We start from the raw sequence: 115,343 nt of genomic DNA, 5'->3' as shown, positions 1-115,343 counted from the left end.
GATAGTCCGGCCCCGGCTGGACCTTGCCTTCGGGTTCCCGGCCAACCAGATTCACTCTGATCCCGGCATGGGAAGGCGTGTCATGAATGGAAAAGCACTTGCTCGCCGCTCGATCCACCAGTGGGCCAGAGTCTGCGGACAGTTTATGAGAAAGAGGATATATTATGGGCGCAAGAAATTTCTGCACGCTCGATGGGATCTTCTGCCACATTCGGTACAGGAAGGCGAGTGATCTTCGTTGAAGAAGAGAGCCTGTGACATTTTTCGCCGGTATTCTTGGCGGCACAGCCACCTTTAACTGAAGCAGGAATTTCTCCATGAATCCATATGGAATATTCGTCTGCCCCATACCATGGCTGACAAAAACGATCACCGTGGTTTCTTCGTCAATATCCTTGAGAATTTCTCCAATGGCCGTGTCGATGGCTTTATAAACATCCTTGATCGGATCCCCAACGATCCTGGCAAGATCCGCATCATGCCATTGATGGGTAGGATCGTGTACATGCCAGTACTGATGACCAATACAGTGACTTTCGGTGAAAACCTGGGCAAACAAATCCCAATTATCTTGTTGCAAAAAATGTTTCGTGACCGCAGTCTTTCTGGCGACCCCATTGATAAGAGTATCCCGAAAGGCCGCAACTCCAGCCGCATCCCGTTTTGCATCACAGTCTCCCTGGATAGGATGAGAGCACGGTGGACCAAAGCGTTGTTCCACCTCAGCAGCCAGCGAGGGTGGCCACGTCATAAATCCGGAATGTGCATCGTGGGCGCCATATTCAACCAATTGAATCCCGTTGAGATTGTGCGACAGGGCAGTCAGAGGAATATCAAGGATGGCTACCCTTCGCCCTGCCCGGCTTAGATGGTTCCAAAAAGGTTCACGTTTAACGCTTTCTCCTGCATACGTGGGATGCAGCTCATACGTTCCCGGCTGAAGCTGGTGTAGGGAATGAATTCCGTGCTTACCCGGGTTGACGCCGGTATACCATGTGGGCCACGTCGAACCGACAAAAAGCCCTGGGGTGCTCGTGGTGGCTCCCACCAAACTTTTTGCGAAGAGGGCTTGCAGGGTCGGCAGGGTTCCATCTTTCGCCCATCGTTTTAATAAATCTCTCGATCCCGCATCAATACCCAGCAACACAACTTTTTGGTCTTTTTCCAACGGATTACTCCTCAGAAATTCAACCGCAGAATTTCTACACCATGCAATGAGAAGAGGTTTGAAGTTGTCACAAAATTTTCAATACGATGGTTCAGTTCCCGCTCGTCTGACCGAGACGGCCTAAAGACATTAATTGAAAAAATGCGAAATATCAAACCATTCCTGGATAATAGTAGAAGCCTGCGTTTGGAATGGACCGTAAAGTATTGGGGTACCGGGAAGACGCTGGTAGTTTCTCGCCAGGGCAGCTTAAACGGATTTCTCTATTAGCCAATGGAAGGTAGGTAGGGTTGCGATGCGTTTGGCATACGTTATTGATTCCTGCTCATGGGTGACGACCTTTACGATCAATGAAATGGTAGAGATTCAGCGTGCAGGCCATCAAATAATTCTGGCGCCTCTTTATTCAGGCGGGCCCTCTCCTACTCATTATGGAAAAGCTGAGCATGTGAAACCTGAAGCCGTCCTGCCTGACTCTCCGTTTGACCTCCATGTCGTAGGCTTAGCCCTTTTGATGCTCCTGAAGCGTCCCTGGCGCGTCTTGAAAACTCTTGCTGCCCTTCATTGGGCTGCAGGGCTAAACCCTTATGCGCATATCAGTAATGCCATATGGACCCCCAAAGCTCTGGCCACGGCATGGCGCCTGGAAAAGATGAACGTAGACCGGATCCATGCACCGTTTGCCACCCGGTCAGCCACCTGCGCCGGTATAGCGGGACGTGTCAGTGAGATTCCTTTCTCATTCACCGCCCATGCTTACGATATTTACTGCACCTCGCTTCAACTGCGTAACGACACGCTCAGATGGAAGATTCGCCATGCAACCCAGGTGTTTGGCATAAGCGAAGATGGGATTCGCCTCCTCCGCCGGATGGCACCTGATTGTCCCCACATACACCTTGTTCATGTGGGAATCCCATTGACATTATTTACTCAGAGACCTGCTCCTCCTCACCATGGAGTTCTTCAGCTTTTATGCGTGGCCAGCTTTGTTGAAAAGAAAGGCTTGGATACGCTCCTTGATGCCTGCAAGGTGCTGTGTGAGAAAAACCTCAAATTTTATTTGCGCTTATTTGGTAATGGCCCGTTAAAACCAATGTTGGAGCAGCAAATTTCCGATTTGGGCTTACTTGACAAGGTTTCACTTGGCGGTCCCATCACACAGAACGAAGTGTTGGAGCAAATGACAAAGAGTCATCTTATTGTCATGCCATGCCGTAAAGATGGCACAGGGAATATGGATGGGATCCCGACTGTTTTTATGGAGGCCATGGCCGTCGGACGCCCCGTGATCAGTTGCCCCATTGGAGGCATATCAGAGCTCGTGCGGGATGGAGAAACAGGTAAATTGGTGCCTTCCAATGATCCACATGCCTTGGCTGCAGTAATTATGCAGCTTGGGGAAGACCAGACTCTTCGAAATCGCCTGGTCCAACAGGCTCGCGCCTTGGTCGAAAAACACCATGACATACGGACGACGGTAACCTTGATGCTTCGTCATATGAACCAGTCTCAAAAATGCGGTCAACAGAAGGGACAATGCGAGTAACGACAAGGGCATGTCCCTTGCAAAGACTGTCGCGCATGGTCCAATCATGATCCAGGTCTCCGTCATCGTACCCTTTTATAATTCCGAACGGTATATCCAGAGATGTGTCGAAGGATTACTTCAGCAAAGCTTCCTACGGGAGGCCTACGAACTGATCCTGATCGATAATAACTCTACGGATTCCTCTGCTGAAACGGTGAGACAATATCCCGGCATTCGATTGCTGACAGAACCGAAACAAGGCGCGTATGCGGCGAGGAATCGAGGGCTACAGGAAGCGAAGGGCGAAATCCTGGCCTTTATCGATGCGGATTGTGTCCCCGCTCACGATTGGTTGCAAAACATCATGATGGCAATGGAACAACCAAACCTCAGCATTGTTCTCGGTCAGAGAGAATATGGCGGGGACTCTCTGGTGCTGTCGATGTTTGCAGCGTACGAGGATGAAAAACATCATTACGTGTTCCATAGCAGGAAAAAAGAACTCTATTACGGGCATACGAACAATATGGCCGTAAAAAAACACCTGTTTGACGAGCTGGGTCCCTTCGTAGAGCGAGCCAGGGGAAGCGACACGGTCTTTGTTCGACAATCTGTCAATAAGTATTCTTGTGAGGTCGTTCGGTATTGCCCACAGATTCGAGTTCGGCATTTGGAAATTGAAACCCCAAAGAATCTGTACCAAAAGTTTTTCATTTATGGACGTAGCAGAAGAAGCCATCGACTTATTGTGGAGCAAGAACCGTTAAGTTATAAGGAACGGCTGCAGGTGTTTCGCAATGTCGTCCGTACCCGGCAGTACTCTTGGATGGAATCCATGATGTTCATTCTGTATCTCGGAATCGGCCTTGCTTACTGGAACCTGGGTGCAATCAGCCTTGTCAGGGAGGAGAAAGATCCAGTTGAATAAAGAAACATGGATGGATGGATGGCTGGCTGATGATTTTGAACAGCACAGTTACAGGAAGATTTTCTACCCATTCCATTAAATTTTTGGGGAATGTGGTTCACAACCAAGGCTTTCAACCATAAATTAATCCTAACGCCACACGAAGCCCCTCCTGTCAATTCGTCTGGTTCGGCCAACCGGTCCACCAATCCTCCTTATCCTTTTCAATTGTCTCCCCTTCCCTCCTCGATTTCTAAAACTTCGCACCAAAAGAAATAGCATCACCAGGGTAAAATTAATTGATAAGGGTACATGCGCGGAAAGAAGGTATAAAAAACACTCAATCCAGCTACGGAAAAATGTTGTTACCATTGATATACTCGGGGCTGGGAGCCCCATGCGTTTATTGCTCACGCAAGAATCAGATGAAGGGCGCTGAACCGATGATTTAGGCGGGCAGTGTAATTTCTGGAAAGTTTTCATGCCACTTGCAAACGATCTCTCACAGATATCAGCGTTTGTGAATGTTGCAACAACACCGAAGAATCACCCGCTGACTCGTCGAAAAGCCCTGTGGCATTCGACATGCACCTTCTAAGGTAACAATATCCATTGGAATTCCGGGCAACCACATGATGAAGGCGAAGGGAATCCCTGGTCTGCTGGCGATGGCCATCGCACTGTTGGCGGGATGCGCGGCAATGCCCCCTAAACATCAGGAGAATCTTTGCACAATTTTCGATCAATACCCCGAATGGTACGATGCGGCCAAAGAATCTCAGGACAGGTGGGGCACGCCGCCCCACATTCTCATGGCTTTCGTGAAACAGGAGTCGTCGTTTCGCCACGACGCGATGCCCCCATGGGATTGGTTTCTTTTCATTCCTCTCGGACGCCAATCGTCAGCGGAGGGCTATGCCCAGGCTAAAGATGAGACATGGGAAGAATATGAGGATGAGACCGATGGGTTCTTCCAAAGCCGGTCAACCATGGAGGACGCCCTGGACTTCATCGGCTGGTACAACCACAAAAGCAGCAGAGAGCTTGGTATTTCCAAATGGGATCCCAAGCACCTGTACCTGGCTTACCATGAAGGTCGTGGAGGCTATGCGCGGGGAAGCTACAAGAGAAAACCGAAGGTCGTGCACATTGCTAATCGTGTGGATTGGCAAGCCAAGGAGTATGGCGCTCAGTTACGCCAATGCGAACATCGGTTCAGGTGTCGACACTGGTATCAGTTCTGGCCATTCTGCAGTTGATGCTGAAGCTTCCGATCAGAGTAATAAGTTTCCATAATCCTGGTTTCGCCAACGAATTGATCAAAATCCAGTTACTTAGGTTTCTTATTGCTGATCCACACTTTTCAAACTTGTAGATAGAGCGTCAGATAGCAGTCCTTCACCTCGGACAAAGGCGACTTGAAGAGGCCTCGCATGGAACGTGTACTTTTTTTGCACATATGACCTCACAGTCAATTCCGGTATAAATATTACCGAGTTCAATACAAATACCAAACACCCTCATTTCCATTCCTACAAATCCATTCCAATCCCCCATTGCATGAAAACACCAGGCGACAGTGTGACTACAACCCTTCATTTATTTTATCCTACTTGGGCAATGTAAACGAACCATCCAGACTTTTCGACTAACATGAAAAAATTAACGGTTTTGTATGTCTATCTCGGTTTTTACCGTGATGCCGGAGGAGAACATTCTCCGCTGGGGCTGGCCGAAGAACTCGATCGAGAACGCTTCAGCTTTGAGATCGTCACCTTGATGCCGACCACCTCTGTCATTGGTGCTGCAGTACAGGCGACCGGTTGCAAAATCCATGAACTCGGGCTGGGCAAACCCCATCTCACAGACCCTGTCGGCATGATCAAAGTTATCCATGCCTATTATAAGACGTTCCGACGGCTCAAACCGGATATCGTTCAGACCCAATCAGGGTTTTGCAATATATGGGGCCGCCTGGCTGCCAAACTGGCCGGCATTCCTATTGTCATCACGACGGTCAATTTTGATGAACCCCCACCCCGATGGTTTCTGCGACCGTTTATGCATGCCATGCATCGCTGGCTGTCGACGAGCACAGCAGCCTACGTTTGCATTGCCAAACATTTGATGAAGGAACAGTTACGACCCTACGAATGGAGCCGTGCCGAAATCATCTACCAATTTTTCGATCTAAACCGCTTTCTTGGGGGCCGGCCTGATTTGCCGGAAGTTCGGGCTTTCTCGGATCCCGGCCGTCCAGTCCTCGGCATTGTCGGAAGGCTCGAACATGAAAAAGGCCATCAGGTGGCAATCGCAGCCATGAGGAAAATTGTCGATGCCGTACCCGGCGCTCGACTCAAAATCGTCGGAGCCGGCAGCTTGGAAAAAGAACTCAGGAATCAAGTTCAAGCCCTCCGACTCTCGGACCACGTCGAGTTCATGGGGCACCGTACTCAAATTTGCGAGATGATGTCCCACCTGGACCTCTTGTTGATCCCCTCTTACAACGAAGCGTTTGGCTTAGTCGTGTTAGAGTCGATTGCCGCCGGGGTACCATTATTGGGTAGTCGTAGCGGGGCGTTTCCAGAAATTCTTGAAAATGGGGAATACGGTATGTTGGTCGATCCATCTAATCCTGGCGCGTTGGCAGACGCTGCACTCGCGATCATCGCTAACCCGGCCCCAGCATTGGTTAAATTGAAAGAGGCTCGGGCACAGGTGCTCAAGCGATACACGAAAGAGGAAAGCGCCAGGCGACATGCCGGTCTTTATGCGCGTTTAGCCGAAAAACTTTAGGAGAAATTCCCTAAAATTCTTCCAACATGGAATAATAGGCTTCACTACTTCTTCTTCAGAGTTTGCTCCGATGGATTGATTGGCCATTCCATGACACCATGGAGGATAGTTGCCTTCTACCCCAGGTCGATAGCGTTGTCCTCGTTTACAGGATTACATGGGACAAGCATGTTGGACTGACCCACCCGTGTTAACACCAGCCATTGTAAAAATGAGCGCAAGGAGCAGATTATCTTTGAGCAATTCCCGTGTGATATGACACCGCTCCGTGTATCCCGCCGAAGCCGGGTCGCCGGTCGAGGAGGCACTCTTGGCATAGCAGTCTCCTGCACAATTATATTTTGCGATGCACCCCTGGCACTTCGGCATATCATGAACATTGAGTTTCCCTAAACGATCAATCGCTTCATGATCCAGAACGAATTCACCATCATCCTGATTCCACGCTCCATATTGGAACAACGTGGATCGAGGATCGGTAGGTTGAAGAACTTCGTTACATGAAGTCACAATTCCACGTGAGGTGACCAGGAAATTGCTCGCATCACTGGCTCCACAAAACGTCTCCCGGTGCTTCAGAGAAGCGGCTGAATAGTGCAGTTGGATTCCAAATCCGGCAGCCACCTGTCTTGCGGTGCGGAAGTTCTCAACGAACATCTGCGCATCAAGATGTGCAATCTGGTCCTTCAGGTTTGTCACTGTTGTGGCATCGAACACCGGTTCGAAGTGAAGACTTTTGCATTGTAGGTTCTCCCCGACAAACGCAACAAATTCCGCCAACGTCGCGCTACCTGCTGCAGTCACCGTCGATCGGATATCGTAGGTCCTCCCACGCATCTCAAGCCCCTTCATGGTGGCAATAATGCGATCGAAGGAACCCCCGCCTTTCGGCAGGACCCGATGCTCATTATGCACTTCCCGGACACCATCCAAAGAGAAGGTCAGGTGGGTGCAGTTTTCCGCAATGTAATCCAGCCGTGATTGGGCAAACACACCATTCGTGCTCAACGATATGGAGGGTACGAAATGATTGGCCCTGCACTGTTCTTTGTAGTATTCAATAATTTCCCGAAATATACCCCAACTGGCCGTGGCTTCCCCTTCTCCTAAAAACCTGATGGACGGATCCACATTTTGCACGTGTGCGTTCTGAACAATTAAATCAATGGCCCCTTTTGCTACGGGCAAGGGGATATCCAGATCTTCCAACCTCCCACCTTCCGCATAACAATACGTGCACCGCAAGGTGCACTTCTGAGTGTTGGAGAAGGTCGCGCTGGTGGGGGCCCATCGTGTGCTGGGCTTGACCAAGGTCCGCTGTGGGGTCTCGGGAATCTTGAACACGTTGCGTTCATTGAGATGGTCAATCAGCGTTTGCTCATTGGGTAACAACTCCTCTTGACGGAAATATTTCCTAACGGTCGACACACCAAATTCGTCAAGAATCATGCTGAAATTCGAAAGGGGACTGTAAAACAAGTATCCGTTGAGAAATGAAACAAGAAAGATATCTCCTGCTCCTTCTATTCGCTCTTCAATGAAATTCTCTAAAGTAGAAAGGCCATCTTTCCCGCGTTTTTCAGGCATGAGTAAGGTGGTTGGCATATGAGCTTTCCTTTAAATTAGGATTTCCTTTTGCTAGGGGCGCGAGTCGTACGTTTGGCATTCATTTTCGCACGGATTTCGTCTGCAATAGATACAAAATCCTCTATGCTCTTCAGCCTGTTCAGGTCCAATCCTTTTACCACTTCTCGAAAAACTGGATTGGACATCACTTCAAGGATGTCTGCGGGTTCGGGTTTGCTTTCACATGTACACTGAACATCATACGGACATACTGGCTTGTCTTGGCATGAACACCCGCCTCCCGGCTTGAGTTCACACCCACATTCATTATGTCCATATTGGGCGAGGACCTTGGCTAGAGCCACAATACCGAGGGGGTCAACGGCGCGAACCGGGTTATCAGGCATGGTTACCCCTTTCTATTTGGGAAATTTCAGATCCAGCGATGTCTCGCATAATCCCCTGATGATTTTTTCCATGCGCCTTTTTAAGGTAAGAGGAATCAATTTCAATCAAATATTAGGATTTTTTCTTCTCCGTGGAGCGAGTCGGAAGCCTGGACGAATTCATTTTTGTACGGATTTCGTCCACAATAGACAGGAAATCTTCTATGCTCTGGAGTTTCCTGATATCCATTCCTGCCACAACTTCACGAAAAACTGGATTGGATACCACCTCAAGAATATCTGTTTTGACGGGCTTCAATTGACAGGAACAGCCAGGTCCCGGCTTATCTTCGCAGGAACACCCAGGAGGTTTGTCCTGACAGGAACAGCCGGGTCCCGGCTTGCCTTCACATGAACAGTAGAGGGGCCCATGATTTACAAGGACGTCGGCGAGGGCAATAATACCGAGGGGATCAATGGCACGAACCGGTTTATCAGGCATACTTACCCCCTATTGAAAATAGATGGAACCCCTATTTCAGGTTAATGGCTATTGCTCATTATTCATGTGGTAATTTTTCAATGCGCCATTGTAAAGAACGGTCATAATTTGTCAATTTAAATAGTGCCCCTCCTTTCTCAGATTTCCCAAGTACTTCTAGATAGAGAATCAACAGAAAGGTACCCGTATTGGGGACACTATTTTCGTGATTAGTAAGATTTTTCTTTGCAGGGTCTTCGTATCATCAAATCAGTTGTTGAAGCTTCTCGACCGAACAACCAAGACACCGCATTCTCCTTTGGTAGCGAGAAAATTTTCATTGATTTATTTGAAACAGTATTGAACGTAAAACGCAGGATTCATAAGTATGTTCCGAAAAAGTCCGAGTTCTCGGAATCATATTGACAGCATCTGATACATAATGATATTTATTTTCAATATCAAAAAATTTCATACATTCATCCTAAATTAATAAAAACTACCTTTTACCATTAGATCTTAAATAAGAGGATTCTGTTATTTAGATATCACCAAGGCAGACAATCCCTCATTCATTGAAGGAATTAGAGGCTAGAAGCCCATGAGGCTAGAGCCCAAAGGTCCATATACCTTTGGGCTCTGCTTGTTTTAAGGCATTGGGCCTTGAGTGATAAGTGGGGAGAACGACAGTCAGCCGCGATGCTTTTCCTCCGTTCATCCTAGGGAAGAAGCATTGGGCAAAATCCCTATAGCCCTCTTCCTAATGGTTAAAGCATGAAAGTCAGAGCATGCTTAAAGCCACTTGGGTTGCTGAGAAGCCGTTTTCCAATCAAATTCGGCAACCTGCCAAGCACCATTCCTATAAGCGCTTCAGATTCTCTCAGGCGCTTGCAGGTTCTTTTATTTTGCACGCCCTGTTCTTATCTATTTGTTATTCTGTGGCCTTTCAAGCCAGCGAACCAAAAAAAGAAATGGAACTTTCCACCTTTCGTTGGAATGTTTCACTGACCACCGCTCCCATCCCGGAGCCTGTGACATCCGATACCCCGTCTCCCTTTCTTTCAGCGCCACCTCAAGAAACCGTGGTAGCCCATTCTGAATCCTCGCACCACTTGACGCCTAACGCGTCAAGCAAACACTCACGCTCAACATTAGAAGACGGTCGGAAGAAGCTTTCGACAGAACTATCCGTCCAATCCAAAACGATCGCCTTCCCCTTAACCGAATTCCCTGTCAAACAATCTCTGAATACCGAAAAACAGGCCCGACCACCATCAAAAACAACCACCGCACACTCTCAACCATCGACTCAAGAGCAGATCAACACGGTGCCTTTTACCCATGGCCAAACCGCAAAATTACCGCCACCGGTTAAAAGAGTCGTAGACCGGGCTGAGCGAGTAATGCAACCGAGTGCCCAGAGAGAACCGAAGATAATTCATCGGACACGGGTATTTCACCCACCGATTCAGAGACGGGAGACACGCCCCGATTATGGGTGGTTAATCACAGATCTGAGGAAAACGTTAGAACGATTAAAGTTCTACCCCGAAATTGCACGGTTAAATAAATGGGAGGGAAAAGTCCTGGTCCAGATGAAAGTCCTTGAAGGTGGTCATCTGATCGACATGGAAATCCAGGAAAGTTCGGGGTTTGAGGTGCTCGACCAAACCGCGTTGACGATCGTACGTCAGGCATCCCCGCTGGATTTGGGTCACCCTCTTACGTCAAACAGTGTCAGTTTATCCGTACCTCTGACTTTTCAATTGGATTGACGAGTCTTTTTTAGCGATCCGGGGTGAATGTATCCATCGAGGCCTTTCATCATCAAATGGCACCGACTGGTGAGCAAGCGAAGGCAACAAAACAAAGGGATACCTTCAACCTCGAGGATTGGACATCAGTGTCAATACAATTCATTAAAAAACATTGGTCGGACATGTCCGGTTTTTCCACGTTCATACGTCTAATCCTAGTATGACGATATCTTCATTATTAAATAAATATCCTCAGTTGCGGTGTTGGGCATGATTGACGCGTTTTCCTTTCATGGACGAGTCGAACACGACATGGTCAGATTCGACCGATCCAAGTCCTATATGTCATCTCGTCTTCTCTGCCAAAGAGTTCATGCAGTCCCATCACGGGATTCCCGCAAAAGGCCCTACCTAGCGTAACACAAACCCATTTCCCATAAACCCAACGAGGTACCACCGCGAAGGTCACGAACCTTAGGAAGTCAGGAAAAACACTCATGGACATTTTGCATCAACTGATTGATTACGGAATTATTGGGCTTTTGATCGCCTTGAGTTTTTGGGCTGTCGCTGTTGCCATTGAACGCTGGTTGTTTTACCGGCAGGTCGATCCCCGAAAATATCCTGACCAACAAACGTTTGAGGTAGCTCTGACTAAACGGTTGGTGATCATCGGAACCGTCGCAGCCAATGCTCCGTATATCGGCTTATTGGGAACTGTGTTGGGTATCATGCTGACCTTTCATAACATGGGAACCTCCGGCACGATGGCCGTCAGTACCATCATGGTCGGATTGAGTCTGGCATTGAAAGCGACGGCCATCGGGTTGCTGGTCGCCATTCCCTGCGTAGTTCTGAACAATGTGCTACGCCGCCGAGTGGCCGAATTACTCTCTTTGTACAAAGTGCAACATGGAGCGTGAACTCAATCAAATCAACGTCATCCCCCTGGTGGATGTGATGTTAGTGCTATTGGTCATCGTGATGACCACTGCGACGTTTATAACAACTGGTCAAATCCCTGTAGACCTTGCCAAAGCCAAAGAAGCCGGAACCAAAAAAGATACGCCTTTGGTTGTGACTCTGACAGCAGAGGGAGAGATTTTTCTGAATGACCGGCCGATGACCCGCCCGGACCTGCTCCTTGCGCTCCAATCTCACTCCAAGGACTCTCTCATACTCGTGCGTGCCGATCGAGTCATTATCTTGGAGCGGTTCGTCGAGGTCGTGGACGAGGTGAAAGGATTAGGATTTGAGCATATTAGCCTTGAGGTCATTCGTTCATGACCCTCGCTACGTTAGAAGCCTTAAGTGTGGCTCCGGACCATTGCCGGGTTCAAGCCTGGGCAGGGTCCACCTTTGTTCACATATTATTTGTCAGTCTCGCCATTCTCCTCATTACAGACCTGCAACCGACGTCGCAATCAGAACCGTTGAAATTGGACATGGCCTTCATCAAACCGGCTCCTCCCAAAATCCACAACCAACCGGAACCCCAGGAACTGCCCAAACCGACGCCCGTTCACCAACAAGTCGTACCGGAGAAAGTGCCTCTCCCAACACCCGTCCAGCAACCGATGATGAAAAGAGAGCCCGTCATCGAAGAACACAAACCCCTGCCTACCAAGAAAACCCAGGAGGTCCTCCATACCGACACCGTTCCAATGCCCAGACAGGAACAAACTCCAGAACCGGTGCAAGCCAAGCCGATCCTGGAATCGACGCCGATTGAACAGGAGGTCGTCTCGGAGCCTGCCAAACACATTCTTTCGCCATCCACCCATTCAAAATCTGTTGAACAGGTGAAACCGGTCATGCAACGAGAGACCAGTCTCACTCAGCAGGCGGAGCCCTCTCCTCAAGCACTCCCTACCCCCGTAGCCGAGGTCAGGGAAAGGGTTGATTCTCCCATGCAGACCACCTTGGTCGCCGAACGGGTGACCGAATCCGTACCCACGACCCGCCCTGAGGCTTCAGTGCAATCCCAGGCAATTCAGACGAAAGCGGAAGTAGTCGAACCGACCGTGCCGATCGCCCAAGAAAAGAAAATTGCTCGTGAACGCCCAGCACCACAGATTCATCAGCGAACCGCTGCGGTGGAACGCCCCATCCAGTCGTATCCGGAGGCCCAGACAGATTATGGGTGGTTAGCACAAACTATTTGGCATCAAATTGAGAAATACAAAAGCTATCCGAAGAAAGCGCGTCAGAAGGAATGGGAAGGAAAAGTCGTGCTGGAAGCCGTCATTCGCCAGGACGGCACAATCTTACATCTCCGGGTGGCAGAAACGTCAGGGCATGAAATTCTTGATAAGGATGCCTTGAGCCTGCTGTGGAAACTTTCTCCGTTGACACTTGATCATGCATTAGGGCACCCGCAATTAACCATTTTAGTGCCTCTGACCTATAAACTCGATGGATAGCAACAAGAGGAATCCAATGCATCCCTGATATCCGACATACCAAGACAACCATTCATCCAACAACCAAAGAATTTAACCTAAAGGAGTATGCGATGTGTAACAAAAAAATGAATCGAAGGTTGACCAACCCATACGTTGTCCTATTGTTCGGAGCCTTTTTATGTGTTGCGGCACCGGCAGCATGGTCCGCCTCCGAGTCCGGAGAATCCTTCAGGGCCGTGGCAACTGATACAGAAGGTCTTCAGACGGAGATGGACAACATTATCTTTTATTATGAAGAAAAGGTCAGTGAAACGTCCTTTATTCCCCACGAACTTCGGGAATTACCGGTCAAGCGAGGCACGTCGACGGTAAAAATCAAGTTTTTCTCCATAAAGGAAATCGATCTTAAAGCCTCTAATAAGGAAGCGCCGCCGGTTGCGAACGTCACCCTGAAGGATGGGAAGACAGGGGAATTCCAGCTGGCAATTGCCGGAAGCTTTAAGGGTCAGTCTGCGTTTGGAGAAGTCGAGTTGCCTGCAACCCAGCTTTCACGAGTCGTGTTCAAATAACCAAGACCACTATTTTCAATCTGAACGGGAGACAATGGAAAATTCAGTTTTCCTTTCTCCAATAAACCATGAAGGTTCTAACGAAAGAGAAAAATGGGAAAGGATCTCTTCGAGATTCAAACATATCCTCCTTTCCATTTTTGGAATGAATTAAAAGTAGCAGGCCTGTTCAATATCATCGAAATGGAAATACACCTCAGAATCTCCTGGATGAATTGTGAGGGGAAGTCGGGTGTCACGAAAGGGTATTCACATGGATGGTGAACGCCACATGATTGGACATCTCCAACAGATGAGGGTAGTGATCGGACGCGGAAGGCAATACCTATGATGACTAGCCACAATCCCCAAAATCCCGGTCCACATCGGCCACCGGAACAAATGGCAAAGGATATCCGCTGTAAATGCGGGAAGCTGGTTGCACGCTGGGAACACTGCGGGATTTCAATCAAATGTGCGCGATGTCAGCGATTGGTGTCGATTCCCTTCCAGGACATTAAAGGCCGGAGACCTGACGCCATACCGGATGGAGCCAGATGAGCACTCATAAAACCTAAACGGCCTAAGACAAGGCAGTGGAATCAAGCTGCGACCTGCTGAAAAGACCATCGAAGGTTTATCGGCGTGAGGAACGTATGTAGAACAGGTTTTCATCGCCCGTATCGGCACGGAACAATGTCTCATAGGTCTGTCGTCATTGAATTGGACCCTGGGAGTGAATCCATAGCGCAGAATCCGCTAACCATTCAATTTCGAAGATGCGTGAAGCAATAGGACCTGAAACACAGACCACGCATGACCAGAGGCCAGCATTCAGCCCCAAACCAACCATGGAGGGTGAACAGACGATTTCTATAGGAAGATAAACCAGGAATCCTTTTCGCTCAAGTAGCGAAGTCGATGTGTCCTTTTTTTATGAGACAAAGCAAGACATAGGAAGTGAGTCACTTGTTGCGGATTCTCCTCCAACTGAATGGGAGGAGACCTTCTGATCTCCCTTTCGTTCAAAGACGCCTTCCATGTTTGGCATATAGACGGTCGGCCTCGAGTTCCATGATGTTCATGCCAACTTAGTTAAAATTTCATCGATCTGCCGGTGAACGCGAGGATTCCCCAACAGTCCATCATGATCGCTTTCAATGATCTCAGTATGAACCAAACCTGTTGTATACGAAGTCCAATCGATCGGCGGAATTCCGGCTACACACTCCAAGGTTTTCGTTGCCCACCATACATGTATCGGTGCATGAATCGGCTGATACCGATAGGTTTTCATCAATCGCGCCTCATCTTTCAATAAAGCATATCGACTTTTGATCACCTCAAGCGGGACATCCGCGTCAAAATACCTTTGTGCTTGAGCCCAAAGAATCATGGCGTTGATCTGTTCTTCCGGTTGCAAGGTCAAAAGGCGGTCTTGAAGGGCTTGTCGTTCATTGTCAGGCAAAGCCCTTAACTCTTCCCGCGATTCGGGCTCAAGAAATCCTGCGAGTTCTTCAAGCAGGCTAGACATCGAGGTTTCATACAAGACTGAGCGTGTTTGCGTGTCTAAAAAACCCAAGAAGGCCACAGACTGCCCCAACGCTTCCAATTCATGGGCAATCGCGAGCCCGATCACGCCCCCTAAAGACCATCCGAGGACCTGATAAGGGCCTTCCGGCTGATGGTGATGGATCGCATGTGCATAGTCCTTGGCCAGCGCTGCAATCGAGATGGCTTTCGGAGAAAGCGTAAAAACATTGTGCAACTCGACACCATAGACCGGTTGCTCGACACTGAGTGACCGGGCAAGGGGCTGATAGGCAAAAACATGATTTCCCGTCGAATCGATGCAATACAGGGGACGACGCGATCCCTCCGCTTTGAGCGCAATCAATGGTGAGGAGGGAACCCGTAATGCGTTTATGACGACATCGGCCAAGCTCGCGACCGTCGGCGACTGAAACACCGTCATTAATGAGAGTTCACTTCCGATCGCCTTTTGGATACGATGAAGCAACTGCACTGCGAGCAACGAATGCCCGCCCATGTCGAAGAAATTCTCATAGATGCCGATCCGCTCTCGTTTCAAGAGTTCAGACCAAATCTCAGCCAGCAACGTTTCAATCGGATTTCTGGGAGCCAAATACTCCGCCGTGAGCCGTTCTCCATCAAAAGCGAGTAACGCTTTTCGATCCACCTTTCCGTTCGACGTTAAGGGGAAGGAATCCAGAAACACCACCGTTCTGGGTACCATATAATCCGGCAGCCGGTCCTTCAGATAGTCCCGAATGATGCTGAACGTGAGAGCAGACTCTCCTGAGGAAACTACATAGGCCATCAGGGATTTTTCATTAGATGCGTCTTCCCGCACCACTACTACCCCCTCGCGCACTCCAGGAGCTTGGCCGAGGTGGGCTTCAATCTCTCCCAATTCAATCCGGAAGCCGCGAAGCTTGATCTGTTGGTCTCGACGCCCTAAAAATTCAATGGTGCCATCAGGTGTCAATCGAGCCAGGTCTCCGGTCCGATACCATCGGGCCCCCGGTTCGGCCGAATAAGGATGAGGAAGAAATCGTTCGGCGGTCTGAGCCGGTTGATGAAGATATCCCCAGGCCACCCCCATCCCGGCAATGTACAACTCTCCGGCAACACCCACTGCGACAGGTTCGAGTCGCTCATCCATGATGAAGGCTTGGATGTTCCCCAGCGGGCGCCCAATGGGGACAGTGGAACTCAAGCGAAACCCTTCAGTCGAACCAGAGCTGAGAGGAAAAAGGAGAGACCCGATCGTGGTTTCAGTCGGGCCATAGTGATTGACCACCGAACACCCGTTTGAACGGGCGATGACCCAATTGGCCAGTTCAACCGACAAAACTTCTCCACCGAAAATTAGATATTTCTTCGGCATAAACGTGGCACCGTCTGTTGAACGAAGAAGCGCCTGAAAATGCGAGGGTACCACCTTCAGGACATCGATCTGATGAGAGGTGAAATAGTCGGCCAGCATGTTCCCGTTCATGGCGGTTTCATACGGAATAATGTGAAGAGTCCCTCCCGACGTTAAGGAAGGAAAGACGACGGTATTTCCTAAATCGGCACTGAGCGTCGACACGGTGGCAAACCCCCAGCCCGCCTCCATCGAAAGGATTTGACTGACACTCGATGTGTAGTTCACGATGTTATGGTGCGTGACGGCCACCCCTTTGGGCGCCCCTGTCGATCCGGAGGTATAAATCACATATGCCAAAGCGTGAGGGGAAACTAAGCAGCCCAAATTCTCGTGCAATTCGTTATCAAGGAGAGACCGATCACGGTCCAAACACAAAATCGTTCCATTGAAACCCAGTTCTTGCGACAGAAGAGCCTCTTGGGTCACCAACCAGGAAACATCAATCTGTTTCAAAAGAGAATGAAGCCGCGCCACGGGCGCGCCGGGATCGAGGGGGACATAGGACGCTCCCGCTTTCAGAATGCCCAATAGCCCGACGACCATCTCAACGGAACGTTCCACCCATAACCCCACAAGCGTGAGAGGTCCGACGCCATGACGACGCAGATACCGGGCGACCCTGTTGGCCCGTCCATTCAGTTCGGCATAGGTTAAGGACTCATTCTGACAGACCACAGCGACCCGGGTCGGATCCTTCGCGCACTGGGCTTCAAACAACTCGTGCAAACAGACCTGAGAAGGGCCCGACCATGAAGTCTCATTGAAATCAACGAGCACTCGTCGACGTGCAGACTCACTCAGGATGGATAACGTGTCCAGTCGGGCATCCGGCTGACCGAAGACCGAGGCCAGCAAAGCTTCAAACTGCTCGGACAGGCATTGGACAGCCAGACGAGAAAAACGGTCAGGATCATAGGTGAACGTCATGCGCAGGGATCCTGACCCATGGGTACAGGACAGTTTCATTTTGAATCGATCAAAACATGCCCCGTGCCAATGCAGCAGAAATGTGACACCCCCGGCGATGGATGCATCCGGGCATGGTTCATAACTGAATCCGAACAGATTTTCTTCCACGGTTTCCATGATTTCGTCATCATCATCCCAAACAAAATGCTCTTGCCAGGACCTGCCTTCGTTGACCAAGTCATCCACCTGAGACACCACCTCATGCCATCGGCTATCGGGACTGACTCGATAACGGACCGGCAGCCACTTGGCGAACAACCCCATGCTCTCCTCCAGCTCTTCATAGGGCCTTCCCTCACAGAGCGTCGCGACCACCAACTCCTGTTTGCCAGTCAACTTCCACAAGAGCGCATACCAGGCCCCCAGCAACATGGATGCAATCGGACTCTGAGACTGCAGGGCCATGCTTGTCAGGATTTCTACAACTGAAGGATCCAGATCTCTGCAATGTTCCTGCCGGCGCGGTTGTGTGTGGTTCGTTTCAGGGCGTTCAAACGGAAGGACGAGTGGAGGAGAGGAACGAAAGTCTTGACCATGCCAATAGGTCTGGCCTGCTTTTACATCTTTGTCTGTCAGCAACTCATTTTGCCATTCAGAGAATTGCACGTACTGGACCGGGTCGCTGGAACATTCCCTGCCTTCACAACTAGCCTGATAGGTCGATGAAAGCTGCCGGATGAGATTTCTAATGGTCCAAGCATCCGCGCATAACGCAGGCAGACGAATGAGCAACGCATGCTTCCGGAGCGAGAACTTCGCCAAACGGAGACATAAATGAGGGAGAGTCTCGAAGTCGAACGGCCAGATCTGCTGTTCATCGATCAGGCGCCGGAGTTCCTGTTCGTGTTGCTCGACGGCCAGGTGGCTTAAATCCAGATGGTGCCATGACAGCTCACACGAATCATGAATGACTTGAAACGGCACTTTTACTCCAGATTCACGATGAAAGGTCGTCCTGAAAATCTCATACTGGCCCACCACGGATTGCATCGCTGCTTCCAATGTTGCGACATTGAGTGGACCCTCCAACACCACCGAACAGTGGGCCTCTCGAGGTCGATGATCTCCTTGGAGCATCCAAAGATGTTTTTGCTGGGGAGAAAGCCGGATTCCTTGAAGATTCTGTTGCATCACCATGCCCCTTTTATACGTCGATCATCTGCCTTGCCTCTTGATACACCATGTCCCCATTGCACGACGATCTTGCCTGGCCAATCATAGGAATCTCGGGTGTGGGCGACCAACATGTTGTCCAATAATAGGAGTTCGCCTGTTTGCCATGCTAAGTGGAGCGCCATTCGCTCGTAGATTTCACCGATTTTCTTGCCAACCGCATCGTCGATTGGCGAACCATCCCCGAAATAGGCATTCCGAGAAAGTCGTCCCATCCCCCAACAAAGGGACGTAATTGGAAACCCATGGAACAAGATGCCGGCAGGTTATTACAAATGTGCCATCAAGCATCGCTTGGCCTGGGTATGCTACCCCTCACGATGTTGTTGAGATCCGCATAGCCGCTTTTGGTTGAGAGACAGCCGAATCCTTTGCACGTAGATCTCCTGTGCCATACGTCTTCCTATACGGTAACGGATTGAAAAGTGGCCTGGCTGATCATGTCTCCCATCGCGACGAGGATCTTGCGGGGGCCGGCAAAGGGATCGCGGGCATGTGCCACAAGCATATTGTCCAGCATGAGAAGATCGCCTTCCTGCCAACGAAACCGCACCGCCGTCCGTTCATACAGCTCACCAATATCCGCGACAATCGCATCATCGATGGGAGAGCCGTCACCATAGTAGACATTGCGCGGAATCGACTCCCTTCCGAGCATTGATAACAGCGACTCTCGCACTGCCGGTTCCAGACAAGACACATGATGAAGTTGGATCTGATTGAAGAACACCCACTCGCCTGTTTTGGGATGCTCGATCACCGCCGGGCAGACCTGTCTGGTGCGCAACGAGTCGTTCTCCATCCACAGACATTCCATACCGTTCCGGGCACACATTTCTTCGACGACAGATTGGTCGGAAGTTCGAAAGAAATCCTGCCAACTGACATCGACACCGGGAGTAAAATTTCGGACATACATGAGCTGTTTCGACTGGAGCCGGTCGCGGAGTTCAGGATGAAGACGCTGATACATGGTTCGACAATCGACAATCGGAGTCTCACCTCCTTCAGGGGCGGCCTGCATACAAAAAAAGAATTGCTTTTGGGGCCAGCGATGCATGTGCGAGCTTTCATTGTGAAAGAGAATCGCCTTATCCGAAGGGTACGGAGTGGACCCATAGACGTGACGCCCGCTTTTCTCACGAGGCAAATCACCATACTCTCCGAATAGGTCAGGGCAGACAGCCTGCGCGGCCGCCTCGAAGTCTGCAACCGTTCGCGTCGAAAATCCCCTGAAGAGCAGTGCACCATGCTTCAATAAGTCGCGCTGAAGCATGGTCTGATTCGACTGAGCCCAACCGGCTAGATCGACATCATCCACCGCAGGAGAGAACAGCAGCGGAAGCGCACGATCGGGCAAAAGCGGCTGACTCGTTACCAGAGTGCGCTGTGACAATGCGACGGTCTTCGGCTTGATGTTTTTAAATCGTTGAAATTTTCCCTCTTCCCGTTGCTTAGCTTCCATGATGCGCGCCTCCTTATCTTCCGCACTCAGTAAATCCAGGTGGTCTATTCTACGATCAGGCGACATCACGATTTGCCGGAGCAGAGTGATAAAACGCTGCGCGAACAGAGCGATGGTCTCGGGCTCAAAGAGATCGCGACTGAATTTCCAGACACCAGCGAAGCCCTCTTCCGTCTCCTCCATAAATAACCCAAGATCGAACCGTGAGACATCATGTTCAAATTCCAACGACTCCACATGTAAATCGGGAAGTTGCAACGAGGGAGGGGGAACGTTCTGCAGGACAAACAAGACTTGCACCAAAGGGTTCCGGCTGAGATCCCGCGACAATTTGAGAGCCTCAACGATCTTTTCAAAAGGGACATCCTGATGCGCGTAAGCTCCCAATGCGACTTCACGCACACGTCCCAACAAGTCGATGAACGACGGATTGCCGCTCACATCCGTCCGTAACGGAAGAAGATTCACGAAGAATCCGACCAGATGTTCGGTCTCGTGGCGATTTCGATTGGCCACATCTGTGCCGACGAGAATATCGGTTTGTCCGGTAGAACGGGCCAGCAACACCTGAAATGCCGCCAACAGCGTCATAAAAACCGTCGCCCCCTGCCGACGGCTTAGCGCTCTCAATGGTTCGCTCACTTCCTTTGGAATGAGAAACGTGAGACGACCGCCGCGATATGTCTGAACATCCGGGCGAGGATGATCGGTCCGCAACGCCAATTGCGGCGGATTGGATCCCAAACGTTGCTTCCAATAACCGACTTCCTTTTCCAAACGCGTGCCCTGCAGCCACTCACGCTGCCATGATGAAAAATCACTATACTGAACCGGCAGGTCCGGAAGACGGCCCTTCATCGACATGGTGGAGTCTTCAGATGGCCTGGCCAGCGCATCGACCCGTGCCGTATACACGGTGGCCACCTCATTCGTGACGAGAGCCAGCGACCAGGCATCCGCGGCTATGTGATGAACGGTCACCAGCAAAATGTGCTCATCAGGCTTCAATCGTAACAATCTGGCGCGTATCGGCAAATCACGCTCTAACGCGAACGGCCGATGCGCTTCTCCCTGCGCATATTGCATGATCGTAGCCGCCCGCTCTTCTTCAGGACACCCCGTCAGATCTTCGGTCTCAAGCGCAAAGCGTTCCGATGGAACGATGACCTGTCGCGCTTCACCATCGAGCGATGGGAACGTGGTTCGTAATGTTTCATGCCGGCGGACCAGTTCCACAAAACTCTCTTCTAGCGCGGCACGGTTCAAAGACCCTTCCAACCGCAACGCAAAGGGAAGGTTATAGGCTCCGCTTTCAGGATCCATTTGAGCCAGGAACCAGAGTCTCTGTTGCGCAAATGAAAGCGGGAGGCGTTCCGTCCGCACCACAGGCACAATCGGCGGGGCCAATGCCCCTGCTTCCTGAGCCCCGGCCCGATCGATGGCAGCGGCAAATTCCTCCACCGTCGGAAAATCAAAGAGACTCCGGAGTGGAAGTTCGAGTTGAAACGCCGCCCGCACGCGGGACATCACTTGGGTAGCCAAGAGGGAATGGCCGCCAAGCTCGAAAAACTGATCCCCTCGTCCGACGCGATCCGTTCCGAGAACCTCCGACCAAATTCCCGCGACAAGATCCTGGGTCGGGGTGGTCGGTGCCTCCCATGTCTCCTCTGTTCGATCGCTTTCCGGCGCAGGCAACGCTTTCCGGTTGATTTTCCCGTTAGGGGTCAAAGGCAGCGAAGCGAGAAATACAACGGCCACCGGCACCATATAGTCCGGCAATGCCTGTCTGACAAACATGCGGAGCGCTTCGCCAGTCAATGGCTGAGTCGTCACGACATAGGCAACCAACTGTTTCCGTCCCGGCTGGTCTTCCCTGACAACCACGACGCTACGCGCAATGTCCTGATGTTGGGACAACCGAGCTTCGATCTCACCCAATTCAATACGGAAACCGCGGATCTTGACCTGATAGTCGCGGCGGCCGATAAATTCAATCATCCCGTCGGATCGATGGCGTGCAAGATCTCCTGTCCGGTACAGACGTCCGCCACTCTCGCAACTAAATGGGTCCGGCACGAACACTTCGGCAGTTCGGGCGGGATCGTACACATATCCGCGCCCCACGGCCGCGCCGCCCACACAGAGCTCACCGGCGACACCTGCCGGCACAGGTTCGAGATGGCGATCGACGATGTACAGACGCACCCGACTGATCGGCCTCCCGATAGGCATTCGAGTCATTTGTTCGCTCGGCATATGCTCAATACACGCGATGGCCACATCGTCAGAACATTCCGCAGGTCCATAAGCATTCACAAGCGGGACATGCGGATACCGGGATAACCATCGGCGACACAACTCGGGAGATAGGGCCTCTCCCGTCGGAAGAAGCCATCGCAGGTGCGTCAACGGCAAAGGAGAACATTCCAACATGCTGGATAAGAGAGACGGTACGACCTCCAGCACCGTGATCTTCCGGCCTGCCACTTCTTGCAGAAGCCGCTCAGGATCCCGAACCACATCGTCCCCAACGATGTGAACACAGGCACCGCACAAAATCGGAGAGAGAAACTGCCATACGGAAATATCGAAACATTGTGATGCGGTCTGAGCCACGATATCCGCAGGACCGAGGCGTAACGTCGGAACCTTGCTCGTGAGATGATTCAGCATCCCCTTGCAATCGACCATGGCGCCCTTGGGGAAACCGGTCGACCCCGATGTATAGATGACATAGGCAAGATGGTTTCGTACGTCGATCGGACTGGGATTCTCTTCGGGCCAGTTCTCCAAGGCCATCCGTTCCAGTATAAGAATTTTCGGCTTCCGCTCCTTGGGGAGAAGTGCAACCACCTTAGCCAGCAATCCGGAATGTTCCTCCCGGCTCACGACGACTCGTGTCCGGCTGGCGGAAAGCACATGGGCGATGCGCTCGACAGGGTGGTGCAAATCCAAGGGAACATAGGCACCACCCGCCTTCAGGATGCCAATGATCATCGACATGAGCGTGAGCCCGCGTTCATCGAGTACGGCTACGAGCGTGTCAGGTCCCGTCTCCAAAGCGCGCAAGGCATGGGCAATTCGGTTCCCGGCACGATTAAGGTCCTTATAGCTGAGACTGTGGCTTCCGCTTTGTACAGCAATCGCCTCGGGTGTCTGCACCACTTGGGCTTCGAACAATGCCGGGAACTGCTCATCAATCTTTTCCACCCCATCGGTATCGTTCCAGTCCATCAGGATGCGTTGTCGTTCCGCGTCTCCAACCATCGGAAGTTCATGGATGTTGGCATCGGGAGAAGCCGCCATCGCTTCTAACAATACTTTGAGGTGGCCCAGCATCCGCTCGACCGCAACATGTTCCAGAATTCGCCGGTCATAGGACAGCCGGACACCCATCTGGTCTCCCGGATAACCGACCACCGTCACTGGATAGTTCGTATGCACGCGGTCGTGCTCGTACGAAATGACACGGTCCTGGCGATCCTCGCCCAACCGTGAATCCTTCGGGGCATTTTCAAAAACCAGCAAACTTCGGAACAGCGCTTGTCCCGGAGGCACTTCGCTCCACTGTTGAATCTGAACCAACGGCGCATACTCGTACTGGCGGATCCGGTAATTTGCGGCCAGTAAGTCTTTGAGCCAGGTCATCAATGGAATCTGGGGACGGACCGTCACGCGAAGGGGCAGAGTATTGATGAACAAACCCATGATCGCTTCAACACCAGGGAGATCGGTAGGGCGGCCGGCGACCGTCACTCCGAACAGCACATCTTCTTCCCCGCTATATCTGGCGAGCAGGATGGACCATGCCCCTTGGAGAAAGGTGTTCGGAGTCAATTGATACCTCTGCGCCAGATCCTGCAGCCGTCGGGAGACCTCGGGCGACAATTCCATATACACATCGCCCACAGACGACTCCGTGAGAGGAACGTCGCGTTCCAGGCACTCGATGCCGAGGGGAGTCGGGATCGTGAATCCGGCCAATTCCGATTCCCAGAACCGCCGGGCGGCACCAAGATCCTGTCGCTGAAGCCACGCAATATACTCTCGATAGGGAGGGGGTGAGGCCACATTGAGATCCCGGCCTTCCACGAACGCTTCATAATGCTCCATGAAATCCATCATCAGGAGAGAAAAACACCAGTCATCGGTGAGGATATGATGGAAGCTGCGCACAATGGTCCATCGATCGTCGCCCTGTCGTACGAGCCGGATCCGCATAAGAGGGGCACGGGTAAACTCCAAACCCACGGTGAGCTCCTGTTCCAGGGCACTTGTCATCTGCACCCGCTGTTCCTCCTCGCTCAGGTGTGACCAATCCAGGTCCTCAATGACCTCCCCCGCATTCACACGACGGTGCACGAGTTGCAACGGCCGATTGAGGTCCTTCCACATGAAGGATGTACGTAAAATAGGGTGTCGGTCGATGACGCGCTGCCAGGCCCGACCGAAAGCGTCACGATCCATCCGGCCTTCCCAGACATAGTGCTGCTGCATCAAATACATCCCAGATCCGGGATTCATCAATGAGTGAAACAGCATGCCTTCCTGCATCGGCGACAAGGGATAACAATCTTCGATGCCGGCCCAGTCATCTCGTAATTCAAGCAATCGGTCCGGTTCGACTCCCGACAGAGGATATACCGGACGCAACTGTTCAGTGGACGTTTGTGTTGGAATCTGTTGAATACTCTCACTCGCGCCCTGGCTATGGGCCGGAGGCCTGTCGAGCGATAAATTATCCGGCCCCGCGTGAGTGTGTGAAAGCGCCATGTCCTTCCAGTGCGCGACGGCGGCGGCCGTCGCAACGGTCTGATGTTCGAACAATTGTTTGGGGGTCAGCTTCACACCCTGCTGATTGGCACGCGCAATCACTTGCAACGTCCGAATCGAGTCCCCTCCCAACGCAAAAAAGTTGTCATGCACACCGACTCGTTCGACACGAAGGACATCCGTCCAAACGGCAGCCAGAATCTCTTCAATGGGATTGCGGGGAGCCACAAACGTCGCATCGTCAAAGGATAAATGCTGCTTCAAATTTTGAAGCGCCGTCCGATCCACTTTGCCGTTGGGGGTCAACGGCAAAGCGTCAAGCGCAACGATCGTCTGCGGAACCATATATTCGGGAAGCCGGAGTGCCAGCCGATCTCGTATGGCGGAGGTATCGATAGTCGAATTTTCCACGACATAGGCCACCAATTGCCGTGCGCCGTCCGGTGCTTCGGGGACCACCGTCACCGCTTCTGCAATGGAAGGCTCGAGGCGAAGATGAGCATCGATTTCGCCGAGCTCGATGCGGAAACCACGGACCTTGACCTGATTATCGACTCGTCCAAGAAATTCGATCACGCCGTCGGTGCGAACACGTACCCGGTCGCCTGTGCGATAGAGGCGGTGCCCCGCCCCTCCTCCGAACGCATCGGGAAGAAACCGTTCCGCTGTGATATCGGGACGTCCGAGATAACCTCGAGTGATTTGTCCCCCACCGACATACAACTCGCCAGGTATGCCGATCGGAACCTGCTGTCCCTGAGGATCCAGCACATAGACTGGTGTGGAAGGCAGCGGCCGCCCAATGGGCACTCCCCTTTCGTCAGGACTCACACCTTCCACCCGGTGTGTTAACACCCCGACTGTCGTTTCAGTCGGACCATAGTGGTTGACGATGGCACATTCCGGCACCAGCGTCCTGACCCGTTCGATTAAGTCCGGACGGACGGCTTCTCCACCCAAAATCAGACAGCGCCTCGGCAGAACCCGCTCGGGATATTCGGCACTGAGCAGTCCGTGTAAATGACTGGGCACGATCTTCAGGACATCGACCGCATGGTCGTGCATATAGGCTGCCATCGCATTGGGATCAAACCCATGGTCCGCCGAAAGCAGATGAAGCGACCGCCCTGAGCAGAGTGCACCGAACAGTGCGGTATTCCCAAGATCTGCCGCCACCGTCGAGACGGCAGCCATTCCAGCCTCGACGGGAAACGCCAGGCGATCCATCACCGTGCGAACATACTGCACAATCTGGCGATGCTCTACCGCAACGCCTTTGGGCTGACCGGTCGAGCCGGAAGTGTAAATAACATAGGCCAAGTTCTGGGACATGACTGCTGTTGATGGCCGATGATCATCCCGCTGTGCAATATCTCCGACCATTTGATCGAGAAGCACGAGGTTATCTTTAAACCCGGAAAACTTCTCTGCCTGACTGCTGTTGCTAAGAACGACCACTGCAGCACTATCGGTCACCATCTGTGCTAATCGCGCTTCGGGAAAACCTGGATCCATCGGGACATAGGCCCCGCCCGCCTTGAGCACCGCCAGCAAAGCAATCACCAGATCCACAGATCGTTCGAGGCATATGGCTACTCGTATTTCCGGCTTCACACCGCGCTCCTGAAGATAATGAGCGAGACGATTGGCCCGACGGTCCAATTCCCGATAACTCAGGCGCTCGAATGGCGTCTCCACCGCTAGAGCATCGGGCCGTTCCTGAACCTGCGCCTCGAACAACGTGTGCACGCAGACATCGAATGCAGGCGACGGCGAAGCGACTCGATTCCATGCCGTCAATTGCTGGCGCTCTTCCTCAGGGAGGAGGGAGAGTTCCCGCAGCGGTCTCTCAGACGCGGTCATCATGTTATCCAGGAGTGTATCGAGATGACGCAAGAGCCTGGACACTGCGGCGTGCCCGAAGCGCCGATAGGCGTAAGAGACGATCAACTTAGTTTCCCTGCCAGGTTCGACCATCAGTGAAAGGGGATAGTTGTTACGGCCGGTCGTCAGGGTATAGGCCCCACTCTCGTGGACAGAAACGGGTTCAACAGTCAGGACCTGCGGAAAATCGCCGGCATCCATTTCTGGGTAACTTTCGAAAACCACCAGACTATCGAACAACGCGAGACCCCCTGCGGTTTCACTCCATCGTTGAATGCTCGCGAGCGGCGTCCATTCGTACTGGCGGAGAAGGCTATTCTGTTCCTGCACACCTCGAAGCCATGTAGAAAGAGCCATGTCGGGATGGATGGCCACCCGAATCGGCACCGTGTTGATGAACAGTCCGACCATCTCGGCCACTCCAGGCAGATCTGCCGGTCGACCCGAAACCGTGGCCCCGAACAGGACATCGGATTCTCCGCTGTATCGATGGAGCAACAACGCCCAGGCTCCCTGGATCATCGTATTCAATGTGACCCGCAATTGCCGGCAGAAAGACTGGAGAGTAGTCGTTCGCGGAGATGAGATCCGCAAGGACTGTTCGGCGAAAGGAAGCGAATTCTCCTCCTCATGATCCTGAGGCGGTTCAATGGACAGCGTCGTCGGTGTTGAGAATCCCTTTAAGGCTTCACGCCAATAGGACTCTGCTTGCTGCATATCCTGCCGGTTTAGCCAGGAAATGTAATCCCGATAGGGGCGGGAAGCCGTGAAAGCAAAAGTTCGCCCCTCCACCGCCGCCTCATAGGCAGCCAACACATCTTTAAGCAGCAGCGCCATGCTCCATCCGTCCAGCAAAATATGATGATGACTGTTGATAAGCAGCCATTTCTCTGCTTTCGTCCGAACCAGATGCAACCGCATGAGGGGTGGCATGAGAAAATCCCAGCCGGACGAACGGTCCAGATCCAACAACGACTGAAGCATTCGATGATGCTCCACTTCCGGAACCTCACGCCAATCGTGTCGTTCGATCGACAGGGACGCTTCCCGACGCACCACCTGCACAGGCTTGTCCACCCCTTCCCAGACAAACGCAGTACGAAGAATGGAATGGCGCTTCACGACCACCTGCCAAGCCCGATCGAAGGCGTCGGGACGCAAGGCACCTTTCAGCGAGTAGACATACTGATAGAAATACGGGTCTGCTCCGGCATCAGCTATCCGATGGAACAAGAGTCCCTGCTGAAGCGGAGACAGATAATACATTGACTCGATATCGGGTTTATCTCGCATGGCTTCGTTCCACCTTCTCTAAAATGGCGTCGAGGGCGCCTTGTTCGATATCGACATCCGGAAAATCAGACGGCGTATAGCCTCCGGCGTCGAGTGACAGACAATGGGTAATTAATTCACAAAGATGTTGCCGATAGGACGCGCCAAGTGCCTCAATGGTCGTCCGCCGATAGCGGGCCCGGCTGTAGCTCCACGTCATGCCCAGGCGTCCTGCCACAATTTCCACGCTGATCGTTAATTCGTAACGCATGGGATTGGTTGGATCATGTTCGACTCCGGTCGATTCGTGCGCAAGCGCGAAAAGCCGACGGTTGACCACACCCTGATCAAGCTGGCCCAGATAGTTGAAGCAGACCTGTGCCGGCAATTGAGTCCGTAACAGATCCGCCCCCATGAAGGACGACAGATATCTGAGTGCTCCATACCCGACTCCGCCGGAAGGAACCCTTCGCAGCTGTTCTTTAATGCTCTTCAAGTCATTGCCGGCAGAACCTTGCGGAAGCGCGAGCGCAACCGGAAAGATACTCGTGAACCATCCGACGGTCCTGGAAATATCGAGATCGGGAAAAAGATCTTCGCGCCCGTGCCATTCCAGGTCGATAAGCAGCCGGTCGCGACCTGTCCACTCGGCAAAGGTCTGCGCCAATGCGGTCAAGAGAAGGTCGTTGATCTGAGTCTGGTAGGCAGCAGGCGCATTCCGCAACAAGGATTCGGTCTCTTCTGCAGTTAGCGAACATGCAATCGCCTCAACCGTCTGTTCGGTCCGATCGCCATCAGAATAATCAACAGGAACCGATGGTACATCCCGTCTTTCAGGATGATCCCAGTATTCGAGTTCGAGTCGAAGCGCATCCGACTCAGCAAACTCCAGCAAGCGTTCCGCCCATTGTTTGAAGGAGGAGGTCTTCTCCGGAAGACGAATGAAACCTCCTTCCAGTTGTTGCATATAGGCCGTCTGAAGGTCCTCAAGGAGTATTCGCCATGACACGCCATCGATGACCAGATGATGAGCGATGAGCAAAAGCCTGGTCGGACAAGTATCTCCGAGGTCGAATCTCACGACCTGAAAAACCGGACCCTGGTCCAGATGAAGGCTCCGCTGATATTCACTCGCCTTGAATGACAGGGCCTCCGTTTGCCGGTCTTCGGGCAACTCTGAAAGATCAACCCGAGGAATCGCCATTCCGTCCTGTGGCATTCCGATCTTCTGGCTCCACGCGGTCCCTCTGGAAAATCTCGCACGCAGAATATCGTGATGTGCAAGAACATGGTCCACGGCAAATTCCAATGCCGCTTGATCGAGAGTGCCCTGCACGGCGACCAGAATGGATTGATTCCAATGGTGCGGATTCGGCAGGTTTTGTTCGAAAAACCACTGTTGCACAGGGGTGACGGGTACTTCTCCCGTGACAATTCCCTGCTCCGCATGGATTTCGCGGACAAGGTTCTTCTCTTCCCCTTCGGCAATGCTGAGTGCCGCAATCGTCTGATGCTGGAACAATTGCCGTGGAGTGAAAACGAGACCCTCCTCTTTCCCTTGAGCGATGACTTGCAATGCGAGAATCGAATCACCGCCGAGTTCAAAGAAGTTCTCGTGGCGGCCGACGCGTGCGAGCCCGAGCACCTGGGCCCAGATAGCCGCTAAGGTCTGCTCCGTCTCCGTCTGCGGCGCCTCGTACGCCCCCGTCCGCTGGCTCTCCGCCTCCGGTGCCGGCAACGCCGTCCGGTCCACCTTGCCATTGGGGCTCAACGGCAGTTGCGCGAGCGCGAGAATCACCGCCGGCACCATATACTCCGGCAGCCGGTCGGCCAGCCCCTGCCGCAGGGTCGCCACTTCGACGCCCGCCGCCGGGTCGGTCGTTACATAGGCCACCAGCCGTTTCGACCCCGACGCCTCGGTCCGCGCTACCACGACGGCCTCCCGCACCCCCGGCTGTTGCCGCAAGACTTCTTCGATCTCGCCCAATTCGATCCGGAACCCCCGGATCTTGACCTGATGATCCAGCCGCCCCAGATAGTCGAGGACACCATCCGCCCGGAACCGGACCAGATCGCCCGTGCGATAGAGCCGCTGCCCCGCGACGCCGCAGAAGGGATCGGGCACAAACCGTTCGGCCGTCAGCGCCGGCCGACGATGATAGCCCCGCGCCACCGCCACCCCGCCAATATAGAGTTCACCCGGGACGCCGACCGGGACCGGCTCGCCCTGCGGATCGAGCACATAGATTTGCGTGTTGGCGATCGGGCGCCCAATGGGCACCGCCGTGACCTCGGGACTCGGCGGACAGCTCCAGGCCGTCACGTCGATGGCCGCTTCCGTCGGGCCGTAGAGATTGTGCAGCCGCACGGCCGGCAAGGCCGCCGTCACCTGCGAGGGCACCGCCGCCGGCAGGGCTTCGCCGCTGCAGATGATCTGCCGGAGCGTGGTACAACGCCCCACCCCGGGACTCTCCAGAAACGCCTGCAGCATCGGCGGCACGAAATGCAGTGTGGTCACCCCCGTCTCCACAATCCGAGCGATCAACGCCGCCGGGTCCTTGTGTTCCTCCGGCGCAGCCAAGACCAGTTCGGCGCCCGCCAGAAGGGGCCAGAAGAATTCCCACACGGAGACGTCAAAACTGATCGGCGTTTTCTGCAGCACCCGGTCGGCCGCACTCAAGGGATAGGCCTCCTGCATCCACTGCAGACGGTTACGCAACCCCCCGTGGGTGTTGCCCGCGCCTTTGGGGTGGCCGGTGGAGCCGGAGGTATAGATGGTGTAGGCCAGTTGGGTGTCGAGGAAGCGGCCGGCCGGCGCGATGCTCGGCTGTCTCTCAATGCTCGGCCAATCCCGATCCAGACAGAGAGTAGACCCGGCAAACCCCAACGAAGCCACGAGCGCCTCGTGCGTCAGCAAGCCCGCCACCTGACTGTCGGCCAGCATGAAGGCGAGCCGCTCGGCGGGATAGGTCGGATCGAGCGGCACATAGGCCGCGCCCGCTTGGAGAATACCCAGCAAGCCGACGACCAGGTCGAGCGAACGCTGCATGGCAATCCCCACGAGGCACTCCGGGCCGATGCCTTCCGCCCGAAGGGTCTGGGCCACTTGATTGGCGCGCGCCAGCAGCGTGGCATACGTCAGCGTCCGGGCGCCGTCGCGCACGGCGATCGCCGTCGGGGTCCGCACCGCCTGCCCGGCAATCAACTCCGGCACCGTCTGGGCCATCGGATAGGCCCGAGCCGTCGCGTTCCACTCCCCCACCACCACCGCCCGCTCCGCTGCCTCCATCATCGGCAACGCCGAGAGACGTTGCTCCGGTTGGATGACGATTGCTTCCAAAATTGACTGAAAATGACCGGCCATTCGCCGAATGGTGGATGACTCGAACAGATCCGTGTTGTATTCGAAAAATCCCGTGAGCCCATTCGACTCAAGTGTCATTTCCAACGACAGGTCAAACTTGGCGCTGCCCGGGTCCATTTCAATCATCTCAAGCTTCAGATCGGGGGGATCAGGCGTCTGAGCACTCAGTGTCTGAAGAGCAAACATCACCTGAAAGAGAGGTGGATGGCTTAAATCGCGGGTCGGACGCAACGCATCAACGACGTGCTCAAATGGCAGGTCCTGATGGCTTTGCGCCCCCAGAACAACCTCACGGACACGGCTCAACAGATCGATGTAACGCGGATTACCACCGAGATCGGTCCGAAGCACCAGGGTATTGACGAAAAACCCGATGAGCTCTTCCGTCTCAAGGCTGGTCCGATTCGCAATCGGCGTACCAATCGAGAGATCCGTTTCTCCGCTGTATCGGTACAACAGCACCTGGAATGCGGCTAACAAGGTCATGAACAATGTCGCCCCTTGACGCCTGCCGATGGCATGCAGGGCAGCCGTCAGGGGGCTTGGGATCGTGATGACATGCCGTGCACCGCGGAACGTTTGAACGGACGGACGAACATGGTCGGTTTGCAAGGCGAGGACCGCAGGAGCCCCGCTCAGTGTCTGTTTCCAATATTCGAGCTGCCGCTCCAGAACCTCGCCGGCAAGCCATTCGCGCTGCCACTGCGCATAGTCCGCATACTGTAGCCGGGGCGCATGGAGTGGAGACGGCTGGCCGGTTCGCAATGCGACGTACGAGGAAATCATGTCGGCCAGCAGTAGATTCAGCGACCAGCCATCCGCGATGGCATGGTGCAGCGTCACCATCAAGACATGATCCTGCTCGTTCAACTGAAACAACCGCGCACGCCAGAGTAGGCTGCCTTCCATTTTAAATACGTGCCGGGCCTCTTCGGCGACTACCCGCTGCACCTTTTGCTCCGTTTCAATGCCTGAAGGGGGAGCGATGACAATACAGGCAAAGGGTGTCGGCAGAGACTCTTCAATCACTTGCGACGGTCGGCCATTGCTCACCGTGAAAATGGTGCGCAGCATGTCATGACGACGAGCCACGGCGTCAAAACTTGCCTGCAATGCCCCTGCATCCAACGGACCGGTCACTCGAATACCGAACGAGAGATTGTAAAACCAGCTGTCCGATTCCAGCTGCGCCAAAAACCAGAGCCGCTGTTGTGCGAATGAAAGCGGAAGAGGGCCAGTTCTGGGCACAGGAACAATGGAGGGTGGTTGAGGTCCGGCTTCTTTTCCCCGCATCGCCTCCACAGCCACAGCCAGTTCCGACACTGTGGGGGAATCGAACAGAGTCCTGAGCGGGAGCTCGATATGAAAGGCGCTACGGATTCGCGACACAATTTGAGTCGCAAGCAGAGAATGCCCACCTAACTCAAAGAAATGGTCGTGTACCCCAACACGATCTACGGCAAGAATATCGACCCACATGTCGGCTAACAACTCTTCCGTCGTCGTACGAGGCGCGACATAACCTTGTGCGAGATGATCATCCGCACCAGAGGCCGGCAAGGCCCTGCGATCGACTTTTCCATTGACCGTCCTCGGCAACGTATCGAGCGGCACAAACAACGCAGGGACCATGTATTCAGGAAGCTGGTCCTCCAAAAACTGTCGCAACGCAGCGTGATCGAGCTGTTCCGTTCCACGATTAACGACATAGGCGACCAGCCGCCTGTCTCCCGGTCTATCTTCGCGCACCACGACCACGGCATCTCGAATAGATCCGTGACGGTTCAGATGCGTTTCGATTTCACCGAGCTCAATCCGGAATCCTCGAATTTTGACTTGATGGTCCAGGCGTCCCAAATATTCTATCGTGCCATCTTTCCGATATCGCGCGAGATCGCCCGTGCGATAAAGACGCCCACCCTGTTCCGTACCGAAGGGATCCGGCACGAAGGATTCGGCTGTTCGCCATGGATCCTGCAAATATCCCCGTCCCACTCCAATGCCTCCGACACACAGCTCTCCCGACACACCCGCGGGAACCGGAGAAAGGAAACGATTCACGATATAGAGCCGGATATTGGAAATCGCCCGACCGATGGGAACATGGAGCAGATCTTCAGGGGGAGGAGTCAGGATCGGATGCACCGCCACATCATCGGCACATTCGGCCGGTCCATACGCGTTCATCAGAGGAATCTGCGGGTATTGCACGAACCATTGACGACAGAGTGCCGCCGGAAGAACTTCTCCCGTCGGTAAGACCCAGCGCAGTCGGGACAGAGACCTTGTCGAACCGGACGCGCGACTGGTGTCCAGTAATGCCTGCAGCAATGCGGGAACCGTCTCGAAAATATTGATTTCCGCCTCTTCCAGATGCGGCAACAGCTTCTCAGGATCGCGGATGATTTCGTCCGGCACGATATGCGTACGCGCTCCACATACGAGTGCCGTCAAGAACTGCCAGACTGAAATATCGAAACATTGCGAAGCCGTCTGCGCTATCACGTCGGTAGAGACAATGGACAATGAAGAGAGTTTACTCGACATGTTGTTGAGCATCCCGCATTGCGTAACCATCGCCCCCTTAGGAACGCCGGTCGAGCCTGACGTATAGATGACATAGGCGAGATGCTCCGGACGCGCCCGCACCGAAAGATTCTCCTCGAGGCCTGTCTCAGACAACACCATGTCCAGGGATATCAGAATGGGACGAGACTCCTGCTGCATGGAAGCCACTGCTTGCGTCAACTGATTCAACAAACCCGCTGACGTCACGACCACGGGTACCCGGCTAAGTTCAAGAACATGCACCAGACGCGATGTAGGATGATGAGGATCCAGGGGAAGATAGGCTCCGCCGGCTTTAAACACACCCACGATCATCGTGAGGAGAGCGGGACTTCGTTCGTCCAACAGAGCGACGATGGTTTCCGGGCCGACCCCGGCCGATACCAACGCATGGGCAAGCCGGTTGGCCTGCCGGTTCAGTTCGTGATAACTCAGGACCCGCCCCTGGCAGGAAACCGCGGGGGCCTGGGGCGTCCGCCGGACCTGCTCCTCGAACCGGACACTGAAACTCCTGTCATCTGGATTCTGCGCCGTCGTCTCAACCCAGGTTGACAAGAGTTGTGTGCGTTCTTCCTGTCCGAGCAACGGCAATTCGCCAATTCGTGCCTCAGGCTGGTGAACCATCCCTTCCAGCACTCTTTTCAAATGGCCGATCATTCTGAGCACCGTTTCCGAGTCGAATATTCGACGATCATAGGACAGCTTCAGTCCCAGTTCTTTCCCCGGCCAGCCCATCACCGTCATGGGGTAATTGGTATGAACCCGATACTGTTCTTCTTCGGCACGAAACATAATACGTCCATCACAAAGCGCCGGATCGACCGGCGCATTCTCGAAGACGAACAGGCTGTGAAACAGCGCTTCCCCCCGTTGGACCTCACTACAGCGTTGAATGTTGACGAGCGGCGTGTATTCAAACTCCCGCAATCGTATATTTTCTGCCAACACATCTTTGAGCCATGGAAGAACATGACGGTCCGGCGAAACCCGCACGCGTAGCGGAAGCGTATTGATGAATAGTCCGAGCACAGACTCCACACCCAGCAGATCTGTCGGCCGGCCGGCGACGGTCACACCGAACAGAATGTCCGGGTCGCCACTGTAGTAACTCAAAAGGATCGCCCATGCGCCTTGCACGAATGTGTTCGGCGTCAGGCGATGCCGTTGAGCCAATGAGACCAACGCCACCGTCGTATCGGCGCTCAGATGCACGCAATGATCCGCCGCATCTTCGTTTTGATCGGCAAGACCTTCCGGGGGTCGGTCGTACGCCAGTGGCGTTGGCGTCGAGAAATCACGGAGATAGTCGCGCCAAAAGGTCTGCGCGACATCCAAATCCCGCGTTTGTAACCACGCAATGTAGTCCCGGTAAGGACGCGGTGTATCTGCCTGGCAGTCCCGCCCCTGTGCACAGGCTTCATAATGAGCCAGAAAATCCATAAGCAGCGGCGAGATGCACCATTCATCCAAAAGGATATGATGAAAACTGTGCACAAACTGATAGGTATGGTCGGTCAGGCGAATCAGGCGCAATCGCATCAATGGTGCTTTGGCAAAGTCGAATCCTGTTTCCAGTTCGCGTTGCAACAGGACATCCAGGCGGCTAATTTGCTCCACCCGATCCGTCCCACGCCAATCCATAACATCAAGAGGGACTTCCACCTGCTTGTGTACGGCCTGCAACGGACGTTTCTGGGTCTTCCACGCAAAGGACGTGCGTAAGATCGAATGCCGTGCGATCACCTGTTCCCACGCCCGGCGAAAGACCGCCGCATCCACGTCACCTTCCACGTAATACCGGTTCTGCATCAGATAAATACCCGTCCCCGGATTCATCAGCGTGTGAAACAGCATGCCTTCCTGCATCGGCGAAAGCGGATAAATGGCTTCGATATGTTTTGCGGTGCTGCGCTTGGTCGAATCCATCTTCATTGCATCAATCATATTCAGGTAAATCCCCTATTCGATTTCTTCCAATAAGTTCTGCATGTCGTCCTCCGTCAGCTCCACATCCGAAATTCGAGAGGGATCGGCGGCGTTCGGCAATGATTCTGCCGAAGCCACGCTGCCGACCACCGCCACCGCCCCAGCAGAGGCAATCGTCGGATTGTCGAAGAGCTGCTTCGGGGTCAATTGGATTCCTGTTCGGTGAGCCCGCGATAGGATCTGCAGGCTGTTAATCGAATCACCGCCGAGTTCAAAGAAGTTCTCGTGGCGGCCGACGCGTGCGAGCCCGAGCACCTGGGCCCAGATAGCCGCTAAGGTCTGCTCCGTCTCCGTCTGCGGCGCCTCGTACGCCCCCGTCCGCTGGCTCTCCGCCTCCGGTGCCGGCAACGCCGTCCGGTCCACCTTGCCATTGGGGCTCAACGGCAGTTGCGCGAGCGCGAGAATCACCGCCGGCACCATATACTCCGGCAGCCGGTCGGCCAGCCCCTGCCGCAGGGTCGCCACTTCGACGCCCGCCGCCGGGTCGGTCGTTACATAGGCCACCAGCCGTTTCGACCCCGACGCCTCGGTCCGCGCTACCACGACGGCCTCCCGCACCCCCGGCTGTTGCCGCAAGACTTCTTCGATCTCGCCCAATTCGATCCGGAACCCCCGGATCTTGACCTGATGATCCAGCCGCCCCAGATAGTCGAGGACACCATCCGCCCGGAACCGGACCAGATCGCCCGTGCGATAGAGCCGCTGCCCCGCGACGCCGCAGAAGGGATCGGGCACAAACCGTTCGGCCGTCAGCGCCGGCCGACGATGATAGCCCCGCGCCACCGCCACCCCGCCAATATAGAGTTCACCCGGGACGCCGACCGGGACCGGCTCGCCCTGCGGATCGAGCACATAGATTTGCGTGTTGGCGATCGGGCGCCCAATGGGCACCGCCGTGACCTCGGGACTCGGCGGACAGCTCCAGGCCGTCACGTCGATGGCCGCTTCCGTCGGGCCGTAGAGATTGTGCAGCCGCACGGCCGGCAAGGCCGCCGTCACCTGCGAGGGCACCGCCGCCGGCAGGGCTTCGCCGCTGCAGATGATCTGCCGGAGCGTGGTACAACGCCCCACCCCGGGACTCTCCAGAAACGCCTGCAGCATCGGCGGCACGAAATGCAGTGTGGTCACCCCCGTCTCCACAATCCGAGCGATCAACGCCGCCGGGTCCTTGTGTTCCTCCGGCGCAGCCAAGACCAGTTCGGCGCCCGCCAGAAGGGGCCAGAAGAATTCCCACACGGAGACGTCAAAACTGATCGGCGTTTTCTGCAGCACCCGGTCGGCCGCACTCAAGGGATAGGCCTCCTGCATCCACTGCAGACGGTTACGCAACCCCCCGTGGGTGTTGCCCGCGCCTTTGGGGTGGCCGGTGGAGCCGGAGGTATAGATGGTGTAGGCCAGTTGGGTGTCGAGGAAGCGGCCGGCCGGCGCGATGCTCGGCTGTCTCTCAATGCTCGGCCAATCCCGATCCAGACAGAGAGTAGACCCGGCAAACCCCAACGAAGCCACGAGCGCCTCGTGCGTCAGCAAGCCCGCCACCTGACTGTCGGCCAGCATGAAGGCGAGCCGCTCGGCGGGATAGGTCGGATCGAGCGGCACATAGGCCGCGCCCGCTTGGAGAATACCCAGCAAGCCGACGACCAGGTCGAGCGAACGCTGCATGGCAATCCCCACGAGGCACTCCGGGCCGATGCCTTCCGCCCGAAGGGTCTGGGCCACTTGATTGGCGCGCGCCAGCAGCGTGGCATACGTCAGCGTCCGGGCGCCGTCGCGCACGGCGATCGCCGTCGGGGTCCGCACCGCCTGCCCGGCAATCAACTCCGGCACCGTCTGGGCCATCGGATAGGCCCGAGCCGTCGCGTTCCACTCCCCCACCACCACCGCCCGCTCCGCTGCCTCCATCATCGGCAACGCCGAGAGACGTGCCTGGGGCGCTTCAGCGATGGCAGCCAAAAGGGTGTCAAAATGGCCCGCGATACGGGTGATAACCTCATCACGGAACCACCGCCGCTGATACCAGAATGCAACGATCATGATCTTTCCGGGCACAACGTTCAGCGTCAAAGGATAGTTCGTTTGTCCCTGCAATCGCGGCCGTTCGACGGCAAGTCCAATCGTGCCTTCCTCCAGCGTTCCATCCATCGGATGGTTGTCGAAGACCAGCAGACTCTCGAACAACGATTGACCGCGAGGAACATCGCTCCATCCCTGTACCTGCGCCAACGGGCTCTGTTCATAATCCCGCAGAGCGCTGTTTCGCGCGAGAATCTCCCGCAGCCATTGATGGACGACGGCATCCGGCGACACCGACAGGCGAAGCGGCAGCGTATTGATGAAGAGACCGACGATCGATTCGATTCCCGGGATCTCGGCGGCCCGACCGGAAACCGTCGTGCCAAAAACGATGTCCGTCTCACCGCGGTATCGACTCAACAACAGCGCCCAGGCTCCCTGCACCAGGGTATGTTCTGTGACCTGGCATCGTCGGGCGCATGCGCGAATCGCTTCAATTGTTGACGATGAGATCGCCAGGGTGAATACCCCATCCCCTCCCGCTCCATCGGACTCCTCCGGCTTCCCTTCGTCTCCCAACAGTGTCGGTACGGTAAATCCTTGAAGAGTGGCGCGCCAAAATTCTTCCGAGCCGGCTGAATCCTGTTGCTGAAGCCAGGCCACGTAATGCCGATAGGGAACGGGAAGGTCCTGCTCCGGTTCTTGCCCGGATCGGGACGCGTGATACGAGGTCAAGACTTCTCTCAGCAGAATCGGCAAACACCAACCGTCCATGAGGATATGATGGTGGGTCCAGACCACCTCATATATCTCAGGCGCGACGCGTATCAAAGCCAGGCGCATTAAGGGAGGCTGTTCGAAGTCGAAATCCTGCAGACGGTCTTCCTGGATAAATAATCGCAGGCGCTCCCCCTGCTCCCTGACCGAATATCTCTGCCAATCGAGTTCCAGCCAGGGAAGATCCGCCGAAGGCATGACGATCTGTACCGGTGACGACACATCCCGCCACATGAATCTGGTCCGAAGCACCACGTGCCGGGCCACGAGCCGCTGCCAGGCCTTCCTGAATGCCTGTGCATCCAACTCTCCCCGCAACCGGCAGTGCATCTGTTCGATGTAGACACCGGATCGTGGTGCATACGCGCTATGAAACAACAGTCCCTGCTGTAAAGGACTGAGTGGATAGAAATCTTCCAGATCCGGACAGGCCCGCCGCGCTGCTCCCGCAGTATCGTCATCGACAAAGGTGGACGCATTCCAATTCAGGAGAGACACTTCCCTTGTGGAAAACGATGAGGACGCATGAGCTGCCAGTTCCGCGATGGTTTGATACTGGAAGAGCTGCCGCGGAGTCAGTAATAGACCTTTCTCTCTTGCGCGGGCCACGACCTGTAAACTGAGAATGGAATCTCCGCCGAGCTCGAAAAAATTATCCTCTACTCCGACTCGCTCGACTCCCAAAAGATCGGCCCAGATTCCAGCCAGCGTTTCCTCTCCTGTTGTACCCGGCGCCACATATTCCCGCATGAATTCCTGTTCCGGTACAGGCAACGACTGTCGATCCACTTTTCCGTTGGACGTGCGAGGAATCGCCTCTAGAACGACGAAACATGCCGGAATCATCGCGTCTGGCAACTGTGTCCGTAACGCCGTGCGCCAGGATTTTCTCTGATTGTCGCCTGCCCCGGACGTCACCACATAGGCCGTCAACCGTTTTTGGCCGGGACAATCCTCACGCAAAACCACAACGACATCCCGAATATCGGTGAGTTCGAGAAGACGGGCCTCGATCTCACCCAACTCAATACGCACACCCCGCAATTTCACCTGATGATCGAACCGACCGAGAAATTCCAGACTCCCATCGGCCAGTCGGCATACACGGTCACCCGTTCGATAGAGACGCGCACCCCGCTCTCTTTCGAATGGATCAGGGACAAACACTTCAGCGCTTCGCGCCGGATCCTGCACATACCCTCGCCCAACGGCACTGCCCCCGATACAGAGTTCACCAGGAACACCGATCGGAGTCGGTCCGAGCCACCGATCCACAACATAGAGCCGGACATTCTGAATAGGCCAACCGATGGGCATACAAACTTGCTCACGTGCGGGAGGCCCGGTGATCGGAGCCATGGCCACATCATCGGCACATTCGGCCGGCCCATAGGCGTTCATCAGGGGGATCTGCGGGTATCGCTCAAACCAATCGCGACAAAGTTGCGGTGGGAGCGCTTCACCGGTCGGAAGTATCCAGCGAAGCCTGGGCAAAGAAAACCCCGTGGAACCGGCTGCAGCATCAATCATGCCTTGCAAGAGTCTTGGCACAGTTTCAGCGACCGTCACACCCGATTCATTTAGACAGGCCAACAGTGCTGCCGGGTCATGCGCGATTTCATCAAGGACAATCAGCGTACGGCCACCGACCACCAGTGCCGCAAGAAATTGCCAGACCGAAATATCGAAACACGCCGACGCCGTTTGCGCAACGACCGCCTCGGCATCTAAGCCCAAGACCGCGACTTTGCTCATGAGGTGATTGACCAATCCCCGTTGCGTCACCATCGCGCCTTTCGGCACCCCTGTGGACCCGGACGTATAGATGATGTATGCGAGTTGGTCCGGCGAGGACTCGCGAAGTGGGTTATGTTCGGACACCTTCTCTGCATGTATGGCTTCTATCGTCAGCACAGGAATCTCGCCTGATTGTGCCAGCTTTAACGATGCGTCAAGTAAACTTGGCCGGAACGCCTCTGCCACCAGGACGACCGCCGACCGGCTCAACTCGATGAGGCGACTCCAGCGGTGAGCCGGATGGGTTGGGTCGAGAGGTAGATAGACACCACCCGCTTTGAGAACCCCGAGTATCATCGTCAAGAAGGGAATTCCACGACGGTCAAGTACCGCGACAATCGATTCGACGCCCACGCCTGCCCGCGTGAGAGCATGCGCCACTCGATTAGCGGCGCAATTCAATTCCCGATAGGTCAGCGATTGCCCATCGCAAATAACGGCAATGGCCTCGGGAGAATTCTTGACTTGCGCCTCGAACATATCCGCATATCCATCCACCACAGATGGACAGCATTCGAAATCGCGACTCTCCGCCACTACGTGACGCCATTCCGATGGCGCCATGAACCGCAATTCGTGTACACGCCTCTCGGGACCCTCGACAATCTCTTGAAGCAACCGCACCAAATGGTCCGTCATTCTGAGGATCGTGGATGGCTCAAAGAGGTCCGTGTTGTACTCGAAGGCCCCCTCCAAACCCTTTTCCGTTTCAGCCATGTCGAGCGACAGGTCGAACTTGGCAGAAGCCACATCCACTTCTTGCACCTCGACGGCAAGGCCGGGAAGCCGGATAGCTTGAGACAGCGTTGTCTGGAGAACGAACATGACTTGAAACAGCGGCGGGTGACTCAAGGCTCGCGCAGGCTTCAGGACATCCACCAGTTCTTCGAAGGGAAGGTCTTGGTGGGCTTGGGCACCGATGACCACGTCACGCACCCGTGCCAGCAACCGGGAAAACGGCGGATTTCCAGAAAGATCGGTGCGTAGAACAAGAGTATTTGCGAAAAAACCGATCAAATCCTCGGTCTCTGGTCTGGTCCGGCACGCGACGGGCGTCCCGACGCAGACATCCTCAATACCCGTATACCGGAGCAACAACACTTGAAAGGCCCCCAGCAACGTCATGAATAATGTCACGCCTTCCCGGCGGCTGAGGGCAACTAATTCCTTCGCAACCCCCTCAGGCACCATAAAAACATGCCGGCTTCCGGACGAGGCCTGGATTGCCGTTCGCGGCCGGTCGGTCGGGATTTCCAGGACAGGTAAATCACCATTCAATTGTTGCTTCCAATAGACCACCTGACGTTCCAACACCGCCCCTTGCATCCACTGCCGTTGCCATTCCCCGAAATCGGCATACTGAATCGGCAAGGGGGGCAAGGAAGGGGTCATGCCCGCTATTCTGGCCGCATAGAACGCAGCGAATTCCCTCGCCAGGATTTGAGCAGACCACCCGTCACACACAATATGGTGCAGGGTGACGACCAGGACGTGCTCCTCAGCATGTCTCTCCATCAAACACAAGCGAATCAATGGACCGCGCATGAGATCAAACGGATGTTGTGCCTCCGCGGCGATCGCAGGTTCGATCCTGTCATCGCTCCTGGGAATGGTGACCACTTTGAGATGCACTTCACGCTGTGCCGCGATGATCTGCACGGGATCCCCGTCCGCTGACTCGAACGTCGAGCGCAGTATCTCATGTCGCGTCACGATGTCGTTGAATGAGTCTTCCACCGCCTGGCGATCAAGCACGCCCTTCATCCGCACGGCAATCGCGGTGTTGTAGGACGCACTCTCCGGCTCCAGTTGGGACAGAAACCACAATCGACGCTGCGCAAAGCTCATCGGGAACACATAGTGCTCCGGCTCCACGCTCTCATCTGGCAGCGTCTCGCTTCGGGTAGCTTCCTCGTTCAGCGGCATTCGGGCAACGCTCCTGACGGCTCAGCCATCGCGACCAGGATTTGTCGATTTCCCTTGTAGGGCGTACGCCCATGGGCCGCCAGCATATTGTCCAGCATCAGCACATCCCCTTTCTGCCAGGAGAACTGAACCGCGAGACAACGATAGACATCGCGAATTTCATTCAATACATCAGTCTCGATGGAAGTGCCGTCTCCGTAATAGACATGCCGCGGAAGCTCGTCCTCGCTCACGGCGCACAAAAGTGCCTCGCGCACGTCCGGCTCCAAATTCGAGACGTGGAACAAATGCGCCTGATTAAACCAGACCTCCTCCTGAGTCACGGGATGCACCGCTACCGCCTGCGCGATCTGTCGTGTCCGCAGTTCACCATCCGGCTTCCACTCGAACAGGATCCCGTTCTTCCGGCAGAACTGCTCAACGATGGCACGATCCTCGGTGTTGAACACTTTTTGCCATGGCACATCGAGCCCGTTGCCATAGTTACGCACATACATGACCCCTTTCCGGATAAACCGTTTCCGGATATGCGACGGAATCCGTGTCAACACTTCCCGGCTGTCGGCAATGGGCGTATATCCGCCTTCCTCGGACGGCTGGCCGCAGTAAAACCAGATCTTCATCGGCCATTCCGTGGTATAGGCCTGCTCGTTGTGCAAAGGAATATGTTGATCCGAAGGATATTCCGTCGACGTGTAGACCTGATGATGAACCTGCGAGCGCGGCGTAGAACCGAATTCATAGGCGATCATCGATTGGGTGAAGACCTTCACAAAGGATTCGAAGTCCGACGGCGATTCCACCGGTAATCCTCGAAACAACACGCCCCCATGAATCGACAAAAACTCGTCGGCACCGCAACGCGCAGCTGCTGAAAGTTCGCCCAGATCCCGTCCCTCCTGCGCCGTCATCAACAACGGGAGACGAACTCCGGGGACGAGCGGCCCAGTTGAAAATATCGATGCCGGATCGCCATCCCCACAGGTCTGCGACGGGATGGTACAAGTCGTTTGACCATCATTGTTCATAACTGCACCTCCGGATCATTGTAGATTCCTTCTCACTCCACTAAACCCATCCGAATTGGATCGGCAGCAATGTAAATAAAAATCTGTCGGTCCCGCATATTCCCCGTCACCGTCCATACCGATGCAATGTCCGGGTAACGGATTCCACTACGGCGGCTTGCGCGGTCCGTAAGAAGAAATGCCCGCCCTGGAACAGGCACATCTGAAACGATTCGGACGTATGGGCTCTCCATTTCTCCAGTTCCTCTGTGCCTACACGAGTGTCCTCCAGGCCGCCGAACACCGAAATCGCACAGTGCAAAGGAGGTTCCTCGACATGCACATAGGTGTCGCGGAGCGAAAAATCCGCACGGAGCGCGGGAAGAACAAGTTGCATCATCTCCGGATGTTCCAACACTTCCCGTGGGGTTCCATTGAACCGCCGCATATGATCGAGAAATTCGTCCTCCGGTAGATCGAACAGTGGATCGTTGTCGCGGATCTGCGGCGCTGGACATCCCGAGACAAAGAGATGCACCGGTTCGATGGCATAGCGCCGCCGTATCTCCCGTGCGAGTTCAAATGCAATCAGTCCGCCAATGCTGTGCCCGAATAGGGCAACGGGTCTGTCCAGACTCGGTTCGAGAGCGTCCGTGAGTTCGGCAACCAAACGCCTGAGATTTCCGATGGGTAACTCCTTCATCCGCGCCTCTCGCCCAGGCAGCTGGACAGCACAGAGTTCAATCTCCGGCGAAAGATATTGCGCCCAACCGCGAAACACCGAAGGCCCTCCACCGGCATACGGAAAACACAACAACCGGACTCCCGACGTCGGACGGCAGGTGACAATCCATGGTTGTGATCGTGCAGCGGTTAGCATGAAGAACCCGTTTTTTCAGCTTGTTCGGCCATCCACTTTCGCAAACTCAACGGACGCATATCCGTCCATACCTCCTTGATATAGTCCAAACATTCTTCTTTGAGGCCGGTTTTCCCCACATCCGACCATCCGAGAGGATTATCTCGATAGGACGGCCAGATGGAATATTGCTCCTCATGGTTCATCACTACTTTGTAGACTGTCGTATCTTCCTGTTCGTCGTTTCCCATGAATCCTCCTTATATGGTTAGGGTAAAGTCTCTGACGTCGCGTAAGTTGCTCCGTCCGTTACGTGTGCCCCGGCAAAGGGCTCAATGTAAGTCGATGCGTGACCGGGCCTGCCAACAATGGCGTGGGAATGCCTTTACTCCAGTAGGGCTGCTGATCTCGGTAGTGAGGTGAAAACGGATGCCCCGACTGTCCGCCCGGCATATGAAATATTCCGTCTTCATGATGAGCCGGAGACACCACCATGCGCTGGCTGGCTGTGAGACTTCCGCTAATAACTCGCACACACTGGCTGCATCCGGGCATTTTTTCTTCCGGCATATTTAATACATATCCCAAACCCGGAATTGCATTCCCCAACGGATGCACCATCTCGACCCGATTCATGGTTCCCCAGGTCAATTCACTCAGGGTCACCACATGATATCTGGCCTTCAGATCCTCAATGCTTTGCTCCAGCACATGCAGAAGAAAGTCATGCCAATCCGTGAAGTGCTCCTGATCCGGGAGAAGCTGAGGCACTTGCGCAGTCAGGAGGGCGCGCAAAGGGGTATCCAGATTTCCGTCATAGACAAAACCTTTGTCTTTCTCACGGCATTCTTCCAAAAATGGTGTAAAGACCGAGCGCGCCAACGAGTTCCTAAATTCCGCCAATAGCCCAATTCCAATGCTCCCGGCATCAGCCTTTCCATTCCAGGCATCAAGAACACGATGGGCTTCCCACAGATGAGGTTTCTGCTGAACCTCCGCCTGGTTCAGCAACTCTAACGCCAGGCTCCGGTAGAACTCATAGATCTCCGTCGTCGTATCCAGTTGAATGGAGAACAAGTCCGGCTCACGCGCCGGGACCATGGTGCGCAAGCGCTCAGTAATTCGATACGCTCGATACCCGCCGGCAAATGAATGGCCGATCACATAGGGGTCGTTGCCGTCCACCATGCGTTGATTCGCATTCACCAGAAATCCTGACGGAGGGTTCACAATTCGCGGCAACTGATCCGGTTCGATGAATCCCGACCATCCTGCCTGGCCATCCGCCCATGAAAGGCTGACGGAACCGTCAAATCCATGGCGAATGGGAATCCTGCCTGTATAGGTCCAGGCAATGTGACCATCCCTATCCGCAAGCAGCACATTGTTTGCGGGTCCGGCCGCGCGATTCACCACAGAGATCGCCTCCGCCAAAGAACGGACCCGATCCAGGTGCAGCAACCCCACATCCACTGCATCCGGATCAAGGGCGGTCCAACGAATTGCCACCGGTCGTCCAAGCAAAGGTTCGGACGCCAGGGGCCCCCAGAGCGTTTCCTTCACCTCGACCTGCCGGTCATCTCCATCCTTGACCACAATCGTTTCTCCACGGGTGGTAAAGGAACGCCAGCCTTCCGGAGTCGCATATTCCTGCGCATTACGAGGATTAAGTTCCACCTGTACGAGATCAAGAAAATCTCCTTCTACATTGGTCAAGCCCCACGCGACATACCCGTTCGACCCCGTGATCATCACAGGAATTCCCGGCACGACAATGCCGGCCATCTCGACGTCCTCGTACTGAAGCTGGACGCGATACCAGATATTGGGAACCGCCACGTCAAGATGCATATCGTTGGCGAGAATGGCTCGGCCGTCTGTTGTTCTGGATCCCCCGATTGCCCAGGCGTTCGATCCCACGACGGGTTTATCGGAATTGACAATCGACGCCCGGGATATCCGGCTCAGGTCCAAGGGACGCCGAATCGTGGCCAGAGTCTGCACCGGGATAGGAGACATCGCGGCCTGTGATGTAATGCCTCGCAGCAGCTTATCGGTGTAGGCATCGACGGCAGGAACGAGAAAGGCCAAAACGTCGTCTGGAAGGACGCTGCCCATGACGGTGCGCATGCGTTCATCCTCCTCATATCCGTTCAGCACCTGAAACATTCCCAATACGACCAGCACACTGTCTGCCGGCCGCCAGATCTCCGGACGGTAACCGAGCATCACACATTCGACCGGAAGCCCCTCCATCTGGTCGAGAAATGCATTGACTCCTTCTGCGTAAGCCTCCAAAGCCGATCTCTGCTCTTCGGGCATACGGCTCATGACGGCGTCCGCCACCTGTGTAAACCCGACCGTTCGTTGCTTGATGTCCATATCCACGACCGACTCCCCGAACACCTCGGCCAGCCGTCCGGCACTGCTTCGACGCAATACATCCATTTGAAAGAGGCGGTCCTGCGCCGTCACGAACCCCAGCGCCCGTAGCGCATCCAATCGTGATGCGGCGATGATCGTGGGAATGCCTTGTGGGTCAAACGTCACGGTCACGGGCGCCTGTATTCCTCCTATCTTCACGTCGCCGTCCAAAACCGGGAGGGAGGCGCGCAGCACCAGCACGCTCCATCCACCCGCAGCTGCCACAATGACAACAGTGACAATCGCCACCACACGAAAAGGCGTCATGTCGATTAATCCCGCTCCGCCGCCGAGACGGCCTCTGAGAAAATTGTCGAGATCGTATCGATCTGTTCCGTTGTGACGATCAAGGGAGGAAGAAACCGCACAACACTGTTATTCCGCCCGCCCAGTTCCAGTATCAGTCCTCGCCGCAAGGCTTCGTTCTGGATCTTGCTCGCGATAGCCGGCGCAGCAGCGAACCCCCCGGACTTATCCGAGGACTTGTTGGTGTCGACAACTTCCACACCCACCATCAAACCTCGACCCCGCACATCGCCGAGACTCCGTGAGTCACCCTGTATTCGTTTCAAGCTGCTCATCAGCCGTTCGCCCATTCTGGCGGCATGCAATGCCACCTGCTCGCGGCAAATAAAATCAATCGTGGCCTCCCCGGTCGCCATCGCCATTTGATTACCCCTGAAGGTGCCTGCATGCGCCCCTGCCGTCCATCGATCCAATTCAGGCCGATAGACCACCACGCTCAACGGCAATCCGCCGCCGATCGCTTTGGACAAGACAACGACGTCCGGCACAATGCCCGCCTGTTCGAACGCAAACAGGGTCCCCGTTCGACCGAGGCCTGTTTGAACTTCGTCGACAATTAAGGGAATGTTGCGCTCTCGAGTAATACGGCGGATTTCCTGAAGCCAGCTCAGCGACGCCGGAATAACTCCGCCCTCCCCCTGGACTACCTCCAGGATCATCCCGGCCGGCTCCACGATACCGCTGTTGGGATCGTCAAGGAGCCGCTCAATATACGCACTGGAGAGACGATGCCCCTCTTCGCCTCCCACACCGAACGGGCAACGATAGGCATAGGGATAGGGTAGAAAATGGACATCAGCCATGAGCCCGCTGATGGCTCTTTTCGGGCCCAGATCGCCTGTCAGTCCCAGCGTGCCATGCGTCATCCCATGATAGGCCCCTTGAAATGCCAGGATCGTCCGTCGGTCACGCGCGATCTTCACCAGTTTGATCGACGCCTCGACCGCATCGGCCCCGGATGGTCCACAGAATTGAATTTTCGCACCATCGGCAAATTCCTTCGGCAAACACTCAAACACTTTCTCCACAAAGCGGTCTTTGACCGGCGTGGTCAAATCCAGCGTCTGAAACGGAAGTTCGTCCCGCAGCATCCGGCTGATCGCCTCGACAACGACAGGATGATTGTGGCCAAGAGCCAATGCCCCGGCACAGGCCAGACAATCAATATAGGTCCGCCCCTCGTGATCTTGAACATAGATGCCCTTCCCCTTCTTGAGCGCCAGTGGCAGCCGGCGCGGGTAACTGCGTGCACTCGACTCTCTCAGCGCTTGCCGCTCCAGATAGGGATTGGCGCCCAGATGTTCTATCCGGGCAGTTTGACCGGTCGCAATGGATTCCCATATTTCATCGACATGAACCGTCATACTTGATCCTCCTTGAATAAAGAACCCGCCCGTACTGGGTTCCCGGCCACTCCGGACCCCGTGGATTGAGACAATGCAAAATCCTGCTCGCTGCAAATCGTGGATTGTGCGGCGACATCCACGATCATTCCGTAATCCATTCGAATGCACCGATCGGCCAACGGAAAATATTGGTCGTCATGCGTAATGACGAAAACCGTCTTGCCCCGTGCCTTCAGATCCGGAAGAAGCTCCGTGTAAAACACTTTTCGAAACAGCGGGTCCTGATCGGCTGCCCATTCATCGAACACGTAAAACGGCCGGTCTTCAACATAGGCCGTCAACAGCGCCAGTCGTTTCCGTTGTCCTTGAGAAAGCGCCTGGGTCGAGAAGGCGCCTTGCTCGATTTGTACCTTGGACCGGAGTTGCAATCGTTCCAAATACATAAGAGCCTCCGCATCCAGATCGTCTCTCTGGAGACCCAGCAGGGAATCAAATAAACAGAAATCCGAGAATACCGTTGAAAACAATTGTCGATAGGCTTCACGATTGGCGTCCTCGATCGGGACACCGTCGAGGCAAACCGTTCCAGACTCAGGTGTGTAGAGACCCAACAGTAACATCGCCAGCGTGGTCTTACCGCTTCCGTTTCCGCCGATGAGAAACGTCACTTCACCGGGAGAAAAACTTAAATTGATCGGACCCACAGTAAAACTGGAATCCTCTCCCTCGCGATAATACCGATGCGTGACGTTTGATAATTCCAGACACCGCCAGCCACTGGGATCGAGTTCAATCGCTGGGCCGGAAACGGCTTCACCAGTAAGATTCGTGGCAGAGGCAGCCAACGACAGGCCCAGCGCCTCAATTTTCTTCAGAGCGATATTCGCGCGACCGACACCCGGCAACAATTCTATAATCTGCGCAAACGGACCCATCATGTACAACAGGACCAGAGTGACGCCGACCACAGTCTCAATAGGCAGGTCACGCCATGACGGCCAGAGGAAGAGGATGACGCCGATGACGGCATAGAAGAGAAACGTTCCCCAACTGGACGCGATGGAATACACCGTCATGCCCCCGACAAAGTCCCGCTGATACTCCCTCACAGTTCGCTGAAGCAATGTTTCGAGAAACGCCTCCCGCCGCGGCCGATGCAACTTGAGTTCTTTGATCCCGGCCATGATGGAACGGAAATGTCCGAACAGGGCATCGTTGGTCTCTCGTGCTTGTTTGAAATATTGCAATGCGCGCTGTTCCTGCAGATTGAACGTCATGCTCCCGAGTGCCATAAATGCCAGAACGAGAATCAGCAGTGGCCAGGATAGCCATCCCAAGTATGCAAGACAGCCGATCGTCGTCGCGAGATTGACGCAGATAAGCGGCAACTGGACATAGGCCTGCGCGATAACGTCCGTGTCGTCGCTCAAGGCAGCGAGCAACCGATGTGAACCCAGTTCCTCAAACTGACGGAGCGGGGCATGCAGAATGCGTCGACTCAGCTGCATTCGTAACTCTGAAATGGTGCGTTGGCCCAACCTGGTCAGCAGAATTTCCGACAGGGCTTTGGTCACGGCGACCAGTACCGCGAGGGCCAGAAAACTCCAGGCAAGCATGGACGACCAATCGGTCCCGTTCATTCCCCTATGGATGACCGCAATAATTCCGGCTCCGGCAAGCCCGCTCACCACACCGGCCAGAATGGAACCCAGCAGCAATTGCCAGGAACTGCGTATCAAAAATCTGATCAAGTTCATCTGAATTCGTTCCTTCGCGGCTGCCACACCGCAGTCGATCTCATACCGAAGCCCCCCGCAATCGTCGGGCTTGACGAGGAATGGGAACAATTTTCGGCTCTTGCTGTGCTCCGGTGGCTCGCGCCGCGCGAATTTGCTTGACCAATCCCGAAACCGTCGGTGCATCAAAGAATTCGCGGAGCGACAGCTCGATACCAAAAAGCTCTTGAACACGATTCAACAGCTGAAGGGCGCTCAAGGATTCGCCCCCCACCCGGAAAAAATCATCCTCAAGCCCCACACGTCCGGTGCCCAGAATCTGTTGCCACAAGTCTGCCACCTCTTGTTCCAAGGACTCCGTGGCGCCTCCGATGACAGACGGAGTCGTTGCCTGCCTCATCTGTGATGGCGTCAACGAAATCCGCGTAACGGAAGCGACCACTGTCGGCAGATCACGGATGGACACGGCAACCTGCGGGAGGTTCGGCCCGCAAAGAATTCGGTGGACCACGTCCTGACCTTCCTGCGGAGTCATGCCATCCAAATCCTCTTCAGGGACCTGCAAGGTCTTGAGCCACTCTTCCGCTGCAACCGACATACCGACCTGTTTCCATCGATCGAAATTCACAGAGATGACGCGTGTTCCTTTTTTCGTGCTGGCATGTGCCATGGCATCCAGAAAGGCGTTGGCCGCGCAATAGGCCGCCTGGCCCACCCCTCCAACCACAGCCGTCAGGGACGAACAGAACATCACAAAATCAAGTTGCCTATCGCGAAACGCCTCTTCCAGCACCAAGGCTCCGGAAACCTTTGGACGAAATTCATTCCATACGGATTCCGGGTTTTTCAGCTCCAGAAGTCCGCCGCCGGCGATTCCCGCTGCATGAAACACCCCATGAATTCGGCCGAACTGTCGAAGGGCTTCATCAATCACTCCCTGCATTTGCACAGGATCAGCGACATCGGCCTGAAGAACCAGAACGCGATCGCCCGATTGCGCCAGGCCGGCCACACGCTCACGCTGCTCAGGAGTCGGGAGGGTCCGACTCGTCAAAATCACCCGCGCATGCACCGTACGAATGAGATACTCGGCAAGGCAGAGTCCCACCCCGCCCAAACCGCCCGTAATGAGATACACCCCTTCCTCCCACAGCAGAGAAGTATCTGTATCGCTTTCTGCAAGGATGAGTGGCTCAAACGTCTGTACCCATCGATGTCCACCTCGGTAGGCCACGACCGTCTCAGCATCAAGATTGGAGACTTCCTCGATGAGCCGTTCACAAATTTCATCGAAAAATGGCGTCTCCGTAGCAACTTGTTCCAGGTCGATCACACCGCATGTCACGCCCGGATACTCTTGTGGAATGACACGACAGGCTCCCAGCACGGTGGCCTGTTCAGGACGTAATGATTCCTGGCCCGTGACATCATGCAACCCTTGAGAAAGGACGAGGATCGAGAGTCGAGCCGTGCGCCGGCATCCGAAAATTTGCGCAAGAATGAGCAAATGGAGAAATCCTCTTTCTTGTGTCACCTGGAGTCGCCCGGTAGCAGTTGTTTCTTGCAATTCATCCCCGATGGTCCAGGCATGCAGGAGACAGGATGGAAGGTGATTCCGGCTGGTCAATTCTCGAAGCAACAACTCATGATCCTCACGGGAATCTGGTCTTACTCGATAGGTCCCATCGACACACCGTTTAAATCCCCTGCCGGCCAACACGGTGACCACCGACCGGCCCTGTCGTTCCAGCTCTCTGACAGGTCCCGCGCCGCTCGACCGTTCATCGAGAAAAACCAGCCACGTTTCGTCCGGACGTTGTTTACCCTTCGCCACGAGTACTGACCGTTTCCACGAGGGTTGATAAAACCATTTCGAGAGATCGGCCTGCCTTTTACCGGACGCAGGAACCTGGACAGGTTCACTCCGACCAGGTTCCACCCAGTAACGCTGCCGCTCAAAAGGATAGGTCGGCAGAACAACTCGTCGTGGCCGATGCCCGCTCTGCAGACCGCTCCAATGCACTCGAACCCCAGCCCCCCAAAGAGAACCAAGCGTCGCCAGGATGACAGGCATTTCGTCCTGACCGGCCGCCTTTTGATCGAGGCCATCAAGTGAGGCCAGCACAAATGAGCCAACCGGAACGGGATGCCTCCTGGCCAGATTTTGCAACGTGCGACCGGGACCGATCTCCAAAAATACCGGCGCCGGTTCTTCCAACAATGTTCGAACCCCATCGGAGAAGCGCACCGTTGAGCGCAAATGACGGGACCAGTAAGCGGGATCCAACGCTTCTTCGGATCGAATCCAAGTACCACTCACATTCGATACCCAGGGAGCTTGGGGGGCTTGCATTTCTATTCCGGCAAGAAAGGATTCAAAGCGCTTCAGAATCGGATCCATCATGGATGAATGAAACGCATGCGAGGTCTTGAGGCGCCGACCTCGAATGCTCTGAGCTGCCAACGTACGGTCCAATGCATCGATCCGGTCATCAGCTCCGGAGACCACACACTGTCCAGGAGCATTGACTGCAGCGAGATCCAGATTGCCGCCCAGATACGGTGTTAACTCCAGCTCGGTGAGCGGAACGGCCAGCATGCTTCCGGGTGGAAGCTCCTGCATCAATCTCCCGCGCATCGCGACGATCGCCAACGCGTCTTCAACTGAAAATACCCCGGATAGGCAGGCCGCGACATATTCCCCGATGCTGTGCCCGATCATGGCATGTGGGTGAATTCCCCATGCCTTCCAGAGTTGCGCAAGGGCATACTCGAACACGAACAGTGCCGGCTGGGTCAGGCTGGTCTGATGAATCAGATCCTTTTCTGCACCAGAGGCAGGAAACAGTACTGTCCGAATGTCCCGATCGAGCCGCCGATTTAACATCGACGCGCACCGATCCACATGCTCGCGGAACAGAGACTGTTGCTGATAAAGAGAATGCCCCATATGTGGATACTGGGAACCCTGTCCGGAAAACATGAAGGCAACCCGATGTTCTCCTTCCACAGGGCCGGCGGTTCCTCCCCTAACTATGGGGCGACCCAACAGCCGCACGGCTTCCTCAGTATTCCTGGCCATCAGCCAACGACGATACGGAAAGGCTTTCCGACCTGATTGAAGAGTATGGGCCACGTCGGCAAGGCAGAGGTCCGGATGTGCATGGAGATGCGTCGCAAGACGAGTTGTCGTTTCGTTCAAGGCCGCTTCCGACCGGGCCGACAACAGAAGTAACTGACAACGGCCTTCCTCACCCACTTCAGATGCGCTCTGAGGTGACGGTGCCTCCTCCAGAACCACATGCGCATTCGTGCCTCCAAGCCCGAACGAACTGACGGCCGCGCGGCGCGGTGACTCGCCACGCCCCCACTCCGACAAGGTCCTGTTCACATAAAACGGTGTAGCGGAAAAATCGATGGCGGGATTGGGGCGAACGTAATGCAAGCTTGCGGGAATCTGCCTATGGGAGAGGGCCAGTACCGTCTTGATCAAACCGGCGATGCCGGCCGCAGCATCCAAATGGCCGATATTGGTTTTGACTGAACCGAGGGCACAGAATCCGGTACGAACCGTCGAAGCTCGAAAGGCCTGGGTCAGCGCCTCTACTTCGATCGGGTCCCCCATTGGGGTCCCTGTTCCATGAGCCTCGACATACGAGATGGAGTCAGCCGTCACGCCGGATGCCAGGTGCGCCGCTCTAATCACTTTAGCCTGGCCCTCGATACGAGGGGCTGTGTAACCGACTTTGGCGGCCCCATCGTTATTAATCGCCGAACCCTTGATCACCGCAAAAATATGATCGCCATCCGCTTCCGCCTCCTGCAACCGCTTGAGCAACACCAGGCCCACGCCACTCCCGCCGACAGTGCCTTCGGCATCAGCATCGAAGGTCCGGCAATGACCATCCGGAGAGACGATGCCGCCCTCCTGATAGAGATAGCCCACTTTCTGCGGGACACTGATAGAGACACCGCCTGCCAGGGCCATATCACATTCACCACTCAGCAGGGCTTGGCAGGCAAGATGAACCGCAACCAGGGACGTCGAACAGGCCGTTTGCACCGCTAAACTGGGCCCTTCCAGATTCAATTTGTAGGACACACGCGTCGAGAGTGAATCCTTTTCCACGCCGAGCATCGCCGCCATGTCAGCGGCCGACTGTAAGAGTATCCGGCGAGGGAATAAATTAAAGAGATAACCGCTGGTGCTCGATCCTGCGTAAACGCCGATCAATCCTTGATATTGCTCCGGGTCATATCCACCGCGTTCCAGTGTTTCCCATGCACATTCAAGGAACAGTCGCTGCTGAGGGTCCATGATCTCGGCTTCTTTAGGTGTCATATTGAAAAATTTGGCATCGAAGAGATCGACCTCATCTAATACCGCGCGAGCCCGGACATAGTTCGTCCGATCCAAAACCTTTGCCTCCACTCCAGACTCCAGTAGCTCTTCACGACTCAGCGTGGAGACAGACTCGACGCCACCATGAAGATTGCGCCAAAACTCATCAAGATTGTTCGCACCTGGAAATCGGCCGGCCATCCCGACGATGGCTACTTCCAAGCCCTCAGCGACTGGGTCCTCATTGGATAGCTCCACGGCGTCCGTCATTCGCCCCTCACCGCTTCTTGTCTCTGTCGTCGTTGCTGCTTCATCCGCCTCACTCCCGCTTCTCGCTTATCACGAACCTGTTGCGTTGCCCCTGCTTCCACAATTGGCGCCCCATCCGCCGAGACAAATGCGGCCAATGCCTGTACCGTCGGATAACGAAACAGATCGACCATCGCCACCTGGCGCTTGGTCAAGGCTCGTATCTGAGTGAGGACCTTCGGCAACAGAAGGGAGTGCCCGCCCAGATCAAAAAAATTGTCGTGCAGTCCGACGGCGTGCAGACCCAGCGCTTCTTTCCAAATCGCTGCGATATTTCGCTCGCAGTCGTTTCGAGGCGCGCCCTGCTGATGAGACACCGCATCCGGTGCCGACCGAGCCATATCCTGTAACGCCTTGCGATCTACCTTTCCGCGGGATGTCAGAGGGAAAGCGTCGAGAACAATCCAGGTTCTTGGCACCATATAATCCGGGAGACGTTCTGCCAAAAATCCGCGGAGATCCTGAACAGTCGTCGCATCTTGGACACAAGGCACGACATACCCCACCAGTCGAGATTCCCCTTCCCGTTCGTACCGCATGCCCCCCAATCTGAAGCGAAGAAGTTTTCGCTGCGGTTCGGTCAGGCGATTGATCCGTTGAACAGCATCCTCCATATCACTTCACCGCCTTGACGACAGCCATCGAATCTGCCCACCAATAATGACAATCCTCCGGCGGAAGCAGCGATCGGACGATGCTGAGGGTGAATGAACTAAAATGCTGGAAGAGGAATCGTTGATGCCGTCGGCTGAAGGAATCAATCTCGTTCGTGTAATAGGTAAATACGCCACCCGGCCGCAATAATTTTGCAGCCGAAGGTATAAAGGCTTCGGCAAAGTTGATGCTATTGATCACCGTCTCTTCAAACTCTGCTTCACTCGCCGGATAGGTATCAAAAAATACGGCGTCAAAGTCAGACAATGTCCCAACGACTTCCTGCCACTGTCCTTGAACGAGACGAATATCCCGACCCGGGTATCGCCCGGTCCAGTCCGAAAACACATTCATCACATCACGGTTGCACTCAATGATGGTGTGCGAACGAGGTTGACCGGCCTGAATGTACGTCGCTGAAATACCCATTCCGAATCCGACCTCAAGCACATCGCCACGGGATTCCGTGGCAATGTCGGCCATCGCCTTCATCAAGGGCGCTTCCCAATCCTGCATGACTTGTTGCCCTTCGATGATCAGTTCAGAAGGCGTATATTCGGCCCGACTTCCCGTCCAGCTCTGATCGATGCTGACCCGGTCTGACCCGGAAACAAACCGCTTAGAAATTGCGTCGAGGGCGACGAGATCATCAGAAAATTCGTCAAGGGCCCGGCGCATAAGCCAGTTGCGCTGATTTTCACGCGGTGGCGTTAAGAACTCTCCGTTATTGATTTTCAGGAACACATCAAACTCCGGCTTTCGTTGAATCACAGTCTTCCTCCGTTCCTCAGCATTCGATTCCACGTCATACACCCACTGCGCTTCCACTGCAGTCAAACACTCAACTTCCTGCAGCCTCCGGTCTTGTTCGATCTCACTGAGGCCGCCGATGAGTGCCGGCCATCCGGGAACCCCACCGGATTCCAAAAACACTCTGACCTCCTTTACCTGGGGACATTGGCGCGCATGGAACTCAATGTCAGGAAGCTCGATCCGGAATCCTCGGATCTTTACCTGTTCATCCCGTCGTCCCAGAAATTCCACCTGCCCGTCCGGCCGCCGACGGACACGATCACCGGTTCGGTACAACCGTTCCCCTGCCCCACGGCTGTATGGATGCGGAATGAATTTTTCAGCAGTGAGGGCCGGCATCTGGTGGTATCCACGAGCCAGCCCCAGTCCTCCGATGTACAGATCGCCCGGCACACCGAGCGGAACGGGCTGCATATTCGAGTCAAGAACATACAACTCGACATTCGCAATTGGTTGTCCGATCGGTACGTTGGGCATGGTTGTCCAATCCACCTCCGGTCCTGGCACATAACTGCTGGCGGTGACCGTGGTTTCCGTGGGGCCATACGAGTTGCACCAGACAACACGATCTCCAACGACGCGTCGCCAGCGGACCAGAGAGGCAGGCAAGGCCTTTTCGCTCCCCACGATGACCAGTCTGATCAACGGTGGAACCGGCAGGCTGATTCGCTCCATCTCTTCGACCCACCCCGCCCAATAGGGCGTCGGAAGATTCAGGACAGTCAGGCCCTGCTCGCAAAGAAATGTGTGGAAATCGGTACAGGCAGGAACCGGCTCATTGGGGCGCAACACCACCGTTGCCCCCGCAATCCATGTCGGGAAACATTCTTCGGCAGCCACATCAAAGCTGACGGATGCAAACTGAAGGACACGATCCGTCGAAGCAAGACCGTATTGCCTCACCATCGCGGTCGCGTGATTTACCAGTGCTCGATGGGAAATGCCGGTTCCCTTTGGCCGGCCGGTAGTCCCGGAGGTATAGAGAATGTAAGCCAGATTGTCGGGGCTCGTGAGATTCGGCAAATTGGTGTCCGGAAACCCGGCCACCACGGGCCAATCACTATCGAGTGCAAAGACCGGTACCGCTTGATCCGGCAGCTCTCCGGAAAATTTCCCTTGCGTTAAGAGCAGCCGGGGGTGGACATCTTTGAGAATGATCGACTGCCGCTCTTTGGGATAGGTCGGATCCATGGGCACATAGGCCGCGCCGGCCTTGAGGATGCCCAGGAGACCAACCACCATTTCGAGAGACCGATCCACGCACAGGGCCACGGGAATCTCCGGACCGATTCCTTGAGCCCGTAAATACCGGGCGAGTTGATTCGCTCTGCTGTTTATGAAGTCATAGGCATACGAACGCCCCTCGCACAGCAGCGCCACGGCATCCGGACTTTCAGCGACCCGAGCCTCAAGCAATTGATGTAGACAAGACTCATCAGGATAAGGCGTTGTCGTCTCATTGCAGTTTACGAGGACATACGCGCGCTCGTTCGCCGTCACCATTGGCCAATCATCCACGCGGGACTCCGGACATGCGACGACTTGAGCCAACAAGGCCTGAAAATGTTCGGCCATACGAACGATTGTCCGGCTCGTAAACAGATCCGTACTGTATTCGAATACTCCCCCCAGATTCCCGTTGGCCTTTTCTGCCATCTCCAACGTCAGGTCGAACACGGATGTTTGTGTATTCACACTCATCCTGCACGCTTCCAGGCCTCCCAACGCACGGACATCCGATGGACGATCCGCCAGGACGAACATCACCTGAAAGATCGGCGTATGACCTAAGTCTCTACCCACCTTCAACTCATCGACCAATCGCTCGAATGGAATCTCCTGGTTCGCCTGGGCGCCAAGAACCGTCGCTCGAACCTGATCGAGGAAATCAGGAAATGGTGGATTGCCGGAAAGATCGGCACGCAAGGCGACCGAATTGACGAAACAACCAATCAGGGATTCGCACTCAATCCGGTTACGGTTAGCAACCGGCGTTCCGACACAGAGATCTGATTGACCGCTATAGCGCGACAAGAGAATATTAAAGGTCGCCAGCAACGTCATGAACAACGTGGTCCGATATCGATACCCAACCGCCTGCAACTGCTGGACAAGTGACCCATCCAATGTCCACTCATAGCGTGCCCCTCGATACCCCTGTACTTCCGGTCGGGGAAAATCAAACGGCAGATTCAGGGTGTGGGGAGCATGGTCCAGGCGCTGTTGCCAATAGGTCACCTGCCGTTGAAATATTTGTTCTCGAACACTTTCTCTCTGCTGAATGACCGTATGGAGATACTGGACCGGAAGAGCCGGCAACGGGGAGCCCCCCCCCTGCAGAAATGCCTGGTACAACGCTGCCAGTTCACGGCTGAAAATACCCATCGACCAACCGTCCGCGACAATATGATGAATAGTCAGCGAAAGAACATGGTCGGCTTCGCTAACCCGGAATAATCGAAAGCGAAGAAGTGGATCCTTAATCAAATCAAAAGGTCGACGAGCCTCATCTCCGAGCAGGCTTTGAAGCTGCTCTTCACGACTCGACTCGGAAACCCGCTGCAAGTCCTCTATCAACAATGGAAGCTCAAGACGAGGTGCAATGATCTGAGCCGGTTGGCCATTGCGTAGAACGAAGGTGGCACGGAGAATCTCATGACGAGAAACAATTTCGTCGAGCGATCGACGGAGGACCTCGATATCGAGCGAACCCTTCAGCCGCAGTGCGATGGGAATATTGTTAAACGGAGTACCGGGTGATAACTGCTCAAGAAACCAGAACCGTTCCTGAGCAAACGACAGGGGCGACGCTCCCTCTCGTGACGTATGGTGAATGGACGTCCCCGAAGTCGATTCGACAGAGGGCGTGAGGGTCCCGATGTGGGCGGCAAATTCCGCCGCGGTCGGATAATCGAAAAGCGCATCCAACGGCACATCGACTCGACAGATTTCCTGTAGACGAGCCAACATCTGCATTCCGCGCAATGAATCCCCCCCCATGGCAAAAAAATTGTCCTGGAGGTGAATTCTCGGCTGCTGCAACACCTTCGACCAAATCCCGATGACGGTTGCTTCTAGCTCATTCCCTTGCCCCCGGTCTGCTTGCTCTCCCCGTTCGTATTCGGTTTCAAAAGGAGATGTCGGCAGGGCGGACTGCCCGATCACATTGAATCCCTGAGCGAGAAACTTCAGACGACACAGGTTTCGCTGAACTTTTCCACTGGACGTTTTGGGGAGTGTCCCTGCCTTGATGAGCACCACTGCCGCAACTTGTACTTCATGATGTTCGGTGATGGCCTGACGAATTGCGGCTATCACCATCTGGGCATTGAATGAGGCAGGACGGGAGTCCACTTCATGGACGACCACCAGGGACTCTTCTTCTTGGAGCGTAATCGAGAACGCCGCGCCGCCTTCCGGTCGAAGGCTCTCATGACTCTGTTGTGCCGTCAGTTCGACATCGTGGGGATAATAGTTGCGACCACGGATTATGATGAGATCTTTCAACCGCCCCGTGATGAACAGTTCACCTTCCTTCACAAACCCAAGATCACCTGTTCGAAGGAACGGTCCTTCGCTGGTATCCGAGGTATAACCTCCGAATGTCCGTGACGTGTCTTCCGGTCGATTCCAATAACCCCTTGCGATGCTAGGCCCTTTCACCCACACTTCTCCGACGCGGCCAACCAGACAAATTCGTAACGACTCGGGGTCTACAATGCGAATCTCTTGTTCGAAACGTGAATATCCACACCCCACCAATTGTTGCATCTCGGCATCGGATTCCGTCCGATCAAGGATGCGGTGCTCCTGCAATTCGTTTTTGTTAATCCTTCGAAGTACCGGAGGCTTTGTCCTCTCACCCCCGGAAACAAACAAGGTCGCCTCTGCCAACCCGTAACACGGATACAGCGCCTCCCGACGGAACCCCGACCCACTGAAGGCGTCCGTGAATCGATCCAGCGTGCTAGGGTGAATCGGTTCAGCCCCATTAAACGCGACCGTCCAACAACTGAGATCCAACGACGCGCGCTGCTCCGGAGTCGTTTGGCGCACGCACAGGTCATAAGCAAAATTCGGCCCCCCGCTGGTCGTCGCACGATATCGCGAAATCGCGGACAGCCACCGTAACGGCTTCTGCAGAAAGTGAAGAGGAGACATGAGCACGCACGGCGCACCGAGATACAGAGGTTGCAACACGTTCCCGATCAATCCCATATCGTGATAGAGGGGGAGCCATCCGAGCACGACCGTTTGCTCCGTATGTCCAAATGCCTGCTTGATTACCCGCTCGTTGTCCAACAGATTACCGTGACTGACCATGACGCCCTTCGGTAAGCCTGTCGACCCTGATGTGTATTGAAGAAATGCGAGTGTCCGACCGTTAATGTCAGGCATGCACCAAACTGTTTCGGTGTCCGGTGTGAGCACATCAGTGCTCAACCATTGCAGATTCTTTAAATTATCCAACCCGGAATCCTGATTGCAGAATCGCTCGACACTTGCGTGAACTTGTGTCGTTGTTAGCGCTAATTTAGGTTGTGCATCTGTCAGGATAGCTTGCAGGCGTGGCAACGTACGCTTACGTTGCGGAGGATAGGCCGGTACCGCAATCACACCTGCATATAAGCAGGCGAAGAAGGCGATGATAAAATCAAGTCCCGGTGGATACAGTAAAAGCGCGCGTTCACCGGTGACACCTAAACTTTTCAATCGTGTAGCAATAGCCTGCGCTCGCCGGTCAAGCTCCTCATAAGTCACGTGGACGGCGTCCGTTTCACCGTCCACTAAAAAAATATAGGCTTGTTGCTGCGGGATCCGGCTCGCCCACATTCGTAAAAGATCGACGATTGTCTCGTGCTCAACATTCATGAAGGGGAATTCACTTTCTTTCTACTCAAAGGTTAATCCCTGCTCCGCGCTGCCTGACCAATAAAGCTAAGACGGATACGACACGATTACCCGTACGCTTGCCATCTTGTCCCGATGAATAAATTAAAAATTCATTTTTTTCTTTTTACTCAAAACCCAAACTCTGCCCCACGCTATCTGGCCGATAGAGCTAAGACGTATACGACACGATTACCCGTACTCCTGCAATTTTGTTCCTTTAAATAAATCGTTTAGGTAAAAAATTAAGGCACATTCAACTGGAACAATGATGTGAATACTCCATGTTTAAATTGCCCATGAAACGGGAATTCATGCAAAACAGCATTTGAGAGTGGCCCGCCAATTTTGTCTCGCCGGCGCTCCTCGTAACCATAAAAAAAACCCACAGTCGCCGGGCGGCGAGCGTGGGCTCTGGACTTGCAGCACTTTGGCCTCTTGCCGTATGTGATTGAATGCACAAAAAACGATACCGATATTAATTATCAATATCAATACATTTATCGATCCCTACCTGTCAAGTACTGCCTGACGGTTGCACGTACCATGAAAAATTTTTCCGCCCGCTTTTCACGCAAGAAGTTCTACACGGCAAGGACTATCTCTCAGTCTACACAGAACTTCGGCCAAATAATCGGGGGTTACCTTCACATCTTTTCCGCATCCAGCCTCTCAAGAAATTCAACTACAGCAGGATTGTTTGTTCATCAACGATCAAGCATTAAGGGTCCAGAAACAAACCGACTCCTGACACTTGGAATCAAACCACTATCGAAGTAGGGGATAAAGGGATCCTCGCCCCGACACCTCAATGTCCTGAAAAGCTAATCCATATCATCTGTCCGCCTTCAGAAAAGGCGATCACGTTTGGCTTTTGCTCATTTGTTTTTTGTCGATAGGATCCGCTCAGAATCTGTATGGGCAGGTACCGCCACATTGAACTGAGATAACCATAGATCGAGCCATGCGTCAGGGGATGTGGGGTTGGGTGATTGAACAGGGGAAAATAGCATTTGGACTCCGATGTTTTTTGTAAATAGTCCACCGTCTCGTTGCAGCACTCTCTTTGAATTCCTCTATAGGTTTGACCCTTTTTTCTCACCTTCGTGTGCGGCCAAATGTACCCTAGCCTGCCTTACTTCAAAAAATTTCATGGTGATCACTCGGGCAGGTTTCATGGAAATGAACCCGTCATGCTTGATAAACGCCCTGGTAAGACCACACCCATAATTAATGTATCTGGCATTTAGATCTTCTGGCTTTTCCAAAGGACAACGATGAGAAAATTTCCATTAATTGAATAGTCGACGCACATTCCCTCTGGTTCCTAAGAACTGATGGAAGAGTGGGGACAGAAGCCAACACAATTGCTCTCGGACGCGGTCCGAAGAGACTCTGAAAGTTCTGTGGGACCCTCAAGGGCTTCCGATTGCATTCATCTCTTTTGGTTGCAACTCTGTTGTAGATATCGCGCAATTCGCCTTGAATGATATGGGCATGAGATTCGACCTGAGCTCAAGTCCAAACAAGGCGCTCTTAGGGGTTACTCGGTTGGGCTAAGGCGCTTGGAATTCGGACGGTATTTCTCTGCTGCCACGACCGGCAATATTTTTATGAAAAACGGAAATGGAAGGTTCCGGATTGCACAGTCTATTGGAATCGAAAATTCCCGATTATGCAAAGAGCCTTCTGCGTATGAGACGCTGACATCGGAAGGCACGGCGTGAAGCCTTTCTCTGGGTGACGTGATAGGATCCTGCTCCACCCTCGATTTCCCAAACCGGAACCGCGCGGTTGAGGCGCCCAACTGCCGGCAGGCAAGCGAGCCATCATATATCCGCTCCATCGACTACCGAAAAATCTATGCCCTATATTTGCCAGAATTCGAGTAGGGTTTCTTCAATTTTATGTATCCGAATGACCAACCTTGGCATCCGTGGAGGTATTCATCCTCTCCCTTGACCTTGGATAGAATTGTTTAATTTTCTGATTGCACCGGCTGTCCTTCCCCGATTTAAAAAAGCTGAATTCTGTTTGAAGATGGATTGAATATTTCTGCTGAGGTGGGAAGTCAGGTTTTTTTTATATCATTCGTCTAACTCTTTATGAAGCACTCTTTTTTTACTGTTTTATAACGATTTATTATGACCCCGCTCATCGGGGTGTGCAGGAAGTCTGATTTTTTACTGGGAAGGAAATAATGCATTACCTCTTTATTCTCCTTCACCGATGGGTGGGACTGGTAATCGCCGGATTTTTAATTATATCCGGATTGACAGGGGCGGTGATCTCTTGGGATCACGAACTTGACGACCTGCTAAACCCCCACCTGACCCATGTGGACAGCCGCGGGACATATCTCTCTTCACTTGATCTGGCCCAAGCGATCGAAACCCGTGACCCACGGGCAAAAGTGACCTTTGTGCCGCTTGCCCCAGAAGCGGGCGAGGCACTTGCTTTCGGTGTCGGCCCTCGCGTGAATCCTGCCACGGATAGATTGTATGAACTCGGCTATAATCAAGTTTTTATCGATCCCGTAACAGGAAATGAGTTAGGCCGTCGGGAATGGGGCGCGGTCTGGCCTGTGACACAGGAAAACTTAGTCTCCTTCCTCTACAAGCTGCACTTTTCGCTTCACATACCAGAGATGTGGGGCATTGACCATTGGGGGGAGTGGCTATTGGGAGGGATCGCCATTCTCTGGACGGCGGACTGCTTTGTCGGCTTCTACCTGACACTGCCGCGGCGCGCATTGACCTCAGGTTCCTCAACCGTATCTGATCGACCAACGGTACAGAGCTGGCGAACTCGCTGGGCGCCGGCATGGAAGATCAAGACTTCGGGAACGATCAAGCGCATCAATTTTGATATCCACCGTGCTTTTGGGCTCTGGGCATGGGGTCTTCTGTTTATGCTTGCGTTCACGGCGTTCTCTCTCAACCTCTATCGTGAAGTCTTCTATCCGGTCATGTCCGTCATGACTGAGGTCACCCCAAGTCCCTTCGACTTGCGAACAGAAACCGACTTGCACGAGCCTATTTCACCCAAAATGGGCTTTGCCCCAATTATTGAACATGCGGTTGAGATTGCGTCGAAACGGAACTGGCCTGAGCCGGTCGGCGAGGTGTTCTATGCGGAACATTTCGGTGTCTATGGAGTCGGTTTCTATCATCCTGGCGACGATCACGGGGCTGCGGGCGTTGGCCCCCCCGTGCTCTATTTCGATGCCGGTGACGGGCGGTATCTGGGGGATCGGCAGCCGTGGAAAGGTACCGCAGCGGACATCTTCGTGCAAGCCCAGTTTCCTCTGCATTCCGGGCGCATCCTGGGTCTGCCCGGTCGTATCCTGGTATCAATCATGGGGTTAGGGACAGCAATCCTCTCCATAACCGGAGTGATTATCTGGTGGCGGAAACGGGCTGTACAAATCCAAAAGGCACACAAGGAAAGCGAAGGGCATGCACCTATTCCAGCAGGATAATTAAAAAATTAACCAAAAGTCCTGAAGGGAAACCCAGATTAGGTTTCATACATAGACCATCTCGAAAGGTTTCGTAGAATGGAAATGCGGTTATGGTGGAGGTTCTTTCACTGTGAGTCATAAAGGTAGCCCTGGGATTTGTATATCAAGAAAATGCCATTCTACACACCTCCTCCTCCGCTTCACCCATCTACCCGAATCGTCCCTTTGATTGGACCAGTTGTTGCGTTATAGAAATCGCGTATTCACGTGCCTACGGGTGCGGGTCAATCAATCCTTTCTTAACACCTTGCCAAAAAAGGCTGACCCGATGGAAAGACCAAGTAGTGAAAGGTATAGGTTAAAACCTTTCCTCACACCTAAGTGATCTGGCACATCGCTCTCCGGCTATCGTGTCCTAACCCCATTGAGCTTTTGTTGGGTAATGGTGACCGGGATGCCTTGTCATGGGTTTCATTCAGCCTGACAATTTGCCTGATCTTTTTGTACAACCTACCGATTAATTTCCAGCGGAATTTTCGTACGGTTTCTAATCCATTTCACCCGTCTGCTTTCAGGCAAGTAACATAGATCACCTCAATATTTTTCTCCGGTATTCACGTGGAAAATACCAGATACTTCAAGAACCGTGATCCGGGTCTCGGTCAAACCAGCCGGCAAGAGATTCGATTGTTCTGTTGCTGAGTCTGATTCAAAACATGTTCATAGAGAGTTTGGGAATAGAAGCGTCGAGTCTTGGCAAATCCCAATTTACACAATAGGTTCAAGGTCCGATACACAGTCCCCAAGGAAATTCTGTGTCCTTCTTCGAAAAGTACCCCATATAAAGCTGGAGCCGTGACGTGTTTTTGCCTCGCAAATGCGGCAAGAATTACATCCCGCTGTTTGCTGGGTTTCAACCGGTGCCGTGTTAGACAAGCATGCCATTTGGGAATCGGGGGAAGAGAAACACATTCTTCGAAGTCAACCTGGTAGGCATCAAGGGCAGTTTTCGCATTCACCATTATCAACACTCCTGAAAAAGTACACAGTGGCCTGAGGAAATTCCCTTGATCATTAAGACGAATCAGTCGAGTGATCCCTCACCACAAATGCTCAGGATGCATGTACACCTCGGGTGTGCAGACAGTAATACTCAGGTAAACCCACCAAGTATGGGCAGGAACAACCGAAAAAAGATTGTTGTCAGTGAAAATGAGAATTGGTATCATGATTTTTTTTAGGCCGCATCATGACTCTTACCTCTGAACAAATTGAAGATCTGTTTCATCAATATCGGGACGAACTGACCCGTCGTCTCGTGACCATGGTCAACTCTCGGGATACCGCAGCGGATCTCATGCAAGAAACCTATGCGAAACTCTTGGGTCTGGTGAACACCCAAGCCGTGGAGCACCCCCGCGCCCTGTTGCATAGAATTGCCACTAATCTGGCAATCGACTATCTCCGAAAACAAAAACGCCCCTTTCATGCAGTCGATTCCCTGGATGTCGCCATGGAGGTGCCCTGCGGATCGCCCTGCCAGGAGCGCATCCTGCTCGGCAAGGAGCGGTTTCAGTTATCCCTTCGGGCAATCGACAAACTTCCTCCACGAACCCGGGAAGCGTTTCTCCTCTATCGTGTCTACGGCTATTCTTACCGTGAAATCGCCACACGCATGGGCATCTCGGATAGCGGGGTGGAGAAGCTGCTCATGCGCGCCTTGGATCAGTTCTGTACCCTGTTTGATCCTCTTGATGCCGATGAGTGAGGGGATTGGCCCACAAATTCGTCACTAGATATACTAGCCCTTTCTTTCAACGCCGGGCATATCGAGGATCGAGGGCAGTCTATGGCACCAACAGACAAACAGTTCGAAAACCCGTCTTACCATGAGGACGAGACCACGTTAAGACAAGAAGCGATTGCCTGGGTCGTGCGACTACATAACAGTCGGGTTTCCCCGGAAGACCAACAGGCTTTCGAAGCCTGGAAGGCCAAAAGCACCATACATTTACAGGCTTTTCAGAAAGTATCGGCCATCTGGGGGGACCCGGATCTTCACGCAGCCGCCACTCAACGCGCGCAGGAACCAGCATCCTTCCTTCCTCAACCATCCGCGACTCCTCGCCGTTGGCTGCAGCATGCGGGGGCGATTGCGGCCTGTGCCATGCTATTCACAATGGCGATCGTCCACTATGATCCACTGACGTGGCTTCAGGCAGACTACCAGACAGCCATCGGGGAACAACGAACGATTGCGTTACCGGACGGATCCACAGTCATACTCAATACACAAACAGCCATTGCCACCTCATTTGATCAAAGCGCTCGACGAATCCGTTTGCTGAAAGGTGAAGCCTCGTTCAACGTCCAACCTGATTCACATCGTCCGTTCGTCGTCGAAAGTCAACAAACCGCTACCCGCGCAGTGGGAACGGAATTTATGGTTCGAACTCAGCAGGATCAGGAACTGGTGACGGTGCTTGAAGGGACGGTTGAAGTCAGTAGTCTGCATGATCAAAATTTGCCCGCGCTCGTATCCGCCGGATCCCGGGTCCAATTTGAACACGGTCGATTAGGTCGTCCTTTTTCCGTCGATCTCGCGACGGTATCGGCCTGGTTAAATGGACGGCTCATCGTCAATGGAGTCCCGCTGGAACAGGTAATTGACGAGGTACGCCGGTATTATCCAGGCACGATCCTGCTTTTGAATCAACCCATCCGCGACATGCAGGTCACAGGTACATACAATCTGGAAGATCCCTCCAAGAGCCTCTCCCTCCTTGCCAAGACCTTTCCAACTCACATGTTCAATCTTGCCAACCGGTTCGTCATCCTCTTTTAAAAAATCGTTTTCCTCACAATCTTTGGCAGAAGAAGTGAGGAAATTTTTGTGGGCTTCCGTCTAAACAGACATACGAACAACCAGGAGGCGCCGCATGCGATCAGACAATCAATCGATAGTTGAACCTTATCTGCGACAACACGCGAATCGGTCACATCCGAAGACAAGGCTTGGGAGAGTGCTTGTCGTGATCCTGCTCATAGTCATGCATATGTCACCCGCCTTGGTTCAAGCAGTCCTCGCCGAGACAGGGCCAACGCAGATAGTCAATTTCGACATTCCCTCTCAACCGGTCGGGTCGGCGTTGAATGCCTTTGCCGATGCGACCGGTTGGCAGATTAGTTTGCCGACGGAACTCGCCGCCGGGCTGACGTCGCCGGGAGTCATTGGCAGTTACACCCCGGAAGTGGCGTTGCAAACGTTGCTCTCAGGAACAGGATTGACCTATCAACTTGCAGATACCAACGCTGTCATCCTGGTTCAGCAATCATCAACGGGAGCTGTCCCCTCAGCCCTCCCATCGCAACGTCCGGTGGTCTCGAGGGAATCCCCACCTTCAAGCAGTAAGGCGACACCCAAAACGGTGAAGGTGCCTGAGATCGTGGTGAAAGAGGTGCGAGAGCGGGACGACGCAAAAACCTATGTGGCCGAAGAGTCCCATACGGCCACCCGAACGGATACGCCGATTCGTGATGTGCCGCAGTCGATCCAGGTCATCACCAGGAAGGTGATTGAAGAACAGCGAACCTACCGCCTGCAAAACACGCTGGAAAATATCTCAGGCATCAATGCGACGGAGTCCACAGCCTCCCTCTACGATTCACTCATCATTCGAGGATTCGCTGCCACCGACCGGTCCTATTATCGCAATGGCTTGCTCGACCCCTTCGCTCAGTTTATGGCGTCGGACACATATAATATCCGGCGAATCGAAGTACTGAAAGGGCCGGCATCGGTGCTGTACGGACAGGGAGATCCAGGCGGCATCATTAATCTCGTCACCAACAAGGCTTTACCGAATGCGGAGTATTCCGCCAGCACCACCTTGGGGAATTATAACTTTTATCGATCTGATCTCAACGCCACGGGTCCGCTCAATAAGAATAAGACGCTGCTCTACCGTCTGAATGTGGCGGGCCAAAAGGCGAATAGCTTCATTGATTATGCCAATCGCGATCTTGTGGCAGTCGCTCCAAGCCTGACCTGGCTTATAGGTTCACGGACCTCCTTCACGGTCGATTTCGATTACATGCGGCGTTGGACCAACGACCCCTACGGACTTCCGGCCCAGGGCACCTACCTCCCGAATCCTAACGGCCCCATATCTCGAAAGACCTCGACGACTCTCGGCAGCTTCAGCACGTTTAACCGTAGCTCCTACCGGGTTGGTTACGATCTCTCCCATCAGTTCAATGACAAATGGTCCGTTCGCAATGCGTACAGATATTCGATCGTGGAAGATGACAAAGACAACTTGTACGCCGGTTTTGATTCTTTGGACCCTGACCAACGAACCATCCAAAGATTTCAGGTGCTGCAGCCGGTGGTGGCCCGCCGGCATGCCCACTCGATGGTGACGAATGTGGTGGGACATCTGCAGTTCCTGAATATGGAGCATACCCTATTGACCGGCGTCGAACTCAGGCAGGAAAAAACCGATCAGTTCACCTTTGCCTTCGGGGAAGCGCCACCGTTGGATCTCTATAATCCCGACTATTCCCTGCGCCCTAACCCGTTTGACGGACCCAGGATCAGCAATGTGGGTGACACAAAAAGCGTCGGGGTCTATATGCAAGACCAGGTGACCATTCTCCCGAATTTAAAATTCCTGGGTGGCGTGCGATACGACTATGTCGACCAGTACCAAAAGTTTACCTTTGCGGGAGACTCCACAAAGGATTCCTTGGATAACGATGCCTGGAGTCCTCGGTTAGGGTTAGTGTATCAACCGATCGAACCAGTGTCCCTCTATACCTCCTGGACGAAAGGTTTTCAGCCAAGCTCAGCCTCGTCGGTTAATCCTGATGGTGAATCTTTCAAGCCGGAACGGTCCACCCAATATGAAGTGGGGATCAAAGCCTTCCTGTTGGATAATCGTATTTCCGCCACGCTCGCCTGGTTCCACCTGACTCGAAAAAATCTGCTGACCCCTGATTCTAATCCTGCGCAGGCAGCCCAAGGGTTCATGGTACAAACGGGCGAGCAACGCAGTCAGGGAGTTGAATTTGATGTCACTGCCCAACTGACGGCTGGCTGGAACGTGATCGCCGGCTATGCCTATACCGATGCCGAGGTGACAAAAGACAACGATCCGACATTAGAACATAAGCGTCTGGCCAATGTGCCGTACAATAAATTTACTCTTTGGTCCACGTACCATTTTCAGGAAGGGGTCCTCAAAGGATTCGGAGTTGGCGGCGGCATTTTCGCATACACCGATCGCAATGCCACAATTTTTGAAAATATGCCCACCATGCCCGGCTATGTCAGGGCCGACGCCGCCTTGTACTACAATCGTGAACTGCCACCGGGAAACTGGTTGGGAGCGAAGGGAGTGAATGCAGCGCTTAACTTCCGCAACCTGCTCGATCAGCGATACGTCGCCACGTCATATAACGGTTCATCAAGTTTCTTCTTCGGCGAGCCGCTTACAGTGCTGGGAACCTTGGGAATACGATTCTAGGAGTGCCAGACAAGGAGAGAACGGAAACACCCAGTCAGTTGGAGAAGTTGCCAACCGGATCACGGCTTTCCTCAAGAGAAAGTCCATTACGAAGGAGTCACATATGAAAATCGCATTCCTCATGGTGGTGCTTGCTCTCACTGCCTGCGCCGAAGGCCGGTGGGTGCATCCGACCAAGATCTCGGTGGAAGAAACCCAGGAAGATTGGGATACTTGCAAGGCCGAAGTGCTGTCGGGAAAGGAGCATGGGAAAAGTTCGTTGGCGGGCGGCATCAACCTGAGTGGATGCATGCAATCAAAAGGGTATCGCTACGAAGTTCCACCGCCGCCTAATTCCAGCATGGATATTCCCACGAACCACTGACGCTCTCCTTTTCACTCCGACTGGAATAAAATGTTGGAATTTGTACTATTTTGAGAGGAGCCTCAATTTTTGGTCTTTGATTCTCCCTCCAAGTACCCTCCTCATGTTTAACTTGATCATCGGATTTTTGAGTGAACCTTAGGGCTAGGCCCTTTCCCCTCTTGTGCGTTTTCCCTCCATTTGATAGACAAGACTCCTGTTTGTGTGGCCCTAAAAATTCCCATCTGATCGATTTGAACCCGCCAAGATGACGGAACAATAAAATCACAAAAAACGACCGACACCATGAAGGCCATAACCTGGTTCATTAAAAACCCTGTCGCAGCTAACGTTCTTATGGGGCTAATTGTCCTTTCCGGGCTCGTCGGCCTTTTCACGGTAGAGAAAGAAGTGTTTCCCCGTTTCAGTCAGCAGACGATCGATATCCACGCGTTCTATCCGGGAGGCAGTCCTGAAGAGATCGAACAACGGATTTGCATCCCTATAGAGGAGGCCATCCATAATTTACCGGGGATCACCCGCCTGAAAACCACAGCCGGGCAAACTGACCGAAAGGAAGCCGTCTGTGCGATTCGCGTACAAGCCGCTGAAAACCGGGACCTCCAAACCCTCATTGGAGCCATCCAGACCCGGATCAGGAATATTCCACACCTCCCGAATGGGATGGATCGCATTGAGGTGAAAGAAGGGCGTGCTGACGATGACGACGGAGTGATCTGGGTGGCTCTCTACGGCCAAACCGATATGATTTCGTTAGTCCGTCTCGGAGAGGAAATCAAGGCGGCGCTCTCACGTATTCCAGGAGTGGAGGAAGCTGAAAATTACGGATACATTCCTTACGAGTTAGCCATCGAAATTCCTTCGGAACAGCTCCGTCGATCCAAATTGACGCTCAGCGAGATTGCCGATGCCGTGCGGCAAAGCTCCCTCAATCTTCCAGGAGGCCTTCTCAAGTCCCAAGCCGGCGATGTCATATTGCAAACCCAGGGCCAAGCCATCGATGAGGCCACATTTGGTAGTCGAGTTCTGCTCCCCAGCTCAAATGGCAACATGGTTCACCTTCAGGATATCGCCACCATCCGGGACGGATTGGCTGAGCAAAACTTTTCATGGCACCACAACGGTTTTCCCTCGCAGGGTTGGGCTATCTATGCGAAGCAGGACGAAGTCGCGGTCGCTCGACGCGTTAAAGCCTATGTGGCAGAGATGGCCCCACGGCTCCCGGAAGGCCTGAAGCTCATTTACTGGTACGACGATTCTCAAGCGTTCGACGAACGAGTCAGGACGTTGCTGGAAAACGGGATTCTCGGTTTTATCCTCATCTTCCTCCTCTTGACCCTTTTCCTGAATCGACATCTCGCGATTTGGGTGGCCGCTGGGCTGGCCACGGCGTTGCTGGGAGCGTTAGCAGGCATGTGGGTGCTGGGCGTTTCCCTCAACATGCTCAGCCTATTCGGATTCGTGCTCGCATTGGGTATTTTGGTGGACGATACCATCATTGTGAGTGAGAGCATCAACCGGCATCAGAATGCCGCGACACAGCAACTCACCGGAACCGAATCCTCAAGACGTATGAAAAAAATCATGCGTTCCGCGACCATTGACGGGGTCAGGGAAGTGGCCGGACCGGTCACCCTGGCCGTGGTGACGACGGGGATCGCCTTCCTCCCAGGTCTGTTCCTTTCTGGATGGGCTGAAGCGTTGTTAGGCCCTATTTGCATGGTCATGGTGTTGGCATTAGGATTTTCTCTTGTCGAGGCCCTGTGCATTCTGCCTGCTCATCTGACCACACCCGTTCCCGTATCAACCCGATGGATGGCCACCCTTCGGCAACGAGTGACTCGCGGGCTGGAGGCTTTCATCCATCGTGCCTATTTGCCGTTGTTGGATCGGTCATGTCGCCAACCTTATTTGATTATGGCGTTCTGCGCTTCAGCAATCATGATTACCGCCGCTCTGGTTTCAGGAGGCCATGTCCGTCTTACCATCCAAGCCGATGTGCCGAAAGATACGATTACCCTCTATCTCAGCGTCCCTCCTGATGCGCCATTTGCGACCGTACAGAAATTGTCAGCTCAGATTGAAGATGCCTACAAGCAATTACGCTATTCCCTTGAAACCCGCCAACCACCTGAAGAGGCCAGCCCCGTCTCCGGGATTGAGAGCATGATCTTTGACAATTGGTCTGGATTCTGGGTCGAGTTGGCTCCAGACGCTCGACAGCGATTTTCAGTCGAAACCATCGCGCGGGAGTGGCGAACCCATATTGGCGATATCGGCAAGGCCAAACTCGACTTTCTGTACAGACAGGGAGACAATTATTACGACCTGGAATGGGCAGTCCGCGCGACCGACTCCGAAACCATGACTGCTGCGCTGGGCACACTCACCGAACACCTTTCCAGCCTTCCTGGGGTGTTTGATGTAACGCATTCACAAATCAAGGGTAAACCACAGCTGAGCCTGCAACTCCGACCGGAGGCCGAGCGACTCGGGCTGCGTCTTGAGGACGTGGCCACGCAAGTGCGTCAGGCCTATCTGGGGGAGGAGGTGCAACGGTTCCAGCGTCAACGTGAACAAGTCAAAGTCGTGGTACGTTTGCCCCTGAATGAACGACGTGAATTCGATGATTTTCGGCAGTTACCGATCCTGTTGCCCACGGGTGACCAGGCCCCCCTGGAAGTCCTGGCGACATGGCATTGGCTTCCTCAAGCGGAAAGCATTACACGAGAGGATCGACAACAGTTGGTCTGGGTCAGAGCTCGGCTCAATCCGGACCTTGCCGATGCCAATGCCATCTATTCGACGATGCAAACAGGGTTTTTCGAAAACCTCAGGCAGCGTTTTCCGGGATTGAGTATCACTGTCGGACATACCCGACAAGAACAGATCGCAGCCTTCGAAACACTCGGACGCAATGCTCTATTTGCGGTAGGAATCATCTATGCCCTCTTAGCCGTCGCATTTCGTTCGTATCGCTACCCTCTGCTCATTCTTCTTGCCATTCCCATGGCCTGGGTAGGGGGTGTGCTCGCTCACCTCGTCCTGGGATTTCCCCTTTCCATGGAATCGTTAGTAGGAATGATTGGCGCCAGTGGAGTAGTCATCAATGATAGTTTGGTCTTGCTCAATTACATACAACGACGCAAGCGGGAAGAGACCACCCTTAATCAGCAAAGTCTTATTCGCCAGGCCTGCGAAGTTCGCTTTCGCCCGATTGTGCTCACGTTTCTGACGACCTTGGTAGGCCTCGTGCCCATGTTGTTTGAGACGAGTGCTCAAGCTCAGTTCCTTGTTCCGATGGCCGTCGCATTAGCCGCAGGACTTTTTGGAGGGTTGGTCGCCACGTTATTGCTCATTCCGGCCACGACTCTGATTTTGGAGCATTCCCACTCCCGAACCCACCCTACCACCCTGTCACGTCATGGTGGGACACCCGAATATTCTTGAATTTGCGCAAACGATGCCATCTCGTGGGGGATTGGGCCCACTCAAACGTCTCCTAGGTAGGAAGACACAGAGGAAGGCGTCGAAATCCCATGTGGTCATTCTTGCTGGCCATTAGCTAAAAAGACCCAACGGATCGAACGTGAACGATGCACCCGGCTCATAGCTCACAATGGTGAACAGAATGCCGTCAGTTTTCCCGAAGTATGCGTTTACAAATTCTGATTCGGATCCCCACAACAACGCATTCCACGCTCTTGTGAGGTCTATAGCCCATAAGATGGCCAAGGACATTGATTCGCCGATTTAGCCTCATGTCTGAAACAGGCAAACCTCTCATCATGACGGTCGGAGTCTGTCTCATCCTTCTGTCGGGATGTCTATCCACCCCGGAACGGGATGGCGAAGTCATCATGAGCCAGGTACCCGAGCAATGGTCCAAGATTACGGACAGAACCGTCGAACGTGTCACGGATAGTTGGGTGGACACGTTTCACCTCCCGATACTGACGGCTATGGTCCGCGAGGCGTTGGAATTTAATCATGACCTCAAGGCCGCAGCGGCTCGGGTAGAGATTGCACGAGCCAATGTGCGAATCGCTGGCGCTCCCCGTCTTCCTCAGGTCAATTTTTCCCCGGACTTTCGCCACGGCCGTTTCGGGACATTCGATAGCGATGTCGCCAACGAGAATTACAGTTTCCTGGAAGTAGTCTTTAACCTTTCCTGGGAACTGGATATTTGGGGACGAATTCGTGCCTCGCAGGAGGCGGCTGCATTGGACGCCATGGCCGTGGGAACGGACTTGCAGGGAGCCGCATTATCGCTCGCGGCACGAACAGCACAATCCTGGTTTGAATTGCTGGAAGCAGGCCTTCAGGAAAAGGTCGCCTCACAATCAGTCGCCGATCGACGTATGCTTGTGGAGCTGGTCCGAGGGCGGTTTACCCGCGGGCTCACACCAGGATTGGATCTGGGGTTGGCGCTGACAGACCTCGCCAACGCTGAGGCTCAACTGGCCGACACACAGAACCAGGTCCAGCTGACCGCCCGCAGGTTGGAAGTGTTGCTTGGTCGTTATCCCGCCGGCGAATTGAATGCCCAGTTGCCATTACCGGCATTACCTTCAACGCTTACAGCGGGGGTTCCGTCTGAATTGCTCAGTCGCCGACCCGACATTGCCGCAGCCATGGAACGCCTGCGTGCAGAAGACCAGCGGTTCATCAGCGCCAACCTCGCGCTATTGCCGCGCATCACCTTAACGGGGACCGGCGGCACCAGGAGTAATTCACTGAAAGAACTGACGCAGCCCGGGTCCCTTGCATGGAATGTCGGAGCCGGCTTGCTCCAACCCATCTTTGCCGGAGACCAACTCTACGGTGAGATCGCACGTAACCGCGCGGCCGTCACCGAAGCCATGGAGAATTTTCAACAAACCGCTCTGGAGGCATTCCGTGAAGTAGAACAGGCACTGGCAGCCGAAGAACAATTATCGGCACAGGAACAAGCTTTGTCAGAGGCGGTGAAGCATGCCCAAGCCAATCAACAGATGGCGGTCTATGCCTACCGTCATGGATTTACGACCATTCTCACGTTACTCGACAGCTTCCGGGGAACCTTAATGGCTCAAAGTGCTCATTTGACCGTCAAACGGCGCCTGCTGAACAACCGCATTGATATATATCTGGCACTTGGAGGCGCCATATGACGCGAATACTGCTGCCCATCGGCGTGCTATCGATGGGATTACTCACTGCTTTCCTCCTCCTGACCAATCGCTCACAGCCGGAGGCGGAAAGTCTCCAGCCGGAGCCGCCACGTGTTGAGGTCATTGAGGTCCAACCTCAAAGCGTGCGTGTGACCGTGACCTCGCAAGGAGTGGCGATGCCACGCACAGAGATTGATCTGGTCACAGAGGTCGCTGGCAAGGTGATTCACGTCCATCCCGCCTTCGCCGCCGGCGGATCTTTTTATCGTGGAGACGTCCTCGTGGCGGTGGATCCCCGGGATTATCAATTCGCGCGGATTGAAGCCCAAAGCCGACTCGCGGAAGCCCAACGGCTTTTGGCCCAGGAGGAGGCGCAAGTCGAACAAGCACTCAAAGAATGGCAGGTGCTTGGTAAGGGTGAAGCAACCGCGTTGGCGTTGCGCACACCACAACTACGGGAAATACGTGCAAAAGTGGCTGCAGCCAAAGCGGATGGGGCAAAGGCCAAACTTCAGCAGATCCGCTGCGTGCTACGCGCACCGTTCGATGGACGAATTCGGGCTAAGCATGTAGACATGGGCCAATACATCGTTCCAGGAGAAAAAGTCGCCCGCCTTTATGCCACTGACAGCCTGGAAGTGCGTCTCCCCGTATCCATGGAACAATTAGCATTTATAGACATCCCATGGATTTCGGAAAAGAACGGATCAACCCATACGGCACCTTCCGTAACCCTGCACACCACCATCGGCGGAATCATGGGTCGTTGGGTTGGATACATCATCCGAACCGAAGGCGCATTAGAACCAAGCTCCGGGCAGCTTTCCCTTGTCGCACGCGTCTCGGAACCGAAGTCCGATCAACACCATCGGCGACCGTTATTACCGGGAACATTCCTACAGGCGGAGATCGAAGGCCGGGAATATCACCAGGTCTTTGTCCTACCACCCGCCGTTCTCAACACCAGGACGGAGCAAGTCCTGATCGTGGATGACACTAACCGGCTCAAGCTTCAACCGTTGGATGTATTGAAATCTGAAACCGATCGTCTTGTCGTCCGCGGAGGGTTGCAGGCCGGGGACCAGGTCGTCGTGTCCGGTATAGACGTTCCGATAGAAGGCATGCAGGTCACAATCGCCCCCCCTTCGCCAATTGTTGCACCCATCCCCTGAACATCCCAGATACAGAGGACGGCTTTCCTCCATATTGCTTCAGGCATGAAGTCGTGTGGCATTACGTTCAAGATAGTGAACGTTTAGCGAAGAAAAAAATTCAAGCAATCAAAACGTCACCCGTATAAAACTTGCTATCTGGCAGGGAAAGGCCTGAAATTATTCCATGTTGACACAAATCCCATCAATTGAGGGTTCACATTGCAAACCGATCTAAAAAATATGCTCATGGCATCGGTTAACGATCAAGGTGTACTTTCGAAAGAGTCATCGCAGGACCTCGTTCCATGGTGGAGCTTTACAAAAACTTTAATAGCTGCCTGTGCCCTTCGCCTTGTTGAGCAAGGCCACGTCAAATTAGACAACTCGCTGGAGGGAAAACCCTATACACTTCGGCAACTGTTACAACATCGAGCCGGTATCGCAAATTATGGAGGCCTCAGGGCTTACCATGAGGCTGTCTCCAGGGGAGAAGAACCATTGACCACCGAGGAGCTGCTAGCGCGCATGAATGTGGAGAACCTTCGTTTCAATCCCGGTCAAAGATTTATGTACTCGAATATTGGGTACTTCTATGTTTGCCGGCTCATGGAAAGGATTACCGGCGAACCACTTTCCCGATGTCTCCATCGGTTGGTTTTTGGTCCTCTAAACTTAGGCTCTGCACGAGTCGTTGAAACCCGTGAGGACATGGAACTTTCGACCTTTAAGACAGACCATGGTTACCATCCCGGATGGGTGTACCATGGTTTAATTATGGGTTCTGTTGCCGAAGCCGCACTTGGCTTATATGGATTATTGAATGGAAAATTACTTCGGACCCACTCACTCAACGAGATGCTTCAATGTTATCCGGTCGGAGGTGAAATCCCGGGGCGCCCATGGAAAACGACAGGCTATGGTCTTGGATTCATGATTGGTCAGATAGGGAGGGAAGGTATGGCACAATCTACACGGGCAATCGGGCATTCCGCTGCCGGTTCAGGCAGTGTCGGTGCCGTCTATCATTTTCCCGATACTTCTTCGAAAAGGACGATAGCGGTTTTTGGCCCTTTCAAAGATGAAGGGATCACTGAGGCAGCTGCATTACAAATTGCAATGGGAATTTAGCAATCCGTCAGCAAGATGGACCGAAGAGCCTGTTTACATTTCGAGTCCTAAAAAAAATATGTGGCTGTGTGAATCACAAGAAGTATTTCAGGATGGCTTAATGCGAAGGAGCCGGTAAAGTCCTCGGAAACAGACCGGGATGATCGAAGTCATCGATACCAAACTGTCTGGAGACAGATAAGAGATTGGAAATTGAAAGGACTTCTATGAAAGGTGGCATCTCCGACCTCATAAAAGACTGCTCCTGGCGTCCCCTAAGCTTGCTTTGCTTGGTGTTCTTTGCATGAGCTTGGCGCATTCTACGTATTAAAACTTAGCAATGCGTAAGGTTTTGACATATTCGTTCGTCCTCCTATTCGTAGGTGTTTTTCCATTTGGCTTTCACGTCAGGAGCCCAAAAGGCCATATCTTTGATTTCCAAAGCTCGTCGAACGAAATCATCTAACACCTGGATCACAACGTCTTCCCGGGTTGCCGCTGCAGTGTTTGGCGGATATGCGCTGGCGTATGCCTGCACGGCCTGGCTTTCCATTGTCCTGCCTTTGGCCAAATCCGAAGCTGTGCTGACTGCCAGCATGATGTCCTTCCTGATCTATACGGGAGCCATTCTCTGCGCGTTTGCGACAGCCACCCCGATGCGGGCATGGGTCGTCCTCTTGATTCCCACCGTGCTCTTGGGGGGCATGACGTTGCTGATAACGTAAGGCGGGATGTCAAGTCGAGACAACCTACAGGAAAAGTCACTGATCCATGAAAGAAAGCTTCACACAGTGCATGGATTGGCTCCATACCTGGGCAGGCCTGCTCTTCGGCTGGCTGTTGTTTGCAATCTTTTTCACCGGCACGCTGACGGTGTTCGATCAAGAAATCACCTATTGGATGAAACCGGAACTGCATCATGTCATCCCTTCCCCGCTTAATGTGGATGCCGCCGTGCGAACTTTGGAACAGTTTGCCCCGCAGGCCGAACGCTGGTCGATTGAGCTGCCCAGCGAACGCACACCGGTCTCCACCATTCGATGGAGCCAGGACGGTACGTCCGTTGCCAGGATGATCAATGCCAAGACAGGACAGCCCATCACTGTTCGTAACACTCATGGAGGAGAATTTTTCTATCGATTTCACTATCAACTCTTATTAGACCAGGCCGGCACTTGGATCGTGGGCGCCGCGGCCATGGCCATGCTGGCCGCCTTGGTGACCGGCATCATGATTCACCATCGCATTTTTAAGGACTTTTTTACCTTCCGCCCAGGCGCCTCGTCTCATCGGTCCTGGCTGGATGCGCACAATGTCACAAGCGTGCTGGCTCTTCCGTTTCACATCATGATTACCTTTAGCGGCCTGGTAATCTTTTGGTCGATCTACATGCCGGCAGGATTACAGGTTCATTATGATGGCGAGATGGAGGGCTTCTGGGCAGAGGCTGAATCCTTCATTGAACCGGAGAGAGCGAATCAGCCGGCTCCACTGGTTTCATTGAGAGACCTGGAACGCGAGGCCCGGCCCTATTGGCAGGGAGGTCAAACCAGGTCGATCCTGGTAAGTCATCCGGGCGATCGTCATGCCCTGGTACATGTTAATCGTCAGTCGACCGATCGCTTGAGCTTATATAGCGACCGCGTGAGTTTCGATGGGGAAAGCGGTGCACTTCGGACCGTCTGGATCAATTCCAAACCTGCGTATATGACTCAGTCGGTCCTCTCCGGATTGCACTTTGTGCAATTCGGCGGTGCCACTATACGGTGGCTGTACTTCGGCATGGGATTGGCGGCAAGCGCCATGATTGCCACAGGGTTGGTCCTGTGGGTCGTGAAGCGGCAGGGGCGTCACACTACAACCGACGCAGTGGGATATCGGCTCGTGGAAGGAGTGAACGTGGCGGCGATAGCGGGATTATTGGCGGCCACGGCGACGTTCTTTTGGGCCAATCGTCTGTTGCCTGCCGACCTTCCTGCACGTGAACTCCGGGAGTTGCAGATATTTTTCACGGCCTGGAGTCTCTGCCTGGGGCATGCCTTAATCAAAAAACTTTTCCAACTCAGGCCATCTTTGCGAATATGGAAAACACAACTGTCCGTCGCGGCCCTATTTTTCATACTGCTGCCGGTCGTGAATGTTATCACCACGGAACACCATCTGTTCATGACAGTGCCAAAAGGACAGTGGGAGGTGGCCGCGGTGGACCTCACGGCCTTGATAGGCGGATTAGGATTGGGCTGGACCGCTAGGCGTCTTGACCAACTTGCACGTACATCATCCCGTCCCAGGCCCTCCCACCCGGTCGCTTCGGGTGGATGAACGCAAACGAGCCGATCCTGACATGGATATCCTCGTATTCCTACTCTCTTATGCCGGGTTATTTACCTTGTGCCTGGCCATGCCGAAGCATTTTCAGGACATGCTGGGCAAGCCATTTCTTCCTTCCAGCCCGTCCTTGTTAATACTAAAAATCGTAGGATGGCTGATCCTGGGACTATCATTTGCTATGGCTGTCGACACTGCGGGATGGTCATTCGGCCCGGTCCGATGGGTAGGTTATCTTGCCATCGGTGGACTCACGCTGATCTTTGGGCTTCCGTTTGCTCCCCGGCTCGTCCTGCTATTGGGTATTTTGACCTGCTGCGGCGGACCCCTCGCGGTCTTGGTTTTTTTGTTAGATTAACGGAATGGTCTTTCCAGCTTTTCCGAAATAATCAGCATAGCCAATGTCTTGAAGGGAACGCTCTGACCGAAAGGTTAACCTGGAAAATATCTGCAAAAAATCCCGGATATAGCCATTTACCCGGCATGTTGAGAATGACCACAGCCACGAGGGAATCACCCGTCCCCGATCAAGGTTAGTTGTTTGCTTTCTGACCCTGAACCTCCGCCCGTAAATTGCGCACAGAGACCTCGTTCGTCGTCGAATCGCGAATGAGGTTCCGTGCGCGCATTGAGGCAGTCTTCATGGACAGATTTCCTTCCCTCGCGTCCTTGGCCAAACGCAGAATTTGATTATAGAGTTTTCCGGATTGTCCATGAGATTCCAGGCTGAAGGCCTCCAATTCCTGTTGAATCTTGCTCCATTCATCCCTGACCTCCGCCCAAAACTCCCTGGTTTCGTTCCAATAGTCTTCGGCAACCTGAATTTTAAACGCATCCGACGACGTATAGGTGTTCACACCCATCTCTCTAGCCAGAATTTTCGGGTCGGTCCGTAGGATGATTTTCGAACTGTCTTGTTCATGTACCCACCCGTTCGGAGTTAACGCCTGACGATTCACGGAAATCAGAACATCATAATCGTCCCGCTTGGTCCGTTCACGCCGTGGAAGGGGGCGCCAGGTCGGAGGTGACATCCATGCGGACTCCCCGTGGCGGTGTGTCCATGCCGCAACTGCGGCATACCTGGGGCTATCATCAACCTGGTACACGAGCTGGGCCCAGTTCCCTCGGCGTTCGGCCTCATCCAGCTGGCGGATTTGCCAGACATTGCGGCCGACATACTCAAACTGTTGTCTCGGTTCATAGATCCAATCCTGCCGCCAATGCTTGATGGGCATTTGGTCTTCCCAAATCCCATCAACGACGAGAATGTGTTGAAGGCTAATGAATTCACCGTCGTCGCGGATCACGCGAACGATTTCATAGCCATCGACCTCATACGGCTTTTTGAGCTGATATCCCTCGACGAACGAAACCGTCTCTCTGAAATCGAACGTTACACGGTAATTACCCGCCATCGCGAGGATGGCTTCGCGATCGCGCCGAAATTTGTCATCCTTTTCCGTCGCTCCCGGTCCCTGATTTTCTGCCAGAGCAATAGCGCCCCAACAACACAACACGAGGAAGACGGTCATCAGAAACGTTTCGGACACCTGTCCCGATCTGGCCGTGAAGAGGATAAATCTTGCATTCATTGGCCTTTCCTCCACAGTACATTTTCCCAGAAGGTTTTTCCAAAGAGGACCTCGTCCGGCATGAACGATCCGAAGGTAGATTTTTTCCGTTGAGAAGAAAAAGAACAAGTCATACACTCCCACCATCTTTCCTGCAAATTACAACGGGGGCGGCATTTCCCAAGTTCAGAAAATGAGCATCAGGCGAGATCGTTACGACCCAAATTGTCGGGCCACTACAACACGGAACGGACAGCACATGGTGATCCATTTTTCATTAAATAGGGAAAGATCTACTGCGACCATATTGCCGCCGGTCAAGGGCCAGAGAACATCTAATTCGGTAGGACCACTAACGCATCAATGCGCCGATTCCCAAACTTCCAGACAGTTCCGGGACAATGAAGTTCAGGAACTTCCATCGTCGAAACTTCTCCACGCTATTCGAATTCTTTCTCATCCTCTCAAGGCCACAAGGATTGTTTGGCATCAATGCAGGTCGAATCCATGAACCCGTCCTCACAGAAGCGTCGGAGTGTGGTTATGTAGGTCCTTGCACCCAATCTGTCATGCAGATCCTTTCGACGTAGGTCGAAATCTAATAATCAGTTTTAGGCCTTTCCGTAAATTAGCCCACGGAGTCTGGCAATTCCAGTACTTATTCACACGAAAGGATCGGACACCCGTTGTACGAAATCGTAAAACCCTGCTCAAACATCAGGTGCCAAATCAGGTCGGCCCTCCTCCATGCAGACCACTGCGTAAGTTATGTCATACCGCCGTCCATTTCTCAGGATCCCACGTTTTCTGAAATTTGAGCGTCGAAAAATCTTATCTAATTTCCAAATTCTCAGAAAAACTCAAATTTGAGAGAGCCAATCACGGTTAAAGGCGCACCCGTGTAGACGATTTCCCTAAAATTCTGACTGCCGGTCATGTACCGTTGATCCAGAAGATTCGTAAAGTTCACCGCAGCCAGCAAATTAGTTCCTTGGGAAAAATTCGGCTTACGGTAATACAATGCCGCATCCATTCTGACAAAGCCCTTCATCTTGAACGGCGCCTGGCAATTGGCCGGATCCTCACATTCGAAGACACCATTCCGTTCGCCTTGCGCATACATACCGATTCCGGCCCCGAAGCCCTTCACCACGCCTTCTTGGAAAAAGTAGGTTGTCCATATGCTGCCTTGGTTATAAGGGACGTTGGAGACTCGACTCCCCTCACGAAACATGACATCTTTGCGGACACGCGTATCGGTATACGCATAGTTGGCAATGATCTCCCACCCAGGCAATATCGTCCCGGCCACATCGAGTTCGAACCCTCTGCTGCGCTGTTTGCCGGTTGCCTTGGAAAACGCGAATCCGTTGGCCGGATCGGCCGTCAACACATTCGTTTTGTCGATTTGAAACACCGCCATGGTGGTCCGCAATTTGTTGTCAAACAACTGAAATTTGAAACCACCTTCCCATGCTTTTCCACGCTCGGGATTAAAAAGTTTTCCGTCGATGCCTCTTGATCCGACTGCTTGGGGTACGAAGGACTCCGTGTAATTGGCGTAGATGGCCATGGGCTTCCACGGCTGGTACGTTATCCCCACCGACGGGCTGAATCTGTGTTTGGTCTGTTTATCCTTGTTCGTGTCGGGATCAAAATCATTTGGGCGGTTGGTGAGTTTCTGTTCAAAGATATCGAACCGGCCGCCTCCATGGACATGGAGGTTTTCCAGGAGGTCGATTTGATCGCCGAAATAAAGACCGAAAATATAGTTGGTTTGTTTGGTATGGCTGAATTCATCAAGAGGAATGTCTACGAACTGCTTGTCAGATGTATCGAAGATATTAATGTAGCTGAATCCTCCTGGTGTGGTTGTATCACCACCGAAATCCGAGTAGGCTTTTGCCGAGGAACTCTCTCGACCCAGTTCGATGCCAAAAAGGGTTTTATGCTTAATCGAACCGGTTGAGAATTTGCCGTGGACTTCGTTTTGCATGTAGTTGCTTGAAACGTTCGTCGGTAATTTAAATCGCGCCAGATCGAGAATTCCATCACTTTCAGGACCGACCAAAAACCAGGACTCCAGAGCGTCATATCGGCTGCTGGTCCAAGCCCCTCTATACGCAGTGCGCCATGTGAACATATCATTGAATTCGTGCAGAACTGTCGCGGTGACCTTACCGCTATTATTCTCATCCTTTTTTGTCGGGTCTCCGAGGAAACTCTTGATAGAGATCGGCGCAACTCCGTCACCGATGGCCACCAACCCCCGATCGATAGGGGCCTTATTATAAAGATATTCACCCTCAAGCCGGAACGTCGTCCGCGAGCTGATGTCCCACCCGAATACCGGGGCGAGAAAAGCGCGTTTTGACTTGACCCCCTCCCGATAACTTTCGGCCGATTCGAACATGCCATTGAATCGATAGGTCAAGGTCTTACTTTGGTTCAACGGCCCTCCGAGCTCTACCGTCGGGCGGTAGAGTTCATAACTGCCGCCAATCATTTCTCCGGAATAAAAAGCGTTCTTCAAAGGGGCTTTCGTAATTTGATTGATCACACCGCCGGGATCGGAACGCCCGTAAAGATAAGACGGCGGCCCCTTTACCACTTCAATGCTCTCAAGGTTGATAATGTCGCGTGGAGCTCGCGAACTAAATGTGCTGTCGTCCCGAAAGCCGTTCTTGAACACATTCAGATCGGACGCAAAGCCCCGTATTATGAAGGTGCCGCCCTGACCGCCTTGTGTACTGGATTGATAGGTACCACTCGCATTTCGAAGCGCCTCGTTCATACGAATGACCTTCTGGTCTTCAATCACCTCCTTTGTCACCGTTTCAACCGACCGGGGCATCTCCTGGACGGGAACAGGAATTCTGGAGGCACTTGACACATCTTCGGTGGTGTACGGACGATCACGAACATCCTTCACCACAACCTCCGGCACCTTGACCGTCCTTGGCTGGGATGTTTGGCCATTCACGCTTTGGGAGGATTGTTGTACGGAAGTATCCGCCAGAGGCACAGGGGGCAGGACTGCAGAATTCCCCCCTTTACTAATCCTCACGATCTGAGGACCAGTTATACGATATTCGAGGCCTGTACCTGACAGTAAATGCTTCAGGGCGGATTCCGGTTCATGCGCACCCGACAAGGCCTTGTTCTGAAGGCCTTCAGCGATCTCCGTGCTATAAAATAATTGCCATGAACTTTGTTCCGCAAAGGCTGTCAGTGCGGTATTCAGAGCTTGCGAAGGAATGTCGAACCGAATTGACTCTTGCGCGGATGCAGAGTTCGTCAAATTCCCCAGGAGTTGGAGGATCACTAAGGTCAGCCCCATCAACCATCCTGACACTCGCTTTCGCCTGAACTCCTTTGCTTTCTGTCTTTGTGCTCCTACACTAGTTTTTGACATCGTTTCACTTCCTTCCTAAATCATCATGTGAATGAGGTATGGTATATATAAAGAAAAAAATGATGGGCCATGCCGCTAACTCTTCAGGTTGCTGGCCAAGCGCGGCTCAAGAAGAAAGCACCGCTTCTCTTTAGGAAATTCGATTTCAAGGTGAGCACTTACGACAAAGAAGGTCAGCCTCCCTTGAACATGCCTACTTCACAAGACGGTTCAGCAGAAGAAACCCAGACAGACAAAATCCAAAAATTTTGCAGGAGCGATCCCTCTCCGCAAAAAGCGAACAAATGTCTTTTTTCCGCAGGAAGGTTTGTTGAGTGAAAGGGGATAGGGGAGTAAGGAATCTTATTGGAGGACAATTAATCGATCAGTGAGATGCAGCGAGGCAATAGGCAAGGTCCGCTCAATCGTGGCCACAGCGGAGTCTAAACTATCAAGATCGAATACACCGCTGACCAAATGTTCTCGAAGGGTGTCGTTGAGAATAACGATGTGTCCGGACCGGTAACGATTGATCTCTTCCACCACCTCAGTCAAGGGGGCAGCCTCAAAAATAAGTCTTCCACGCTGCCAGGCTGTGGCTATGCCTAAATCTACGTCTTTCACTTCACTCAATCCGGAGTTGGTCCCAAATTGAATACTTTGACCGGATTTCAGACGTGCGGAGGAGCTGGGCCTTTCGTGCCCTGGCGGAACCGACACATCGACGACACCTTCTACCACCGTCACAAGGACAGAGCGATCCAACTTATAGACGAAGAATTCAGTCCCAACCGCGCGAATCATTCCTTGGTCGGCTTGCACAATAAATGGCCGTGAGGGATCCTTGGCGACGCGAAACGCCGCTTCTCCTTGCAGCAGATCCACACGCCGCATATTCTGGGAATAGGCAATATTCAACGCAGTATGTGTGTTTAATTGGACAATACTGCCGTCTATAAATTCCCATGTGGCTTGCTCTCCCGTTCCGGTGGAATAATCCGCCCTCCAGTCGATGAGGAAATCGGATTGAAAAGTATAGGAAAGAGCCAATACCGCAATAGCGGCGACGATCACTTTCCAAACCCACCAGTCTTGCCTGTAAAAATATGCTGATGGGAAAAGAGGGTGCCGAATTGTCCGCTGAGTCTGTCCGCGGACTTCCCCAGATCTGTCCGGAATGATTAGTGAGTCTCGCAATCCTTCCATACCATTCCAAATTCGGAACGCCTTCTCCATGGCTCGCTGATGCGCCACACTTTTCCGGCACCACAAATTCGCTGCACGACGGTCTGCATCAGTCGTCTCCCCTGATGTGAGGCGGACCATCCACGTCACAGCTTCGGCTTCCAGACGCTCTTGTTCGCTGTCCGGGCAATCAGCGTCCGACATCTGACAGTTCCCTCCTCCCAACCTGTTGAATATTGTGCATCGGATAATACCCTGCGCCGTTCAAGAAATTCACTATAAGAACGATTCAATCGACAAAAACCGGATGGTCCACACATGAATGACTCCATCTTACTTTTTTGTTTTCCCACACAGGGAGATTGAATGAAGGGGAGGAGGACTGCGCCAGATCCAATCAGACCCTACAGTTTATTAGAAAAATTATGCGGGTGGCCCGATAAATACCAGGGACACGAGGGAATTCAGTAGCCCCTGATGTTAAAAGGGAGAGGTTCAGAAAAAACGGCTAAAGCTTTTGGGAGGATTCCGCTGCCTCGTTCAGTCGGCGACGGCATTGATTGAGTGCACGGGCGATATTTTTTTCGACAGTACTCATACAGATATTCAACCGATTCGCGATTTCACGATGCGCAAAACCTTCATATCGATTCAACAAAAAAATTTCCCGACACAACGGCGACAATTCCTGAATAGCTTGAAGGACAATCCTCAATTCTTCTTTTGCTACCAGAACCGATTCCGGCGTGGATGAGGTATCCGCTTTCTCAAGCAGGAGAGGCTCCTCTTCGGAGGATGCCATTTTCCATCGTATTTGCGTTCGGAGATGATCCGTCGCCAAATTGGCAGCAATCCGAAAAAGGTAGGATCGAATGTTACGAATCGACTGAAGATCTGATAATTGAGATAAGCGAAGGAAGGTTTCCTGGGTTAGATCCGCAGCAGTCGCCTCACAAGAGACACGACTGATGAGAAAACGCTTCACCTCTTGCCTATGCTGATCAAACATTTGAGCCACCTGTAATTGCATCATATCCATGATCTTCCTATTTATGGCAGAAAGTCCTTCAATCTGGTGCACTTTTTCAACTCCAAAACCACTGTCACCCCTTGGTAGCGCTTATCCACAAATTTTCGCAATCCCATAAAATGAAATCCGTTACACGTGGAATCTTCTTGTTTTATCCATTAAAAAAGCCCAATGTGCAGTTGCATCATTGGGCTTTGGTCTCTCGGATCTCTAGCCTCTCATTCGAACCAGCGCCGCTGGTGTTGTATGTCATTTAAATTTTTCAATAGAAAGAAGTAGCCATGGCGATCCGAAGAATGGTCCTGTAAACCTAAAAATTGATATTGATTGTTATTATTAATATAAACTAAGCCTGTTCGTCAATCCCTCTGAAACCATGAAAACAGGGTTACCTCAGTTCATATGAATTTTCGTCAAACTAAAATTCCCCACTACTCTCCTCCCTAACCAGGACCTGGCTTTAGTTGCTTCCGGTTAATTCATCTTAAGGATTTCGATTATTTTCATTCCGCTTTTGTTAAAAAATGCCGAAGAGGCAATCTTCATGTGGCCACGGGGCATGCTGTCCTTCGTTACCACACCGCCATACAGTCGATCTGGATTACCCTTTTGCAGCGCAGCTGTGATTAGGAACTTTTCACTTTTTTGAAAGGCAGGAAAGTCTGAGTATCAATTTTTCAACCACGCCCTGGACTTTTTTGAGGATCGACAAAAGAGCCGCTTAGGTAAATACCGATATACCATTTCTAAGTTGAGCTGAAATAAGCAGTGGACCCCATGTCTTGGACAGAACATCTCGGATGCTAAGTGAAATCTTCTGCGGTATATTCCTCTTCAACGAAAGGAGCAGAAGATGGCCCGACGATCACGACGCAATCATTCCCCGGCGTTTAAAGCGAAGGTGGCGTTAGCCGCCGTTCGGGGCGACCGGACTCTCGCCGAGTTGGCTGAGCATTTTGACGTCCATCCCAATCAGATTCAAGACTGGAAGAAACAGCTCATCGCGAAAGCCGACCATGTGTTTGGCTCCGGTCTAGCCGAAACGGCCACCCAGGAGCAGCGGCAACAACAACTTCACGCCAAGATCGGGCAGTTGACGATGGAGAAGGATTTTTTAGCACACGCGCTTGGGCACAGCCGATGACTGAGCGCAAAGCGATGATTAGGACTCGGCAACCCCTTCCCGTCACGCGGCAGTGTCAGTTGCTGACCGTGCCACGCTCCAGTGCGTACGCACGCTCACAGCCGGTCGCAGCAGCCGACCTCACGTTCATGCGTATCCTGGATGAAGTGTATCTGAAGTGGCCCTTCTATGGCAGCCGTCGCCTGTGCGCGGTCCTCCAACAACGAGGACATGGAGTCAATCGCAAGCGGGTGCAGCGTCTGATGCGACAGATGGGCCTGCGGGCCATCTATCCAAAGCCACGGACCAGTCTTCCCGGGCACGGACACAAGATTTATCCCTACCGCCTGCGTGGCCTCACCATCACTCGGCCCAATCAGGCCGGGGCGAGCGATATCTGCTACATTCCGATGGCCAAAGGCTTTATGTATCTCACGGTAATCATGGACTGGTATTCGCGCCGGGTCTTGGCTTGGCGGGTGTCGAATACCCTAGAGACCGAGGCCTGCGTGGAGGCCTTAGAAGAAGCCCTGGGGCGCTATAGAGCCCCGGAGATCTTCAACACGGATCAGGGAGCGCAATACACCAGTGAAGCATTCACGGCCGTGCTCAAATCCCACGGCGTGACGATCAGTATGGATGGCAAAGGTCGGTGGGTCGACAATGTGTTCGTCGAACGGCTTTGGCGGAGCGTCAAGTATGAGGACGTGTATCTGCAAGCATATGAAACCCCAGCGGCTCTACGTATGGGCCTGACTCACTATTTTCAGTTCTATAACACGGAACGGGGCCATCAGGCGTTGAATCGCCAAACACCAGACGCGGTGTATTTTGCCGATCCCAGAGAGAAACAAGCAGCCTAATGAAAAGCAGAAATTTCACTTATCAAGCTGTCCAGAAATCGGGGTCCACTTCTATACTCAAAATTTCAACACACTTGGCGGCCGGGTTGGGACAGTATCGCTCCGCTCTGGGGAAGTCTCTGTGGGAAAAAGCTATCACCCCCTCCTCACGCCTCCTTTGAAATTTTTGAAAGAAGAGAATACAGTAGATCGGTTCCGGTAAAACGCGTTTCGATTTGGGAGCTTTTGGTTTTTCCTTCACTATGGATTGAACGCACCTAACCTTTCTGGAATAGGTTTTCCATCATGAAACGCATCCTCCTTGTAGATGATCATGAAATGGCCAGGAAAGCCATGAAGCTTTTTCTTGAGCACCATGGGTATGCCTGTGATGAAGCCGAGCATGGAGCCGCCGCTCTGGTCAGGTTGGATCAAGGACCGAGTGTGGATCTCATCGTTTCCGATAACTTCATGCCCATCATGACAGGGATGGACTTTCTCCTCCACACAAAAGCCAATCCTCAGTTCAGCTCCATCCCTTTTATTCTGTATTCGGGAAACATCACCGACGAAATGTCCCAACGGGCAAATGAGGCAGGAGCCCTAGCCGTGCTGAGCAAACCATACAATTTTTTAAATTTTGTAACGTTGGTCAATAAAACGCTCGAAACACCGTAAATCATCAAGGGGGCACTCCCGATGTCCATCATCTCCAAAAGATTGCGATAGCTCAGATTGGACCTAATGTACTAGGTAGCCTAGAGAAGCTTTCCTTTCGCACCTGCAACGACTTTGCGGAAGGATCAGTGAAGCATGCTCTGAGACATGGTCAGACACCCGCCTTCACGAACCACGCAGGCAATCACACCAGAGGACAGGTCATGGGGCCACCACTTGAAAGAGATTGCTGTAGTCGTCTGTCCAGATAATTTCTTCGAGAGAACGCCAGGGTACGATCCGGATGTTGACGAAGAAGTCATCCAAAAATGCCTGGTTGTTCGTGACCAGAACCCAATCACTATAGCTATTCCCTTTCCCATGATCAGCCATGTCCTTGATCCACAGGGCCTGCTTACCTGACTCTCTGGCCAGGGCCCGGACTACGGGGCTGAAGTCAAAGTGAAGGTTTGTGATATGGAGGGCGAGAATCCCGTCAGGTCGTAGATGCTCCCAGTACAGAGCAAACGCCTCTCTCGTGAGGAGATGCACAGGAATGCCGTCGCCACTGAAGGCATCTACCGCTAAGATGTCGAACTGCTGTCGATGCTTGTTCCTCAATTCTCGTTCGAGAGAAATTCGTCCATCTCCAAGGACAACCTGCTGGGCTCCCTGGGCGTTTTTGAGATACGTGAAGTACTCCCTGGCCATTCGATCCACGTCAGGATTGATTTCATAAAATCGATAGATATCACCAGACCGGGAATACACTGCGGTGGTGCCTACCCCCAACCCGATGTTCCCGACGCGCAAGCCCCCTTGCGCTTTCCTGTCCTCGAGTGTGTTCAACCTCTGTTGTCGGGGATGACGGTTGATGGCCAAGCTGATTCCACTGAACGGCCCGTAATAGGCAGTCGGGTACATGTGCCGACGGGGAGTTAGGAATTGCCTGCCATGGTTGATGCGACCATGATAGAGGAAACGGCTGGCGGACTCCGTCCCTCTCTCCGTCTCCTTCACTCGGAGAACACCATAAAAATTACGCGTTGTCAGGATGGTGCTCGCTTGCTCCTCCTGAATATGCAGGGCCAGAAAACCTGCAAGCGTGGCAATTCCCCCAACAAAAAAAACCCTTTCTGACCAGAGAATGCGTGGTGATCTGAGCGGATCCCTCGTCCGAAACAGGCAGATTGCCAGGAGCATCATCGTGGCCACCAGCCCAAAATGAAATTCCCAGTATCCTTTAAAGAGAACAGGTGCGACCAGGTTGACAAACACCCCCCCCAAGGCTCCTCCCAACGCGACCATGAGATAAAAGGATGTGAGAAATCTGGCGGGAGGCCTCAAGCGAACCAGTTCGCCATGGCACACCATGCAGCAGGCAAAGAGGACGGCCGAATAGATGAAAATTTGGATATAGACAATGACCTCCGTCTCCGCATATTCCTGGTGCAGCAGGTAGACGACCGCGGAGAGCAATACCAGCAACACGGGCACCCAGATCCGTCGGTCGTACCATCGCGGGTGATCAAAACACAGAATGAAGGAGATAAGGTAGAGACCCAGCGGGAGAACCCAAAGAAACGGGATGACCGCGATATCCCGACAAATCTGATTCGTGCTTGCTAGGAGGACCACTGATCCGCAAGCTGCTAGGGAGAGGATCAGGAAACTCTCCGGCAGACGCGGCTTTTTGTCTTGTCGATACTCAGGATTTTCTGAGGATTCGCTTCTCAGGGGGAATCGAAACAGCGGTAAGGCCCCCCAGGTACACATGACCGCGTACAGTCCGTACCCGGCCGACCAGAAGAGGGTCTGCATTCGCAACCCCAGTTGCGGCTCGATAAAAAACGGATAGGAGACCAATCCCAAGAGAGAGCCCAGATTGGATAAGGCGAAAAGCCGATAGGGTGCCACAGTGGGATGGACTCGGTTGAACCAATGTTGCAGGAGAGGGCCAGAAGCCGAGATGAGGAGAAACGGCACCCCAATCGTCACCATGAGGAGAAGAATAATCGCCAGCATGGGGTCCTGTGTCACATCCGGCTTCCATACATCATCTGGGGTGATAGGGAGAAAGACCAGGGAACATACCACCAGACCGAGGTGAACCAGCGCCTGATGCCGAGGGGAGAGGTGGCTTGCAAGAAGATGGGCATAGCCATACCCACCCAGAAGAAAGACCTGGAAGAAGAGCATACACGTGGTCCAGACCGCCGGGGTGCCACCAAACCAGGGAAGAATATAGCGGGCGATGATGGGCTCTACTTGAAACAGCAGAAAGGCACTCAGAAATATCGCAAAGGCGTACGGGAGGACAGACACCGGTGGAATTTTTGGTGGGAAGGAAGTCATGCCCTTAATATTGACAGACTGTGGCGATGTGACATTGTTCGCAGGCGCAGCCGTTTTTGCAAGGTCATTGGCGGGATTATGACTACCCTGGCTCTAACTGGTATGTATCAACTCTTCATTCAGTTCAGATCCATGCACTCGGTCCGTCCTTTAACGCGTTGAGAATCAATCCGATGTGCCCTGAGTCGGAAAACAATAACACGACTGCGTGCTCCGCCAAGCCCTGTCGTGTTTAACAAATGGCAAGATGTTAGGCTATATATCCGCTCTGGACGCTGCACTCTCCACAGGTCCAATTAATGCCCATTTGACTTATATTGACCATACCTTGCAACTGCTGAATTTTTACAAAAAAAGGGAGAGGTCTCATTGACCTCTCCCTTTTCTGAAACGTATTGGTGTTCTGGTTAGAACCGGCTACGACGTTTATCTCCGCCAAAATCTCCACCGCCGCCACCATACCCTCCACCACCCGTGCGTGGAGCTTGGGGTTTAGCTTCGTTGACCGTCAAAGTGCGGCCACCAAACTCGGTAGAGTTCAGGGCTGAAATCGCGGCTTGCGCTTCCTCTCCCGAAGACATTTCGACAAATCCGAACCCGCGCGATTGGCCGGTGAACTTGTCGCTAATGACATTGGCTGACTCGACGGTGCCGTGTGCCGAAAACAAGTCGGTTAATTCTGCTTGAGTCGCGGAATACGGCAAACCACCTACATACAATTTTGAACCCATGGGGGTCCTCCTTTTGAAAAATGATATTGTCTTAGGCTCGAGAAAGGGTAAAACCTGGAGAAGGAGTAGGCCGCGGACGCTGCATTCATGCGACAGTGGACAGACACTTTCGAGTTATCTCTCGGGCAAAACAACACCGGTTACGGGCTTTGGTAATTTGATTGCTCATCGCCAAGCCCTAGGCGTTAAGTTCATTCAAACTAGCACAAGAGAAGGGAAGAAGATAGCCAATTCCAGTAGAAGGGAACGGAAAATTTTGACTGAAATATGGACCTGGCTCTGAGCAATTGAGGCAAGAAGGTCTTTTTCTTCAGCATTTTCAGCATTCTACGAGAAAGCCAACCCTTCCTGGCACAAAAGTGCAGTGGGGAAACACGTCAGAAATACCGTATCCAAACCAGAATTTCTCATCGGCTTCCATGCTATTTTTCCCAGGATTTCCGGAACGGTCAGGCTGTTCCCGGCCCGATGGACGGATTTGGCCTAAGCTACCTGGCTTAGATATTGATTTGTCGTTGCGAAGAGAGGGGGATAAGCGTGGCTTCCCATGATGGAATGAAGTCACAGATACCGCATTCACATTGGAAACCTGGGGGAAATCTACTCCTAGACACCTTGGAGTTCCTGCTCATAACAATTCCAAATACGAAGGGTATAATACAGGGGAGCGTGATCATTGAAACAATCAATGGGTATGGCCCCAAAGTCTCCATTGGCCCATTGGTTCATCAACTGGCGAAGGAGTTGAACCTGCCCTCCCACACCATGTTGTAGCCTTTCCAACATGGAGGGGTTATCGAAAAGCATGCCAGCTTCATCGATGTATTCGAGGAGACCGACATGTTCATAGCGACCCCACTTCATCAGGTTCATCGCACTTGGACCCCAGAGTGGTATCCGAGCAACCACATCGTTATTGTTCACAAACCGATATCCACCCACATAGAAATCTCTGGCAAAACCCTCATCCCCTACCAGCGGAGATCCAAAGGTATAGAGCCCTTGCACATTCCCATAGCGGTCAGCAGCTAATGTTGCCAGAGCCGCGCCAAGGCTATGGCCGGTAAACCAAAATGTTCGAGTCGGCTTTTCCTCTTTCAATCCATCTAAATATGACTTGAGGGGTTCCCACACTTCGTCCAACGCCATTTTAAAGCCTTCATGCACAGACCCACCTTGACCAGATACGACTAAACGGAATTTCCCGTCCGTCCACAGATCTTTTACTACCTGACGCCAAATCTCACCAGGAAGTTTCCCTGCCACCGGCTTCGGCACCTGCGTGCCGCGAAAGGCCACGATCACAACATCCTGATTGTGAGCCACATAGCATTGGGTACTTCCACCACGGCTAAAGGGCTGATTGCCTTCCACGTTTAAGCCCACCTTTGAGTATTGAGGAATCGCAAATTCATTCTCGGCATATGCCAACAAGGCGGCCTCGGCCAACCACCAGGCATTCACCAGTTGAAACCTTCGAGCCTTAAACCGGAACGGATGCTGGCTGGCCTCGGCAAAATATTCATGATTGAAATTTGGAGGTAACACCACCTCTACAGTTGGATCAGGAATAATCTTTGGCATATATTTGAATTCCTTATGGACTGAACCTACATGGGATTAAAAACAGAACCATAGAATGATTCAGATGCCATTTACTTTTCCAAGGAAGGCATGAGGCATTGCTGGGGAAACTGTGCCAAAATGATCAAATAAAATCTAGGGATGAAGCGGATAGGAACCTCGGATAGGAGAGATCGATCACAACGAGAAATTTTTATTAAACAAATGGCAAAGAACGCGGGAGATCACGGAAGAATTTAGTAACTTAACATTCTGTGGATCGAACGCAATCCTCCTCTCGCTTTGGAGAACGTCCACCAGAAATAGATTTGAGATCAGGATCGCCCTCAGGTCTCCACACTATTTTAACAGGCTATTATGGAGTTTTCTTTCATCCCCTGAACACTTCCTTCACGGAATAGCCTGAATACTGAGATACCATTTTTCTTCCCAAGGGGAAATCAAATGTGCCAGTGGCTGAAATCTGGTCCCCTTCACTATTCTCGGTGACAAATTGAAATGTTCCGGTAATATTACTATTTCCTGAATCAGTAGGTTCAGGAGCAAAATTTTCTAAAGTGATGGTTCCCACGGTATTGGTTTGGTAGGAAATGGATTCTCCTTTTTCCACCATTTCGACCTGCACATCAAAGTTTTCACCCACATTCAATGGATTGGGCGTCACCAGGTCATAATCGCCAGGCTCTGCCTTATCAGGGATTCGGAAGATAAAAAGAAATTCTCTTTCCTCCGTCCCATCTGAATTAAGGTTCGCCACCAAAAAGTAACCGGGACGACTCCCGGTTACTGGATCTCGCTCTTTCGGGGGAAGGTACGTAGCGACACCAGCCCCGGATACTTCTCCATCAACAGAGCCGGATACACTTGCAGTAAATCCCGACTGATTAGCCTTAGGCTCTTCGGAAGCGGTGTCAGTGGTTGCATTAGAACACCCACCGATGACAAGTAGTAGTAGTAAAATTAAAATTGCTGCTCTTCCAACCACTTGCTCCATTACTACCATCTGTTCCTCCCATATAAGTGGCCTCCCCTTCCCATCATTTAACCACATGAAAAAACGGTTTCCGTTTTTTAATAAAGATTCCATTCCTTCCATAAAGCGTGAGGGTGGGGATGAGTAATTCATTTACTGTGTTCGATTCAGTACCGTCATGAATTCTTCCTTGAGGGCCGGGTCATTTTGAATTGATTGAAAAATAGCATTGTAGTCCGAAATGGTCAGGCCATGATCCGTGACGGCCTGGCTCATCTTCTCGTTAGCCTCTTGTTGGAGAGATTCCGTTTTGCTTGGGTCATCTGCTTGCATAATTCGCTCTTTGTATGTCGAATGAATCTGGGAGATTTCCTTGTAAGCCCCAGCAAAAGGTTGGAGATTCGGCTCAATCAATTCTTTCTGCGCAGGTTGGGATTCAACTCCCTGTGGCTGGGAATTGACATTTTGCGCATTCGCGACAGAAAGAAATCCCAATCCAAGGACACTCGGGACCACTAGCAGCACACCCAACTTCTGTAACCTCATTGCTATGGATTTCATACCATTTCTCCCTTTTTAAATTAAAATTAATATTCCTCAGCAAGCTGAGACCAAGGAAACCTACATGTTTTTTTTCCGAAACGGCCACGGTGCAAACTCAAGCAATAAGTCCAGAAAATTTGAATCTCCTTTAGGATCGACATGGATAGAATCGGGCCAACGTAATCTTTTTCATGACGGGATTTTTCATCCCTATTTTACTTGTCACGCAAAAGCCAGGCCAAAATGTCCGCACAAGGCACAGAAGTACCAACCTACAGGGCATAACATAAGGCATAAGCGCAGAATCCGGCCCTAGGACTTCCTTTTCGCATATCCTGCTTTTTCCAGACATAGCGTAGGGAAGACCCTACGTATACAAACGATATACCTACACTCTATTGAGAATAAACGAGGGAGGCCTACATTTGGGATTGGATGTATTGGGATTAAGAGTCAATACCTTATCCATTGACTTCGTCTTTTTGCTTTTGTAAAGGGAGCACCTTTGATTTGATTCTTTAATTGGCAGGGGGAAATCCAAGGAAGAGTCTATACAGGTCAAAGGGAATACTAAGACCGGGGGACCATGCTCGATTCCTTGTTGCAAAAAATCACGTCTACAAGCGCCGGAATATTAAAAGGCAAGATTAAGCTGACAATTGCGAAAAACCATGAAGATGATGTTGGGTAGAATTCTACAATTTGGTATTTGCGGGAAAGCGGAAAGCCCAACTTCAATTAAAGAGATGGGGGGAGAACGCTATTCTCGAAAACAAAAGATGCCATCCGAGGACTAGGCGATAATTTCATAACAAGGCTTGAAATTCTGTTGATCAATTTTCATCCGGTGTTGGTTAATGAAGGATTGCAGGAGTTCATCCATGAGTCTCATAATCGTTGAATCCCCGTGAATTTTAAATGGCCCATTTTTTTCAATGGCATTGAGCACTTGTGGCTTCACATGGCCGGCAACAATTCCTGAAAATGCCCGACGCAAATTCGCAGCCAACATATGAATCGGTTGGTCGGCATGGAGATTCAATTTCGCCATCGACTCATGTGTCGGCTCAAATGGTTTTTGAAATTCATGGTCGATGGTCAGGTGCCAGTTGAAATAGAAGGCGTCATGTGTCCGTTTTCGAAATTCCCGTACACGTTGTATGCCTGTCGTTATTTCATAGGCTCCACGCTGAGGATCATCAATGATGACTTGATACCGTTGCGCCGCATGAAGTCCAAGTGTCTGCTTGATAAAGGTATCAATGGTTTCAAAATAGCTGGCACTGCCTTGGGGGCCCGTAAAAATAAGCGGGAAGGGCACCTCATTATTGTCAGGATGTAGTAGAACACCGAGGAGATAGAGAATTTCCTCCAAAGTCCCCGCACCGCCGGGAAACACGACAAACCCATGTCCAACACGAACAAACGCTTCAAGACGTTTTTCAATATCCGGCATAATCACCAATTCATTTACAATGGGATTCGGAGCTTCAGCCGTAATGATACCCGGCTCCGTGACGCCCAAATATCGACCATTTTTAATACGTTGTTTCGCGTGAGCGATCGTTGCTCCTTTCATCGGTCCCTTCATAGCCCCTGGACCACAACCCGTGCAAATATCCATGGAACGTAAACCGAGTTGATGCCCGACTTCTTTCGTGTAGCGATATTCGACCTCGCTGATTGAATGGCCTCCCCAGCACACCACCAAATGTGGATCCTCCACCGAATGAATGATTTCCGCATTTCGTAGGATATGGAAAATCGCGTTGGTGATCCCATTGGAGGTGGTTAAATCGAATTTTTTATTGTGGTGTATTTCGTTATGGACATAAATAATGTCTCGTAGCACCGAAAAGAGATGCTCTTTAATTCCTTGAATAATTTCCCCATCCACAAACGCGCTGGCAGGGGCATTGATGAGTTCAAGCTTCACTCCGCGATCCCTTTGCTCCAAGGCAATGTCGAAATCTGCATAGCGGGCAAAAAATGCTTTCGTGTCGTCCGTATCATTCCCACTCGTTAGGACCGCCAGGGCACTACTTCTGAATAGTTCATGCAAGCCGCCCTCACTGGTTTCCCTGAGCTTCTCCACTTCGTGCTGCGACAGCATATGCATAGCCGTATCGGGGGTGATGCTCACACTCACGCCCTGCCCTGAGGATGTTCGCTTCGACGTTATGTACTCACGATTGTTTTCCATTCTTACGCTCTAGCTCCTAGCCCTTTGTGTGTGAACGGGGCCAAATACTGGCCCCCAGGAGGAGGTCAATTTATCACACCGACGTGTTCAGGCTCTATGGTCGGTGTCAGAACACGCCCTAATGCACAAATGGAATGGGAACACATCCGGCAAAATATACGGTGCTACGATTACGTAAAGAAGCTGGTTCTGCCCTTGAGGCACGGGCTCATGGCCTGGAAATTCTGGACCGAACTTTACGGCCCAACCTAACGCCAAGAATTTCGCCGGAGCCGCGTCCAGAGTTGAAAAAGGCAGGATAGTGCTGGCAGGATTCTAAGTTCAATTGGAAAACCAGAACAAATAATTTTCACTCCTTTATGGGGTGATGACCTCTCATTACAGACTCGTGAAAAGCTTGGAAATTTCCGCAAAACAAATTCCACCAGCATGAAGACTATTATTCAGGAAAGTCCACTTAGGAATCACGCAAACAGGCTAATCGTTGACGATCATCTTCATATTGTGGAAGACGATAGGTCAGATCGATTTGCACCACACGCTCCAGACAGCGAAGTGCTGAGATGGTATCTTTTCGCTCCAGATAGACGTCAGCCAATAGACGCAAGGCCCCTGCCTCTCCCGTGGTATTTCCTAGCTTGATGAAATGTTCAGTCGCATTATTGAGACAGGCCTCGGCCCGTTCAAGATAGCCCAGGTGAAGAAAGGTTTTCCCAAGTTGCCCATAGGTAGTAGCCAAGCCGTCTTCATTCCCCACTTTGCGATGGTAGTCTAAAGCCCTGTGAAAGGCTTGAATGGCAGGTTCGGACTGATGTAAATGCAATTCCTGCAGGGCCAGATTGCTATATAAAATACCCAACGCCCGGTCATGGCCTAAAGGGGTTAAATAGTCAATAGCTTCCAAATAAAATGCGTGCGCCGTTTCCGGCTCTCCCCTGTCGGCTTTAAGGCTTCCTAAATTCACCAGTGTTTCCCCGATAGCATGCGCTTCTTGCAAGGTTCGTTGAATTTCCAGAACTTCTCGATAACAGGCCTCGGCTTGCTCATAGCGTTCTAACAAGGCGCTGACATTTCCCAGATTACCCAATGCATCTGACAAGGCCTTGGGAGATCCCAATTGCCTTGCCTCCTCGGTAGCCTGTTCATAGCACTCATGCGCTTTTGAAAGATTCCCACGATGCAGAAAAATTTCGCCGAGATGCGAAGCAGCGCTGGCCATGATGTTAAAGAAAATCCCGTGACAATTGTTCAGTTCTCAGACAAAATTCGGTAAAACATCCATCCGACAACGACTCACTATGCTTGCTCCTGCCTGTAAGCCTATACCCGGAGCCGCACCTTGACAAGAATGCACCTTTCTCTGACAAAGAGCTGGAAGGTATCACCGGATCGAGGAGTAGCAACATTCTATGGCCTGAATACCATCTTGATCATGAAAATCCCAGATGTAAGCTTTTGGGAGAAGGGCAGTTGCGACATTCAGCCTGAAAGGTGTCCCATCCCCTTTGAGTCTTTATAGAGCCCATTCAGCCTCATAAAACAACAGCCGAGTCCAGATGTCTGGACTCGGCTGTTGAAGGACATTCTAATGGGAAAGGTGTGGCCTTCCCCTACATTCATTTAAACCAACCGGCTTAGAGAGGGAAAAGCCGACAGGATAATTCCTTGGGAAGTGTACAGTTACTTTTTAACCCCCAAGATCGCATCTTTTGCCGCTTTGGCCACTCGGAATTTCACTACCCGCTTGGCTGGGATTTTAATCGCGGCTCCAGTTTGGGGATTTCTGCCCATTCTGGCTTTTCGGTGCGCAAGTACGAGCTTGCCAACACCAGGTACTACAAACGCATTTTTGGCTTCTTTATAAGCCAAAGCCGCAAAATCATCAAGAATTTGCGTCGCAATTTTCTTGGTGACATCCGCTTTTTTAGCCAGGTGATCGGCAATCTGGGACTTTGTCATGGCCTTTCCCATACACATTTCCTCCTCAATTGAATTGTTTAGTAAGAGACACCATTTGTTGATTCTAAAATTCCAAGGAAGGATTGCCTTGTCTGTCATTTTGGAGAAAGAGTTTAACGCAGGAACACCTTTCCCCTCTGTCACAACGGCGCCAGAGTCTACCGAATGGCTCAAAAACTGTCAACAAAAAACAAGCCCAGTGCGGGGAATATTCTTTTACCATAATTTCTCAAATGATTCTTCTGCCTTGCTGCCTCGGCTTTTACCACGGTAAAGTAGCGAGAATACACATTTTACCTATTTTAGTCATACGTGCAATTGGCACAACACTCACGAGGCATTGATCATGGCAAAAGAGTTACCTGTTCTCCCCTCCCCCAAACAATCAGAAACTCCCGAAAAGGAAGAACTGACGTATTCACGGGTGTTTTGCACGCGGGAAGATAGCCCACCACTGAAGTTGCTTTTAGACTTTCTCAAATCCAAGAATCAGGTTCCGCTGATTCCCAAAATGGATCCGGCCGCTCTTGAGGATTGGGATTGGGTTCATATATCTCTCGGTTATAGCCGGGAGAGGAAACCCATTCAGTTATTTTGCGTGCGCAACCGTGGCACCTATCAGGACGTGTTTGAAGGAGAAAAAACCTCTTTTTTCAATCGTATAACTGTCTTTGATGATGTCGAAGCTGAAATTGCCCGAGAATGTATTTCAACAGCTCGCTTCATCGCCACCACCCAAATGGTGAAAAAAGATATGACTGATGAGGGCTATGATTTTAACGGCTGGATTCTGGAATTTTTTCAGGAAAACTGCAATGGCATTGTGCAAATCGACGGACAGGGGTTTTATTCCCCGAAGGGCGATCTCATCGTGGATATGGAAGAAGTCGCTGAAACAGGCGATGATATTGCCCCTACACCCAAAACAGACACACAACCATTGTCCTAAAAATCATTACAGTTCAATTCTGTTCCGGAGTAGCGCTTGATCCGAGGGCCAAGTCCACGCAGCCCGAAAATGTACGTTGCCTCATACCCGGAAGTCCATTCCGATAGGCCCATCCATCTTTCAACACCTCCACGAGGGCTCCGTTTTGAAAGCGTGACGGGTCCTCAACCACATCTTCCCGGCACACCAGAATGTCAGCGCGTTTCCCCTCTACGAGTCTTCCCGTATCAGTTTGTCCAAGTTGATCTGCCGCCAACCCCGTCGCTCCAAACCATGCCGCCAGAGGCGGTATGCCCTCTGCAATCAATGCCACCAACTCCATGTAATTCCGGCCATGCATATCAGGCAATACCGGATCAGTGCCAGCCAACAGTTTGAGCCCGCTGGCTTGCGCAGATTTGACTGCCTGGGCATGGCTTTCGGCCACCTGTCGAACTTTGCTGCGGATGAAGTCACTAAATCCCTCTGACTGAGCCAATCTCTGTCCCACCCATGCAGTCGGAGTCACCACACACCCTTTCGCATACGCGAGTTCGGCTAGATCCTCATTCATAAATGAAATATGTTGGATATCGTTCACCCCAGCTTGAATAGCCAGCTTGATGCCATTATAACTATGGGCATGGGCCGCTACATACATCCCACGCCCAGCCGCTTCATCACAAATCGCTTCCACTTCCTCAAGAGTAAAATCTCGATGTTCTAAATGGTCGGAAGGGGAGACCACACCCGGACTGGCACAAATTTTCACAAGATCACCCCCGCAGGCGGCAATCTCCCTGACCCGCTTTCGACATTCCCACGGTCCATCGACGATACTGGACGGACGACCGGGACCAGCGGGCCACAGACGGGAAAGCGCCCCACAGCAACGATCCGGCCCTCGAAAATCCGCATGCCCTCCGGTGGTGGAGAGCATACAAATAGCCAACTTGAGACGTGGACCCAACATCACCCCCTGATCCACAAGCCGCTTCAGGACAGAGGTGGCTCCACCCACATCCCGCAAAGTCGTCACGCCTCCCTGAACTAATGTGCGATATAAGATACGTTCAGCCCAAAACGGAGCCTCCGGGGAATTCATTCGGTCCAGTTCAGCATTTCCCACTCCCCAAAGGGTCACATGCCCATGACAGTCGATAAGTCCAGGGGTGACGGTAAAGGACGCGCAGTCGATCCGCTGAACATTAGATCCTTGCGGACGAGTAGGGTTATGTGGAGAAACCGTCTTGATGGTTCCCTCATCAATCCACACATCTACCCGTTCGTGAATAGACTCAGTTGTTGCGGATGTCCCATCATAGAGTTTGTGAATATTTGAGAGAACAATCATGATATTCCTCTCTTCAAGATATAATTGTTACTAACTCCCCTCAGATTTCTCTACCGTATATACGTCCAAATCCGCAACATAAGCGATAAGGCTCATTTCTGTAAAAATCTTCCCGACAAGCATGGAATGTTTACCGTCCTCCCTCTGAGCACAACTCAACCTGACCGCGTTCATTTTTTAACATCTGGTAATTAACCACATTGACAGTATTAGTCGGCATGTAAATTTTGCGGAATCATCATAAACATGATAATCTTCGAAGATACTGCCTCATCTCCTTTCTCTATTTATGAAAGACGCATTTGTCAGCTATGTTTTCTTCCGAGTACCGCTCGAAGTATTTCACCATTGATTCCGGACAAAAACCCGTTATTTTCTCAACAGGGTTAACGCAACAACCTTCCCAACTGCTTGAGGGTTATCCTTCAACATCAAAGAGGTATAGTCAGGCATGACCACGTTCGCCCACCGCCATATCGGATCCAGTGAGAGCCAAATCCAGGAAATGTTAGGAGCACTGGGGCTGTCTTCCCTCGATGCCCTTGTGCAAGCCACGGTTCCGCAGGACATTCGCCTAACCCAGTCCTTGAATTTGCCAAGGGCACAATCTGAGGAAGAGGTACTTTCAGAACTCCGCCACCTGAGCGCACGGAATCAGATCTATCGATCTTTTCTCGGCATGGGCTATTACGATTGTCTGACCCCTCCGGTGATTGGACGGAACATTCTGGAAAACCCCGCATGGTATACCCAATACACGCCCTATCAAGCGGAAATTGCCCAGGGACGATTGGAGGCGTTGCTCAATTTCCAAACAATGGTCGCCGATCTAACCGCACTTCCTCTGGCGAATGCTTCACTGTTAGACGAAGCCACGGCGGCGGCGGAAGCCATGAGTATGTGTCGTGCGCTCAGCACCCTGCATGGACAGACTTTTTTCGTCGCGGATGATTGTCATCCGCAAATCATTAGCGTCTTGCAGACTCGAGCCCAGCCATTGAATATCTCAATTACCGTGGGAAATCCAGACACATTAAATTTTTCAAACGATGAGACCTTCGGAATTCTCCTCTCCTATCCATCCACTGACGGTACGCTCCGCTCTTATGAAGCCTTGGTCAACCAGGCACATGAATCCGGTGCACTCGTCGTGGTCAGTACCGATCTCCTTGCCCTGACCCTCTTGGTGCCCCCGGGTGAATGGGGAGCGGATATTGCGGTGGGGTCGTCGCAACGATTTGGAGTACCGCTGGGCTATGGCGGCCCTCATGCAGCATTTCTGGCCACAAAAGAAACCTTTAAACGACACATCCCAGGCCGGATGGTGGGAGTATCCAAAGATGCTCATGGTCAAAAGGCGTATCGCTTGGCGCTCCAAACCCGGGAGCAACATATCCGGCGCGATCGGGCAACGAGTAACATTTGTACCGCACAGGTGCTGCTGGCAAATATTGCAGGCATGTATGCGGTCTACCATGGTCCAGAAGGATTAAAGAACATCGCCACCACTGTTCATCAGCTCACTGCGCTCACGGCCGAAGGTCTTCGTCGCTTGGGATGCCAACTCGACTCTAATGCCTTCTTTGATACCCTACGGGTTCGGTGCCCTCACCTGAGCCAGGCCAAAATCATCGCGAATAGTCAGCAGAATTTCATGAATCTTCGGCAATATGCCGACGGGTCCTTTGGCATCGCGTTGGACGAGGCGACCACTATCACAGACGTGAGCCAGCTCTTGACCCTCTTTACCGACAATGAGTCACTTCCCTTCTCCTTAAACGATCTGGCGGAACAGCTCGGTTCATCCATCCCACCCACCCTTCAGCGACATTCCCCTTTTCTTACACATCCTGTTTTTCACGACTATCATTCCGAGCACGAATTGCTCAGGTATATGTATCGGCTACAATCCAAAGACCTCTCCCTCGTCCATTCCATGATTCCATTGGGATCATGCACGATGAAACTCAATGCGACGGCCGAGATGATTCCCGTGACCTGGCCGGAATTCAGTCGGCTACACCCTTTTGCCCCCAGCGATCAGGCGCAAGGGTATCAGTTGTTGTTTCAACACTTGGAAGCATGGCTCGCCGAGATCACCGGATTTGAGGCTGTTTCACTGCAACCCAACGCCGGTTCGCAGGGGGAATATGCCGGGTTGATGGTTATCCGGGCCTATCAGGAGGAGCGGGGGCAAGGACAACGGAATATCTGCCTCATTCCGGTATCGGCGCATGGGACCAACCCTGCGAGTGCGGTCATCGCCGGACTGAAGGTCGTCCCTGTCGCCTGTGATAACCATGGAAACATCGACATTCCTGATTTAGAAGCCAAGTCAGCCCAATACCATGACACCCTGGCCTGCTTGATGGTCACCTACCCTTCCACCCATGGCGTGTTTGAAGAAGGCATTCGCAAGGTCTGTGAAATCCTCCATACGCACGGAGGCCAAGTCTATTTGGATGGTGCCAATATGAATGCCATGGTTGGCCTGGTCCGCCCAGGTGCGATTGGCGCCGATGTGTGTCATCTCAACCTGCATAAAACCTTCTGCATCCCCCACGGTGGAGGAGGCCCAGGGATGGGCCCCATTGCCGTCGCACCCCACTTGGCTCCTTTTCTACCAGGTCATCCCTTGGCCAAGGTGGGAGGATCAAAAGGCATTGGTCCCATCGCCGCTGCTCCGTATGGCAGCCCGAATATTCTTCCTATCTCGTGGGTCTTTATCAAACTCATGGGCAGTGAGGGACTGACAAAAGCCACGCAAGTGGCCATCTTAAATGCCAACTATATGGCCAGCCGATTGATTAAATATTATCCTGTGCTTTTTACCGGGAAAAACGGCATGGCGGCTCACGAATTTATCTTAGACCTGCGACCTTTCAAAAAATCCGCAGAGGTAGAAGTCGAAGATGTGGCCAAACGGCTCATGGACTTTGGATTCCATGCTCCCACGATTTCGTGGCCGGTCCCCGGAACCCTGATGATCGAGCCGACCGAAAGTGAATCCAAGGTGGAATTAGACCGGTATTGCGACGCACTCATCCTGATCCGCCAGGAAATTGCCGAGATTGAGGAGGGACACCTCCCTCGCGACAATAATCCCTTAAAACATGCGCCTCATACTATTGAGGTCATCGCCCAATCCGAATGGCCACACCCCTATACCCGCGAAACCGCTGCATTTCCAGCTCCCTGGTTACGGCAGCATAAATTTTGGCCATCCGTATCCAGAATCGATAACGTTTATGGAGATCGAAATTTGGTCTGTACCTGTCCACCCATGGAATCCTATCCTTCCTAAATCACTGGCTTGCCATACGAGAACTCCATCTAGTCTCTCTCCCTATAACTAACCAGGCCTAGTCATTTGAAGACCTCCGGCCCCCACAACCTGTTGATCGGCATGCTGCTTGGGATTTTCACAGGTATCCTGCTGGGAGGTCTTTTCCCGTCCTTTGGATTGGGCATCCAATTCCTGGGTGATCTATTTCTTCAGGCGTTATTTGCGCTTGTCGTGCCATTGGTAGTGAGTTCCATGATTGTGGGAATCGCCAGTTTGGGTGATGTTCGACAATTGGGACCTCTCGGCATTCGAACCGTGCTGTTCTTCATGACCACCACGGGCCTGGCCGTCTTGGTCGGATTGATCCTGGTGATTGTTCTTCATCCCGGGGTGCCACTCGAGCAACTACCCAACGGAACCGCCCCGGCTCCGCCATCGGAAGTTTCCTTACAGATGAAGGACCAACCGACCTCCCTCGTTGAGCTGTTCGAAACTATTCTGACCAGCTTAGTGCCAAAAAACCTGTTTGCCGCTATGGCGGAAACGCAAATCTTACCGTTGATTGTCTTCGCGCTAATTTTTGGTGGCGTCCTTACCACCATCGGAGAAAAAGGCATCCTGGTCATTCGCTTATTCGAAGGAATAAACGATGCCATGATGGCCATCGTCCATCTACTGATGTGGGTGGCACCGGTGGGAATCGGAGCCTTGATTGCAGGGCGATTGGGAGAGGCAGGTGGATTTTCAGGTTTTTGGCCCCAGCTCTCCAGCCTGGGCACCTATGTCGCTACGGTACTTATCGCCCTCGGCATTCATGGGTTCTTGATCCTTCCCTTGGCATTACGAATATTGGGAAAGCAATCGGTTCCTTCCTATGCGAAAGCGATGACCACGCCGCTCATGACCGCCTTCTCGACAAGTTCGAGTTCGGCCACCCTCCCTTTGACGATGGAAAGTCTGATCGAAGAAGCCGGGGTGTCCCGACGTGTGGTAAGTTTTGTGGTCCCACTGGGCGCCACGATCAACATGAATGGGACCGCCCTCTATGAAGCAGTCGCAGCCATGTTTATCGCACAGACCTATGGCATCGAGTTGGGATTGGGTGAAACGCTTATCGTCCTGGTCACCGCGACACTCTCCGCCATTGGCGCAGCTGGAATCCCGGAAGCGGGTCTGGTCACGATGGTTATCGTTTTGAAAGCCGTGGATCTGCCCATTGAAGGGATTTCACTGATTTTGGTGGTAGACTGGTTTCTGGATCGCTGCCGAACCGCCGTGAATGTCTGGGGTGATGCCGTCGGCGCCGCCGTCATCGACCGCTGGGAATCTGGTACTAAGACATAATTTTTTCTATTTGCCCGCCTAGACTTCGACTTTGAACCTTCAACAAATAAATTCAGAACTCCATCTCCATTGAGAAAAGCCGGGTTTCGGCCCGGCAGCCGAGCCACTTTTGTTTCGGCAAAAGTAGCCAAAACCATTGACGCCCAGTCAGGTTAAATCAGATGGGACGGACGCCAGAGGGAGAGCGGACCAACTCGCCAGGCTCAAACAAGGCCCGCAGGATGAGCAAGAGCGTCCGCCCCCAAGGCCTGACTGCAGGCGTCGAACTTTTGGAAAAGGGAGTAAAATAAGGATGTATGAAATGGATTCACCAGCTTGATGAGCAAGGGCGACGAAAGGCCTTCGCTTGAAGAGCACGTGAGAACTAAAACCGCAGTAAACGGCCTATCGGGACTCAAGGCATAAGTTATGATATACCCTCATTATTTTACCTCCAATTCAACCATAGAGAATGCTATCTGCGATTTGACATAGAGGAATCTAAAGAAAATGGACAATGCTCCCTGCTGGTGTGGTTCAGGAAAAACTTTCCAGGAATGCCACATCGATAGAATTCAAGATTTCCCCCTTCCGCCTGGGAAAATCAATGACGTCCTGAGGAAAATTTACCAAAAAAGTTTGCCTCCACCCGGAAGCATCAAAAGAACAATGTACTAAGATTATTCAAGCTCATACTATTCAAAGACGTGGAGCAATAGAGAGGATTACCTCATCCGATAATCACGTTCTCAGTTTTTATCCGCCAGAGAAAGATCAACACAATAAATTAAAATTACATCGTGTTGGTTGGAAAAAAGCCTCAACCTTTCGAGGTTTTTGTAGCCATCACGACAACTCCCTTTTCTCAAATCTTGAAGATGAGGGATTTATTGGTACAGATAAGCAGTGCTTTCTTGTCGGGTATAGAGCTCTTTGCCATGCACTCTACCAAAAAATCACAGTAAAGGATTCAGTGCCCTTTCTGAAAAGTTCTTTGGATAAGGGAAGAATTCTTTATGAGCAATTCTTTATACAGGATCTTATAGCAACAAGTAATGAAGGCTTAAGTAAAGGCCTTGAAGACTTGACGCCAATCAAGCAGGAATATGACAAGGCCATTATGGAAAACTCTTACAATTCGATCCATCAGGTTGTCATTGACTTTAAGGGAACCCTGGCATTCACAAGCACAGGAGTGATCCATGTGGAATTTGATGTTAATGGCAAATTATTACAGGACCTTTTGTCGGCCCCTGTTCCAGCCCAAACATTTTCAATTAGTATTGTATCTACGGAACAAGGAGGAGTATTTATTGCAACCTGGCCAAGGCGCTTTTCCAAATGTAAGGATTTCTTTAGAGCACTTCTCGCTATCGACAAACAGAACATTCCAAGTATTCTTCTTGAATTTATTTTTGCCTATGTTGAAAATACTTTTTTTTCAGAAACTTGGTGGAATTCCCTAACGCATTTTCAGAGGGATCACTTGAACGAACTGGCTGGGCTATTGGTTCCATATGGCAAACTACAAGCATGGACAGGGAATAGGTACCTGGATTGGGAAATCACGGAAATAAATTCAACTTTTTCTTCCAACTCTGAAAATCAATCAACCTGACCTAATCCCTTCCCAATATACCAAGAGCTAAACTATCCAAAATTTGTATATAGAAATAGCCTAATTCCTGACAGAAACACTTGGAGACAAGTGTTGGATTGATCTATTAACATTTTTTATTTCGGTCAGCCGTTGAGAGGAATCACTTACGGCTCCCCGCCACGCCCATTCAACATTGTCCGTCTCCCCCCTCACCCTTCCCTCTCCCCCAAATGGGCGAGGGGCAAAAGAAAGTTGGTCTGTGGCAAGACCAAGTCGTACAGCTGACATTGGAGTCAAGACGCGCGTAGCTTAAATGTTCCGAACCCCTTCAACTGCATCCATTCTCCCCCATATCCGACGCCTGCCGTTCCGGCCCTCGGGTCGGACGCTCTAATCAACTGGCGGGCCTTGTTTGAGCGCAGCGAGTTGGTCCGCTCTTCAATCCTGCGTCCGACCCTCCAATATGGCCGGACGGGGCGTCACTGGTTTTGGCCACTTTTGCCGAAACAAAAGTGGCTCGGCTGCCGGGACGAAACCCGGCATTCTCAACTTTACGAACCGTGTAGGCTAAAATTTCTAAAGCCCCTTGCGATCTTCTCGCGGAACAGCCAACTTGGCATCAAGAAAATCCTGGTGACTGAGGTCCATGCCTTTGGCAATAATTCGAATTTCCTCAATTTCCTCAAACGAAGTCTGTTCGGCCGCATTGGCCACTTCAAATAAACAATGGAGAAACTCTTTCCGTTCAATTCTCGTCGTTAACTCCTTAAAACGTTTCACCAATCGGACACTATCCAGCCCTCGGAATATCCGGTGATGACTGATTTCCGCCACCAGTTGGGCCTGTTCGTCTGTTAATGCCCAGTGACGTTTGAGTACGGCACCCATGACCGTGGTTTCTACTGAATCCACCACATGATCAACCCCGGCCACTCGTGCCATCAATCCCGCCGCAAGACACAGCTTGCGAATCTCAGCATCAGGAAGATCAAAGGTAATGCCCCGGTCTCGTAATTCCATCGTGACCTGGAAATATATGGTGTTCTTAATGAAATCTTCCAATCGACTTTCACGATCATGCTCTTCGGTATAGTGCTGCCCCCGCAGATTCAGGATTTGACGAAATGGTCGTCGAAGATGTTCTAAAAACCCACTACTGCCCTTCTCAAGATCAGCCCTAAGCTGTTGGACCACTTCTGTTTGTTGATCCCCTCCTGATGGATCAGAGGACACGAGCTTCCCAAGTGTCGCCAAAGCCAGGGCTTTATCCTCTGCCGATCCCATACGTCCTAGGACACGATTCAGGAGACGTTGTCGTTCTTCCTCGCTCACTGGAGAAACCATATACAGTTCCAATTCCATCCATTCCTCTCCGGAAATATCCGGCAATTGAAACAACAGTTCTTTTAGCCCGTTCACTTCGGTGGGTGACAGTGTCCCGTCAGCCCATGCGGCACCGATCAACAGTTTGCCAAGTTCAAGAATAAAGCTTTTATCGACCATTCCTATCCTCCCTTTCAGCATGAGGTGGCATACCTGTAATTCCCAGGCTTGCCTGCCTTGTCAACAACATTCAAAATGAAGAGGGAAATTCTAAGGGCAGTATACCGAAGGTGGAAAGTCTAAAAAACCCGGCAAGGCAGAAACAAGCGGCATGCCCCGAAACCGGAACCGGCATGAAAATACTTATGAAACATCCGTGAATCCATCGAAACCCAGAACGGCTCTCAACACATCCTTCCAAGTCACTATCCCCAGAACCTCTCCATTCTTGGTGGTCACCGGGAGGCAAGAGACCCCTCGAGCTAACATCAGTTGAGCCGCTTCCTGCAAAGAACAGAATGAACAAACCGTCACCGGATGATGCGACATAATTTGATGAGCACGTTTATTGAGGGTCGCTCGATCCCGAGTGGTTTCCGACATCGTGCCGACAAACGGGCTGACGGCTTTCAACATATCACGGTCGGAAATGATTCCCACTAGCTGTTGGTTATCAACGACCAGTAGATGATGAAATCGGACTTTCTTGAAAATATCTCGAACCACCTCAAGTGAATCATCCATTTCAATGGTGACGACTCTGGTCGCCATAATTCTACCGATCACCTGGGCTCTCGTCTCTGACTCCACCTTAGGAGGTCCTCATGTTATATGATGACTGAAGTCATTCCTTTCCACATACCTTTCCCGTCATCTGCTGTGACCGTCAACCCTCCTATTCGGCATCCTGGAATTAAAAGTTTACAGGGGTTTGGTCATACTTCATTCTATCAACAGTACCAGGAGAAGGGCCGGCAGTCATGTGGAAAGCTCTTCTATCTGCAGGATTCCACAGAGCAGTAACGGTAAAATCACGGTCCAGGACTGTTAACTTGCCACCCACATTTCAGCAATCCAACTACACATCTCCTTCACCTCAGGTAGAGGAACATTCGTCTTTCGGATTTTCCCACCACTGTCCGTGGGGTACCATGTTTCAGATTCTTTGGATCTTTGGAAACATCGCTAATCGGAATTGAACAAAAATTTCATGCCGATGAATGGGGCAGGGTACTCAGCAGTTCTTTCACAAGACTCACCAGATCTTCCAGGAGAAAGGGTTTGGGGAGTGTACGGGTGGCACCAAACTCAGCCGCCTCTACCAAAAATCCCAAATCACGGTCCCCACCTCCCGACATGGCAATAATTAAGGGAGGAGATGGTGTTCCAGCAAGGACGCGTATCACTTCTAGACCGTCCATTTCAGGCATGAGTACATCCGTAATAACCAGATCAACGGGACTCTCATGATAGAGCTTCAATCCCAATCGGCCATCGGAAGCGGTCCGAACATCATAGCCTTCCATCACCAACCGAACACGCAGGGTTGAACATAATTCGGGGTCATCATCCAAGAGTAAAATTCTCCCTTTCAAATATTCACCTCCCTATCGTCTAGGTACCGTTTCCTTCCAACACACAACATTGCTTATTTTCTTTTGAGGGTTTTGTCCAATTGCAGGGACAAAAACTTTATGCCCCCGTTTTACAGAGGACGCCTATGAGGACCTATGTTTTGTCGGCTCGGGACACCACCAACCCCAGAAGCTCCTGGAAATCGTACGGTTTTTCCAGAAGCGCAAAAGCCCCTGCTTGCTTGGCTTCTTTTTCTATTTCCTTTGTCATATTACCACTCACGAGTATGACTCGAATATCCTTCCCCTTCACACGATAGGACAGAGCTTTGAGAAATTCGAGCCCATTGATAACGGGCATATGAAAATCTGATAAGACGAGGTCCACATTGAGTCCTTCATCCAAAAGAACCAGGGCCTCCCGGCCATCCTCGGCTTCCTTACAGGTAAACCCGTGATGCTCCAAATACAGGCGCAAAGCCTGCCTGTAGGGTCGGTCGTCATCGATTAACAGAATTGGTTTATTCATATGCTATACCCAAGAAATGGCCACATAGGTGTTTAGGATAGACCTCGGGCCTGCGACCTCGCTTTTCGTTTCCAGATTCATTACGCGCTATCTGATAGGAAGGCCATGAACCGATTAGTCCCTGTTCGGCTCAACCTCCGATATAAGCAAAAGTACTGCCAAGCTCTCTGTGAAGCGTTTTCAAAAAATCCTTTGAAGTAGTACATTGAAATTAAAAGTGAAATCTTCTTAGGGCTCTCTCAAATGTTTCATTAAGAGCGAGGATTATCCTGATTCAGATATCTAAAGAGATAAGGGACGTATCCCTTTGGTTGTGCAGGAAACTATTTATACCTGTGTTCTCCTAAGGAAATATTTATCCTGCTTCCTAAAACTCCCATGTTTTTCTCAAGCAAGAAGAAAGCGTCTCTAGTGATAGGAAGGGTGTACAGGTCCTTTGCTTAGAGAAACCCAAATGGGTTCTTATTTCGAACACGCCTCTCATTTATCATTTGATACCTCATGAGAAACTTGCTAAAAGAAATCACCAAGTTTTTGCATCCAATCCTAACTTTGATGGTACCTGAAGCAGGAAAACAGATTTTTCCCAATTGCATCCAACCGATATTTCTTTGCTGAGGATCCTGTTTTTCTCCTGGAGGATTTTTTTGAGTCGGGAAGAATGGAGGGTTACTCAAGATGCGATGGCCCAATGAAAGTGAACTTCTTTCACAGATATCCGACCGATGGCCCAAGCCTTTCGCAATTGCGGAAAATCGTCGGAAATCGGACATTGGCCATTCTGATGCTACCCACTTCATCTAACGGATTGGAATGTCGCGCAATGTCGTCTTCGTTGAATCCTTTCAAGCATAAAATTCGGCATATCAATTTCAATTTTGGATCATGACTAGGTAAGGAGATGGAACTAAAAATAATCTCTAGGCATGACAAGGATGAACCTTAACCCCAATACGATTTAACCTGTCCCCCATCGGAACCATGATGTGAAACATGATAATCTCCTTCTTTGATAGAAAATATTAAAGCATCCCCATATTGTCCTCATTAGGGCTGCTGAATGAGATTGAGGAGGGTGGTGAATTTTACTTTTGATCCAATCATGACCTGAGATTCAAAGCCGGAGTTATGCTCATCCTTCCCTCTAACTCAATGGATACACATGAAGTCAAAAAAGTCTCAAAAGGAGAGGGATGCATTTTACTAGACTGAGTATTGTAAATGTTGACTCATTAAGGAGATAACCACCTCATGATTTATATCGCCTCAACAATTCGGTTCAGATGACCCAATCCATGCTCCTCTTTGGCGCGACCTCCATTCTTGGGTTCAACCTGGCCAGATTATTTCCGGGAACCATTTTGCCGTTTATCTCGCCCGGTAATACGTCGGAATCAGTCAGGGAATGGCCGGTCCTCCAGTTGGAAAATTCTGATTGGGTGGAACGCATCTTTGCCCAGTATCAGTCGAATGTCCTGTTGTATTGCCATGCGGTGTGTGATGTACCGAAATGTGAAGCGGACCCCGATTGGGCTCATGAGATCAACGTCCAACATCTCCGCCGGGTGGTGGAGAAGCTACCAGACCATATCCGATTGGTGTATGTGTCTTCGGATCATGTCTTTGGTGGGGATGGGGAGTATGATGAACATTCGCTCCCGTGCCCTATTAGCGTGTACGGCCACACGCGTGTTAACGCAGAAAAGCTGGCCTTGGGACGACATCAGTCGCTAGTGATTCGCACAGGCCTCGCAATTGGCCCTTCACCGAACGGGCGAACCGGTCATCTGGATTGGCTTCGTTACCGCACTCAACAAAACCTTCCTATTACCATTGTTGAAGATGAATCTCGCTCCGTGGTCTGGGTGACGGACCTAGCCAGACGCGTCATGACATTGGCACAGAGCAATGAGACAGGCATCCGACATATCTCTGCCACCCGGGCTGTTTCGAGAGTCGAATTAGCCAATCACCTGATGGCGATTTTGGGTGAACCTCCCGCTTTCAGGTGCGAAAGCCGGCATCAACGGCCCGCCCCACATTTGGGCCGCGTGGAATTAACTAGTGCATATGCAGATATCCTTTCTCAACCCTTAGCCAGCGTCATGGATGGATGAGCAATCCAACCCCCAAACCCAAGCAGTCTTTTAGAATATCTTACAAATTGAGCCCTTAGAACTCCTACTGCTCGGGCCTGATTTTTTACTTTCAGCCAAAGCACAGATGCCTGGTTTTTTAAAAGTTGAACTGCGGGATTAAACAGCGTTCTGGAGATTTCTTACTCTTGTGAGGCAGGTGTAACCAACGTGAGGAATTCGCACTTCTCCCATCAATCTGAAATCGGCTAGCCCGCTTGAGAATGGGAGGCTAGAAATACGAGCTGCAAACCAATGATGGTTTTGGCATCACGAATGGTGCCGTCCTGAATGCCGGCCATCGCCTTTTTGAGCGGCCATTCCACCACTTCCAACACTTCATCCTCGTCCAAATGTTGACGGCCCGGCTTCAGATCCGTTCCGCGATAGATATGGATGACTTCGTCCGTAAATCCTGGAGCGGTCCAAATACTGGTAAGCAACTCCAACTGACCGGCCTGATACCCAATCTCTTCCTCCAGCTCTCGTGCAGCGCAGAGGCGGGGGTCTTCCTGGGGATGAAGTTTGCCTGCTGGGATTTCATAAATGAATCCCCCAGCCGCATGGCGGAATTGCCGAATGAGGATGACGGTACCGTCACCTTTAATCGGCACGACGGCCGAGGCGCCAGGATGGCGGATGATTTCCAATTGGGTGGACTGCCCATTGGGCAAAATCACGGTTTCGCGATTGAGTATTAAGACTTTTCCGGCGTAGATGTGTTCCGTCGACAAAGAGTTTCCCGTTTCACTCATTATGAGGTTTTAGGTTTTTGGACGTTTGTAAAACGGGAGTGTGACAATCTTGGCTTGTACCCGTTTTCCACGAATGTCGATTTCGAGCAACATTCCTTCTTTGCACAGCGCAGGGGGCACATATCCTAAGCCAATCCC

68 protein-coding genes (2 of these 68 running past the window's edge) are annotated in these 115,343 nt (G+C 52.5%); 31 read left to right on the top strand and 37 right to left on the bottom strand.

The genetic code is table 11. The features are described 5' to 3' along the window. A protein-coding gene (locus tag PJI16_05650) for an alkaline phosphatase family protein (protein ID MDT3777043.1) crosses the window boundary here: on the bottom strand, positions 1–1,168 show its 5' portion. The gene continues 431 nt to the left of window position 1, outside the view; 1,168 of the gene's 1,599 nt are visible here — the first part of the coding sequence; its start codon is at positions 1,166–1,168; its stop codon lies beyond the left edge, outside the window. A 295-nt stretch (positions 1,169–1,463) separates the two neighbouring features. On the opposite strand from PJI16_05650, the gene PJI16_05645 reads away from it, so the two are divergent. The 4 genes from PJI16_05645 (at position 1,464) to PJI16_05630 (ending at position 6,402) form a co-directional block, all read left to right on the top strand. After that, positions 1,464–2,717, top strand: coding sequence for a glycosyltransferase (locus PJI16_05645; GenBank protein MDT3777042.1), 1,254 nt, complete (start codon positions 1,464–1,466; stop codon positions 2,715–2,717). A 10-nt stretch (positions 2,718–2,727) separates the two neighbouring features. Then, on the top strand, positions 2,728–3,627 hold the full coding sequence (locus tag PJI16_05640; GenBank protein MDT3777041.1) for a glycosyltransferase: 900 nt from the start codon (positions 2,728–2,730) through the stop codon (positions 3,625–3,627). Between the two features lie 611 nt (positions 3,628–4,238). After that, positions 4,239–4,865, top strand: coding sequence for a hypothetical protein (locus tag PJI16_05635; protein ID MDT3777040.1), 627 nt, complete (start codon positions 4,239–4,241; stop codon positions 4,863–4,865). A gap of 394 nt (positions 4,866–5,259) precedes the next feature. Further along, entirely contained in the window at positions 5,260–6,402 is a 1,143-nt protein-coding gene (locus tag PJI16_05630; GenBank protein MDT3777039.1) for a glycosyltransferase family 4 protein, read from the top strand. A 153-nt stretch (positions 6,403–6,555) separates the two neighbouring features. On the opposite strand, the gene PJI16_05625 is transcribed toward PJI16_05630, so the two are convergent. Then, the gene (locus PJI16_05625) at positions 6,556–8,007 is read right to left on the bottom strand and encodes an SPASM domain-containing protein (protein MDT3777038.1); all 1,452 of its coding nucleotides are present in this window, start codon (positions 8,005–8,007) and stop codon (positions 6,556–6,558) included. A gap of 480 nt (positions 8,008–8,487) precedes the next feature. Beyond that, positions 8,488–8,856, bottom strand: coding sequence for a hypothetical protein (locus PJI16_05620; GenBank protein ID MDT3777037.1), 369 nt, complete (start codon positions 8,854–8,856; stop codon positions 8,488–8,490). 767 nt (positions 8,857–9,623) lie between these two features. Between PJI16_05620 and PJI16_05615 the strand changes: the two genes are divergently transcribed. The 6 genes from PJI16_05615 to PJI16_05590 all read left to right on the top strand — a co-directional run bounded on the left by PJI16_05615 (position 9,624) and on the right by PJI16_05590 (position 14,106). Then, positions 9,624–10,610: a TonB family protein gene (locus tag PJI16_05615; protein MDT3777036.1), complete on the top strand. Its 987-nt coding sequence runs from the start codon at positions 9,624–9,626 to the stop codon at positions 10,608–10,610. Positions 10,611–11,089: 479 nt separating this feature from the next. Continuing rightward, positions 11,090–11,515: a TonB-system energizer ExbB gene (gene exbB, locus PJI16_05610; protein ID MDT3777035.1), complete on the top strand. Its 426-nt coding sequence runs from the start codon at positions 11,090–11,092 to the stop codon at positions 11,513–11,515. Continuing rightward, positions 11,505–11,879, top strand: coding sequence for a biopolymer transporter ExbD (locus PJI16_05605; GenBank protein ID MDT3777034.1), 375 nt, complete (start codon positions 11,505–11,507; stop codon positions 11,877–11,879). The genes exbB and PJI16_05605 overlap by 11 nt, the downstream gene beginning before the upstream one ends. Then, complete coding sequence (locus tag PJI16_05600; protein ID MDT3777033.1) at positions 11,876–13,015, top strand: TonB family protein; 1,140 nt, start codon at positions 11,876–11,878, stop codon at positions 13,013–13,015. Before PJI16_05605 ends, PJI16_05600 begins: the two co-directional genes overlap by 4 nt. A 92-nt stretch (positions 13,016–13,107) precedes the next feature. Continuing rightward, on the top strand, positions 13,108–13,566 hold the full coding sequence (locus PJI16_05595) for a hypothetical protein (protein MDT3777032.1): 459 nt from the start codon (positions 13,108–13,110) through the stop codon (positions 13,564–13,566). Positions 13,567–13,893: 327 nt separating this feature from the next. Then, the gene (locus PJI16_05590) at positions 13,894–14,106 is read left to right on the top strand and encodes a hypothetical protein (protein MDT3777031.1); all 213 of its coding nucleotides are present in this window, start codon (positions 13,894–13,896) and stop codon (positions 14,104–14,106) included. 520 nt (positions 14,107–14,626) lie between these two features. On the opposite strand, the gene PJI16_05585 is transcribed toward PJI16_05590, so the two are convergent. From PJI16_05585 to PJI16_05520, 14 genes are all read right to left on the bottom strand, one after another. After that, on the bottom strand, positions 14,627–18,598 hold the full coding sequence (locus tag PJI16_05585) for an amino acid adenylation domain-containing protein (protein ID MDT3777030.1): 3,972 nt from the start codon (positions 18,596–18,598) through the stop codon (positions 14,627–14,629). Continuing rightward, complete coding sequence (locus PJI16_05580) at positions 18,598–18,855, bottom strand: TauD/TfdA family dioxygenase (protein ID MDT3777029.1); 258 nt, start codon at positions 18,853–18,855, stop codon at positions 18,598–18,600. Before PJI16_05580 ends, PJI16_05585 begins: the two co-directional genes overlap by 1 nt. A gap of 188 nt (positions 18,856–19,043) precedes the next feature. After that, on the bottom strand, positions 19,044–28,055 hold the full coding sequence (locus tag PJI16_05575) for an amino acid adenylation domain-containing protein (GenBank protein ID MDT3777028.1): 9,012 nt from the start codon (positions 28,053–28,055) through the stop codon (positions 19,044–19,046). After that, positions 28,045–35,910: an amino acid adenylation domain-containing protein gene (locus PJI16_05570; GenBank protein MDT3777027.1), complete on the bottom strand. Its 7,866-nt coding sequence runs from the start codon at positions 35,908–35,910 to the stop codon at positions 28,045–28,047. Before PJI16_05570 ends, PJI16_05575 begins: the two co-directional genes overlap by 11 nt. Before the next feature lie 15 nt (positions 35,911–35,925). After that, entirely contained in the window at positions 35,926–42,411 is a 6,486-nt protein-coding gene (locus tag PJI16_05565) for an amino acid adenylation domain-containing protein (protein ID MDT3777026.1), read from the bottom strand. 41 nt (positions 42,412–42,452) lie between these two features. Beyond that, on the bottom strand, positions 42,453–43,490 hold the full coding sequence (locus PJI16_05560) for a TauD/TfdA family dioxygenase (GenBank protein MDT3777025.1): 1,038 nt from the start codon (positions 43,488–43,490) through the stop codon (positions 42,453–42,455). A gap of 106 nt (positions 43,491–43,596) precedes the next feature. Next, the gene (locus tag PJI16_05555) at positions 43,597–44,349 is read right to left on the bottom strand and encodes an alpha/beta fold hydrolase (GenBank protein ID MDT3777024.1); all 753 of its coding nucleotides are present in this window, start codon (positions 44,347–44,349) and stop codon (positions 43,597–43,599) included. Next, complete coding sequence (locus PJI16_05550) at positions 44,343–44,579, bottom strand: MbtH family protein (protein MDT3777023.1); 237 nt, start codon at positions 44,577–44,579, stop codon at positions 44,343–44,345. The genes PJI16_05555 and PJI16_05550 overlap by 7 nt, the downstream gene beginning before the upstream one ends. Before the next feature lie 58 nt (positions 44,580–44,637). After that, positions 44,638–47,019 (bottom strand): penicillin acylase family protein, encoded by a 2,382-nt coding sequence (locus PJI16_05545; GenBank protein MDT3777022.1) that lies wholly within the window; start codon positions 47,017–47,019, stop codon positions 44,638–44,640. Positions 47,020–47,024: 5 nt separating this feature from the next. Next, a complete protein-coding gene (locus PJI16_05540; GenBank protein MDT3777021.1) occupies positions 47,025–48,422 on the bottom strand; it encodes a diaminobutyrate--2-oxoglutarate transaminase in 1,398 nt (465 codons plus the stop codon). Then, positions 48,419–50,161 carry a cyclic peptide export ABC transporter gene (locus PJI16_05535; protein MDT3777020.1) on the bottom strand — a complete coding sequence of 581 codons (1,743 nt, stop codon included), beginning with the start codon at positions 50,159–50,161 and terminating at the stop codon, positions 48,419–48,421. Before PJI16_05535 ends, PJI16_05540 begins: the two co-directional genes overlap by 4 nt. 40 nt (positions 50,162–50,201) lie before the next feature. Beyond that, on the bottom strand, positions 50,202–54,752 hold the full coding sequence (locus PJI16_05530; protein MDT3777019.1) for an SDR family NAD(P)-dependent oxidoreductase: 4,551 nt from the start codon (positions 54,750–54,752) through the stop codon (positions 50,202–50,204). Continuing rightward, entirely contained in the window at positions 54,749–55,405 is a 657-nt protein-coding gene (locus tag PJI16_05525) for a phosphopantetheine-binding protein (GenBank protein ID MDT3777018.1), read from the bottom strand. The genes PJI16_05530 and PJI16_05525 overlap by 4 nt, the downstream gene beginning before the upstream one ends. A 1-nt stretch (position 55,406) precedes the next feature. Next, entirely contained in the window at positions 55,407–61,130 is a 5,724-nt protein-coding gene (locus tag PJI16_05520) for an amino acid adenylation domain-containing protein (protein ID MDT3777017.1), read from the bottom strand. 2,218 nt (positions 61,131–63,348) lie between these two features. Here PJI16_05520 and PJI16_05515 point away from each other — a divergent pair. Beyond that, a complete protein-coding gene (locus PJI16_05515) occupies positions 63,349–64,629 on the top strand; it encodes a PepSY-associated TM helix domain-containing protein (GenBank protein MDT3777016.1) in 1,281 nt (426 codons plus the stop codon). 644 nt (positions 64,630–65,273) lie between these two features. On the opposite strand, the gene PJI16_05510 is transcribed toward PJI16_05515, so the two are convergent. Further along, positions 65,274–65,633, bottom strand: a complete 360-nt coding sequence (locus tag PJI16_05510; GenBank protein ID MDT3777015.1) for a transcriptional repressor — start codon at positions 65,631–65,633, stop codon at positions 65,274–65,276. A gap of 227 nt (positions 65,634–65,860) precedes the next feature. On the opposite strand from PJI16_05510, the gene PJI16_05505 reads away from it, so the two are divergent. The 11 genes from PJI16_05505 to PJI16_05455 all read left to right on the top strand — a co-directional run bounded on the left by PJI16_05505 (position 65,861) and on the right by PJI16_05455 (position 80,603). Then, positions 65,861–66,379, top strand: a complete 519-nt coding sequence (locus PJI16_05505; GenBank protein ID MDT3777014.1) for an RNA polymerase sigma factor — start codon at positions 65,861–65,863, stop codon at positions 66,377–66,379. Positions 66,380–66,460: 81 nt separating this feature from the next. Continuing rightward, positions 66,461–67,456 (top strand): FecR family protein, encoded by a 996-nt coding sequence (locus PJI16_05500; GenBank protein ID MDT3777013.1) that lies wholly within the window; start codon positions 66,461–66,463, stop codon positions 67,454–67,456. Positions 67,457–67,550: 94 nt separating this feature from the next. Beyond that, the gene (locus tag PJI16_05495) at positions 67,551–70,139 is read left to right on the top strand and encodes a TonB-dependent siderophore receptor (GenBank protein MDT3777012.1); all 2,589 of its coding nucleotides are present in this window, start codon (positions 67,551–67,553) and stop codon (positions 70,137–70,139) included. 103 nt (positions 70,140–70,242) lie between these two features. Next, positions 70,243–70,503, top strand: coding sequence for a hypothetical protein (locus PJI16_05490; protein MDT3777011.1), 261 nt, complete (start codon positions 70,243–70,245; stop codon positions 70,501–70,503). Positions 70,504–70,788: 285 nt separating this feature from the next. Then, positions 70,789–73,953 carry an efflux RND transporter permease subunit gene (locus PJI16_05485; protein MDT3777010.1) on the top strand — a complete coding sequence of 1,055 codons (3,165 nt, stop codon included), beginning with the start codon at positions 70,789–70,791 and terminating at the stop codon, positions 73,951–73,953. A gap of 311 nt (positions 73,954–74,264) precedes the next feature. Further along, positions 74,265–75,656, top strand: a complete 1,392-nt coding sequence (locus PJI16_05480) for a TolC family protein (protein MDT3777009.1) — start codon at positions 74,265–74,267, stop codon at positions 75,654–75,656. Further along, positions 75,653–76,828 carry an efflux RND transporter periplasmic adaptor subunit gene (locus PJI16_05475; GenBank protein MDT3777008.1) on the top strand — a complete coding sequence of 392 codons (1,176 nt, stop codon included), beginning with the start codon at positions 75,653–75,655 and terminating at the stop codon, positions 76,826–76,828. The genes PJI16_05480 and PJI16_05475 overlap by 4 nt, the downstream gene beginning before the upstream one ends. Before the next feature lie 201 nt (positions 76,829–77,029). Continuing rightward, positions 77,030–77,938 (top strand): serine hydrolase, encoded by a 909-nt coding sequence (locus PJI16_05470; protein MDT3777007.1) that lies wholly within the window; start codon positions 77,030–77,032, stop codon positions 77,936–77,938. A gap of 410 nt (positions 77,939–78,348) precedes the next feature. Further along, a complete protein-coding gene (locus PJI16_05465) occupies positions 78,349–78,642 on the top strand; it encodes a DUF3649 domain-containing protein (GenBank protein ID MDT3777006.1) in 294 nt (97 codons plus the stop codon). 46 nt (positions 78,643–78,688) lie between these two features. After that, entirely contained in the window at positions 78,689–80,239 is a 1,551-nt protein-coding gene (locus PJI16_05460) for a PepSY-associated TM helix domain-containing protein (GenBank protein ID MDT3777005.1), read from the top strand. Then, the gene (locus PJI16_05455) at positions 80,232–80,603 is read left to right on the top strand and encodes a DUF3325 domain-containing protein (GenBank protein MDT3777004.1); all 372 of its coding nucleotides are present in this window, start codon (positions 80,232–80,234) and stop codon (positions 80,601–80,603) included. The genes PJI16_05460 and PJI16_05455 overlap by 8 nt, the downstream gene beginning before the upstream one ends. A 175-nt stretch (positions 80,604–80,778) precedes the next feature. Here the strand turns inward: PJI16_05455 and PJI16_05450 are convergent, their stop codons facing one another. Both PJI16_05450 and PJI16_05445 read right to left on the bottom strand, forming a co-directional pair. After that, entirely contained in the window at positions 80,779–81,840 is a 1,062-nt protein-coding gene (locus tag PJI16_05450) for a hypothetical protein (GenBank protein MDT3777003.1), read from the bottom strand. A gap of 829 nt (positions 81,841–82,669) precedes the next feature. After that, complete coding sequence (locus PJI16_05445; protein ID MDT3777002.1) at positions 82,670–85,234, bottom strand: TonB-dependent receptor; 2,565 nt, start codon at positions 85,232–85,234, stop codon at positions 82,670–82,672. Positions 85,235–85,303: 69 nt separating this feature from the next. Between PJI16_05445 and PJI16_05440 the strand changes: the two genes are divergently transcribed. Continuing rightward, positions 85,304–85,552 carry a hypothetical protein gene (locus PJI16_05440; protein ID MDT3777001.1) on the top strand — a complete coding sequence of 83 codons (249 nt, stop codon included), beginning with the start codon at positions 85,304–85,306 and terminating at the stop codon, positions 85,550–85,552. Between the two features lie 24 nt (positions 85,553–85,576). Here PJI16_05440 and PJI16_05435 read toward each other — a convergent pair whose 3' ends face one another. Then, on the bottom strand, positions 85,577–86,602 hold the full coding sequence (locus tag PJI16_05435; GenBank protein ID MDT3777000.1) for a FecR domain-containing protein: 1,026 nt from the start codon (positions 86,600–86,602) through the stop codon (positions 85,577–85,579). A gap of 304 nt (positions 86,603–86,906) precedes the next feature. Next, positions 86,907–87,437, bottom strand: coding sequence for an RNA polymerase sigma factor (locus PJI16_05430; GenBank protein ID MDT3776999.1), 531 nt, complete (start codon positions 87,435–87,437; stop codon positions 86,907–86,909). 844 nt (positions 87,438–88,281) lie between these two features. Here PJI16_05430 and PJI16_05425 point away from each other — a divergent pair. Both PJI16_05425 and PJI16_05420 read left to right on the top strand, forming a co-directional pair. After that, a protein-coding gene (locus tag PJI16_05425; GenBank protein MDT3776998.1) for an IS3 family transposase occupies positions 88,282–89,414 on the top strand; the annotation gives its coding sequence in 2 pieces (ribosomal slippage) (positions 88,282–88,552 and positions 88,552–89,414; 1,134 coding nt in all). Positions 89,415–89,699: 285 nt separating this feature from the next. Continuing rightward, positions 89,700–90,071 carry a response regulator gene (locus PJI16_05420; GenBank protein MDT3776997.1) on the top strand — a complete coding sequence of 124 codons (372 nt, stop codon included), beginning with the start codon at positions 89,700–89,702 and terminating at the stop codon, positions 90,069–90,071. Positions 90,072–90,272: 201 nt separating this feature from the next. Here the strand turns inward: PJI16_05420 and PJI16_05415 are convergent, their stop codons facing one another. The 8 genes from PJI16_05415 to PJI16_05380 form a co-directional block, all read right to left on the bottom strand. Then, entirely contained in the window at positions 90,273–92,405 is a 2,133-nt protein-coding gene (locus PJI16_05415; GenBank protein ID MDT3776996.1) for a fused MFS/spermidine synthase, read from the bottom strand. A gap of 407 nt (positions 92,406–92,812) precedes the next feature. Continuing rightward, the gene (locus PJI16_05410) at positions 92,813–93,136 is read right to left on the bottom strand and encodes an RNA-binding protein (GenBank protein MDT3776995.1); all 324 of its coding nucleotides are present in this window, start codon (positions 93,134–93,136) and stop codon (positions 92,813–92,815) included. 606 nt (positions 93,137–93,742) lie between these two features. After that, positions 93,743–94,720, bottom strand: coding sequence for a lipase family protein (locus tag PJI16_05405; GenBank protein ID MDT3776994.1), 978 nt, complete (start codon positions 94,718–94,720; stop codon positions 93,743–93,745). 370 nt (positions 94,721–95,090) lie between these two features. Next, positions 95,091–95,816 carry a hypothetical protein gene (locus tag PJI16_05400; protein ID MDT3776993.1) on the bottom strand — a complete coding sequence of 242 codons (726 nt, stop codon included), beginning with the start codon at positions 95,814–95,816 and terminating at the stop codon, positions 95,091–95,093. Positions 95,817–95,846: 30 nt separating this feature from the next. Then, positions 95,847–96,254: a DUF4168 domain-containing protein gene (locus tag PJI16_05395; protein MDT3776992.1), complete on the bottom strand. Its 408-nt coding sequence runs from the start codon at positions 96,252–96,254 to the stop codon at positions 95,847–95,849. Positions 96,255–97,029: 775 nt separating this feature from the next. Then, positions 97,030–98,439 (bottom strand): nucleotide 5'-monophosphate nucleosidase PpnN, encoded by a 1,410-nt coding sequence (ppnN, locus tag PJI16_05390; protein MDT3776991.1) that lies wholly within the window; start codon positions 98,437–98,439, stop codon positions 97,030–97,032. A 457-nt stretch (positions 98,440–98,896) separates the two neighbouring features. Next, on the bottom strand, positions 98,897–99,658 hold the full coding sequence (locus tag PJI16_05385; protein MDT3776990.1) for a tetratricopeptide repeat protein: 762 nt from the start codon (positions 99,656–99,658) through the stop codon (positions 98,897–98,899). A gap of 461 nt (positions 99,659–100,119) precedes the next feature. Then, complete coding sequence (locus PJI16_05380) at positions 100,120–100,410, bottom strand: HU family DNA-binding protein (GenBank protein MDT3776989.1); 291 nt, start codon at positions 100,408–100,410, stop codon at positions 100,120–100,122. A gap of 334 nt (positions 100,411–100,744) precedes the next feature. Here PJI16_05380 and PJI16_05375 point away from each other — a divergent pair, with 334 nt between their 5' ends. Next, on the top strand, positions 100,745–101,347 hold the full coding sequence (locus PJI16_05375; protein MDT3776988.1) for a hypothetical protein: 603 nt from the start codon (positions 100,745–100,747) through the stop codon (positions 101,345–101,347). Between the two features lie 13 nt (positions 101,348–101,360). Here PJI16_05375 and PJI16_05370 read toward each other — a convergent pair whose 3' ends face one another. Continuing rightward, positions 101,361–102,680 carry an amidohydrolase family protein gene (locus tag PJI16_05370; protein MDT3776987.1) on the bottom strand — a complete coding sequence of 440 codons (1,320 nt, stop codon included), beginning with the start codon at positions 102,678–102,680 and terminating at the stop codon, positions 101,361–101,363. Positions 102,681–103,131: 451 nt separating this feature from the next. Between PJI16_05370 and gcvP the strand changes: the two genes are divergently transcribed. The 3 genes from gcvP (at position 103,132) to PJI16_05355 (ending at position 108,907) form a co-directional block, all read left to right on the top strand. Further along, positions 103,132–105,984, top strand: a complete 2,853-nt coding sequence (gene gcvP, locus PJI16_05365; GenBank protein ID MDT3776986.1) for an aminomethyl-transferring glycine dehydrogenase — start codon at positions 103,132–103,134, stop codon at positions 105,982–105,984. Positions 105,985–106,050: 66 nt separating this feature from the next. Beyond that, positions 106,051–107,310 carry a dicarboxylate/amino acid:cation symporter gene (locus PJI16_05360; protein ID MDT3776985.1) on the top strand — a complete coding sequence of 420 codons (1,260 nt, stop codon included), beginning with the start codon at positions 106,051–106,053 and terminating at the stop codon, positions 107,308–107,310. 973 nt (positions 107,311–108,283) lie between these two features. Then, a complete protein-coding gene (locus PJI16_05355; protein ID MDT3776984.1) occupies positions 108,284–108,907 on the top strand; it encodes a hypothetical protein in 624 nt (207 codons plus the stop codon). A 558-nt stretch (positions 108,908–109,465) separates the two neighbouring features. Here PJI16_05355 and PJI16_05350 read toward each other — a convergent pair. Both PJI16_05350 and PJI16_05345 read right to left on the bottom strand, forming a co-directional pair. Then, a complete protein-coding gene (locus tag PJI16_05350) occupies positions 109,466–110,392 on the bottom strand; it encodes a TerB family tellurite resistance protein (GenBank protein ID MDT3776983.1) in 927 nt (308 codons plus the stop codon). A 183-nt stretch (positions 110,393–110,575) separates the two neighbouring features. Then, positions 110,576–110,983, bottom strand: coding sequence for a CBS domain-containing protein (locus PJI16_05345; protein MDT3776982.1), 408 nt, complete (start codon positions 110,981–110,983; stop codon positions 110,576–110,578). A 60-nt stretch (positions 110,984–111,043) separates the two neighbouring features. Here PJI16_05345 and PJI16_05340 point away from each other — a divergent pair, with 60 nt between their 5' ends. Beyond that, positions 111,044–111,235 carry a hypothetical protein gene (locus tag PJI16_05340; protein MDT3776981.1) on the top strand — a complete coding sequence of 64 codons (192 nt, stop codon included), beginning with the start codon at positions 111,044–111,046 and terminating at the stop codon, positions 111,233–111,235. Positions 111,236–111,420: 185 nt separating this feature from the next. Here the strand turns inward: PJI16_05340 and PJI16_05335 are convergent, their stop codons facing one another. Further along, positions 111,421–111,807, bottom strand: coding sequence for a response regulator (locus tag PJI16_05335; GenBank protein ID MDT3776980.1), 387 nt, complete (start codon positions 111,805–111,807; stop codon positions 111,421–111,423). 133 nt (positions 111,808–111,940) lie between these two features. Then, entirely contained in the window at positions 111,941–112,315 is a 375-nt protein-coding gene (locus PJI16_05330; protein MDT3776979.1) for a response regulator, read from the bottom strand. A 1,283-nt stretch (positions 112,316–113,598) separates the two neighbouring features. On the opposite strand from PJI16_05330, the gene PJI16_05325 reads away from it, so the two are divergent. Continuing rightward, a complete protein-coding gene (locus tag PJI16_05325) occupies positions 113,599–114,432 on the top strand; it encodes a sugar nucleotide-binding protein (GenBank protein MDT3776978.1) in 834 nt (277 codons plus the stop codon). Positions 114,433–114,659: 227 nt separating this feature from the next. Here the strand turns inward: PJI16_05325 and PJI16_05320 are convergent, their stop codons facing one another. Then, the gene (locus tag PJI16_05320; GenBank protein MDT3776977.1) at positions 114,660–115,205 is read right to left on the bottom strand and encodes an NUDIX hydrolase; all 546 of its coding nucleotides are present in this window, start codon (positions 115,203–115,205) and stop codon (positions 114,660–114,662) included. A 9-nt stretch (positions 115,206–115,214) separates the two neighbouring features. Further along, a protein-coding gene (gene gcvT / locus PJI16_05315; protein MDT3776976.1) for a glycine cleavage system aminomethyltransferase GcvT crosses the window boundary here: on the bottom strand, positions 115,215–115,343 show its 3' portion. It continues 969 nt past the right edge of the window; the window shows 129 of its 1,098 coding nt (coding positions 970–1,098); its start codon lies beyond the right edge, outside the window; the stop codon is at positions 115,215–115,217.

This window comes from Nitrospira sp. MA-1 (assembly GCA_032139905.1).
Lineage (GTDB): Bacteria > Nitrospirota > Nitrospiria > Nitrospirales > UBA8639 > Nitrospira_E.
This window is presented reverse-complemented; position numbering and strand designations above follow the sequence as displayed.

What these genes read in the sequence shown, in the direction of transcription:
- PJI16_05645 (MDT3777042.1), top strand. Translation starts at nt 1,464, where the DNA reads ATGCGTTTGGCATACGTTATTGATTCCTGCTCATGGGTGACGACCTTT.
- PJI16_05640 (MDT3777041.1), top strand. Translation starts at nt 2,728, where the DNA reads ATGTCCCTTGCAAAGACTGTCGCGCATGGTCCAATCATGATCCAGGTC.
- PJI16_05635 (MDT3777040.1), top strand. Translation starts at nt 4,239, where the DNA reads ATGATGAAGGCGAAGGGAATCCCTGGTCTGCTGGCGATGGCCATCGCA.
- PJI16_05630 (MDT3777039.1), top strand. Translation starts at nt 5,260, where the DNA reads ATGAAAAAATTAACGGTTTTGTATGTCTATCTCGGTTTTTACCGTGAT.
- PJI16_05625 (MDT3777038.1), bottom strand. Translation starts at nt 8,007, where the DNA reads ATGCCAACCACCTTACTCATGCCTGAAAAACGCGGGAAAGATGGCCTT.
- PJI16_05620 (MDT3777037.1), bottom strand. Translation starts at nt 8,856, where the DNA reads ATGCCTGATAAACCGGTTCGTGCCATTGATCCCCTCGGTATTATTGCC.
- PJI16_05615 (MDT3777036.1), top strand. Translation starts at nt 9,624, where the DNA reads ATGCTTAAAGCCACTTGGGTTGCTGAGAAGCCGTTTTCCAATCAAATT.
- exbB (MDT3777035.1), top strand. Translation starts at nt 11,090, where the DNA reads ATGGACATTTTGCATCAACTGATTGATTACGGAATTATTGGGCTTTTG.
- PJI16_05605 (MDT3777034.1), top strand. Translation starts at nt 11,505, where the DNA reads ATGGAGCGTGAACTCAATCAAATCAACGTCATCCCCCTGGTGGATGTG.
- PJI16_05600 (MDT3777033.1), top strand. Translation starts at nt 11,876, where the DNA reads ATGACCCTCGCTACGTTAGAAGCCTTAAGTGTGGCTCCGGACCATTGC.
- PJI16_05595 (MDT3777032.1), top strand. Translation starts at nt 13,108, where the DNA reads ATGTGTAACAAAAAAATGAATCGAAGGTTGACCAACCCATACGTTGTC.
- PJI16_05590 (MDT3777031.1), top strand. Translation starts at nt 13,894, where the DNA reads ATGATGACTAGCCACAATCCCCAAAATCCCGGTCCACATCGGCCACCG.
- PJI16_05585 (MDT3777030.1), bottom strand. Translation starts at nt 18,598, where the DNA reads ATGCAACAGAATCTTCAAGGAATCCGGCTTTCTCCCCAGCAAAAACAT.
- PJI16_05580 (MDT3777029.1), bottom strand. Translation starts at nt 18,855, where the DNA reads ATGGGACGACTTTCTCGGAATGCCTATTTCGGGGATGGTTCGCCAATC.
- PJI16_05575 (MDT3777028.1), bottom strand. Translation starts at nt 28,055, where the DNA reads ATGCGAGATAAACCCGATATCGAGTCAATGTATTATCTGTCTCCGCTT.
- PJI16_05570 (MDT3777027.1), bottom strand. Translation starts at nt 35,910, where the DNA reads ATGATTGATGCAATGAAGATGGATTCGACCAAGCGCAGCACCGCAAAA.
- PJI16_05560 (MDT3777025.1), bottom strand. Translation starts at nt 43,490, where the DNA reads ATGAACAATGATGGTCAAACGACTTGTACCATCCCGTCGCAGACCTGT.
- PJI16_05555 (MDT3777024.1), bottom strand. Translation starts at nt 44,349, where the DNA reads ATGCTAACCGCTGCACGATCACAACCATGGATTGTCACCTGCCGTCCG.
- PJI16_05550 (MDT3777023.1), bottom strand. Translation starts at nt 44,579, where the DNA reads ATGGGAAACGACGAACAGGAAGATACGACAGTCTACAAAGTAGTGATG.
- PJI16_05545 (MDT3777022.1), bottom strand. Translation starts at nt 47,019, where the DNA reads ATGACGCCTTTTCGTGTGGTGGCGATTGTCACTGTTGTCATTGTGGCA.
- PJI16_05540 (MDT3777021.1), bottom strand. Translation starts at nt 48,422, where the DNA reads ATGACGGTTCATGTCGATGAAATATGGGAATCCATTGCGACCGGTCAA.
- PJI16_05535 (MDT3777020.1), bottom strand. Translation starts at nt 50,161, where the DNA reads ATGAACTTGATCAGATTTTTGATACGCAGTTCCTGGCAATTGCTGCTG.
- PJI16_05530 (MDT3777019.1), bottom strand. Translation starts at nt 54,752, where the DNA reads ATGACGGACGCCGTGGAGCTATCCAATGAGGACCCAGTCGCTGAGGGC.
- PJI16_05525 (MDT3777018.1), bottom strand. Translation starts at nt 55,405, where the DNA reads ATGGAGGATGCTGTTCAACGGATCAATCGCCTGACCGAACCGCAGCGA.
- PJI16_05520 (MDT3777017.1), bottom strand. Translation starts at nt 61,130, where the DNA reads ATGAATGTTGAGCACGAGACAATCGTCGATCTTTTACGAATGTGGGCG.
- PJI16_05515 (MDT3777016.1), top strand. Translation starts at nt 63,349, where the DNA reads ATGCATTACCTCTTTATTCTCCTTCACCGATGGGTGGGACTGGTAATC.
- PJI16_05510 (MDT3777015.1), bottom strand. Translation starts at nt 65,633, where the DNA reads ATGGTGAATGCGAAAACTGCCCTTGATGCCTACCAGGTTGACTTCGAA.
- PJI16_05505 (MDT3777014.1), top strand. Translation starts at nt 65,861, where the DNA reads ATGACTCTTACCTCTGAACAAATTGAAGATCTGTTTCATCAATATCGG.
- PJI16_05500 (MDT3777013.1), top strand. Translation starts at nt 66,461, where the DNA reads ATGGCACCAACAGACAAACAGTTCGAAAACCCGTCTTACCATGAGGAC.
- PJI16_05495 (MDT3777012.1), top strand. Translation starts at nt 67,551, where the DNA reads ATGCGATCAGACAATCAATCGATAGTTGAACCTTATCTGCGACAACAC.
- PJI16_05490 (MDT3777011.1), top strand. Translation starts at nt 70,243, where the DNA reads ATGAAAATCGCATTCCTCATGGTGGTGCTTGCTCTCACTGCCTGCGCC.
- PJI16_05485 (MDT3777010.1), top strand. Translation starts at nt 70,789, where the DNA reads ATGAAGGCCATAACCTGGTTCATTAAAAACCCTGTCGCAGCTAACGTT.
- PJI16_05480 (MDT3777009.1), top strand. Translation starts at nt 74,265, where the DNA reads ATGTCTGAAACAGGCAAACCTCTCATCATGACGGTCGGAGTCTGTCTC.
- PJI16_05475 (MDT3777008.1), top strand. Translation starts at nt 75,653, where the DNA reads ATGACGCGAATACTGCTGCCCATCGGCGTGCTATCGATGGGATTACTC.
- PJI16_05460 (MDT3777005.1), top strand. Translation starts at nt 78,689, where the DNA reads ATGAAAGAAAGCTTCACACAGTGCATGGATTGGCTCCATACCTGGGCA.
- PJI16_05450 (MDT3777003.1), bottom strand. Translation starts at nt 81,840, where the DNA reads ATGAATGCAAGATTTATCCTCTTCACGGCCAGATCGGGACAGGTGTCC.
- PJI16_05445 (MDT3777002.1), bottom strand. Translation starts at nt 85,234, where the DNA reads ATGTCAAAAACTAGTGTAGGAGCACAAAGACAGAAAGCAAAGGAGTTC.
- PJI16_05440 (MDT3777001.1), top strand. Translation starts at nt 85,304, where the DNA reads ATGCCGCTAACTCTTCAGGTTGCTGGCCAAGCGCGGCTCAAGAAGAAA.
- PJI16_05435 (MDT3777000.1), bottom strand. Translation starts at nt 86,602, where the DNA reads ATGTCGGACGCTGATTGCCCGGACAGCGAACAAGAGCGTCTGGAAGCC.
- PJI16_05430 (MDT3776999.1), bottom strand. Translation starts at nt 87,437, where the DNA reads ATGGATATGATGCAATTACAGGTGGCTCAAATGTTTGATCAGCATAGG.
- PJI16_05420 (MDT3776997.1), top strand. Translation starts at nt 89,700, where the DNA reads ATGAAACGCATCCTCCTTGTAGATGATCATGAAATGGCCAGGAAAGCC.
- PJI16_05415 (MDT3776996.1), bottom strand. Translation starts at nt 92,405, where the DNA reads ATGACTTCCTTCCCACCAAAAATTCCACCGGTGTCTGTCCTCCCGTAC.
- PJI16_05410 (MDT3776995.1), bottom strand. Translation starts at nt 93,136, where the DNA reads ATGGGTTCAAAATTGTATGTAGGTGGTTTGCCGTATTCCGCGACTCAA.
- PJI16_05405 (MDT3776994.1), bottom strand. Translation starts at nt 94,720, where the DNA reads ATGCCAAAGATTATTCCTGATCCAACTGTAGAGGTGGTGTTACCTCCA.
- PJI16_05400 (MDT3776993.1), bottom strand. Translation starts at nt 95,816, where the DNA reads ATGGAAGGAATGGAATCTTTATTAAAAAACGGAAACCGTTTTTTCATG.
- PJI16_05395 (MDT3776992.1), bottom strand. Translation starts at nt 96,254, where the DNA reads ATGAAATCCATAGCAATGAGGTTACAGAAGTTGGGTGTGCTGCTAGTG.
- ppnN (MDT3776991.1), bottom strand. Translation starts at nt 98,439, where the DNA reads ATGGAAAACAATCGTGAGTACATAACGTCGAAGCGAACATCCTCAGGG.
- PJI16_05385 (MDT3776990.1), bottom strand. Translation starts at nt 99,658, where the DNA reads ATGGCCAGCGCTGCTTCGCATCTCGGCGAAATTTTTCTGCATCGTGGG.
- PJI16_05380 (MDT3776989.1), bottom strand. Translation starts at nt 100,410, where the DNA reads ATGGGAAAGGCCATGACAAAGTCCCAGATTGCCGATCACCTGGCTAAA.
- PJI16_05375 (MDT3776988.1), top strand. Translation starts at nt 100,745, where the DNA reads ATGGCAAAAGAGTTACCTGTTCTCCCCTCCCCCAAACAATCAGAAACT.
- PJI16_05370 (MDT3776987.1), bottom strand. Translation starts at nt 102,680, where the DNA reads ATGATTGTTCTCTCAAATATTCACAAACTCTATGATGGGACATCCGCA.
- gcvP (MDT3776986.1), top strand. Translation starts at nt 103,132, where the DNA reads ATGACCACGTTCGCCCACCGCCATATCGGATCCAGTGAGAGCCAAATC.
- PJI16_05350 (MDT3776983.1), bottom strand. Translation starts at nt 110,392, where the DNA reads ATGGTCGATAAAAGCTTTATTCTTGAACTTGGCAAACTGTTGATCGGT.
- PJI16_05345 (MDT3776982.1), bottom strand. Translation starts at nt 110,983, where the DNA reads ATGGCGACCAGAGTCGTCACCATTGAAATGGATGATTCACTTGAGGTG.
- PJI16_05340 (MDT3776981.1), top strand. Translation starts at nt 111,044, where the DNA reads ATGATGACTGAAGTCATTCCTTTCCACATACCTTTCCCGTCATCTGCT.
- PJI16_05330 (MDT3776979.1), bottom strand. Translation starts at nt 112,315, where the DNA reads ATGAATAAACCAATTCTGTTAATCGATGACGACCGACCCTACAGGCAG.
- PJI16_05325 (MDT3776978.1), top strand. Translation starts at nt 113,599, where the DNA reads ATGACCCAATCCATGCTCCTCTTTGGCGCGACCTCCATTCTTGGGTTC.
- PJI16_05320 (MDT3776977.1), bottom strand. Translation starts at nt 115,205, where the DNA reads ATGAGTGAAACGGGAAACTCTTTGTCGACGGAACACATCTACGCCGGA.